Source organism: Brevundimonas sp. NPDC046655, assembly GCF_044901625.1.
Lineage (GTDB): Bacteria > Pseudomonadota > Alphaproteobacteria > Caulobacterales > Caulobacteraceae > Brevundimonas.
The window spans coordinates 1-112,252 of record NZ_JBJDPV010000007.1 but is presented as its reverse complement, the minus strand read 5'-3'; the positions used below and the strand labels follow the sequence as shown (position 1 = coordinate 112,252).

Below are 112,252 nucleotides of genomic sequence, written 5' to 3'. Positions count from 1 at the left end.
GAGGTCATGGACCTGCGCGCCAACCCGGACCGTTCGGCCGAAGGCGTGGTCATCGAGGCCAAGCTGGACAAGGGCCGCGGCCCGGTCGCCACCGTCCTGGTCAAGCGCGGCACGCTGAAGCGCGGCGACATCGTCGTGGCCGGCTCCGCCTGGGGCAAGGCGCGCGCCCTGCTGGATGAACGCAACGCCCAACTGACCGAAGCCGGTCCTTCCGTCCCGGTCGAGATCCTCGGCCTGTCGGAAGCGCCCTCGCCGGGCGACGTCTTCGCCGTGGTGGAGAGCGAGGCCCGCGCTCGTGAGCTGACGGAATACCGTGAGCGCGTGAAGCGTGAGAAGAGCCAGGTCTCGGGCGGCAGCCTGTCGCTGGCCGACATGATGGCCAAGCTCGGATCGAAGAAGATCAATGAGCTGCCGGTCGTCATCAAGTCCGACGTCCAGGGCTCGGGCGAAGCCATCTCGGCCTCGCTGGAGAAGATGGGCAACGACGAGGTGCGTGCACGCGTCGTCTATTCGGGCGCCGGCGGCATCACCGAGAGCGACGTCAACCTGGCCAAGTCGGCCGGGGCGCCGATCCTCGGCTTCAACGTCCGTGCGTCCAAGCAGGCGCGCGAACTGGCCGACCGCGAAGGCGTCGAGATCCGCTACTACTCGATCATCTACGACCTGCTGGACGACATGAAGGGCGTGCTCTCGGGCATGCTGGCGCCGCTCCAGCGCGAGACCTTCCTCGGCAACGCCAAGGTGCTGCAGGTCTTCGACATCACCAAGGTCGGCAAGATCGCCGGCTGCCGGGTGTCGGAAGGCGTGGTCCGCAAGGGCGCCCGCGTCCGCATCATCCGCGACGACGTGGTGGTGCTGGAACTGGGCGTGCTCAACACGCTCAAGCGCTTCAAGGACGAGGTCAACGAGGTGCCCTCGGGCCAGGAGTGCGGCATGCAGTTCCAGGGCTTCCAGGACATCAAGGAAGGCGACTACATCGAGTGCTTCACCGTCGAAGAGGTCAAGCGCACCCTGGACTAGGGTTCGCCGGACTGACGAAGGCCTCAGGGGCGCGGTTTCGAAAGGGACCGCGCCCCTTGTCTTTTCGGGGCGAGGGTTCACGGCGGCGGCCGATGCCGTTACGGTCCGCCGGTCGCCGGGGGGCGTGTCCATCGACGGGGTCGCCATGCGTCGCCACATCCTGATTTCGCTTCTTCTGACCGCCTCTGCGGCGGCGGGACCGGCCATGGCCGACACCCGCTTCCTGGCCTTCGACGCACGCGACCGCACGACCCAGGCCCTGACGCGCGGCGTGACCCTGGAGGTCGAGCGCGGCCTGTTCGGCGCCGTGGCGGTGCGCAACCTCTTCTCCAGCACCTCGCGCGGTTCGGCCCGTTTCACGCCTGGCGGGCCCGACGCCGTGCGCCGCGCCCTGCCGGCGGGGGCGAGCGAGAGCGGAGTCTACGCCATCGTTCAGGAGGGCGACGGGCGGGGTCTGTCGCGCGCCCTCTGCCCCGGCTCCGACGAGAGCTGGGTCGTGGTGGGCCGGGTCAGGGCGGGGCGTCCCATGACCATGCACGCCGTCGGCCGCTGGAGCGACGGCCAGTACCGCCACTGCGTTCAGCTGAACTACGACTATCGCGGCGAATGGGCGACGCAGCAGGGCGCCAGCCCGGCGCGGGACGCCCCCGTGGCCTACGGTCCGGGCTGAGGCCCGGATGGGGGCGCTCGGGCGGTTTCTGATCGCGGCCCTGATCGGCCTGCTCGCCGCCCTGTGGACCCTGACCCGATCCGGCGATCCGGCTCTTTTCCCTGCGGCGCCGGGCGAGCCGGGCGTGACCGTCTATCTGCTCGACAACGGCTTCCACACCGACCTGGCCGTGCCGCGCGCGGCCCTGCTGGAAGGGGGAGGGGCGCTGGCCGAGGCGACGGCGGGGCTGGCCCCCGGCGACTGGGTGCTGGTCGGCTGGGGCGACGCGACCTTCTATGTGGATCAGAGGCCGATCCCGGGGCGACTGGCCGACGGGGCGCGGGCCTTCTTCCGGCCCGGCAATGCCTCGGCCGTTATGCTGGAACCGGAGGCGAGCGATCCGACGCGCCGCTTCCGGCCTGAAGACCGGCAGGAGTTGCGGCTTTCCAGCGCGGGCATGGCGGCGCTGCGGGCGCGGGTCCAGGCTTCGCTGGCGACCGACGCGGCCGGGCGTCCGATCCTGGCGGCGGCGCGGCCCGGCGACGACGCCCGTTTCTTTGAAAGCCGCGAGATCTTCTGGATCGGTCACCTGTGCAATCACTGGACGGCGGAGCTGCTGTCGGCGGCGGGACTGCCGGTCCGGCCCTTCCGTGCCGTGACCTCGGGCGAGGTGATGCGGACGGCGGCCCGCGCCGAGCAGGACGCCGCCAAGCTGGACTTGGAGCCCGTCCGCGACTAGACCGCGCCCTTCGCTTTTTCAGCCGGCGTCCGATCCCCGGCGAGCGACCCAGGAGGCGCGCCATGAGCCGCAAGCAACATACCCGCAACGCCACCGGACCTCAGGGACCGTCGCAGCGCCAGCTGCGCGCCGGCGAACTGATCCGTCACGCCCTTGTCGACGTGCTGCGCGAACAGGAAATTCACGACGAGGCCCTGCTGGGCGTGTCGATCACCGTGACCGAGGTGCGGCTGTCGCCGGACCTGAAGCACGCCACCTGCTTCGTCGAGCCTCTGGGCGCGGGTGTCGAGGCGGCCGTGACCGCAGGCCACGAGAGCGAGATCATCAAGGCGCTGAACGCCCACGCCAAATTCCTGCGCGGCCAGCTGGGCCGACACATCGACATGAAGTTCACCCCGGATCTGCGCTTCCGCCACGACGAAAGCTTCGATGCGGCCAGCCACATCGACCGTCTGTTCGACGACCCGCGCGTGCGCGCCGACGTGGCGCGCGCCGAAGACCAGGACGAAGACTAACCCATGGCGCGTCGCAAGAAGGGCGAGATCGTCAACGGCTGGGTCTGCCTGGACAAGCCCTATGAGATGGGCTCGACCGAGGCGGTGACCAAGATCCGTCGCCTGTTCGACGCCCAGAAGGCGGGCCACGCCGGGACCCTGGACCCGCTGGCCTCGGGCATTCTGCCCATCGCCCTGGGTGAGGCGACCAAGACCGTGCCCTTCATGATGGACGCCGAGAAGGTCTATCGCTTCACCATCCACTGGGGCATTTCCACCGACAGCATCGACCGCGAGGGCGAGATCATCGCCCGCTCGGACGTGCGGCCCTCGGTCGAGGCGGTGAAGGCGGCCCTGCCGGCCTTCGTCGGCGAGATCGATCAGGTTCCGCCCCAGTTCTCGGCCATCCGCGTCAACGGCGAGCGCGCCTATGACCTGGCGCGCGACGGCGCCGAGTTCGAACTGGAAGCCCGCAAGGTCATGATCCATGAGGCGGCGGTGACCGACGCCCCGGACGCCGACCACGTCGAGATCACGATGCGGACGGGCAAGGGCGTCTATGTCCGCTCCCTGGCGCGCGACCTGGCGGCGATGCTGGGCGCCGAAGGGCATGTTTCGGCCCTGCGGCGCGAGCGGGTGGGGCCGTTCTCGACCGAGAACGCCGTCACTCTGGATTTTCTCGTCGATCTGGCGCATAAGGGCGCCGCCTTGGAAGGCCTGCTGCCCGTTTCGACCGCTCTGGACGACATCCCGGATCTGGCCGTCACGGAACAGGACGCCTTCTCGCTGAGGCAGGGACGGCCGATCGTTCTGCTCCCCCGTCAGGTTGAAACCTTGAAGAGCCAGCTTTCCGCCGGTTCGCGCACGGTGTCGGCCTTCGTGGGAGAGACCCTGGTCGCGCTCTGCACCCTGCGGGCCGGACGGCTAGAACCCGACCGTGTTTTCAATCTCCCCTAGCGCTCGTCTTCGGGCGGCGCGACAGGGCTCCAACATGGAGACTCTCGATGTCGATTACGGCTCAACGCAAGGGCGAAGTCATCGCTGACAACGCTCGTTCGGCTGCAGACACCGGCTCGGCCGAGGTCCAGGTCGCGATCCTCTCGGAACGCATCGCCAACCTGACCGAGCACTTCAAGACCCACAAGAAAGACAACCACTCGCGTCGCGGCCTTCTGAAGATGGTCTCGCAGCGTCGTCGTCTTCTGGACCACCTGACCAAGGTCGATCGCGAGCGTTACACCGCTCTGATCACCAAGCTGGGCCTGCGTCGCTAAGGCGGCCGACCGGCAGCGGATAGATTTCTCGAGGCGCGGGCGGACACGTCCGCGCCTCGTTCCGCACCTAAGAGCCCTTTGTCGAAGCGGACGTGGTTCGCCTCGAGAAACGCTCGACCAGTGAGCTTCCTGCGCGCCGCAGGTCTTTAACGGCGCAGACGCGAGGGCCAGGACGGTCCTTGCTCCATCCGCCCGGACGCGATGGCGCGACCGGGTTTTCGGGGACCGAGGGACTGAACAGCCCGAGGCTCCACACACCCCCGCCGGGAATACGCCCGCGGGAGACGAAAGAAGAAAAATGTTCGATATCAAACGCAAGACGATCGAGTGGGCCGGCCGCCCGCTGACGCTGGAAACCGGCCGCATCGCCCGTCAGGCTGACGGCGCCGTTCTGGCGACCTACGGCGAGACCGTGGTCCTGGCCACCGTCGTCTATGGCCGCCAGCCCAAGCCGGGCCTGGATTTCTTCCCGCTGACCGTCAACTACCAGGAAAAGACCTTCGCCGCCGGCAAGATCCCGGGCGGCTACTTCAAGCGTGAAGGCCGTCCGAGCGAGAAAGAGACCCTGGTCTCGCGCCTGATCGACCGTCCGATCCGCCCCCTGTTCGTCAAGGGCTTCAAGAACGAGACCCAGGTCGTCATCACCGTGCTGCAGCACGACATGGAGAACGACCCGGACGTCCTGGGCATGGTCGCCGCCTCGGCCGCCCTGACCATCTCGGGCGTGCCCTTCATGGGTCCGATCGGCGCCGCGCGCGTCGGCCTGATCGACGGCGAGCTGGTGCTGAACCCGGCCATCGACCAGATGGGCGAAAGCGCCCTGGACCTGGTCGTCGCCGGCACGCAAGACGCCCTGATGATGGTTGAATCCGAAGCCAAGGAGCTGTCGGAAGAGAAGATGCTCGAGGCTCTGATGTTCGCGCACGCGGGCATGCAGCCGGTCATCGACGCCATCATCGACCTGGCCGAACACGCCGCCAAGGAGCCGTTCGACTTCCAGGCCGAGGACCACTCGGACGTCGTCGCCTCGATCAAGAAGCTGGTCGGCGAAGACATCAAGGCCGCCTACGCCCACCCGGGCAAGTATGAGCGCCGTTCGGGCGTCGATGCGGCCAAGAAGACCGCCGCCGCCGCCCTGGTGAAGACCGACGAGAACCCCGAGGGCGTCGACAGCTCCAAGTTCTCGGCCGCCTTCAATGAATGCGAAGCCGACGTCCTGCGTCGCGACATCATCGAGAACGCCCACCGCGTCGACGGCCGCGCCCTGGACAAGGTCCGCGCCATCGTTTCGGAAGTCGGCGTCCTGCCGCGCACCCACGGTTCGTCGCTGTTCACGCGCGGCGAAACCCAGGCCCTGGTCGTCGCCACCCTCGGCACCGGCGAGGACGAGCAGTACATCGACAGCCTGCAGGGCACGTACAAGGAAAGCTTCCTGCTGCACTACAACTTCCCCCCCTATTCGGTGGGTGAAGCCGGCCGCATGGGTTCGCCCGGTCGTCGCGAAATCGGTCACGGCAAGCTGGCCTGGCGCGCGATCCGTCCGATGCTGCCGACCAAGGAAGACTTCCCCTACACCATCCGTCTGGTCTCGGAGATCACCGAGTCCAACGGCTCGTCCTCGATGGCCACGGTCTGCGGATCGTCCCTGGCCCTGATGGACGCCGGCGTGCCGCTGGTTCGTCCGGTCTCGGGCATCGCCATGGGTCTGATCCTGGAGCCGTCGGGCGAGTTCGCCATCCTGTCGGACATCCTGGGTGACGAAGATCACCTGGGCGACATGGACTTCAAGGTCGCGGGCACGTCGGAAGGCATCACCAGCCTTCAGATGGACATCAAGGTCGCCGGCATCACCAAGGAGATCATGGAGCAGGCCCTGACCCAGGCTTCGGCCGGTCGTCTGCACATCCTCGACGAAATGTCGAAGGCCATGGACGCTCCGCGCGCCGAACTGGGCGAGCACGCGCCGAAGATCGAAACCATCAAGATCCCGGTCGACAAGATCCGTGAAGTGATCGGTTCGGGCGGCAAGGTGATCCGCGAGATCGTCGAGAAGACGGGCGCCAAGATCGACATCGGCGATGACGGCACCATCAAGGTCGCCGCCAACGACCAGGAGAAGATCGACGCCGCCAAGAACTGGATCAACTCCATCGCCGCTGAGCCGGAAATGGGCGCGATCTACACCGGCAAGGTGGTCAAGGTCGTCGACTTCGGCGCCTTCGTGAACTTCTTCGGTGCCAAGGACGGTCTGGTCCACGTGTCCCAGATCGCTCTGGAACGCGTCGCCAACCCGGCCGACGTCCTGTCGGAAGGCCAGGAGGTCAAGGTCAAGTTCCTGGGCTTCGACGATCGCGGCAAGACCAAGCTGTCGATGAAGGTCGTCGACCAGACCACCGGCGAAGACATCACCGACAAGATCAACGCCGAGCGCGCTGAACGCGGTGAAGCCCCGCTGTCGGAAGACACCGGCGGCCGTCCCAAGGGCGACCGCAACGGCGGCGATCGCGGCCGTCGCCGTCGCGACTAGGCTTCACGATTTGAGATGAAGAGGGCCCCGCTGGAAACGGCGGGGCCTTTTTTCTTTTTGGGGCGCTATCGCCCGCGACGCGGTCGCGGGCTGTTTGAGCGCTGTTTCTCCCTCCCCATGAAGGGGAGGGAGAGGCGGCGGCGTTTGGGATCAGGCCCCGCATTCCTTCGGCTTGGTCTCATCCGGGCCGTACATGGCGCAGGACCGGTCGATCTCGCCCTGGATCATGTCGCAGGGGTTGGCGCTGTTGCAGGGCGGGCGGGTGGCGGGGCTGACGGCGATGCAGCGCTCGACCAGACGTTTGGAGCGGGCCTCGCCGATCTCGGCCAGGCAGGAGCCGGGCTCGCCGACGGGCGTGACGGCGGGCGCCTCCGGCTCGGCTTCCGGCTTGGGCTCGACCTTGGCTTCGGTCTTGGGTTTGGGCGGCGCGACTGGCGCGTCCTTGAGCGGCACGGCGTCGATCGGTTCCTGCGACAGCGGCGTGTTGACGCCCGCGGGCGGCGGAGTCTCGGCGGGTGAGGTCTGCGGCTGGCCGCATCCGGTCAGCAGGGCGGCCGTCAGGGCCAGAAGCGAGGCGGCGAGGGCGGGGCGCATGAGGCAGTCTCCGTTCGCAGAAGACCGCACCATGCCTTGATCAGCCCTCGCGGCCTAGTCCTCGATAATCAGCGGCCGAGGGCGGCCCGTTGCAGGGCGAACAGTTCGGCGCAGCCGATGCCGGCCAGTTCGAACAGGCGGTCGAACTCGGGGCGGCTGAAGCCGCGCTTCTCGCCCGTGGCCTGGATCTCGACGATGCCGCCGGCGCCGGTCAGGACGAAGTTGCTGTCGGCCTCGGCGGTGGAGTCTTCCTCATAGTCGAGGTCCAGAACCGGCAGGTCGTTGAAGATGCCGCAGGACACGGCCGCGACCTGGTCGATGATCGGGTCAGCCTTCAGCACGCCCTCGTCCTTGAGGTAGTTGAGGGCGGTGGCCATGGCCACCCAGGCGCCGGTGATCGAGGCGGTGCGGGTGCCGCCGTCGGCCTGGATGACGTCGCAGTCGATCAGGACCTGACGCTCGCCGAGGGCTTTCAGGTCGACCACGGCGCGCAGCGAGCGGCCGATCAGGCGCTGGATTTCCTGCGTGCGGCCCGACTGCTTGCCGGCGGCGGCTTCACGACGACCGCGCGTGTGGGTGGCGCGGGGCAGCATGCCGTACTCGGCCGTGACCCAGCCCTGGCCGGTGTTGCGCATCCAGCCCGGCACCTTCTCCTCGACCGAGGCTGTGCAAAGGACCTTGGTGTGGCCGAAGGTGACCAGGCACGAGCCCTCGGCGTAGCGGTTGACGCCGGTCTCCAGCGTGACGGCGCGGAGTTGTTCGGGGGTGCGTTCAGACGGGCGCATGGGATTTCCTTGGAACCTGAGTGGGGCGTGCTTATCCTGAAAGCGTGAGCCTGTATGCCCCCCATCCGTCGCCGTTCGGAAGCGCCCCCGCTGGCCTGGGGACGCTGGACGCCCGCGCGCGCGACATCTTCCGCCGCATCGTCGAGACCTATCTGGAGACGGGCGAGCCGGTCGGGTCGCGCACCATTTCGCGGGGCGGCTTGGCCCTGTCGCCGGCCTCGATCCGCAACACCATGCAGGATCTGACGCTCGCCGGACTGCTGGCCTCGCCCCACACCTCGGCGGGCCGGGTGCCGACCCATGCGGGCCTGCGCCTCTTCGTCGACGGCCTGCTGGAGGTCGGCGACATCGGCCAGGAAGAACGCCGCGAGATCGACGCGCGGCTGGCGGGGAAGGGGCGCAACTTCGAAGAGGCGCTGGACGCCGCCAGCAACCTTCTGTCCGGCCTGGCCGGCGGGGCGGGCATCGTCGCCAGCCCGGTGCGCGACGCGGGCGTCAAGCACGTCGAGTTCGTGGCCCTGGGCCATGATCAGGCCCTGGCCGTTCTGGTCGGGGACGACGGAACGGTCGAGAACCGGCTGATGCCCCTGTCGGCGGGGGTGACGCCCTCGACGCTGAGCGAGGCCTCCAACTTCCTCAACGCCCGGCTGAAGGGCCGCCCCCTGGCCGAGGCGCGCACCGAGATGAGCGCCGAACTGGACGCCGCCCGGCGCGAGCTGGACGCCGCCGCCGCCCGCCTGGTCGAGGACGGTCTGGCCGCCTGGTCCGGCGGGGGCGAACGCGACCGGGCCCTGATCGTGCGCGGCCGCGCCAACCTGCTGCAGGACGCGGAAGCCCTCGAGGATCTGGAGCGGGTGCGCGTCCTGTTCGACGATCTGGAGCAGAAGGAACAGCTGATCGGCCTGCTGGACGGGGTCGGGGCGGCCCAGGGGGTGCGCATCTTCATCGGCGCCGAAACACGCTTGTTTTCGCTTTCGGGTTCCGCCGTGATCGCGGCGCCCTATATGACGGGTCGGCAGCGGATGCTGGGCGCCATCGGCGTCATCGGCCCTGCAAGACTGAACTATGCCCGTGTCATCCCGTTGGTGGACTATACCGCCCGGGTGCTGGGCCGGATTCTGGACGGACAAGAGACGTGAACGACATCAACGACGAGACCCGGGACCAACTCGAGCAGGACATGGGAGAGGCCGCCATCGACGCCGCACAGGAAGCCGCCGAAGACGGCGACATGGCCGTGGTCGACGCCCTGATCGCCGAGCGCGACCAGTGGAAGGACCGCGCCCTGCGCGCCGTGGCCGATGCCGAAAACACCAAGCGCCGCGCCGAGAGCCAGGCCAACGACGCCCGCGCCTACGCCATCCAGCGTTTCGCCAAGGACCTGCTGAGCGTGGCCGACACCCTGGAACGCGGCCTGCTGTCGGCGCCCAAGGTGCTGGAAGGCGCCGAGACCGACAGCGCCGCCGCCGCCATGGTCACGGGCCTGGAGCTTACTCAGAAATCCCTGCTGTCGGCCTTTGAATCCAACGGTCTGACCCGCGTCGCGCCCGAGCCGGGCGAGGCCTTCGACCCCCATCTGCATCAGGCCGTGATGGAGCAGCCCTCGGACAGCGTGCCGGGCGGCACGGTGATCCAGACCCTGCAGCCCGGCTACGCCCTGTTCGGCCGCACCGTGCGCGCCGCCATGGTGGCGGTCGCCGCCAAGGGTTCGGGTTCAGCGGGCGGCGGCTATTCGGAAGCCAATACGACCGGCGGGAATTTCGACGCCAAGGCGTGAGTTTCGGCTGATTGAGAACGGGAAAGGCCCGGAGCAGACGCTCCGGGCCTTTTTCATTTGAGACCGCATTCTCTCGCCGTCACCCCGGACGGCCTGAAGGGACGATCCGGGGCCCAGGCGGCGGCTTCAATGGCATGGGCGGCGAGACGTCTGGCGCCTGGGTTCCGGGTTCGCTTCGCGCCCCGGAATGACGGAAGAAGTGCAGGGCTATTTCAAGCGGGTGCTGAAAAACGTCAGCAGCCGTCGCCACCCATCCTGCGCATCCGCCTCGCGGTAGCTGGCGCGGTAGTCGGCGTGGAAGCCGTGCGGGGCGTCGTCGTAGAGGATGATCTGGCTGTCGCTCTTGCCGGCGGCGGTCAGAGCCGCACGCATGGCCTCGACGCTGGCGACGGGGATGCCGCCGTCCTGTCCGCCGTAGAGGCCCAGCACCGGCGCCTTGAGCTCGGCGGCCAGATCGACGGGCCAGGGGCGGCCCGCCGTCTTCTGCTCTTCGGTGGCGTTGGCGGCGGGAGCGAGGCGGCCATACCAGGCGACCCCGGCGTCGAGCGCCGGGAAGCGGGCGCAGGCCTGCCACACCACCTTGCCGCCCCAGCAGTAGCCGGTGATCCCGACCTTGTCCGACTTGGCCCAGGCCTGCAGGCCGATCCATTCCAGCGCGGCGGCCACGTCGCCCATGACCTGCTCGTATCCGGCGGCCCCGACGATGGTCATGATGGCGGCCATGTCGCTGAGCGGGGCCGGGTCTTCCTTGCGCACGAAGAAGGCCGGTGCGACGGCGGCGTAACCGGCCTTGGCCAGGCGGCGGCAGATGTCGCGGATGTATTCGTGCACGCCGAAGATCTCGGACACGACGATGACCACGGGGAAGGGACCGTCGCCCTCGGGCCGCGCGACATAGGCGGGCAGTTCGAAGCCGTCGGGAGCCGGGAAGGAGACGGTGTGGGCGGTCAGGCCGGCGCTGTCGGTGGTGATCGGGCTGGCCGCCTGGCTGAGGGCGGCGGGGGCGTAGGCGGCGAAGGCCACGCCGCCGAGGGCCGCGACCCCCAGACTGCGGCGGCTGGGGGCGATCTGGTCGGTGCTCAGGCCCTCGGGCCGGGTGATCAGGGTCATCGCGGGTCTCCGGTGCTGCGTCACAAATGAGGCCGGGACTGTGGCCCGGCTTTGATGTCCCCGTCGAGTCCCGATCAGCGCGCCCGTCTCAGCGTCAGATTGATCCGCCCGCCGCCGGGGACCAGCCTGGACGAGCCCGCCAGCAACCGGTCGATCCCGTGCCGGGCCAGGCGGGCCGGGCCGGTCAGGGCGCAGACGTCGCCGGACGCCAGTTTCAGGCTGTGGGTCTTGCCGCCTTCGGCCGCGCCGATGCGGAAGACCGCCGTATCGCCCAGCGACACTGACAGGACGGGCGCCGACAGATCGGCTTCGTCGCGATCTTGATGCAGGCCCATCTTCGCCTCCCCGCGATAGAGGTTGACCAGGCAGGCGTCCGGCGGGGCGGGCCAGTCGGTCAGGGCGTCCCACAGGTCGAGCAGGGCCTGCGGCATCGGCGGCCAGGGGGCGTCGGTGATCGGGTGGGTCGGCTGATAGCGATAGCCCGCCCGGTCCGAAACCCAGGCCAGAGGCCCCATCCCCGTCATCTCGACCGAGAAGGGCCGACCGCCCGGCGTCACCGGTCGATAGAAGGGCGCGCTCTCCGCCGCCGTCAGCACCTGATCCAGCAGCGCCTTCTGCGCCGCGGCGTCCAGCGCGCCCGGCCACAGGCGAAAGCCGGGCAGGCCGGTCGGGGTTTCGCGAGGTGGAGACATATTCCCCGTTTAAGACCCATCCCTCAGTGGGAGAAGCGTCTCGTCCATCCTTGCCGTCATTCCGGGGCGCGAAGCGAACCCGGAACCCAGGCGCCCAACATTCCGCCCAGTCGTCTTCGGATCCAGCGACTGGGCCCCGGATCGTCCCTTCGGGCCGTCCGGGGTGACGGCAGGGTGCAGGCTTCGCTCTTGGGCTCGAGCCCTCAGCCGCCGGGAGCGGGTCTATTGCGGGAAACTCCACCGAATCCATCCCGAACCGCACGAAACCCTTGCAGCCCCTGCGGTCTTTCCCATATCCGGGCCAGTCTGGAAGAAACCCCGAAGTTGCTGGGGCTTTCGACCGCAACCATTCAACCTGCCCGACCGGACGACCGGAACGGCTTTCAGCCCAACTGGGGGCGGTCACGCGCGGCGCTTTTCGAAGGCCGCCGCATCGCCCGCCGCAAGGAGTGAAAAGACAAGCTCATGGCCAAGATCATCGGCATCGACCTCGGCACGACCAACTCGTGCGTCGCCGTCATGGACGGCAAGAACCCCAAGGTCATCGAGAACGCCGAAGGCAACCGCACGACCCCGTCGGTCGTGGCGATCCAGGACAGCGGCGAGGTCCTCGTCGGCCAGCCTGCGCGTCGCCAGGCGGTCACCAACCCGACCAACACCTTCTTCGCCATCAAGCGCCTGATCGGCCGCAATTTCGATGACCCGGTGGTGGCCAAGGACAAGGGCATGGTGCCCTACGAGATCGTCAAGGGCCCGAACGGCGACGCCTGGGTGCGCGCCCACGGCAAGGACTATTCGCCCCAGCAGGTCTCAGCCTTCACCCTCGGCAAGATGAAGGAGGCCGCGGAGGCCTACCTCGGCGAGACCGTGACCCAGGCCGTCATCACCGTTCCGGCCTACTTCAACGACGCCCAGCGTCAGGCGACCAAGGACGCCGGCAAGATCGCCGGCCTGGAAGTCCTGCGCATCATCAACGAGCCGACCGCGGCCGCCCTGGCCTATGGCCTGGAGAAGAACGACGGTCAGAAGATCGCCGTCTATGACCTGGGCGGCGGCACCTTCGACGTCTCGATCCTGGAGATCGGCGACGGCGTCTTCGAGGTGAAGTCGACCAACGGCGACACCTTCCTGGGCGGCGAGGACTTCGACCTGCGTCTGGTCGACTACCTGGCCGACGAGTTCAAGAAGGAGCAAGGCGTCGATCTGCGGACCGACAAGCTGGCCCTGCAGCGCCTGAAGGAAGAGGCCGAGAAGGCCAAGAAGGAGCTGTCCTCGACGTCGCAGTACGAGGTCAACCTGCCCTTCATCACCATGAACGCCTCGGGTCCGCTGCACCTGAACATCAAGCTGTCGCGCGCCAAGCTGGAAGCCCTGGTCGACGACCTGATTCAGCGTACGATCGAGCCCTGCAAGAAGGCCCTGGCCGACGCCGGTCTGAAGGCCGGCGACATCGACGAGGTCGTCCTGGTCGGCGGCATGACCCGCATGCCCAAGGTCGTGGAAGCCGTGAAGGCCTTCTTCGGCAAGGAGCCGCACAAGGGCGTGAACCCTGACGAAGTCGTGGCCCTGGGCGCCGCCGTTCAGGCCGGCGTTCTGCAAGGCGACGTTAAGGACGTGCTGCTGCTGGACGTGACCCCGCTGACCCTGGGCATCGAAACCCTGGGCGGCGTCTTCACCCCGCTGATCGAGCGCAACACCACCATCCCGACCAAGAAGAGCCAGGTCTTCTCGACCGCCGACGACAACCAGTCGGCCGTGACGATCCGGGTCTTCCAGGGCGAGCGCCCGATGGCCGCCGACAACAAGGTCCTGGGTCAGTTCGACCTGATGGGCATCCCGCCGGCGCCGCGCGGCATGCCGCAGATCGAGGTCGCCTTCGACATCGACGCCAACGGCATCGTCCACGTCACCGCCAAGGACAAGGCGACCAACAAGGAACAGTCGATCCGCATTCAGGCCAACGGCGGCCTGTCGGACGCGGACATCGACAAGATGGTCAAGGAAGCCGAGGCCAACGCCGCGGCCGACAAGGCCCGCAAGGATCTGGTCGAGGCCGCCAACGGCGCCGACAGCCTGATCCACTCGACCGAGAAGGCCCTGTCGGAACACGGCGACAAGATCGACGACGCGACCAAGGCGACCATCCAGTCGGCCCTGGACGACCTGAAGTCGGCCAAGGACGGCACGGACCCGGAAGTCATCCGTGAGAAGACCAACACCCTGGCCCAGGCTTCGATGAAGCTGGGCGAGGCCATGTACGCCGCCCAGCAGGGCGCCGGTGAAGACGGTGCCTCGGAAGCTCCGGCTGACGACGGCGTGGTCGACGCCGAGTTCGAGGAAGTCTCGGACGCCGACGACGACAAGAAGAACGCGTAACGAAACGCGGCTTATGACGACCGGCCCCGCTTGCCAGACGGCAGGCGGGGCCGTTTCATAAAACTTGCATCATTCGACCGGGCGCCCATGTCAGCAGACATGGCCGTTGGGTCATCCGCGAACGTACGATCCTCGGCTTAACGGGGACGGCGGGCGCGACGGGAAAGTAAGAGGACGAACGCCTGATGGCGCAGCGTGACTATTACGAAATTCTGGGGGTCGAGCGGACCATCGACGCCGCTGGCCTGAAGTCGGCCTATCGCAAGCTGGCCATGACCCACCACCCCGACCGCAACGGCGGCTCGGAGGAATCCCTCGCCAAGTTCAAGGAGATCTCCGAGGCCTATACGGTGCTGTCGGACGATCAGAAGCGCGCGGCCTATGACCGGTTCGGTCATGCGGGCGTGAACGGCGGCGCCGGCGGCGGCGACCCGTTCGGACGCGGTGGCGGTCAGGGCTTCCACGACATCAACGACATCTTCTCCCAGGTCTTCGGCGACGCCTTTGGCGATGCGTTCGGCGGCCGGGGCGGACGTCAGCAGCAGGGCGGTCCGCGTCGCGGCTCGGACCTGCGCTATGACCTCGAGATCACCCTGGAGCAGGCCTACAAGGGCGCCGAGGTCGAGATTTCGGTCCCCACCACCATGACCTGCGAGGTCTGCGACGGTTCGGGCGCCAAGGCCGGGACCAAGCCGACCATCTGCTCCACCTGCGGCGGCGCCGGGCGCGTGCGTCAGGCCAACGGCTTCTTCCAGGTTGAGCGCACCTGCCCCCGCTGCGGCGGTTCGGGCGAGATGATCGCCGACCCCTGCGGGACGTGCCACGGCCACGGTCAGGTCCGCAAGAACCGCCAGCTCAGCCTCAAGATCCCGGCCGGCGTCGACGACGGCTCGCGCATCCGCCTGTCGGGCGAGGGCGAGGCCGGTCAGCGCGGCGGCCCGCGCGGCGACCTCTATGTCTTCCTGTCGGTGCACGACCACGAACTGTTCGAGCGCGACAACCTGGACCTGCTGGTCACGGTGCCGGTGCCGATGACGGTGGCGGCGCTCGGCGGCGTCGTCGACGCCCCCTGTCTGGTGTCCGAGGCCTGCGACGGCAAGTGCAGGGCCACGGTCGAGGTGCCCGCCGGCGCCCAGACCGGCAAGACCGTCCGCATCAAGGGCAAGGGCATGCCACACCTGAACGGCCGCCAGCGCGGCGATCTGGTGGTCGAGCTGTTCGTCGAGACCCCGACCGATCTGACCCCGCGTCAGAAGGAGCTGCTGACCGAGCTGGCGGCGTCGCTGGGCGAGACCCAGACTCCGCGCAACACCAGCTTCGCCGGCAAGGCCAAGCGCTTCTGGGCCGACATCCTGGGCGGCGACGCCGACAATCCGAAAGAGACCGCGTGAGCGACATCTTCCACGCCGGCATCTCCGGCGCCCGGGGCCGCATGGGCCGCGCCGTTTCACAAGTCCTCGACGCCCGCGAGGACGTAGTGGTCGCGGCCCGTTTCGATCGCGGCGAGACGCCCGACCTGAACCTGTGCGACGTCATCATCGACTTCTCCACGCCCGAAGCCTCGGTCGAACTGGCCAAGGCCTGCGCCGCGCGCGGAGCTCCGGCCCTGGTCATCGGCTCCACCGGCCTGTCGGCGGAACAGGATGCAGAACTTGAGGCGGCGGCCGAGAAGATCGCCATCGTCCGCAGCGGCAACTTCTCGCTGGGTCTCAACATCCTGATCGGTCTGGTCGAACACGCGGCCCAGCGTCTGGACGGCCGCGACTGGGACATCGAGGTGCTGGAGACCCATCACCGTCGCAAGGTGGACGCCCCCTCGGGCACCGCCCTGATGCTGGGCGAGGCCGCCGCCAACGGGCGGGGCCGTGATCTGGAAGACCTGAAGACCGCCCCCTATGCCGGCATCACCGGCCCGCGCGAGCCCGGCAAGATCGGCTTCGCCTCCCTGCGGGCCGGCGGCGTCATCGGCGAGCACACGGTCCTGTTCGGCTCGGACGACGAACTGCTGACCCTGTCGCACTCGGCCATCGACCGCTCCCTGTTCGCCAAGGGGGCCGTGGCCGCCGCCGCCTGGGTGCGCAACCGCCGCCCCGGCCTCTACGACATGCAGGACGTGCTCGGCTTCCGTCAGGCCTGATCGGCGGATGAGCCGGCCGGGCGTCAGACAGGGGAGCCGCTACGGCATCATGCTGCGGGCGGCGGCCGCCCTCAGCTTCTCCCTGATGTACGCCCTGATGAAGTGGGCGGCGACGATGGAGCCCGTCTCGGCGGGCGAGATGGTCTTCTACCGTTCGATCTTCGGCCTGCCGGTGGTGCTGTTCTGGGTGCTGACCAGCGGCGGGGGACTGGCCGCGATCTCGACCCGGCGGCCTATGGTTCACGTCTGGCGCTGCGCCCTGGGGGTGACGGGCATCCTGCTGATCTTCCAGGGCTTGCGGTTGCTGCCGCTGGCCGACGCCACCACCATCGGCTTCACCGCGCCCATCTTCGCCACCCTGCTGTCCATCCTCGTTCTGAAGGAGAAGGTGGGGCGTCATCGCTGGACGGCGGTCATCCTGGGCTTCGTCGGGGTTCTGGTCCTGGTGCGCCCCGGCTCCGAGGGGGCGCCGCCGCTGGGCGGTCTGCTGTTCGCGCTGGGCGGGGCCTTCGTCGCGGCTTCGGTCACCGTCACCCTGCGCCAGCTCGGCAAGACGGAATCGGCGACCGCTATCGTCTTCTGGTTCTTCGTCGCCTGCGCCCTGGTGGGCGGAGGGCTGGCCCTGATGGACGGGCACAGCCACAGCTGGACGGTGCTGGCCGTGCTGGCGGCGGGCGGGCTGGCGGGCGGACTGGCCCAGCTGCTGATGACCACCTCGCTGCAGCACGCCCCGGTCTCGGTCCTGGCCCCGCTGGACTATCTGCAGATGGTCGGGGCCGTGGTTCTGGGCTGGCTGCTGCTGAGCGACGCGCCGACGGGGGCGACCCTGATCGGGGCCGCCCTGATCGCCGGCAGCGGTCTCTACACCGCCTGGCGCGAGCGGGTTCTGCACCGCGAGATCACGCCGCCCTCGCCCAGTTCGACGGTCTGACGTTCCGGCCTATTTCCCCGTAGAGCCGAAGCCGCCGGCGCCGCGCGCGGTCTCGTCCAGGGCCTCGACCTCGGCCATGACGGCCTGGGCGTAGGGGGCAATGACCATCTGGGCGATGCGTTCGCCGCGGTTGATCTCGAAGGCGAGCTGGCCGTGGTTGATCAGGATGACCCCGACCTCGCCGCGATAGTCGCTGTCGATGGTGCCGGGCGAGTTCAGGCAGGTGACGCCGTGCTTCAGGGCCAGGCCCGAACGGGGCCGCACCTGGGCCTCATAGCCGGGCTCCAGGGCGATCTTCAGGCCCGTCGGGATCAGTCTGCGCTCGCCGGGAGCGAGGATCACCGGCTCGAATTCCGGCAGGGCGGCGCGCAGGTCCATGCCCGCCGATCCCGTCGTCTCATAGGCGGGCAGGGCCAGGCCCTCGGCGTGGGGCAGACGTTGGACGCGGACGGTGGTCATGAAGGGATCTTTCAGGCCTTGAAGTGATCGGCGATGCGGGCGGCGAGCTTGCGCGCCACCTCGGTCTTGGACTGGCGCGGCCAGGGCTCGGCGCCGTCCCGGGTGAACAGGGTCACGGCGTTGCCGTCGGAGCCGAAGACCTCGCCCGAGACGTCGTTGCCGACGATCCAGTCGCAACCCTTTCTGGACAGCTTGGCGCGAGCATTGCCCTCCAGGTCGCTGGTCTCGGCGGCGAAGCCGACCACCAGTTTCGGGCGCTTCGGGCCGGGCGCCGAGACGCCGGCCAGGATGTCGGGGTTCTCGATCAGGGCCAGGGAGGGCGGACCGCCCGGCTTCTTCTTGATCTTGCCCGAGGCGACGCCGTCCACGCGCCAGTCGGCGACGGCGGCGCTCATCACGGCGATATCGGCGGGCAGGCGGGCCTCGACGGCGGCCTTCATCTCGGTCGCGGCCTCGACCCAGAGGCGGGTGACGCCGACGGGCGCGTCCAGGGCCACGGGGCCGGAGATCAGGGTCACCTCGGCGCCCAGTTCGGCCAGGGCGGCGGCGACGGCGTAGCCCTGCTTGCCGCTGGACCGGTTGGTCAGGCCGCGCACCGGGTCGATGGGCTCAAAGGTCGGCCCGGCGGTGACGACGGCGGTCTTGCCGGTCAGCGGGCGGCCGTCAGGGCCAGCCAGCAGGCGGGCGATCGCGTCGAGGATGACGGCGGGTTCGGCCATGCGGCCGGGGCCGAACTCGCCGCAGGCCATCTCGCCATCGTCGGGGCCGACCACGGCCGAGCCGTGGAAGCCGTCGAAGCTTTTCAGCCGCTCGACATTGGCCTGAACCGCCGGGTGCAGCCACATGCGCACGTTCATGGCCGGGGCCAGCAGAACCTTCTTGTCGGTGGCCAGAAGCGTGGTCGAGGCCAGGTCGTCGGCCATGCCGTTCGCGGCCTTGGCGATCAGCCCCGCCGTCGCCGGCGCCACCACCACCAGATCGGCCCAGCGCGACAGCTCGATATGGCCCATGGCCGTCTCGTCCTCGGGCATGAACAGGGCCTGGCGCACCGGATGGCCGGTCAGGGCCGCCAGCGACATGGGGGTGACGAACTCGGCCCCGGCGGGGGTCAGCAGGCTCATCACCTCGGCCCCGGCCTTCTTCAACAGCCGCGTCAGCTCCAGCGCCTTGTAGGCGGCGATGCCGCCGCCGACGATCAGCAGAATCTTGCGGCCGGAAAGCGAGGATGCGGTCATGAGGAATCTCTAGCGGCGCCGCATGACGCCGTCGAGACAAAGCCGCGGCTCGACGCGCGGCGACCATGGAACATTGCCAGAACAAATAACATATGCCTAACTGCGTTCGGCGGGCTTTTCAGGGAGGGACGACCCATGCGAATTCAGATGGCGACGGCGGCGCTCGCGGCGCTGGTTCTGGCGGCCTGCGACAGCGGCGGCTCGGCGGTTCAGACGCGCGAACGAGCGGCGGCCGAGCCGGTCGCCCTGATCTCGGCGGCGGCGCCCGAGAGCGAGACGGTCGCGGCCGCGCCCGAGGCCAAACCCCCGGTCACGGCCAACCGGCGCGAAACCGCCGACGCCAAGGTCCAGCGTCTGTATGAGCGTAATGGCGCGGCCTTCGGGGCCAAGTCGGCGGACGACTATCTGCAGAAGGTGCGGACCTTCATCGAGGCGACGCCGCGCGGGACCGAGACGGTCAAGCGACCGAACGGCGACACCCTCTACTACCAGGCCTCGACCAACACCTTCGCCGTGGTGGACCGCAACGGCGTGCCCCGCACCATGTTCAAGCCGGACGACGGTCCGGCCTACTGGGCGCAGCAGAAGGAGCGGGCGCCGACCTTCGGCCAGCGCCGCTCAAATCCGGCGGAGTGATCAGGCGGCGTCGAAGGTCAGGGGCGCGCCCCAGAAGCGGGCGATCAGCTCCGACTGCGGGCCCGGCGTGCCGGTGGTCAGGAAGTCGCGGCGACCGGATGAGCCCAGGTCGTATTCGGGGTGGCGCGCGAAATAGCGCTCCAGGGAGTCGGCCACGGCGCTCGGCTGGCTGATCACCTGCACGCCTGCCGGCAGGGCGTCGGCGAACAGGTCGGCGACGATCTCGTAGTGGGTGCAGCCAAGGATGGCCTTGTCGGGGTGACGGCCGATGCGGCGACGCAGGGCGTCGACGTGGTCGTTGACCACCACCCTCAGCTCCTCGGTCGGCGCGCCCAGTTCGATCAGGCCGGCCAGGCCGGGGCAGGGCTCGGTGAAGACGGCCAGGTCCTCGCGGCGCTTGTCGATCTCGATCTCATAGACGCGGCTCATGGCCGTGGCGGCCGTGCAGAAGACGCCGGTGACGTCGATCGCCTGTTTCTTCTCGCCTTCCAGTCGGCCGTTGCGCTCGGCCTCATAGGACCAGGGCAGGCCAGTCGCCGCCTCGATCGTCGGGACGATGATGCCCAGGACGTTGACCGGGCGGCCCAGCTTCTCACGCATGCCGGGAATCCAGGTCTGCTGCAGGCGGCGCAAGGCGATGGCCGAGGCCGTGTTGCAGGCCAGGATCACGACCGAGGCGCCGGCCTCGAACAGACGCTCGCACCCGGCGCGCGTCAGTTCGACGATGTCCTCGCCGCCGCGCCCGCCATAGGGGGCGTGGGCCTGGTCGCCCAGATAGATGAAGTCCCGCGTCGGAAAGCGGGTCGTGAGTTCGCGGTGGACCGTCAGGCCCCCCACGCCGGAGTCAAAAACGCCTATCGCCATGCAGCGGCCTTTAGACCCGTGGGGTTCCGTCGTCCAATGGTTAGGATTACATCGAGGCATAAGCCTGCCCGGACGAGCGCGTCGGGGCGGGTCGAAAACAGCTATGGTTGGGAGACCTGGATGCACAGACGCCATCTTCTCATCGGGGGCGCGAGCCTCTTCGCCCTTTCGGGCTGCGCCTCCGCCGGCGCTCTGGAGAACGGAATGACCGGATCGGCCGCGGCCCTTTCGACCGCTGATGAAGCCCGCATCGCTCGCGCCGTCCTGCCGACGACCGCCCCGCGCGCCGAGCTGCTGCAGCCCTGGACCGGCCCCTATGAGGGCGTGCCTCCCTGGGACAAGGTGACGGCGCCCAAGATGCGCGAAGCCATTCTGGAAGGCATCGAGCTGCAACGCGCCGACGTCGCCGCCGTCGCCAACAACCCCGACGCCCCGACCTTCGCCAACACCCTGGTGGCCATGGAGCTGGCCGGCGAGCCGCTGGACCGCGCCATGAACGTCTTCAGCGTCATGACGTCGAACATCGGCGGCGACGCCTGGGACGCGCTGGAGACCGAGCTGTCGCCGATCCTGTCGGCCGCCTCGGACGAGATCACCTTCAACGAGAAGCTGTTCCAGCGGATCAAGGCCGTGGCCGACGGCGCCGACGCCGCCGGCCTGAACGCCCAGCAGAAACGTCTGGCCGAGCGCAGCCGCGACGCCTTCGTGCGCAACGGCGCCGCCCTGGACGCCGCCGGCAAGGCCGAGCTGGGCCGTATCAACACCGCCCTGTCGAACGCCTTCACCGGCTTCGGTCAGAAGGTGGTGGCCGATGAGAACACCTGGACCGTCATCACCAGCGAGGCCGGCCTGAAGGGCCTGCCCGACTCGAACAAGGCCGCCGCCGCCGCCGCCGCCCGCGCCCGCAACGTCCAGGGCTGGGCCATCGTCAACACCCGCTCCAGCGTCGATCCCTTCCTGACCTTCGCCGACGACCGCGCCCTGCGCGAGCAGGTGTGGAAGAAGTTCGTCAAGCGTGGCGACAACGGCGACGCCAACGACACCAAGTCGACCATCGCCCAGATCGTGGCCCTGCGTCAGCAGCGCGCCAGGCTGCTCGGCTTCGGCAACCACGCCGAATGGCGCATGCAGGACACCATGGCCAAGACCCCGGCCGCGGCGATGGAGCTGATGCAGCGCGTCTGGGCCCCGGCCAAGGCCCGCGTCGCCGAGGAGGTCGCCGACATGAAGGCGATCGCCGGTTTCGACATCGAGCCCTGGGACTACCTCTACTTCGCCGAGAAGGTCCGCAAGGCCAAGTACGACCTCGATCAGAACGAGCTGAAGCCCTACTTCGAACTGCACGCGGTCCGCGCGGCCTCCTTCTACATGGCCGAGCGCCTGTACGGCTTCGTCTTCAAGCCGCTGGCCAAGGGGACTGTCTCGACCTTCGAGCCCGACGTGACCACCTATGAGGTCACCGACAAGGCCACCGGCAAGCTGATCGGCCTCTACTACGCCGACGACTTCGCCCGTCCGGGCAAGCGTTCGGGCGCCTGGATGACCACCTACCGGTCCTTCTCTCAGCTGACGGGGTCGAAGCCGATCCTGGCCTCGAACAACAACAACTTCGTCAAGGCCGAGGCCGGTCAACCCCTGCTGATCTCGCTGGACGACGCCGAGACCCTGTTCCACGAGTTCGGCCACGCCCTGCACTACTTCTCGTCGGTCGTGACCTATCCGTCGTTCGGCAACACGCCGCGTGACTTCGTGGAATATCCGTCGCAGGTGCACGAGCACTGGGTGCTGAGCCGCCCGATCCTCGACGGCTACATGAAGCACGTCGAGACCAAGCAGCCGATGCCGCAGGCGCTGGTGGACAAGATCGAGGCCTCCTCGACCTTCAACCAGGGCTACGCCACGGTCAGCTACCTGTCCTCGGCCCTGGTCGACATGGATCTGCACACGCAGGCCACGCCCCCGACCGATATCGGCGCCTTCGAGAAAGCCTCGCTGGACCGCCTGGGCATGCCCAAGGAGATCGTGATGCGGCACCGCCTGCCGCAGTTCAACCACCTCTTCACCTCGGACGCCTATTCGGCCGGCTACTATTCCTACCTGTGGTCGGAAGTGATGGACGCCGACACCTGGGCCTACTTCGAAGAGTCGGGCGACGTCTTCAATCCGGACATCGGCGGCCGCTTCAAGTCGATCATCCTAGCCCCGGGCAACACCACGGACCGCGGCGAGGCCTATCGCCAGTTCCGCGGCCGCAACCCGGACGTGGCGGCCCTGCTGAAGGTGCGCGGCTTCCCCACTTCTTAAGGGGGCCTATCGGCCTTCGGGCTACTTGAGGCCCGTTGAGCGCTAAAGTTGAAGAGGGCTCGGGGGAGTAATCCGCTGGGCCCTTTTCTTTGGCCGTCATCATTGCGCCAACCCCGCTGTCACCCCGGACGGCCCGGAGGAGCGATCCGGGGCCCAGGCGCTTGATCGGCCAGGGCGCGACAGGAGTCGGCGCCTGGGTTCCGGGTTCGCTGCGCGCCCCGGAATGACGGCGAGGAAGAGGCTTGTCGGCAGCCCATTCTGTTTCCGGCTGAGGTGGCGTAAGCCTTGGCCGTTCAATGAAGGAGCGCCCATGAGCGTCGTCGCCTCCTATATCTACAAGGACGGCAAGCGGGTTCGCGAGGCGCCGCTGACCGATGAGGGTTTGCGGCTCAAGCCGGGCGAATACCTCTGGATCGGCCTGTACGAGCCGACGAGCGAGGAGTTTGAGGCCCTGGTGCGGCGCTTTCATCTGCACCCGCTCGCGGTCGAGGACGCGCTGGCGGCGCATCAGATGCCCAAGCTCGAGGTCTATGGCGGCGAGCTGTTCATCGTCGCCCGTACCGCCCAGAAGGCCGACGACGCCATCTGGTATGGCGAGACCCACGTCTTCGTCGGGCCCCGCTATGTCATCACCATCCGCCACGGCTCGGCCCGCGCCCACACCCAGCTGCGCGCCCAGCTGGAGGCCTCGCCGCTGCAGCTGAAGCACGGCGCCGACTTCATCCTGCACGGGGTGCTGGACTTCATCGTCGACGCCTATGTCCCTATCATCGACGACATCGAGGACAGCGTGCTGGAGATGGAGCAGCGGGCGCTGGACAGCTTTCTGTCGCGCGCCGACATCAAGCGCCTGTTCCAACTGCGCCGCGAACTGTTGAAGTTCAGCCGGGTCCTCGGCCCGATGGAGGAGGTGGCCAACAAGCTGCAGTCGCTGGACCTGCCCTGCATCGACCGCGAGGTCCGCCCCTATTTCCGCGACGTGGCCGACCATGTGCGGCGCGTCTCCAGTCGGGCGGCGAGCTTGCGCGACATCCTGTCGTCGGTGTTCGAAGTGTCCAACCTGCTGGAGCAGCAGCGCCAGGGCGTCATCACCCGCAAGCTGGCCGCCTGGGCCGCCATCCTGGCCACCCCGACGGCGGTGGCCGGCATCTACGGCATGAATTTCGAACACATGCCGGAGCTGCGCTGGGTCTATGGCTACCCCGTGGTGATGGGGCTGATCGTGGCCATCTGCCTGGGCCTCTACATCACCTTCAAGCGGACCAAGTGGCTGTGATCAACCGCTGTTTCGGAGGCCTGCCGCCACGCCGTTGATGGCCAGGAGGATGCCGTTCCTGACACGCGGATCGTCGTCGCCCGCGCGACGGCGGCGGATCAGTTCGATCTGCACATGGTTCAGCGGCTCGACATAGGGCATGCGCTGACGGATCAGCCGGTCCAGTTCGGGCTGGCCGCCCAGCAGGTCGTCGTGACCGGTGATCGACAGGACGGCGGCCCGGGTAAGCTCCCATTCCTTGAGGATCTCGCCATAGATGCGCTCGGCCAGGGCGGGATCGGGGACCAGTCCGGCGTAGCGCCGGGCGATGGCCATGTCGGCCTTGGCCATGACCATCTCCATGTTCTGGACCACGGTGCGGAAGAAGGGCCAGGCGGCGGCCATGTCGCGCAGCTCGTCCGGGTCCTCGCCCTGAACCGCCGAGCCGAAGCCGAACCAACCGGGCAGCATGACCCGCGACTGTGACCAGCTGAACACCCAGGGAATGGCGCGCAGGTCCTCGATGGCGGTCGAGGTCGAACGGCTGGCCGGGCGCGAGCCGATCTTCAGGTCGGCGATCTCGGCGATGGGGGTGGCGGCGCGGAAATAGTCGACGAAGCCCGGCGTCTCATAGACCAGGGCGCGATAAGCCTTCATCGACGCCGCCGACAGGCGGGCCGCCGTGGCGCCGTGCTCGGCGCTGTAGCCGCCGTCGGTCTGCGGGCCCAGCGAGGCCAGCAGGGTGCCGCAGGTCAGGGCGTCGAGGTTGCGCTGCGCCACCTCCGGCTCGCCGTACTTGTTGGCGATGACCTCGCCCTGCTCGGTGACGCGGATGCGGCCAGCCACCGTGCCCGCCGGTTGGCCCAGCACGGCCGAGAAGCTGGAGCCGCCGCCGCGCCCGACCGCGCCGCCGCGACCGTGGAACAGCTGCAGACGGACCCCCGCCGCGCGGGTCACGTCCAGCAGGGCGCGCGAGGCCTCGTGCAGTTCCCAGCCCGAGGTCAGGTAGGAGCCGTCCTTGTTCGAATCCGAATAGCCGATCATGACCTCCTGCACCCCGCGCGCGGTCGCCACGGCGCGTGCCGACGGCTCGGCCAGAACCCGTTCCAGCGTCGGTTGCGAGGCGCGCAGGTCCTCGATGGTCTCGAACAGGGGGGCGGCCTGGATGGGGCAGGCGGCGGGATCGGCCGGATCGTAGAGGCCGACCTCCTTCAGCAGCAGATAGACCTCCAGCATGTCCGAGGCGGCGTCGGTCTTGGAGACGATATGGGTGCGGATGGCCTGGGGGCCGAAGGCGGACAGGGCCCGGGCCGCCGCCTGCAGGATGGCGCGTTCCTTCAGGGTTTCGGCCGCATAGCCGGCGTAGGGCGAAAACAGCGGGCGCGGATTGGCCAGTTCGCGCGCCAACAGGGTCAGACGGGCCTCTTCGTCCAGAGCGGCGTAGTCGGGACAGACGCCCGCGACCTTCAGCAGATCGGCGACGATCCGTTCGTGCACGTCGGAGTTCTGGCGCAGGTCGAGCGTCGCCATGTGGAAGCCGAAGACGTCGGCCGCCGTGATCAGGCGCGCGAGCCGGTCGTCGGCGAAGACGGCGCCGTGGGTGCGGATCAGGCTGTCGTGCAGCACAGCCAGATCGGTGCGGAAGGCGTCGGGCCCCTCATAGGCCGGGGCCTCGAACTGGGCGGGCAGGGGGGCGGGGCCGCCGGTCAGGGCCGCATGGGTCGCCGACAGCCGGGCGTAGATCTGGCTCAGCGCTCGACGATAGGGCTCGTCCGCCCGCTGGATGGAGGCGTCGCCGGACGTCTGGGCCAGTGTCGCCAGTTCGGGCGTCACGGCGGTCAGGTCGGCCGAGAGGCTGAGCTCCTCGCCGAGCGCATTCGTCTCCTCCAGATAGAAGCGCAGCACGGCGCGCGACTGGGTGCGGAAGGCGGCGGCCAGAACCGCGCCGTCGACATTGGGATTGCCGTCGCGGTCGCCGCCGACCCAGGTGCCGATGCGCAGGAAGGGCGGCAGGTCGGGCGCGTCCAGCAGGGTGCGCCACTCGGCCAACTGGGCCGGGGCGACGTGCAGGAAGATGCGCTGCAGCCAGTCGGTGACGGTGTTGATCTCGTCCTGCACCACCAGGCCCGAGGCGCGGGTCAGTCGCGTGGCCCAAAGGATGACGATCTGACGGCGCAAGGCCGCCTTCAGCGCCGTGGGCGAACAGGCGATCCCGTCGCGGTCGCAGCCGTCCAGCAGAGCGCCGACCGCGGCGATACGGTCGATGACGCTCTTGCGGCGCACCTCGGACGGGTGGGCGGTCAGGACGGGAGAGATCAGGGCGGTGGCCAGCAGATCACGCACCGCCGCCCGGTCCACGCCGGCCGCATCCAGTCGCTTCAGCGCGCCCTCGGGCGTATCGGCGCGTTCGCCGGCCGCAGCCTGTTCGCGGGCGCGGCGCTTGCCCGCCCGGTCCTCGGCGACATTGGCCAGCAGAGAGAAGGCGGCGAAACCGTGGGTCAGGCCGATCGCCTGATCCAGCGACAGGTCCTTCAGCAGGCCTTCCAGTTCGGCGGCGTCGTGCGAGGCCGGGTCGCGGTGATAGGCCACCGAGGCCTGACGCACCGCCTCGATCCGGTCGTAGAGTTCCTGTCCGCCCTCATCGCGGATCACCTCGCCGAGCAGGGCGCCCAGAAGGCGAACCTCGTCGCGCAGTCGGTCGTCGGCGGCCTGGATCATTATGCTGTCCTTCAGCGGGGAGGCTGGGAGCGGAACCGTATCAATGGAATCCGAGGGGGCCAGCCCTATGGTCAACGCTGAAACCCTTTGTGTGGTTGTAGGGGGCCTCAACCGGGAGTCGACATTTGCTTGTGAATGCTCCATAAGCCGCCGCTTCCGGCGCAATTGAACCTGCGCCTCCTCCGGTACGACAGCTTTCTTGGTCGTGCTACCGCGCTGAGCGCTGCTTGAGCACAGCCCAATCGGGCTCAAGTAGGCCGACCGGCCGATAGCCCCAAAAAAGAACGAGCCCGGCGAGGACCCTCTGCCGACGTGATCGTCGCCAGAGGCCGTTTCTCTATGGAGGTCAGGGTTCGCGCATGAAAGGTTTTGAATGTTCGAGGCTCTGAACGAGCGGCTGACAGGCGTCTTCGACCGGATCACCGGCCGCGGCGCCCTGTCCGAAAAGGATGTCGAGGAAGCGCTGCGCGAAGTCCGCGTCGCCCTGCTCGAGGCCGACGTCGCCCTGCCGGTGGTCAAGGACTTCATCAGCCGCGCCAAGGAACAGGCGACCGGCGAAGAGGTCATCCGTTCGGTCAAGCCGGCCGATCAGGTGGTCAAGATCGTCTATGACGGTCTGGTCGAGATGCTGGGCGGCGAAGAGCCGGTTCCGCTGAACACCAACGCCACGCCGCCCGCCGTGATCCTGATGGCCGGCCTGCAGGGCTCGGGCAAGACCACGACCTCGGCCAAGCTGGCGCTGCGCCTGACCAAGTTCGACCGCAAGAAGGTCATGATGGCCTCGCTGGACACGCGTCGTCCGGCGGCCATGGAGCAGCTGGCGACCCTGGGTCAGCAGATCGAGGTCGCGACCCTGCCTATCGTGGCGGGCCAGTCGGCGGTCGAGATCGCCAAGCGCGCCCTGCAATCCGCCAAGCTGCAGGGCTTCGACGTCCTGATCCTCGACACCGCCGGCCGCATCACGCTGGACGAGGCCCTGATGGCCGAGGTGGCCGAGGTCGCCCGCGTCGCCAATCCGGTCGAGACCCTGCTGGTCGCCGACAGCCTGACGGGTCAGGACGCGGTGCGCACGGCCGCCGCCTTCCACGAGCGTCTGCCGCTGACCGGCCTGGTGCTGACCCGCGCCGACGGCGACGGCCGCGGCGGCGCCATGCTGTCGATGCGCGCCGTCACCGGCCTGCCGATCAAGTATCTGGGCGCCGGTGAAAAGGTCGACGCCCTCGACGTCTTCGACGCTCGCCGCGTCGCCGGTCGCATCCTGGGTCAGGGCGACATCGTCGCCCTGGTCGAAAAGGCCGCGGGCGAGCTGGATCAGGCCAAGGCCGAGAAGATGGCCCGCAAGCTGGCCAAGGGCCAGTTTGATCTGGACGATCTGGCCGGCCAGCTGGGCCAGATGAAGAAGATGGGCGGGCTGCAGGGCATCATGGGCATGCTGCCCGGCGTGGCCAAGCTGAAGGCCCAGATGGCCGACAGCAACGTCAACGACAAGATGATCGACCGCCAGCTGGCCATCATTTCCTCGATGACCAAGGCCGAGCGCAAGAAGCCCGACCTGCTGAACGCCAGCCGCAAGAAGCGCGTCGCCGCCGGTTCGGGCGTCGAGGTCCAGGACATCAATCGCCTGCTGAAACAGCACCGGCAGATGGCCGACATGGTCAAGTCCCTGTCCAAGGGCGGCGGCAAGAACCTGCAGAAGATGGCCGCCATGATGGGCGGTCTCGGCGGAGGCGGCGGCATGCCCGGCCTTCCCGGAATGGGCGGTCCCGACATGGCCCGCCTCAAGGCCCTGGGCGGCGGCAAGATGGCCGAACCCAGCGCCGACGACATGAAAGCCATTCAGGACCGGCTTGCCGGACTGGGCGGCGGACAACTTCCGGGAGGCCTTCCGGGCCTGCCGGGCTTCCCGAAAAAGAACTGATTTCGATTTTCTAGAAAGAGACTGAAAATGCTGAAGATTCGTCTGGCCCGCGGCGGCGCCAAGAAGCGCCCCTACTACTACATCGTCGTGGCTGACTCGCACGCTCCGCGCGACGGCAAGTTCATCGAGCGCGTCGGCAGCTACAACCCGATGCTGCCCAAGGACAGCGCCACCCCGCGCGTCGTCCTGAAGGCCGACCGCATCTCGGAATGGCTGGCCAAGGGCGCTCAGCCGACCGACCGCGTCGCCCGCTTCATCAGCCAGTCGCAAGACGAAGCCCTGGTCGGCAAGGTCGCCTGGACCCAGTCGAACAACCCGAACAAGGGCACGCCGGGCAAGAAGGCCCAGGAACGCGCCGCCGAGCGCGCCCAGCGCGAAGCCGACCGTCTGGAAGCTGAAGCCGCCGCCAAGGTCGAGGCTGCCGAAGCCGCCGCCCGCGCCAAGGAAGAAGCCGCCGCTGCCGCCGAAGCCGCCAAGAACGCTCCGGCTGCTGAAGAAGCCGCTGCTGAAGAAGCTCCGGCCGCCGAAGCGACCGAAGAACAGGCCTAAGCCTTTCGTGCGTCATCCCGGAACCGCCGCAAGGCGGTATCCGGGACCGCCAAGGGCGCTGCAGTTCCACATTGTCTCGCCTGCCGTGGCCCCGGATATCGCTTCGCGATTCCGGGGTGACGTTTATGAGGAGCTCCCATGTCTGACCCGAAACTGATCCTCGTCGCCCAGATCGGCGGCGCCTTCGGCGTGAAGGGCGAGGTGCGCATCACCGCCTTCACCGCCGATCCCATGGCCCTGCTGACCTATCAGCCCCTGCTCAAGGCGGACGGAACGCCCGCCCTGACCCTGCTGTCGGCGCGCCCCGACAAGGCCGGCGTGGTGGCCAAGGTCAAGGAGATCGCCACCAAGGAACAGGCCGACGCCATGCGCGGCCAGAAGCTGTTCGTGCCGCGCGACCGCCTGCCCGAGCCGGAAGAAGACGAGTTCTACCTGACCGATCTGGTGGGGCTGCAGGCCCGTGATCTGGACGACGCCGTCGTCGGCACGGTCAAGTCGGTGCAGAATTTCGGTGCCTCGGACATGCTGGAGATCAGCCCGAAGGAAGGCGGTCCGACCTGGTACCTGCCCTTCACCCGCGAGGCGGCGCCGGACCTGCGCATCTCTGAGGGATGGCTGCGCATCGTGCGCCCGACTGAGGTGGACGAGCGCGACGAGGCCTGATCGACCGCCACTGATGCGGTGGCTATTGCGGCAGGCGGTCAGGCTTCCAACATGGGAGGCTCAACCTTGCTTCCGGAGCGCCTGATGGCCGACCTGTCCGCCTTTCCGATCACCCGTCAGTACCCGCCGGCTCATCCTGACCGGCTGCAGCTCTATTCCCTGCCGACGCCCAATGGCGTGAAGGTCTCCATCCTGCTCGAGGAGCTGGGTCTGGCCTACGAGCCGCATCTGGTGGACATCGGCAAGAACGAGACCTGGACGCCCGACTATCTGTCGCTGAACCCCAACGGCAAGATCCCGGCCATCATTGATCCGGACGGTCCGGGCGGCAAACCGCTGGCCCTCTTCGAGTCCGGGGCCATCCTGGTCTATCTGGCCGAAAAGACTGGGCGCTTCCTGCCCGCTGATCCGGCGGCGCGCTACGAGACCCTGCAGTGGGTCTTCTTCCAGATGGCCTCGATCGGCCCGATGTTCGGCCAGGTCGGCTTCTTCCACAAGTTCGCCGGGCGCGAGTTCGAGGACAAGCGTCCGCGCGACCGCTACGTCGCCGAGTCGCGACGTCTGCTGGGGGTGCTGGAGGGGCGGCTGGCCAATGAAGGGGGAGAACCACAGGACTGGATCATGGGCGACGACTACACCATCGCCGACATCGCCATCCTGGGCTGGGTGCGCAACCTGATCGGCTTCTATGAGGCGGGCGATCTGGTCGGTTTCGCCGACTTCCCGCGCGTCGCCGCCTGGCTGGAGCGGGGACTGGCGCGACCGGCGGTGCAGCGGGGTCTGAACATCCCGGCGCGGCCGTAGGAGAGATAGCGGGGGCGGGCGGAAGCGCCGCGCCCCCGCGAAACTCAGACTTCTTCGGTCGGGGCGTCGCCGACGTGCTTCTTGATCGACTCGATGGCGCGCTTGGCGCCCGACTTGTCCGAGTAGCCTTCGGTCGAGAAGATGATCTCGGAGTTGTACTTGAACCGGACGCGGAACTCGCCCGCCTTGTCCTGATAGACTTCGAACTTGTGCGCCATGATCGCCTCGCTCAGACGGCCGCCAGTCGGCCGGGCGTCAGGCTGTCACAGTCCCGCTGGGGACGGAAGGGCGTGAATGTAAAACCAGTTCAGGGTCGGGGGCGGATCCAGCGTCGCGCCGCCAGCGCCAGGAAGCCGACCGCCAGGCCCCAGAAGGCCGAGCCGACGCCGAACAGGGCCACGCCCGACGCCGTGGCGGCGAAGGTCAGCACCGCCGCCTCGCGGTCCTCGACGACGCTCATCATGCCGCCCAGCGACCCCGTCAGCGGCGCGATCAGGGCCAGGCCGGTGATCACCGCCAGCGCCCCGGTCGGCATGGCGATGAACAGGCCCGCCAGCGGCGCGGCGAACAGGGCGACCCCCAGATAGATCAGGCCGTAGAGGACGCCGACCGTCCAGCGTCGGTCGGCGTCGGGCTGGGCCTCGGGGCCGGTGCATATGGCGGCGGTGATCGCGGCCAGATTGACGCCGTGGGTGCCGAAGGGGGCCAGGATGGTGCTGGTCAGCCCGCCCCAGAAGATCAGCTTGCCCGCAGGCGGGGCATAACCGGCGGCCCGCAGCACCACCAGACCGGGCAGGTTCTGCGAGGCCAGCGTCACCAGATAGAGCGGCAGGGCCAGGCTGATCGCCGCCTTCCAGTCGAAGGCGGGCATGACCGGCGACAGCTGGCCGAACAGGCCGGTCCCGGCGGGCAGGCCGACCTGACCGCGCAGGGCCAGGACCGCAAAGGCCGCGACCAGAACCGCCGGCAGGGCCCAGGCGGCGGCGACGCGGCGCATGATCAGGAAGACCGCCAGCAGGCCCGCCGCCAGCCCCATGTCGCTCCGGAAGACCAGAAACAGCTTCAGGCAGAAGGGCAGCAGCACCCCGGCCAGCATCGCCGAGGCTATGGCGGCGGGAATGCGCTCGGCCAGCCGCCCCAGAGCCGGGACCAGGCCGGTCAGCACCATCAGCAGGCCGGCGATGACGAAGGCCCCGACGGCGGTCGACCACCCCAGCCCCAACGTCGAGGCCGCCAGCAGGGCTGCGCCCGGCGTCGACCAGGCCAGGACGACGGGCATCTTCAGCCGCCAGCTGAGCACCGCGCCCGGCAGGCCGATGCCGAGGCAGAGCGCGGTGACCATGGAGATGATCTGGGCGGGCGAGGCGCCCAGCGTCTGACCCGCCTGAACGATCAGGGCGACCGTGCCGCCGAAACCGATGACGGTGGCCACGGCGGCGGCGGAGAAGCTGGCGGGGGGCGGCAGGCGCGACGAACTCATGCGGCGAAGCTAGGCCGGGCGGCGGCGCCCGGGAAGCAAAAAGGGCCGCCGGTTTCCCGACGGCCCTTTCATATCCAGAACCCGGAGGGGATCAGCCCTCGACGTCGTCCGGCAGGCCGACGGCGTGGAAGCCAGCGTCGACGTGGACGACTTCGCCCGTGGTCGAGCGGCCCAGGTCCGAACACAGCCACAGGGCGGCGCCGGCGACGCCTTCCATCGAGGTCTCTTCCTTGATCAGCGAGAACTGGGCCGACTTGGAGTGCAGGCCGCGCCCGCCCGAGATGCCGGCCAGCGACAGGGTGCGCATGGCGCCCGCCGAGATGGCGTTGACGCGGATGTTCTTCGGACCCAGGTCGCGGGCGATGTAGCGGGTCGCGGCTTCCAGGGCGGCCTTGGCCACGCCCATGGTGTTGTAGTTGGGGATGACCCGTTCCGAACCGAGGTAGGTCAGGGTGATCATCGAGCCGCCGTTGGGCATCAGCTTGGCCGAACGCTTGGCCACGTCGACGAAGCTGAAGGCCGAGATGTTCATGGCCAGCAGGAAGCTGTCGCGCGTGGTGTTGTCGACGAAGGAGCCTTTCAGCTCGTCCTTGTTGGCGAAGGCCACCGAGTGGACGACGAAGTCGATCGTGCCGAATTCCTTCTCCAGCTCCTCGAAGGCCTTGTCCATCGAGGCGTCGTCGGTGACGTCGGCCTGGATCAGCAGCTTGGCGCCGACGCTTTCGGCCAGGGGGCGCACGCGGCGCTCAAGGCCTTCGCCCAGGTAGGTGAAGGCCAGCTCGGCGCCCTGGGCGGCCAGCTGAGAGGCGATGCCCCAGGCGATGGAACTGGAGTTCGCGACCCCCATGATCAGGCCCTTCTTGCCCTTCATCAGGTCGCCGGTGGGCATATCCCAGCCTTCGCTCGTCGCCATGGGTTCGTCTCCGTATCTGAACTTGATCCGCCTTTTGGACGCGTGGCGGGCGGGTGACAAGTCGCGGCGCCGCTGGCGTTCGGCGCGCAGCCCCTTAAGTTGAGAAACGATGAGCCTTGATCCGCACAGTTCAGACGCCTCTCAGCCCGGTCCGGTCTTCTTTGATCGACAGGAACTGGGACTGGTGCTGCGGGTCTATGGTCGCATGGTCGCCGCCGGGGAATGGCGCGACTACGCCATGATCGGCCATAAGGAGGTGGCCGAGTTCGCCGTCTTCCGCCGCTCGGGCGACGCGCCGCTCTACCGGATCGAGAAACGCCCGGCCCTGCGCCTGAAACAGGGCCAGTGGGCCGTGATCGGCGAGGGCGGCCATGTGCTCAAGCGCGGCCGGGACCTGGCCCAGGTGCTGCGCGTGTTCGACAGCCGCAAGTTTACGGTGGTGGAATAGCCACCCACCGCTCATCCCCGCGGAGGCGGGGACCCAGTGCTTTGGCTTCAAGACACTTCGATCAACGGATGAACGCTCCGCCCGGCGCTCTTACTGGGTCCCCGCCTCCGCGCGGATGAGCGGATAGGGTGTCGTTGTTCAAAGAAAAGGCCCCGGCGTTTCCCCCGGGGCCCTGCCAAGCTCAGTCGTTTCCGAATTCTATTCCCGGCTGCCGCCCATGAAGGCCAGCAGGAACTGGAACAGGTTGATGAAGTTGATGAACAGGCTCAGGGCGCCGAAGCCCGTGGCCACGCCCATGGCTTCCTGATTACCGCCGAGCGCATAGTAGGTCATCTTCAGGCGCTGTGTGTCATAGGCGATCAGACCCGAGAAGATCAGCACGCCGAGGCCCGAGATGATCAGGTACATCGTGCCCGACTGCATGAAGATGTTGACGATGGAGGCGATGACCAGGCCGATCACGCCCATGATCAGGAAGCTGCCCATGGCGGTCAGGTCCTTCTTGGTCGTGTAGCCGACCAGGCTGAGACCGCCGAAGGCCGCCGCCGTGACGAAGAAGGTCGAGGCCAGCGAACCGCCGGTGTAGCGCAGGAACAGAACGCCCAGACCGGCGCCGATGGTCGAAACCACGGCCCAGTAGAGCATGTTCACGCCCTTGGCCGTCGGGTTCTTCATGAAGAACATGGAGCCGAACAGCATGACCACAGGCGAGAACTGGATGACCATGCCCAGCATAGTCAGGCCGATACGGCCGTCCGCTGCCTGGGTGTAGAGCAGTTGCTGCACCGGGGGGTAGTTGCCGGTGACGAAAGCCAAGGCGCCGGCGACCACCAGACCGATGGCCAGCTTGTTGTAGACGCCGAGCATGAAGGCGCGCAGACCGGCGTCGACGGACATGTCCGCCGACTGCGGAAGCGGGCGCGCATAGCCGTTGTTGAAGTCGCTCATCGCGAAAGAAGTCTCCTGAGTGGACGGCAAATGCCGACCTTGACGGGAAATATCGGGACGGACGGCCCGCCTTGCAAGGAAAACCCGTCTTCCGAACGGTCGTTCCGCCCGCTACCAAGGGTCGCATGCTGCGTCTGTTCACCGCCATCGCCATTCCCGAAGACGTCGCCGAGACCTTGCAGCGACGACAATCCGGCCTGCCTGGGGCGCGCTGGCGACCGCTGGACGCCCTGCACGTGACCCTGGCCTTCTATGGCGACGCCTCCGAGCGCACCGCTGATGATCTGGCCTCGGAACTGAGCCGGGCCGAAGGCGGCGGGGCCTTCGAGATCACCCTGAACGGGGTCGGGGCCTTCGGCGACGCTCACCGCACCCATACCCTGTGGGCGGGGCTGGAGCGGTCGGAGCCGCTGAATGTTCTGGCCGGACGCTGTCGCTCGGCGGGCGAGCGGGCGGGCGTGCCGCCCGAGAAGCGCGAATACCGGCCGCATGTGACGCTGGCCTATCTGAAGCCGCAGACGAACCCGGACCGCATCGGAGCCTGGATCGCCGGACACAACCTGCTGCATTCGCCGCCGATCCGGGTGGACCGCTTCGGCCTCTATTCCAGCGTCCTGACCGGCGACGGCAGCGTCTATACCTTGGAACGGGAGTATCTGCTGTGATCGAGCGTCCGACTTCCCCGCTCGGCCCGACGCTGGAGACGGAACGCCTGTTCCTGCGCCCGCCGACGCTGGAGGACTTCCCGCGCTGGGCCGACTTCATGAGCGACCCGGAGACGACCCGCTTCATCGGCGGGGTGCAGTCCAAACACGAGGTCTGGCGCGGAATGGCCTCGGTCGCTGGCATGTGGGCCCTGCAGGGCGAGGGCATGTTCTCGCTGATCGAGAAAGAAACCGGGCAGTGGATGGGCCGGATCGGGCCACTGCACCCTTACGACTGGCCGGGGCGCGAGGTGGGCTGGAGCCTGCACCGCGACGCCACGGGCAAGGGCTATGCGGTCGAGGCCGCCGCCGCCGCCATGGACTACGCCTTCGACGTCCTGGACTGGCCCGATGTCATCCACTGCATCGATCCGGACAACTTGGCGTCGGAGAAGGTGGCCCTGCGTCTCGGTTCGACCAATCGCGGCCCGGGCGTCATGCCGCCGCCGTTCCAGCATCACCCCGTCAACCTGTGGGGCCAGACGCGCGACGAATGGCGGACCAACCGCGCGCGTCTGTAGCCGCCGCGTCATCCGAAGCCCGGCGTCGAGCGTAAGGACCGCGTCGGGACTTTCGGAGGACGCCGTATGAGACACCGCACCCTTGGCCGCCTCGTCCTTATGGCTGGGACGCTCAGCCTTCTGGCTGGCCCCGCCCTGGCCCTATCCCTGGCCCAGGCCGAGGCGGTGGACCTGGACCGCTTCGACGGGCGCTGGTTCGAGATCGTGCGCAATCCCAATGATGTTCAAAAGGATTGCAGCCGCGCCCAGATCGATTTCACGCCCCAGAGCCGGGCCGGGCGCTACGGCATCGTCGTGACCTGCACCCGGCGCCCGGGCGGACAGATCGAGACTTTGCACGCCAACGCCCGCGTCACCGACGCTTCCACCAGGGCCAAGTTCCGCTTCACCCTGACCGGCCTGCTCAGCTTCGGCGGTCTGGCGGGGCAGAACTATTGGGTCTGGGACCACGCGCCAGACTACAGCTGGGCGATCATGGGTTTGCCGAACAAGTCGAACTGGTGGATCTGGCACCGCAGCCAGAGCCCGTCGGAGGCGACCCGGACCCGGTTGATCGCGCGGGCGCGGGAACTGGGCTTTCGCGGGGAGCCGGTTCACACCGGCCGCTGACGGCGCCGCTTGCGGTGGGAACATAGGCGGAACATAAAGGCTGCATGGCCGCCTCCGCCCTGCATCTCGAACTGGTCTTCAGCCGTCCCGAGACCACTCTCTCGGTGACGCGGGGGGCGGCGCGGCTGATGCGCGACCTGGGCTATGCGCCCCTGCTGGAGGTCTGTCTGCCCAATGGCCGGCGCGCCGACGTCATGGCTCTGGGGCCGAAGGGCGACGTGGTCATCTGCGAGGTGAAGTCGGGGATCGACGATTATCGCGTGGACCGCAAGTGGCAGGAGTACGGTCCCTTCTGCGACGCCTTCTACTTCGCCGTGGCGCCTGAGTTTCCGCAGGGCGTTCTGCCGGACGAGCCGGGCCTGATCGTCGCCGACGGCTTCGGCGGGGCCGTGGTGCGCGAGGCGCCGGCGACGCCCCTGGCCCCGGCGCGGCGCAAGGCGCTGACCCTGGCCTTTGCGCGACTGGGGGCGTTGAGGACGATGCGGGCGTGATGCCCTTCTCCCCTTGTGGGAGAAGGTGGCCCGCCAGGGCCGGATGAGGGGTGTCGGCGCGACATTAAAACTTGAGGTGCCGACGAGGGCGCTTTCAGGCCGAGGCGCTTACACCCCTCATCCGTCAGGCTTCGCCTGCCACCTTCTCCCACAAGGGGAGAAGGGAGTTAGCGCGGCGCTCTTTTCGCCAGGATGCGCTGCAGGGTGCGGCGGTGCATGCCCAGGCGGCGGGCGGTTTCCGAGACATTGTGGTCGCACAGCTCATAGACGCGCTGGATATGCTCCCAGCGCACCCGGTCGGCGCTCATGGGGTTTTCCGGCGGCTCGGGGGCTTCGCCGACCGAGAGCAGGGCCTTGACCACGTCGTCGGCGTCGGCGGGTTTCTGCATGTAGTCGACGGCGCCGGCCTTGACCGCCGCGACCGCCGTGGCGATGGCGCCGTAACCGGTCAGCATGACGATGCGCGCGTCCTCGCGGCGTTCGCGAATGGCCTCGACCACCTTCAGGCCGTTGCCGTCCTCCAGCCGCATGTCCAGCACGGCGAAGGCGGGGACGGAGACGCGCAGGGCGTCGCCGGCCTCGGCCACGGAACCGGCCAGGGTCACGGTGAAGCCGCGCGCTTCCAGCGCCCGGCCCATGCGCGTGCGCAGGGCTGCGTCGTCGTCCAGCAGCAGCAGGGTCTTGTCGGCGAGGGTGGCGATACGCGCTTCGAGTTCGGACATTTAGTTCTCCTGACGCTCAGGTCGTGCGTCCGCGCGGCATGGTCAAGGTTTTAGCTCCCGACTGCGACATCAGGTGCCACCCGCCGCGCGTGGTTCGAGGGCGGGATCTGTGACTTCAAGCGCCTGGCGCGGCCAGCGGACGGTGACGCGCGCGCCCTTGGGTTGGCCCTTTTCGCCGCCGCCGGATCCGACTGAAACCTTGCCCCCGCTGCGCTCCAGCAGAGTGCGGGCGATGAAGAAGCCCAGCCCCATGCCGCCCTGGCTGGGCGCAATGGGGGCGGTGATGGGCGGGGGGGCTGCGGTGGGGCGGCCCGCCTTGCGCGGGCGGGCCGAGGCGGCGGCGATCTGGGCCGCGAGGGCGCGGCGCGCCTTGGCCTGGGGCCGGCTGGTGACATAGGGCTCGCCCAGTCGCGGCAGGATTTCCGAAGCGAAGCCGGGCCCGTCGTCGACGATGTCGATCTCGATCCAGCCGGCGTCGACTATGGCCGTCACGCGCACCCGACTGTGGGCGAAGTCGGCGGCGTTCTCGATCAGGGTCGACAGGCCATGAACGACCTCGGGCAGACGATGGACCCGCGGCAGGGGCTGGCCCGGCGGGGCCTTCACCGCCGTCTGGAAATCCAGATCAAAGCCGCGGTGCGGCTCGACCACCTCCTCCAGCAGGGCCTTCAGGTCGACGTCGGCATAGAGGGGGTCGCCGTCCTCGGGCTGGGCCGACAGCTGTTTCAGGATGTCGCGGCAGCGTTCGGCCTGTTGCAGCATCAGGGCGGCGTCCTCGGCGGTCGGGCTGTCGGGCGGGGAGGCGCGCAACAGCTCCTTGGCCACGACCTGGATCGTCGCCAGGGGCGTGCCCAGTTCATGGGCGGCGGCGGCGGCCAGACCGCCCAGGGCCGCCAGCCTCTGTTCGCGTTGCAGCACGTCCTGGGTGGTGGCCAGGGCCAGTTCCAGCTTCTCGGCGTCGGCGGCCACCTTCCAGGCGTAGCCCGAGGTGAACAGGACCCCGGTGGCCAGGGCCAGGCCCATGCCGAACCGATAGAGGGGCGGCAGGACCAGATGCTCGTGCAGGCGCCAGGGCAGGGGCAGGGACCAGGAGAAGAGAACGGCCAGAGCAATCAGGGCCATGACGCCCAGCACCAGGGCCTGACGCGAGGGCAAGGAAGCCGCCGCGATGGTCACCGGCGCGACCAGCAGGAGGCAGAAGGGGTTGTCCAGCCCCCCGGTCAGGGCCAGGAGCGTGGCCAGCTGCAGGATGTCGAAGCCCAGCTGCGTCGCAGTCTGAAGGCCGTTGGGCAGGCTGCCGTCGATGCGCCGCGCCCGCGCCATGGTGGCCAGGTTCATGACCACCCCCGCGCCGATGGTCGCCAGACATTCCCACAAAGGCAGGGGGAAGTGCAGGGCGAAATAGGCGGTCAGGATGGCGCAGGTCTGGCCGAAGACCGCCAGCCAGCGCAACACGATCAGGGTGCGCAGCGACAGCCCGCGCCCGCGCCGGGGCCGCTCGCGCAGGGCCTCCATCGAGCCGGACGGAACAGCGGCCACCCCCGCTCCCACGCGTTGGGCGGCCTGCGACAGGGAGGGGGCTTCTGTGCTGCTCACGCCTCTTCTATAGACCGCGACGTCGGCGGCCGCATCCGCCGCTTGAGGAGAAGTCGATGCCGCGTCGTCCCGTCATTCTGTTCGCCGCCGCTTGTGCGGTCATCGCCCTGGCTCTGGGCCTGATCACCATGGTCGTGGTCAAGGGACGCGAGCAGTCGGCTCAGGTCGCCGAGACCGGCACCGGCCAGCCGATCGTCGGCGGTCCCTTCACCCTGACCAATCAGGACGGACAGGTGGTCGATCAGTCGATCCTGAAGGACAAGTGGACCCTGGTCTTCTTCGGCTTCACCTACTGTCCCGACTACTGCCCGACGACGCTGGGCGTCCTCAACGCCGTGCAGGAGCGGATGGGCGACAAGGCCAAGGACCTGCAGATCGTCTTCGTCAGCATCGATCCCGAGCGCGACACGCCCCAGTTGCTGAAGGACTATCTGTCGTCGGATGGCTTCCCCACCGGCGTCATCGGCCTGACCGGCACGCCGGAACAGACGGCCCAGGTCGCCAAGGAGTACCGCGCCTTCTACCAGAAGGTCGGCGAGGGCGAGGGCTATACGATGAACCACAGCCTGACCGTCTATCTGATGGGACCGGACGGCCAGTTCCGCAGCGCCGTGGCGCACGACCTGGGGCCGGACAAGACCGCCAAGCTGATCGAACGGGCGATGGAGCGGGGCTGATCAGCTTTCGCTGATCACCTTTCCCTGATTGGGGGCGGCGCGGGCTTCTTTGCGTCGGGAAAGCTTCTATGCTGCACTGCCGCATCGGCGGGGGCCGCAGTCGGGGTTTCATGCTCTACGCATTTCACGAGCTTGCCTATCATTCGGCGACGCCGTTCCGGATCGGGGCCCAGATGGCCCGCTCGTTCTGGACATCGCCCTTCAATCCGGCCTCGGACACGGCCATTGGCCGCACGGCCTATGCCTCGGCCGAGGTGTTCGAGAGCCTGACGCGGCGCTACGGCAAGCCCGCCTGGGGGCTGGAGATCCTCGACATAGACGGCCACGCCGTGCGCACGACCGAGCAGGTGGTCTGGTCCTCGCCCTGGTGCAGACTGGTGCGGTTCAAGCGCGACGCGGGCGATCTGAAGAAGGCGGGCAAGCCGTCCGATGCGCCCGCCGTCCTGATCGTGGCGCCCCTGTCGGGCCACTACGCCACCCTGCTGCGCGGCACGGTCGAGGGCTTCCTTCAGGATCACGACGTCTATGTCAGCGACTGGCAGAACGCCCGACAGGTGCCGGTGCTGGAAGGCCGCTTCGATTTTTACGACTACATCGACCACGTCCGGGCCATGCTGAGCGCCATCGGCCCGCGCGCCCACGTCGTCGGCGTCTGTCAGCCGGGACCGCCGGTGTTGGCGGCCTGCGCCGTCATGGCGGCCGAGAACGACCCGAACCGGCCCGCCTCCATGACCTTCATGGGCTCGCCCATCGACGCCCGTTTGTCGCCGACGGTGACCAATCAACTGGCCGAGGAAAAGCCCTTCACCTGGTTCCGGTCGAACATGATCCACACTGTGCCCTGGCCCTATCCGGGGTTCGGGCGCCGCGTCTATCCGGGCTTCGTCCAGCTCTACAGCTTCATGTCGATGAATGAGGACAAGCACGTCGACGCCCATCATCGCTACTTCGAGAGCCTGGTCGTCGGCGACGGCGACGGGGTCGAGAAGCACGAGCAGTTCTACGACGAGTATCTGTCGGTGCTGGATCTGACCGAGGAATTCTATCTCCAGACCATCGACATCGTCTTCCAGCAGCACCTGCTGGCGCGGGGGCTTTTGGAGCATCGCGGACAGACGGTCGATCTGACGGCGATCAGCGACATCGGCCTGGCCACGGTCGAGGGCGAGAAGGATGACATCTCCGGCGTGGGTCAGACCCAGGCCGCGCATGGTCTGACGGCCAATATACCCGACGATCGCCGCCTGCTCTACGTCCAGCCAGGCGTGGGCCATTACGGCGTCTTCAACGGCCGCCGCTTCCGCGACGAGATCTATCCGCGGGTGCGCGACTTCATCGCACAGAACGAGTCCCTAAGTGCAGTATCGGAACGGTCAGCGGCTGCCGCTTGAGGGCGGGGGCGCCCTTCGCCTCTCGGTGAACCCCCGGGCGCGACGGCTGTCGATCCGCATCGACGCCCGCGCCGGCGAAGCCGTGGCCGTGGCCCCGTCCGAACGGCGACTGGGCGAGGTGGTGGCCTTTGCGCGCACCAAGTCGGACTGGATCAAGGATCGGCTGGCCGCGCGGGTCGCGGGTGCGCCGCTGGAGCCCGGCGGCGAGGTGTCCTGGCTGGGGCGGACCGTGCGGCTGGAAGCGGTTGGCGGGGCCGGGGCGGCGCGTCTGGTCGAGACGCCGGACGGGCCGGTGATCCGCTCGGGCGGCGAGGGCGAGGCCTTCTCGCGTCGGGTCGAGAACTGGTTCAAGCGGGCGGCGCGCGATTTCCTACTGGCCCGCACCGAGGTTCATCTGAGGGCTCTGGGCCAGAAGCCGGTCAAGGTGTCGATCGTCGACACCCGCTCGCGCTGGGGCTCGTGCAGCCCGCACAATCGCTCGATCCGCTATTCCTGGCGGGTGATCATGGCCCCGCCCGAGGTGGCCGATTATCTGGCCGCGCACGAGGTGGCGCATCTGGTCCATGCCGACCACAGCCCCGCCTATTGGGCGGTGGTGCATCGCCTGGTCGGCGACCATCGCCCCTATCGCCAATGGCTGCGCGACCACGGCGCAGCCCTGCACGCCGTGGGGCGGTAGAGGCCTAGACTCCCGCTCATCCCGGCGAAGGCCGGGATCCAGATCAAATGACGAGACGGCAGGTCCTGCACGCGGGATTGCACTACTTCCGTAGACGGCGCGCCTTACAATCTGGGTCCCGGCCTTCACCGGGACGAGTGAGAAAGTATGCGTTCTTCCTCCCCTAGAAGAACACCGCCTCGGGCTTCTTCTCGCTGCGCGGGGCGTCCTTGGGCGACGGCTGCGGCGAGGTGGGGCGAACGACCGGCTGGTTGTTGGGCAGGGGCGTGGGGGCCGGGACGGGCTGGCCGTCGACGATGGCCGGGCCGGGTTCGCCCTCGACCGGCTGGGCGTAGGGATCCTCGACCTGGCCCATCATGTCGCCGACCGGATCGGGCGCGACCCAGCCTTCGGGCAGGGGTGGGCCGTTGGGGATGGGCTGGACCGCCAGCTTGGGCAGGGCGGCCTCCATGAAGCCGCGCCAGATGGCGGCGGGCGAGGAGCCGCCGGTCACGCCGCGCATGGCCTTGTTGTCGTCCTTGCCGACCCAGACGGCGGCGACGAAGCCGCCGGTGTAGCCGACGAACCAGGCGTCCTTGTAATCCGAGGTGGTGCCGGTCTTGCCCGCGATGTCACGCCCGCCGATGGCCGCCGAACGGCCGCTGCCCGAGGTGATCACGCCGCGCAGCATCTGGTTCATGTAGTAGAGCGGCGGGTTGTTGATGGTTTGACCGTTTTCGCCCGTGCCATGGCTGTAGATGACGCGGCCCGAAGGGGTGCGGATGCGGCTGATGCCATAGGCCTCGACCCGCTTGCCGCCGTTGGCGAAGGCGTCATAGGCCTGAGCCATCTCCAGCGGGCTGACCTCGACGGCGCCGAGCGCCATGGACGGCTGCAGGCCGATCTCGCTGGTGATGCCGAGGCGGCGCGCGGCGCGGGCCACGGCGTCGCGTCCGACCTGATCAGCGACATAGGCGGCGACCGTATTGGTCGACTGGGCCACGGCCTGGGCCAGGGTCATCTGGCCCGAGAAATTGCCCGAGTAGTTCTTGGGCGACCAGCCGCCGATGGTGACGGGCTGATCCACGACCGGCGTCGAGGGCGTGTAGCCGGCCTCGGTCGCCGCCAGATAGACGAAGGGCTTCCACGCCGAGCCGGCCTGGCGGCGGGCGTCGGTCGCGCGGTTGAACTGGCTGTCGGCGTAGGAGCCGCCGCCGATCATGGCGCGGACCCGGCCTTCGCCGTCCAGGGCGACCAGGGCCGCCTGTTCGACGCCCCGGCCCTTGTCGCGGTCGAGGATGCGGCGCACGGCGCGCTCGGCGTCGGTCTGCAGGGTCAGGTCGAGGGTGGTCTCGACCACCATGTCCTCGGTGGGTTCGCCGACCAGGCCGCGGATCTGCTTGTCCAGCCAGTCGATGAAATACTGGGCGTGCTGGCTGGCCAGGGTGCGCGAGACGCGGACCGGCTCGGCCACGGCGGCTTCGCGCTGGGCCGGGGTGATGGCGCCGACATCGACCATTTCGTTCAGCACGACGTTGGCGCGGGTGGCGGCGCGCTCGCTTTCGGAGACGGGCGAGTAGCGCGACGGGGCCTTCAGCAGGCCGGCCAGCAGGGCGGATTCGCCGACCGTCAGCTTGTCCGCGCTCTTGTCGAAATAGCGCTGCGAGGCCGCCTCGATGCCATAGGCGCCGGCGCCGAAATAGACGCGGTTCAGATAGAGGGCGAGGATCTCTTTCTTGGTGAACTTCATCTCCAGCCAGACGGCCAGCATCAGCTCCTGGACCTTGCGCTTCATGTTCTGATCGGGCGTCAGGAACAGATTCTTGGCCAGCTGCTGGGTGATGGTCGAGCCACCCTGGACCACGCGTCCGGCCTTGAGATTCAGCGCCATGGCGCGGCTCATGCCGATGGGGTCGAAGCCGGGGTGGTGGTAGAACCGGCGGTCCTCGATGGCCACGAAGGCGGCGGGGACATAGTCGGGCAGGGCGTCGAGATCGACCGGCGGGGCCATCTGGGTGCCGCGCACCGCGATCAGGGCGCCGGAGCGGTCCAGATAGGTGATCGAGGGCTGGCGCTCGACGTCATAAAGCGTCGAGGTGTCGGGCAGGTCGCGCGCGAAGACGGCGAAGAAGACGACCGCGAAGATCAGGCCCCAGACGGCCAGAACCGCGCCCCAGTAGAAGAGGTTGCCGAGGAAGGACCGACGCGGCTTCTTGCCGCCAGCCTGCTCGTTGCGGTCCGGTCCGCCGTCTTTACGCGCCATGAAAGTCCCTCTTGCAGCGACGCGACCCTAGCGGGTCACGCCGTCACAGAAAACGCCGTCTTTTCTAATCACAGGAGCGTGAGGACCTATTTCGCCGAAAGAATGGCGCGTCGGGCCATCCAGACGCCCTGATCGCCGCCCTCTACGACCGTCAGCCCGGCCGCTGTGAGCAGGGCGCGATAGGCTTCGGGGCTCAGGCTGCCGTGATAGAGGGGCTCGCCGCGCCATTCGCCGATCGCCTCGCCGTGGGCCGGACCGGCGGTGAACATCAGCCGGCCGCCTTCGGCCACGCGGGCGGCCAGGACGGGGAGGACGTGCGTCTGCGCCTCCGGCGTCAGGTGGAACAGGCTGTGCCAGGCCAGAACGCCGCGGAAGGCGCCGGTCGGCAGGTCCTGGCGCATGTCGCCGAGGCGCCAATCGCCGTCAGGCAGGGTTTCGCGGGCGTGGGCGATCAGGCCGGGCGAGGCGTCCAGACCGACGACCTTGAACCCGCGCGCCAGCAGGGCGGCGCCCAGGGGCCAGCCCGAGCCGCAGCCGACGTCCAACACCGGGGCGCCGGGCGGCCAGTCCTCGCAGAAGCGGTCTAGCCAGTAGACCTCGTCCCAGTCGCCCTCGTGCTGGCGCAGGGCGGCGCCCCGGTCGCGAATCCAGTCTGCGGCCCTGTCCTGATAGAGGCCGACGATCCGATCCGCGGCCGGGTGGCTCATCGCGCCAGGAAGGCGTCGAGGTCGCCGTAGAAGGCCGCCGGCTGGTCCAGCATGATGAAGTGGGCGCTGTCGTCGATGCGCTTCAGCTTGGCGCCCGGCAGGTTGGCGAACGACATCTGATAGATGGCGTCGGTGATGGCGTCGGTCATGCGCGGGTCGTTGAACTTCACGTAGAGGACTTCGGTCGGGGCGGTGATCTTGCCCAGTTCGGGGCGCAGGTCGGTGACGATCAGTTCACGGAAGGCGGCGGCCGAGACCTGCTGGTCGCTGTTTTCGGTGTCCTGCAGCGGGCCGGAACGGGCGGCCTCGGTCTTGATCATGGCGGTGACGGCGGCCTTGGCCTGGGTCAGGTACTGGTCGCGGGGCGCGGTCGACTGGGCGGTGAAGACCTGATCGGCGACGGGGACGACGCTCTCGGCCGTGGTCCCGGGCGGGCCGAACATGGCGCCCATGAAGGGGATCATGTCGACGACCATCAGCTTGCCGACCAGATCAGGATGCCGCGCCGCCAGCATCATGCCCATGGTCCCGCCCATGGAGTGGCCGACGACGGCGGGCTTTTGCAGACCCTGTTCGCGGATGTAGCGGGCGATCTCCTCGGCCACGGGGGCGGCGACAGGCCCGGTCGCATTGCCCTTGGCGGGGGCGCCGGCGAAGCCCTGAACATGGATGCGGTGGACGCGGTAGCGGTCCCCCAGATGATCGACCACGCCCTGCCAGATCTCGGGCGAGGACGACAGGCCGGGGATGAGGATCAGGTCAGGGGCGCCTTCGGGGCCGTCGACGCGGACGTGCAGGCGGTCCGAGGCGAAGGCGGCGTGGGCGTGGCCGTGAGCGGCGTGGCCCTCGGCATGGTTTGTGTGGCCGTCCTGGGCCAGGGCGGGCTGGGCGGCGACCAGCAGCAGGGCGGCGGCTCCGGAAGCAAGAATGGAGGCGGTGCGGATCATGGCGTCTTCTCCCCGAAGATTTTGACCCAGATTAATTCATCGGTTGGAGAAGGGAATGGGCTTTGGACGGGTGGCGGTCCCTGCTGCTAGAAAGCGGCCATGACCGCTGACGCTGCTTCTTCTCCCGCGACCGCTCCCGAGGCCAAGGCTCCGCCGACCGCCTTCGGCAAGGGCTTCGTGCGCGACGCCTGGTATTTCGTGGCCCTGGCGCGCGACGTGCCGGTCGCCAGTCTGAAGCGCTATGAGGTGATGGACGAGCCGGTGCTGATCGGGCGGACCCGCGCGGGCGCGGTCTATGCCATGCGCGACATCTGCCCCCATCGCGCTGCGCCCCTGTCGGCCGGACGCCTGGTCGACAAGCCGGGCGAGGGCGAGACGATCGAGTGCCCCTATCACGGTTGGCGCTTCCGTCCGGACGGCGTCTGCGCCGCCATTCCCTCCCTGGTCGAGGATCAGGCCTTCGAGGCTGAGCGCATCCGGGTGCGGTCCTATCCGGTGCGCGAGAGCCAGGGTCTGGTCTTCGTCTGGATGGCTTCGGACGCGCGCAACCCGTCCGAGCCGGACCACGAGCCGCCGCTCTTCCCCGGCGCCGAGGGCGAGGCCAAGCTGGTCGAGGCCATGGACTTCGACAGCCATATCGACCACGCGGTCATCGGCCTGATGGACCCCGCGCACGGTCCGTTCGTGCATCAGCAGTGGTGGTGGCGCTCCGAACACTCGATGCACGAGAAGGCCAAGACCTTTGCGCCGCGCGACTATGGCTGGGCCATGGTGCGTCACGCCCCGTCTTCGAACAGCCGCCTTTACAAGATTCTGGGCGGGGCGCCGGCGACCGAGATCACCTTCCGCCTGCCGGGCTATCGCTGGGAGCATATCCAGGTGGGCGCCAAACAGGTGCTGGCCCTGACCTGCCTGACGCCGGTGACCGAGACCAAGACGCGGATCACCCAGATCTTCTGGTCCGACCACTGGGTGTTCAATGTCGCCAAGCCCTTCCTGCGGATGGGCGTGGTCGCCTTCCTGAAGCAGGACGGCGGCATGGTGAACCTGCAGAACGAGGGGCTGAAATACGACCCCGCCCTGATCTGGATCGACGACGCCGACAAGCAGGCCAAGTGGTACCAGCAGCTGAAGCGTGAGTGGATCAAGAGCCGCGCCGAGGGCCGCAGTTTCATCAACCCCATCAAGGAAGTGGTGCTGAGGTGGAAGAGCTGAGCGCAGGGCGGGCCACACCCCGATCGCTCCAAGCTTGAAGACAAGAAAAAGGCCTCTCCCCGCGCCGGGGAGAGGCCTTTTTGTTTCGCAGTCAGGGGCGCGTCAGCCCCTGCGCATTACTGCCGCGCCAGCTGGCTGGACAGGATCAGGTCCAGTTGCTTGCGGATCTGCGGCGTCAGTTCCTCGATGCCCCAGTTGTCGTAGGCGGCGTAGCGGAAGTTGGCGATGAAGACGTCCCAGATCATGCGGCCCATGACCATTTGGTCCAGGTCCTGACGCAGTTCGCCTTCGCGGATGCCGCCTTGCAGCACGGCGATGACGGCCTCGACGATGGGCTTGACGAAGGTGCGCGAACGGGCGTCGGCGGCCTCGGGTTGGAACCACGAGCGGGCGATCATGGCCTGCATCAGCGGCAGGTGCTCCAGCGAGCGATGGTAACCGGCGGTTAGGCCTTCGGCCAGACGCTCCGCGACGCGGCCTTCATGGCCGGCGGCGGTCTGGATGTCCTGCAGCAGGCCGGCCATTTCCTCGGCGAAGACGCACTCGAACAGTTCCGCCTTGTCCTGGAAGTTGGCGAAGACGGCGCCGGTCGACATTCCGGCGCCCTTGGCGATGTCGCGAATGGTGGCGGCGTCGTAGCCGCGCTCGGCGAAGAGGGCGCGCGCGGCGTCCAGCACCTTCTGACGGGTGCGGATCTTGGCGGCCTGGCGGCGGTTCATCCGGACCGGGGCTTCGGTTTCGGCAGCCTCGGGGGCGGACAGGGTGGTCTCACGCATCAGTAAAATACTCTGGCTCGGGAGGGGCTTAGAGCCCGCCGGTCGTGAAGGACGTTAGCAGCATCGAACCAGATCCGACGCCGCCTCGGCGTGGACCACGGCAAGACGACGACAGGCGTCCCGTGGGGGGAGGCGAACTTTCATCACCGAACATTGACCAAAATGGGTCACGAACCGCGCTCAAATCTTGCTGAAGCTTGGCCTTAAGGTCAATCTGCATAAGGGTTTTCACGTAGTCACGTATTCCCGGTCGGTGGCGAGAGCGCGGATCGCACGCTTCTGAAAGCCCGGGCGGGGCGGGCGCCGCGATCATCGGGCGCGGCCGCCTGGAAGGCTCTGCGGAAGCCGTCGCGGCGTTCATGAATCGACGCCAGCACAAGCCCCATGGGCACGCCGAGGTCGACCAGGGTGTTTTCGGCCAGTTGCAGGCTGGCCTCGGTGGTTTCCGGCACGGCGTCGGTGACGCCCAGGGCGTAAAGACGGGCGGCGTGTCGGTCGTCGCGCGCGCGGGCGATCAGGATCAGGTCGGGGCGCAGGGCGCGGGCGGCCTTGACCACCTCATCGACCTTGGTCGGGCTATCCATGGTGACGATCAGGGCGCGGGCGGATTCCAGGCCGCAGGCGTTGAGCATCTCGGGCCGGGCGGCGTCGCCGAAATAGACTTCGAAGCCCTCGGCGCGGCCGGAGCGAACCGAGGCGGGGTCGGCGTCGAGGGCGATGAACCTCTGGTCGTGTTCCGCCAGAAGTTCGCCCACCAGTCGGCCCACTCGACCGAAGCCGACCACCAGGACGGCGCCGTCGGGCGCCAGGACGGCACCGTCCGGCGACAGGCCCTCAGCGTCGGTCTCAAGCGGAAGGGCGGCGCCTTGGGTCAACACCCGCGCCAGGACGGCCAGGGGCGGGACGGCGAACATGCTGAGGGTGGCCGCCAGCATGGCCTTGCGGGTCAGGTCGGGGTCCGCCAGGCCCTCGACCAGGCCGGTCGACAGGACGACGAAGGCGAACTCGCCCGCCGGGCCGAGAACCAGGGCGGTCTCGATAGCTGAACGCGCCGCCAGGCCCCAGGCCCGCGCCAGAATGAAGATGATCAAGGCCTTCAACAGGATCAGGCCGCCGGCCAGACCCAGCACCGTCCAGGGATCGGCGGCCACGGCGTCCAGATCCAGGCCGATGCCGACGCCGATGAAGAAGACGCCGAGCAGCAAGCCCTTGAACGGATCTATGGCCACCTCGACCTCGCGGCGGAACTCGGTCTCGGCCAGGAGCACCCCGGCCACGAGGGCCCCCAGGCTCATCGACAGGCCGACCGCCTGGGCCCCCAACCCGGCGACGACAACGACCAGAAGGCAGGCGGCGACGAACAGTTCACGGCCCTCGCCGCGATGCTGGGCCCGGGCCACCGAGCGGAACATGGGGCGCAGCACCAGCCGGCCCAGCAAGACCATCAGGAACAGGCCGCCGGCGGCCGGCAGCAGGGTGAAGAGGGCGCGTCCCAGGGCGGCGGGCTCTACGGCGCCTCCGGCTGCGGCGCTTTGGGCCAAGGTGGCCAGAACGGTGACGGTGATCAGGATGGGCGCCACCGCCACGTCCTGGGCCAGAAGCACGGCAAAGGAAGCGCGGCCGGTCTCGCTGTTGATGCGGCCCTGCGCCGCCAGAACCGGCATGACCACGGCGGTCGAGGAAAGGGCCAGTCCCATGCCCAGAACGGCTGCCCCCGCCAAGGGCTGGCCCAGGACCATGAAGACGACGGCGATGGCGACGGCGCAGACGGCGATCTGCAGCATGCCGAGCCCGAAAACCAGGCGACGCATGGCCTTGAGCCGTTCCCACGACAGCTCCAGTCCGATCATGAACAGGAGGAAGGCGACGCCCAGCTCCGACAGCTGGCGGATCTGGGCCTGATCGCCGATGGTCAGCCAGCCGAGCCAGCCGTGCGTCTGGGCGAACCGGCCCAGGCCGTCGGGGCCCAGCAGGACGCCCGCGGCCAGAAAGCCCAGAACCGGACTGATCTTGAGGCGGTTGAACAGGGGCACGACCACGCCCGCGGCCGCCAGAAAGACCACAAGGTCCCGATACTCGCCGCCGTGCGCCTGGCCCATGGATCCTCCGTAAGGTCGCACTGTGATGCAGGCGATCACGTTCTGGCGATACCGCTCGCGTCTTTCATGAACTTTTTTTAAGACGCCGGGGCGCTCAAGGCGGGATTAGGGTCCGCGCCGAACCTGAGCATGGGTTAGTCGAGGGATTTGCTTATGAAGAAACTGCTGATCGGGGCCGCTGTCGGCGCCCTGTTGCTGCCCGCCGGCATGGCGGCGGCGCAAGACGGCCACGACCACGCCTGCGTGGACGAGAGCTGCACGGTCGTGGAACTGTTCCACGGCGCCTCGGCGCCCGAGGGCGGCGCTGCGCCGGCCGGCTGGGTCGGCACGGACGCCCCCAAGTACGGAACCTGGGGCTTTGACCTGTCGGGCCGCGACACCTCGGTCTCGCCGGGCGACAGCTTCTTCCGCTACGCCAACGGCACGGCCTTCGACAAGCTGCAGATCCCGTCCGATCGCACCTCCTACGGCTCCTTCCCCCTGCTGCGGGAACTGTCGGACAACCGCATGAAGGCCCTGATCCAGGGTCTGGTCGCGCGCACCGACCTGACGCCGGGCTCGGACGAGGCCAAGATCGCCGACGCCTATCGCAGCTACATCGACGAGGCGCGCATCGAGCAACTCGACGCCCAGCCGCTGCAACCCTATCTGGCCGCCATCCGCGCCGCCGACACCCACGAGAAGATCGCCGCCTACATGGGTCAGACCCAGGGCCGCGTCGGCTCGTCCTTCTTCGGCACCGGCATCACCATCGACCAGAAGAACCCCACCCGCTACGCCGTGACGACGGGCCAGTCAGGCATCGGTCTGCCGAACCGCGACTATTATCTGGACGCCCGCTTCGCGGACAAGAAAGAGAAGTACCAGGCCTATATCGCTCGGATGCTGACCAATGTCGGCTGGGCCGATCCGGCCGGTCACGCCGCCGCTATCGTGGCGCTGGAGACCAAGATCGCCGAGGCCCACTGGACCCCGATCGAGAACCGCAACCGCGACAAGACCTATAACGAGTACACCATCCAGACCCTGGCCGCCGAGGCGCCCGGCTTTGACTGGACCGGCTATTTCAACGCCGCCGGCCTGGGCTCGGTCAATCGTCTGATCGTGCGCCAGAACACGGCCATGCCCAAGATCGCCGCCATCTTCGCCGCGACGCCGATCGACACCCTGCAGGCCTGGCAGGCCTTCCACACCACGGACGACGCCGCCGGCAGCCTGTCCAAGCGCTTCTCGGACGCCCAGTGGGAGTTCCGTTCGCGCGACCTGTCGGGCCAGCCCGAGCAGCGTTCGCGTGAAAAGCGCGCCATCAGCTTCGCGGAAGGTTCGCTGGGCGAGGCGGCGGGTCGCTTGTATGTCGCCGAATACTTCCCGGCTGAATCCAAGGCCAAGATGGAAGAGCTGGTCGCCAACCTGCGCACCGCCCTGTCGCACCGCATCGACAACCTGACCTGGATGGGGACGGAGACCAAGGCGGCGGCCCAGGAGAAGCTGCGCAAGTTCACCGTCAAGATCGGTTATCCGGACAAGTGGCGCGACTATTCGGCCCTGGAAGTCCGCGCTGACGACCTGTTCGGCAACACCCAGCGTCTGGGCCAGTTCCAGTGGAACTATCAGCTGAACCGTCTGAATCAGCCGGTCGACAAGGCCGAGTGGGGCATGACGCCCCAGACGGTCAACGCCTACTACAACTCGGCCAATAACGAGATCGTCTTCCCGGCCGCCATCCTGCAGCCGCCCTTCTTCGATCCGAGCGCTGACCCGGCTGTCAACTACGGCGGCATCGGCGGCGTCATCGGCCACGAGATCGGCCATGGCTTCGACGATCAGGGCTCCAAGTCCGACGGCGACGGCGTGCTGCGCAACTGGTGGACCGATGAGGACAAGGCCAACTTCCAGGCCCTGACTACCCGTCTGGGCGCCCAGTACGACCAGTTCGAGCCCCTGCCGGGCTTCCACGTCCAGGGCGGTCTGACCATGGGCGAGAACATCGGCGACGCCGCCGGCACGGCCGTGGGTCTGGAGGCCTATCATCTGTCGCTGAACGGCAAGCCCGCGCCGGTGATCGACGGCGTGACGGGCGACCAGCGCTTCTTCTACGGCTGGGCCCAGGTCTGGCAGTCCAAGTACCGCGAGGACGCGCTGAAGAACCAGATCGCCACCGATCCGCACAGCCCGGCCGAGTTCCGCGTGATCGGCCCGGTGCGCAACGTGGACGCCTGGTACGAAGCCTTTGGCGTCAAGCCGGGCGACAAGTACTACCTCGCGCCGGAAGACCGCGTCCGCATCTGGTAAGCGTGACGTCTGACGAATGAAGAGGGCCGGAGCGTCGCCGCTCCGGCCCTTTTTCATGGCTAACCGCTGTCTATCGAAGCTTGTTCGACAATCGGCTGTCGCATCGTCGTCCGAGGGCGGAGCTGCTGGATGTCAGGCATGAAAAAGCCCGCTGCGGGGGATACATCGCAGCGGGCTTTCACGCTCTCTAAGGAGCGGACGTTTCCTCCCCGAAACGCCTCCAAGATGTCGCTGCGTTTGATCGCTGCGCCTCCTGAGTGAGATCAAATGACGCGAAGGCCGGGGGCAAGTCAATCATGTCCATGCCAAAAGGCAGGTCTTTCGTGACTGAACGTCGATAATACACGCTCAGCGCCAAAAGTTAATCGAAGACTATTCGATAATGGCCCGGATCGTGGCGACGAGGTCGCCGCGCGCCACCTTCTGCTGACCGGGACGCTCGGCCTTCCAGGCTTCGTTATCGGCGATGGCGCCGGCGCGGGCGCGCCCGGCGTCAAGGTCCTTGATGGTGACTTCGCCGGCGGCCAGCTCGTCGCCGCCGAGGATGACCACGGCCGGCGCGCCGCGACGGTCGGCGTACTTCATCTGCGCCTTCATGCCGGCGCGGCCCAGATAGAGCTCGGCGGCGATGCCGGCGGCGCGCAGCTCGGACACGGCGTTGAGATAGTGCTGCATGTCGTCTTCTGCGAAGACGATGACCACGACGGGGCCGCGCGTCGCATCCTCGGCGCCGCGACCGGCGGCGCGCAGGGCCGAGGCCAGGCGCGAAACGCCGAAGGAGAAGCCGGTGGCCGGGGTCGACTGCCCGGTGAAGCGGGCCACGAGGTCGTCATAGCGGCCCCCGCCGCCGATGGAGCCGAAGCGCACGGTGCGGCCCTTGTCGTCCTTGGTGTCGAGCAGAAGCTCGGCCTCGAACACAGCGCCGGTGTAGTATTCCAGACCGCGCACGATGGTCGGGTCGAACTTCACCTCAGCCTCGCCTACGCGCATGGCGGTCAGGGCGCGGTCGATGGCCGACAGCTCGGCCAGGGCCGCTTCGCCCGCGGCGCCCAGGCCGGCGCCGGCGTTGGCCACGGCGTCCAGCACGCCCGCGCGGCTGAGGCCGGGGGTCTCAGCGGAAACGAGGAAGGCCTCGACCGCGCTGATGACGGTTGAGGGCAGGCGGGCGCCCTTGGTGTAGTCGCCGGATTCATCCAGACGGCCCTCGCCCAGCAGGGCGCGCACGCCCTCCAGACCCAGGCGGTCGTACTTGTCGACGGCGCGCAGGGCGGTCAGGCGCTGGACCGCGTCAGTCACGCCGCCGGCGTCGAACAGGCCGTCGAACAGCTTGCGGTTGGAGACGCGGATCACCGACTGGCCGTCGCCCAGGCCGGCAGCGCGCAGGCCCTCGCAGCCCATGGCGATGATCTCGGCATCGGCCTCGGGGCGGTCCGAGCCCACGGTGTCGGCGTCGCACTGCCAGAACTCGCGGAAGCGGCCGGGACCGGGCTTCTCGTTGCGCCAGACCGGGCCGTAGGCGTAGCGGCGGAAGGGCTTGGGCAGGGTCTCCCAGTTCTGGGCGGCGAAGCGGGCCAGGGGCGCGGTGTGGTCATAGCGCAGGGCCATCCACTCGCCCGGCTCGTCCGATCCGGCGTCGTCCTGCAGGGCGAAGACGCCTTCGTTGGGGCGGTCGGCGTCGGGCAGGAACTTGCCCAGGGCGTCGGCGTACTCGAACGCCGGGGTCTCCAGCGCCTCGAAGCCCCAGCGCTCATAGACCTCGGACACGCGCGCCACGATGCGGCGTTCGGCGGTCAGGTCGCGGCCGCGACGGTCAGCGAACCCGCGCGGCGAGCGGGCTTCGGGGCGGATGGGGGCTTCGTCGGTCATGCCGCGCGATTAAGCCATCGGCGGACCGGCTGCAACTTGCTGTCCGGCGTCTTGGTCAGACGGCGCGGCGTAGAGGCAGATCGTGGCCATAGCTGAGGCGGCGCCACAGCCACTCCAGCGGCCCCATGCGGAAGCGGCTCAGCCACAGCGGAGACCAGATCAACTGCAGGGCCCAGACGGCGACGACGACGGCCCACTGGGCCGGATAGTCGACCTGACCCATCAGGCGCGGCCCCCACGGCATGTAGAAAAGGGTGCTCATAATTAGCGTCTGGCTTAGATAGTTGGTGAAGGCCATCTGGCCGACCGGAGCGAAGATCCGGCGCACCCACATGACGCCGCGCGAGGTCAGCAGGATCAGGCCGCTGGCGTAGGCCAGGGTGATGAAGATCGGATAGGAGGCGACGACCTCGGCCCAGCCGTGGGTGGCTTCAACGCCCGGGCCGGCCGTGATTTCACGCCATTCCAAGACGCCGAGCAGGGCCAGGACGGCGGCGCCGACCGCGAGCAGGGCCAGATAGACGCGGGTCTGCAAGCGGCCATGGAAGAAGCCGGCCTTGAACAGGCCCAGGCCCAGCATCATCAGCGGCACGGTGGCGAAGACATAGCCGAACAGGCTGGCGCTCTGCAGGATGCCCCAGGCTTTCAGGTTCTCGATCAGGCCGGCGGGCCAGCCGCTGCGATAGGCGGCGATGCTGGCGGAGACAGCGCCTTCGGCCAGGTTCATGCTGTCGTCGCTCATGGCCTCGACCAGGGCGGCGGGGCCGTTGACCGTCAGCCACATGGTGGCGGCCTGCATGGTGGCCAGGGCCAGTGTGGCCGCCGCTCCGAACAGGATGAGCGAACGCGCCGACATCGAGCGCATCAGCATCACGAACAGGCCCGACCAGGCGTAGAGCAGCAGGATGTCGCCGTACCAGAAGGCGGCGCCGTGGATGACGCCGAACAGGGCCAGCCACATCAGGCGGCGGCGCAGCACGCGGCCGCGCGCTTCGTCCCGGCGTTGACCGCCGACCAGAAAGATCGAGACGCCGAACAGCATGGAAAACAGGGTGACGAACTTCTGGTGGAAGAAGACCTCGACCGTCCACTGCGCCGCAGCAGCGGCGCCGACCAGGGGGAAGGGCGACTGCTCCGGCGACATCGCCGCCGACATGGGCAGGGCGAAGGCGGCGGCGTTGACCGCCAGGATGCCCAGCACCGCCACGCCGCGAAGCACGTCCAGGGTCTGGATGCGCGCGCCGGCGGCCACGGGCTGCGGGCTGTCCGCGAGAAGGATCTGATCAGTCATGGGTCGGCTCTCCCCCGTCGAGGAGACCGGTCATGCGGGCTGCGGGCGGCGCCGACACCTTAAAACGCGGTAATGTTCAGGGCTGACCGTTCGGCATCAGGCCCATGCGGCCCTTGACCACGGGGGCGGGCGCGAAGGCGATGAAGGCCACGCACAGACCGGCCCACAGGGCGTAGCTGACGCCTACCAGCACAGCCAGCGGCAGACCGGCGACGCCGAAGATCAGCAGGGTGGTCTCCAGCGCGCCGAGCCCTTGCACCAGGCTCTGCGAGGCGATCACCGACAGCAGGGACATGACCAGGGCGATCAGGGTCTGTACGGCAGCGGCCAGCAGCCCGCCGAAGACCATGAAGCGGCAGACCACGCCCAGACGCGTCGAGGGGCGGCCGACCCGCTCATGGGTCTGTCGCAGCAGCCACAGGCCCACGGGTGCGGCGATCAGGCCCAGCACCAGCAACACCAGCCGCCAGTCGGTGTCGACGCCCGAGGCCCAGTTTTCCGGCGGCCAGACGACCAGGGTCAGGATCAGCGGCGGCCAGGCGGCGGCGGCCAGGGCGGCCAGCACGAACCTCTGGGTCGAACGGCGCGGCGCGACGCGCTTGAGGCCCGGGAGGTCCTCGATCCGGTCGAGGCGCAGCATCAGCGGGTCGGGACCGGCGTCGCGCCGGAATAGTCGTAGAAGCCGCGGCCGCTCTTCTTGCCCAGCCAGCCGGCCTCGACGTACTTCACCAGCAGGGGGCAGGGGCGGTACTTGCTGTCGGCCAGACCGTCGTACAGCACGTTCATGATGGCCAGGACCACGTCCAGACCCATGAAGTCGGCCAGCTCCAACGGCCCCATCGGATGGTTGGCGCCCAGCTTCAGCGCCTTGTCGATCGAGGCGACGTTGCCGACGCCTTCGTAGAGGACATAGATGGCCTCGTTCATCATCGGCACCAGGATGCGGTTGACGATGAAGGCGGGGAAGTCCTCGGATTCGGTGGTGATCTTGCCCAGGCTCTCGGCGAAGGCGACGGCGGCCTCATAGGTGGCGGCCGAGGTGGCGATGCCGCGCACGATCTCGACCAGCTTCATCGTCGGCGCCGGCTTCATGAAGTGCAGGCCGATGAAGCGGTCGGGCCGGTCGCTGACCGAGGCCAGGCGCGTGATCGAAATGGACGAGGTGTTGGACGCCAGCAGGGTGTCGGGACGTAGGTGAGGCAGCAGGTCGACGAAGACCGACTTCTTCACCGCCTCGTCCTCGGACGCGGCCTCGATGATCAGATCGGCCTGGGCCGCCTCGGCCAGCGAGGCGACGGGCTGAATCCGCGTCAGGGCCGCGTCGGCGTCGGCCTGGGTCATCAGCCCGCGCGCGGCGCGCCGCGCCAGGCTGGCCGCGATCTCGCCCTGGGCCAGGGGCATGCGCTCGGCCGACAGGTCGTAGAGCCGCACCTCATAGCCGCCGGCGGCCACCGTCTGAGCGATGCCCGAACCCATTTGCCCGGCGCCGATAACGGCGACTGTCCTGATCGTGGTCATAAATACGCGCAATCTGCGGTCCCGCAGGGACCCGTCGCGCGCACCTTAGGAGCCCGCCCGCCGGGCGCAAGGGGCGGAATGGGGCGGGATTAAGATTCCTGACCGCCCGTGTCCGAGTCTCAACGACCTAGTAGCCGCCCGCCAGACCCAGCGCCGCCTGATACAGCGGCGGCAGCAGATAGCCTTGCACGCCCTGGATGATCAGCAGGGCCACGATCGGGGTCAGGTCGATGCCGCCCAGGGGCGGGATGATCCGGCGCAGCGGGGCCAGGATGGGGCTGGTGAACCGATCCAGGAACTCGGCCACCTGGGCCACGAAGCGGTTGCGATAGTTGATCACGTCAAAGGCGAACAGCCAGCTGAGGATCGCATTGGCGATGATGGCGAACAGCAGAAGCTGCAGCAGCGCGCCCAGCACGAAGAAGATGAAGCCGATGACGCCGGCGCCGATGCCCATGAACCAATTCCCTTGAAAGCAGACCTGTTTCTAGCGGGGCCTTGCGGGAACGCCAAGGATTCCTCCGCGACCCGTTGACACCCCCCCGCGCCGCCCTCTATCTCCGGCATCTGCCTGTCGGTCGGGGCCGTAGCTCAGTTGGTAGAGCGCGTCGTTCGCAATGACGAGGTCAGGGGTTCGACTCCCCTCGGCTCCACCAATCCCTGTTATATCAAGGGGTTGGCCGGAAACAGGCGATAATTCTGACACCACGCTGTGTCACACGGTATCTCAACGACCGTCGAAAAAGCGTGCGGCAACAGTCAGTTCATCGTCGAGCGGGTGTAGCACCACCTCGTCGCACACACCGTCTGAATGGCCTCTTCGACCCTCTCCACGGTCCCCTCATGGGCGGCGGCAATCGTCAGGTTTGATCGTTCGGGGATCGACCTACTACCTTCGTCTTCGTGTCCCTCGACCGTTGGCCGGGATCATCGGCAAGACGCACGTCATGAAGTCTCTGGGCACTGGCTATCGGGCTGATGCTGTCCGCAAAGCTCGGATCGTTGCGGCGGCGTTCGAGCAGGAGTGGCGGGACATCGAGGTTCACGGGGTTCGCCCAGTTATTGCCGCGCCGTCCAAGCGACCGAAGCCCGCGCCGCCGCCTCCGGCGTCGCCAGCGGACAAGACGCTTCGCCAAGCATTCGAACTGTTTCGAACGGACCCCGCGAAGCACCGCTCTCGAAAGACTGACCTCCACTATCTCAACCTCATCGAACTGACGGCTGGGCTTTGGGGCGAAAGCCGCACGATCCGCTCCATCGACCGCGAAGCGTCACGCGAGCTTCTCGATGTGCTCCTGTGGTTGCCCACCTCGGATACGATCCGATAGAGCGAGCCATCAGGAACGCCTGACGTCTCTCATAAGCCCACGCCCTCGTGAGACGCTGGGATAGCTCTCCAGACTGTCTCACACGCATTATAATCGCCTTTTGAGACGCCCTGTGTCACAATGCCTAAAGGTCATGTGAGGAGGATGAATGACGGGCGCCTTGGTTGGATATGCGAGGACTTCGACGGTCGAGCAGGAGGCTGGGCTGCATGCTCAAGTCACCGAACTCCAAGCCGCCGGCGCCACCAAGGTCTTTCAGGAGCATGTGAGCAGCGTTGACGCCCAGCGTCCACAACTTCGCGCCGCCCTCGATTGGTGCCGCGATGGCGACACCTTCATCGTGACGAAGCCCGACCGCTTGGCCAGGAGCGTCACCGACCTTCTGCGGATCGTCGAAGACCTGAAGGCTCGCAACGTGACCCTTCGGATCATGAGCATGGGCGTCGATACCTCGACCGCGACCGGCGTGCTCATCCTCCAAGTGCTAGGCGCCGTGAGTCAGTGGGAACGCAGCGTCATGCTGGAAAGGCAGAAAATCGGAGTGGCCAAGGCCAAGGCCGAGGGGAGGTATCGCGGACGCGCACCGACTGCCCGCGCCAAGGCTCCCGAGGTGCTTCAGATGAAAGCGTCAGGCCGCTCGATCAACGAGATCATGGAGAGCCTCCAGATCAGTCGTGCGAGCGTCTACAGAGCCTTCGCAGAGGCCAAGGAAGCCGATGGTGCATAGATGCCCTGGAGAACGTCAGAGACGGTCACAGAGGCCGTGCAGGGGCGTTGACGAGGCATTGGCCAGGCTTGAGCCTGATGACTCCCTAGAGGCGCGCTGGCGTCCCGCGCCGGCGAGCTTGAACCATGCCCTTGAGGATGGTTCTCTTCCAACATGGGACGGCTGCTCGACAAGCTACTGGAGTCATCTCCTGCCTATGACATTCGGCAGGACAAGGACGGCTTCGTTCTGATCGGCAAACCAGGGCACATCGAAGAGTTCAGCGAATTGGTGCGTGAGGCCGCAGAACACGCCGGCGAGGAGTTCGTCGTCTTCACCACCAGCGATGGCCATCAAGGCTACAGCCAGATGTTCGTAATGCCGCTGAACGAGATGCCACCACCTTAACAACCGGTGTAGCCAATCGACCACGGCTTGCTGATGTTGTGGCCGCCCGCGCCCGACGTCAACGACGGTCATGCGGCACCGTTCGGGACGTTGACCGTCACCAAACATCGGACTCTGCTGCCGCCTCGAAACTACGAGTCGCAGAGTATCCTCATGACCGACGAACCCGACCCCAATGCGATCCCCTCGGCTCCACCAAGGCTTTCCAGACAATCGAATTCTGAGGCAAGCGCGCGTCCGCGCGCTTCAGTTCTCGTGATAGAAGTTGCAGTACCAGTCGACGAAATGGCCGACGCCGTCCTCGACCGGGGTCGAGGGGGCGTAGTCGAGGGCTTTCAGGGTGTCGGCGACATCCGCCTCGGTATTGGCCACGTCGCCGTCCTGCATGGGCATGAGGTTCAGCTTCGCCTTGCGACCCAGCTTCTCTTCCAGAACCTCGATGTAGCGCATCAGGGCGACCGGGCGGCCGGCGCCCAGGTTGAGGATGCGCCAGGGGGCGACGCCGCTGGTGGCCGGGTTGGGGGCGGTGGCGTCCCAGGTCGGGTCAATGGCGGCGGGGCGGTCCAGGGCCGCGATCACGCCGGTGACGATGTCGTCGACATAGGTGAAGTCGCGCGACATCTTCCCTTCGCCGTAGACGTCGATGGGCTCGTCCTTGAGGATGGCGCGGGTGAATTTAAACAGGGCCATGTCCGGGCGGCCCCACGGCCCATAGACGGTGAAGAAGCGCAGGCCCGTGGCCGGGAAGCCGAACAGGTGGGCGTAGGAATGGGCCATGGCCTCATTGGCCAGCTTGGTCGCCGCATAGACGGTCAGCGGGTGGTCGGCCGGGTCACGCACCGAGAACGGCAGGGCGGCGTTGGCCCCGAACACCGAACTGGTCGAGGCGAAGACCAGGTTGGTCGCCTCAACGGCGCGGCAACCCTCGAGGATGCTGAGGAAGCCGACGACGTTGGAATCGACATAGGTCTCGGGCGCTTCGAGGCTGTAGCGGACCCCGGCCTGGGCGGCGAGGTGGACGACGCGGCGCGGCTGGTGCTCGGCGAACAGGGCGGCGACGCCGTCGCGGTCGGCCAGATCGAGGGTGTGGTGGCGATAGGCGGGGTAGGTCTGAAGCTGGGCCAGACGGGCGTGTTTCAGCGCCGGGTCGTAGTAGGCGTTGAGGTTGTCCAGACCGATGACCGTCTCGCCGCGCTCCAGCAGCCGCCGGGCGGTGTGAAAGCCGATGAAGCCGGCGGAACCGGTGACGAGAACGGGATCGGTGGACATCAGGCTGCGATAGACGGTTGGACGCGGTTTCGCCAGCGGGCGGTCAGGACTGGGTCTCCGTCGCCGCGGGCGCAGGCTCGGCGAAACGGGCGGCGAGGCTGAGACCGCAGGCCAGGATCAGACAGGCGGCCGCGCCGATCAGCACCGGGCGGACCCCGCTGACCGGCGGGCTGAGGGGGCGCAGGAAGAGCAGGGCCAGCAGGCCGATCAGGGCCAGGGCGCCGGGCAGGTCCATGCCGACGCCGAGGAAGACGAAATGGCCCAGTCCCATGAGCCAGGCGCCGCCGAGCACGCCCGCGACGGCGGCGGGGATCAAGCCAACGGGCCGCGTCAGGCCGGGGCTGATCAGGGCGGCGAGCGCTGCGACGACGGCGGCCAGCAGGGCGGGCCAGACGAACAGCAGGGCGGCCTCGGGCGCTGCGCCCTGAACCACGCAACCGAGCAGGAAGACGAGGGCGATCAGGCCCAGCCAGGCGCCCCAGGTCGTGGTGGTGGCCTTGACCGGCCACAGCGACAGGGCGGCGGCGATGACGCCCGCGCCGAGCATGACCGGGCTGAAGCCGCCGATCAGCAGGGTCAGAAGCGTCAGGACGGCGACGGTCCCGGCGATCACGCGCGGACGCGACCGGCGCGCCCCGGTCAGGAACAGCAGGGCCAGGGCGAGGATGGTCAGGACGGCGCCCGCCTCCATCCAGGGCAGGCGATGCAGAAGGACATAGTAGGTTTCGGACGAGGCGGCGCGGCTCGACATCGGCCCGGCCAGCAGGCGCACGGCCTGGGCCAGGACCAGTCCGGCGGACAGGAACCACAGCCCGTCCAGCAGGCCGCGTCCGACCTGTGCGGCGGTCAGGCCGGTGGCGCGTCGGGCGCGCCAGGCGGCGAAGCCGCCGAGCAGGGCGGCCAGGCCCAGGAGGCCCCAGCCCATGGCGGCCGAATGGCTGAGCATCAGGCGGCCGAAGACGTCGGCATAGACGGTGTTCGGTCCCTTGGCGGGCAGGGCGGGGGCGCGCAGCAGGGCGTCGGCGGCCTCCAATGCCTGAGAGCCGAGATGCTGCAGGGCGCCCTGATCGAGATTTTCGGGGGTGGAGTCGGCCGCATGATACTGGGCCGGGCGGCCGATGAAGGCGAGGTTCAGCCCGCCGACGCCGCGATCCTTGGGCACGGTGAAGTCGGTGCCGTTGGGCATCTGTTCATACATGAAGACAGCAAGGGAGGTGGCGGTGGTCCCGCCGTCGGCGCGCATGGCGGCGCGGCGGAACAGGTCGACGGTGGGGCCGGCCTCGCGTCCGGTTTCGAACATGGCGGCGCGACCGCCGCCGCCGCGCGCCTCGAGGTTGACCACGGACCCGATGCGGTCGCGTAGCGGGTGCCCGCCGAAGAAGATGCGGGCGCCGTCCAGACCCAGTTCCTCGGCGTCGGTCAGCAGGACGACCAGGTCGCGTTCGATGGGGCCGCGCGCCTTGATGGCGCGGACGGCCTCCAGCACGGCGCCGACGCCGGTGGAATCGTCAGCCGCGCCGGGCGAGCCGACCACGGTGTCATAGTGGGCCATCAGCATGACGGCGGGCTGGCTGCGGTCCTTTCCGGGCAGGACGCCGATCAGATTGATGGCCTGATTGTTCGCGGCCTGCGGATCGCCGCCTTCCTTCTTCAGCCGCCGGATCGAACCGGGCGACAGCGGCCCGCTTTGCTCCTCCGGCGACAGGCCCAGCTGGGTCATGCGGTCGCTCAGATAGGCGCGGACGCGGGCGTGCTCGGCCGAGCCGACCGGGTGCGGGGCGCGGGCGATCTGCACGATGTCGGTCATGGCCCGCGCGGCCGAGAAGGCGGCGACGGGCGCAACCAGGGGACGGGGGCGCGGAACCTGAGTGGTCCAGACCGCCAGCAAGAAGGCGAGCGTCAACGATCCCAACAGCAAGGCCAGCCGCATTGTAGAAGATACTCCCCCCGATCCCGGAGACAGTAAGGCCAAGCTGGCGTCGGATGGCAAGAGGGCGGCGGCAGGTCGCCCCGCCGCCGCCCTCCGATGCGATCTGCCGTGAAGGCCTAGAAGCGCTTCGACAGCTCCACGCCGTACATGCGCGGCTCGTTGACGAAGGCCGTCAGGTTGTTGAAGTCGATCGCGCCGATGACGTTGGCCTCGTCCGTGAGGTTGCGGACGTAGGCTGCCGCCTCCAGGCCGCGGCTCAGGTCGCGCCAACCTGCGCGCAGGCCGCCTTCGAAGTTGGTGTCCTGACGGAACTCGACCGCCTCATAGAGGAAGAGGTTGAAGTCCTTCTGCATCACCCAGTCGGTCGAGGCGAACAGCTCCTGGGCGTCGCCGATGGGGCGAACGTAGGACAGGGTCAGGTTGGCCGAATACTCCGGCGCCTGGGGGAAGGGGTTGCCGTCGATGGCGGCGCGGTCGCTGGCGCCCACCTTTACGATCGGATCAGTGATGGTGCACAGGTGGTTGCCGCAGATGGCGACCAGAAGGTCCTTGTCCTTGATCTCGGTGTGGTTCCAGGCCACGCCGCCCGCCAGGGTGAAGCCGGCGCCCAGATAGACGTCGCCGTCGATCTCCAGGCCGTAGCCCTGACCCTTGTCGGCGTTGATCAGGCGGTTGGAGTTGTCGATGCCGCCGATGGCGGTGAACTGCATGTCCTTGACGTCATACAGATAGGCCGTGGCGTTCAGACGCGCGCGGCCGTTCCACAGGCGGGACTTGAGGCCGGCCTCGTAGGACATGACGGTCTCGGACTCGGCCGTGGTCAGGACCGGAAGGTTGCGGCCCTGGATCGACGGACCGCGATAGCCGCTGGCCACGCGGGCGAACAGGTTCAGGCTGTCGTTGACTTCATAGAGGGCGCTGACGTCCCAGCTGACCTGCTCGTCGCCGACCGAGACCCGGCCCTCGGCGTTGGCCGTCGTGCCGATCACGATCTTGCCGTGGTAGTCGCGGCTGTCGTCGGTGTAGCGCACGCCGCCGGTGATCTTGAAGGCGTCGGTGACCTGATAGTTGGCCTGACCGAAGATCGACCAGGAGTCCGACTTCTGCACGATGTCGGTGGCCTTGGTCGGGATCAGACCGCCCGTGCCGTTGAAGGTGCCGGACACCAGGTTGATGCGCTCGTCCCAGTAGAAGGCGCCGACCTGCCAGCCCAGACGGCCGTCGCCGTTCGAGGCCAGGCGCAGTTCATAGGTGTTCTGCAGCAGGTCGCTGGAGAGGGTGCCGGACTCGACGTTGAACGGGGTCTTGTAGCCGGAGCCTGCGGGGGCCGAGGCCACACCGCCGTCGATGTCGCCGTCGCCCTGGCTGGAGCCCTGATAGGAGCCGACCACGCCGGTCAGGGTGGCGGGACCGAAATCATAGGCGACCTGCAGCGACTGCGAGGTGGTCTGCTGCTTCTGGAAGTTGTTGCGGCCGCCGTCGTACCAGACCGTCTCGCGGTCGAAGTTGTCGTTCAGCTTGTTGGAGCCCTTGGTCAGGGCGTTGGCGCGGTTCATCGTGCCTGTGCCCTCGTAGTCGCGGGCCTGCAGGGTCAGTAGGGTCGACAGGCGGTCGGTCGGGGTCCAGGCGACGTGAACGCGGCCGGCGATGTCGTCAAAATTGCCGAGATCCTTGCCGTCCTTCTTGGCGAAGGGGGCGTCATAGGCGTTGTTGATGTAGTCGTCGCGGTGGTTCCACAGGGCGGCGACGCGGACCGACAGGGTGTCCGAGGCGGGCAGGGTGACGGCGGCTTCAGCGCGGGTCGAACCGTAGTTGCCGTAGGTCAGCGAGCCGTAGCCGGTGAAGTCGTCGCCCGGCTTGGTGGTGTCGATCTTGATCACGCCCGCCGGGGTGTTGCGGCCGAACAGGGTGCCTTGCGGACCGCGCAACACTTCCAGCTGCTTCACGTCGAAGAGGGGGAAGCCCTTCAGGTAGACGCTCTCCAGCACGATGTCGTCCATGACCATGGAGACGGGCTGAGAGGCGGTGAAGTCGAAGTCCACATTGCCGAGGCCGCGGATGTAGAAGCGCGGGGCGTAGCGGCCGTTCGAGCTCTCGACCTGCAGGCTGGGCACGCGGCCCGACAGGCTGAGGATGTCGGCGCCGCCGGCCGAGATGGCGGTCAGGGTCTCGGTGTTCATCGCCGTGACGGCGAAGGGCACGTCGCGGATGTTCTCGCTGCGGCGCTGGGCGGTGACGACGATCTCGTCGACGGCGACGGCCTGCTCGGCGGCGGCGTCAGCGGTCTGGGCCATGGCCGGGGCGGCGAGGAGCAGGGCGAGGCCGCTGGCGGAAGCGGCGAGAGCGGAGAGGCGAGGGGACATGGGGGGAGGGTCCTCGTTGAAACTGGCGAGGGGCCTAGGTCTGCGGCGACGCTTTTGCCAGCTTCGATAGCGCTGGCTCGATGAAGCTTTCGCGACACGGACACGCTGCCGGAAAACCTGACGCATCAGGCGATGACGGGGGCGTCCCGGCATTGTGCGGCGCAATGTCCCATGCGAAACGGCAGGGCTGCGCCGCCTCTGGCGAGGAAACTCTCGACGCGCCGGGCGCGGCCTGACAGGGACCTGCGCATGCCGACTTCCAGCCTTCACCGCCGTCGCCTGTTTCAGCTGATGGCCGTCGCCGTCGTAGCGCCGGGCCTGGGGGCGTCGGCCCCGTCGGCGGGCGCGCAGGCGATCGGTCGGGTTCTGGCCATGTCCGACCTGCACTCGGCCTATGAGCGGACGGGACAGCTGCTGGCGGCGCTGGAGGCCGAAATCGCAGGATCGGACGTTCCGCACCTGATCGCCATCGACGGCGACATCTTCGAGCACGGCAACGTCGTCTCGGTGCGCTCAGGCGGAGCCATCGACTGGGCCTTCCTGGGCGAACTGCCGAAGCTGGCGCCCACGGTGGTGAACCTGGGCAACCACGACAACGACCTGACGCCGGACCTGCATGAGGTGGTGGCGCGGATGCGGTCGCTGGGCGTTCTGGTGGTCAGCAACATCCTCGATGCACGCACCGGCCAGCCCTATGCCGAGGCCGCCGTGACCGTGCCGTTGGGCCAGCGCTCGCTGCGCATCGTCGGGGCGGGGACGGATTCGCTGAACACCTATCCCAAGGCCAGCCGCGACTGGCTGTCGATCCCGGAACCGGGCGACTGGGCGCAGGCGAACCTGGCCCGGCTGCTGGACGGGGCCGACCTGATGCTGGTGATGAGCCATGCCGGGGTGGCGGGGGATCGCGACATCCTGCCCCTTCTGCCCGAAGGGGCGCTGATGATCGGCGGACACAACCATCTGCTATTCCAGCATGAACAGGGCCGCAGCGCCTATGCCCACACCGGGTCGTGGAGCAACGCCTACTCCACGGCGACCCTGTTCGACGACGGGCGGATCACGGTCGGCTCCACGGCGGTGGATCGCGAAGCCGCGCCATCGGCGCGCGTCGCCGATCTGATCGCGACGACCCTGGCGACGCATCTGACCGACGAGGAAAGGGCGGTGCTGGGCGTCAGTCCGCGCGCGATGAGTCTGGGTGAAACCGGCCGGGCCGCCGCCGCCGCGCTGGCGAGAGCGGTGGACGCCGAGGCGGGCTTCATCGGCCACACCACCCTGGGGACCGGCCTGCCGGCGGGGCCGGTGACGCGTTATGAGTTCGACGCCGTTGTGCGCTTCGACGGCAAGCTGATGGTCGCCGAGGTCCCGGTTGAACGCCTGGCGGGCTTCATGGCGCGAGCCAACCAGGATCGACCCATGCCCCTGGCCGAGCGCAACGGCGACTTCGTCTATGGCGCGGTGAGCGATGTCGCGGGCAGGGCAACCATCCGTCTGGTCACTACCGACTGGTGCGCCCTGAATCAGGCCGAGTATTTCGGCGTCAGCGATCTGGTTTTCAGCGAGGTTCCGCAGGTGCGGGTCAAGGCGGCAGCGGCCGAAGGCCTGCTGACGGCCTAGGCGGCGCGGCGCACCGCCGATGGGGCCTTCACATACAGGCCCTTGCGGCCGGCGACCGGACGGAAGGCGACGCTGTCGCCCTCAGGCCGCTCGTCGACCCCGAGGAAGAGACAGCCGTCGTCCACCAGCTGGCGCTCCAGGCGGTCCAGCACCTGAGCGCGGCGTTCGGGCTCCAGATCGCAGAGCACATGGCGGCAGAAGATGACGTCGAACTGGCGCTCGTCGGCTGGTTCGTCGAGCAGGTTGGCGCGTTCGAATTTCACCGCGCTGCGCAGCTCGGGACGGGCGCGCCATTGTTCATCGGCTTGTTCGAACCAGCGCAGCATGGTGCGGGCCGACAGCCCACGCTGGATTTCGAACGAGGTGTAGAGGCCCGAATGCGCCTTTTCGATCGACAGGCGCGACAGGTCTGTGGCGAGGATTTCCACGTCGGCCCTGTTCTCCAGGGCGGCGATGGCCAGGGAATAGGCCTCCTGACCAGTCGAGGCGCCGGCGGACCACAGCCGCACCTTGCCGCCGGGCCGGGCGGCGGTCAGGGCCGGCATCAGTTCACGCGCAAAGACGTCGAAAACGGCGCGGTCGCGGCGGAACCAGGTTTCGCCGTTCAGCAGGGCTTCGATCACCGCCCAGCCAAGCGAGGCGACCGGCTTGTTCCACAGCGTCGCCAGCATGGCCTCGACATTGTGGTAGCCCTCGCGGCGCGCCACGGGGCCCAGCCGATGCTCGGCCAGATGCATCCGGTCGCGCGACAGCCGAAAGCCGGCGCGGGACGCCAGCAAGGTCTGAAGGCGATCGAAATCCTCCGGCGTCATGACGGCGACTGAACAGCTCCCACTTCGGCGAGTTTGGAATGAAGGATCTCGCCGTCGAAGGGTTTCATAACATAATCGTCGGCCCCTGCGGACAGGGCTTCTGCAATCCGGTCGGCGCGGGTCTCGATCGTGCAGAACAACACCTTGGGTACGCGGCCGCCAGGCAGGTCGCGCAGGCGACGCAAGAAGCTGAGACCGTCCATGACCGGCATCTGCCAGTCCAGGAGGACCACCTGGGGCATCAGGCCCATGCAGTAGGTCAGGGCCTCGGCGCCGTCGGCGGCTTCATCGACCTCGAAGCCAAGGTCCTCGATGATGCGGCGCGCGACCTTGCGGATGATCCGGCTGTCATCGACGATCAAACAGGTCTTGAGGTCCAAGGGCTCTATCCCGCTGCGCGCACAATCAAAGCGCGGCTCGCGCCATGATCGTTCCTGGGGGTTAACGGACGATTGGAACGGGCCGCGATCAAGCCGGAATGCGGGCGATCAGACCGACGCGGCCCTCGTCGCTGGCGACATCGAGGCGTCCTCCCGCCTCGTTGACGGCCAGCCACAGCCAGTAGGGCTGGATCCACTGACCGGCCAGACCCTCGGTCAGGCGCTGCCCGCCGAGCCCGGTCAGGGCCTCGGGCTTGAGCCGCGCGCGGTTCCCCTCGGCCGATCCGATCAGCAGAAGACGGTCGCTTTCACGGCGAGCGGTGATGGTCGCCACGCCGCCGGTCGGCAGGGCGCCAAGGGCCATCCAGGCCAGATTGACCAGGATGCGGGCCTCGGGCTTGGTGAGCGTCTGGCCGTCGTCGATGCGCCAGTCCAGCGTGGCGCGTCCGCCTTCGGACAGGTTGGCGACCAGGCCGCGCAGCTCGGCCGAGACAAAGTGTTCGCTGGTGGTGGCGGCGCCGAAGGCGACGCGGGCGAAATGGACGTGGGCCACCATCTTCTTCGCGCTCTGGCGGATCAGGCTCATGGCGTCGTCGCGCATATCCTGGGCGGTGGGGTCCTCCAGCAGGTCCAGCCCCGACATGATGGCGCCGGCCGGGCTGATGAAGTCGTGGCACAGCTTTCCAGCGATGAAGGCCGCCAGTTCGGCGCCGCCCACGGGCAGGTCGGCGGCGGCGAGGTCGGCCGAGGGAATAGCTAGGTCAGGGAGGGTCATCGTTCGGGCGGTCTTCTGGATGGAATGGTTAAGGCTGACCTGATTTGCCGGTTCTTGAAACCGGTCGCATGGGCTATCGAGGCGAAGACATGACGCACGCTCTTGAGACCGACCTCGCTTCCGGCGCCCTCGCCGAGACCATCGCCGACATCGCCGAGGAGGCTGCGCGTCTGATCCTGCCGTACTGGCGGGCCGACACGGCGGTCGAGACCAAGTCCGACGCCAGCCCGGTGACCGAGGCCGACCGTGCCGCCGAGGCCCTGATCCTGAAGCGGCTGGCCGAGCGCTGGCCTGAGGTTCAGGCGGTGGCTGAGGAGGCCGTGGCCGCCGACGGCGCGCCGGCTTCGGTGGGAGAGTGGTTCTGGCTCATCGACCCGCTGGACGGCACCAAGGGCTTTGTCCAGGGCCGCGAGAGCTTCACCGTCAACATCGCCCTGATGCGCGGCGACGCCCCTGTCGCGGGCGTGGTGACGGCCCCAGCCACGGGGGTGACCTGGGCCTCGACCACACCGGGCAAGGGGGCCGTGCGCCGCGCCTTCGGCGAGGCCTGGCGGCCGATCAAGGTGCGCGACCGTCCGGCCGAAGGCGTCGCCTTGCTGAGCCACAGCATGACCGACGAGGAGGCGGCGCGGCTGGCCGCGCGTCACGGCTGCAGCCGGTGGCAGGGCACGGACTCGTCGTTGAAGTTCTGCCTCATCGCCGAGGGCCGTTTCGACGCCTATCCGCGCACCGGGCCGACATCCGAATGGGATACGGCCGCCGGGCAGGCGGTGCTGGAAGCGGCCGGGGGCCGCGTCCTGGGGGCGGACGGGGCGCGGTTGGCCTATCGCAAGCCGGGCTTCCTCAACGGGCCGTTCGTCGCTGTGGGCGGTTAAGCCGCCGCCGAGCCCACGCGCGCCATCTCGATCTGGGCTGACAGGCCGGGCGGCAGATCGCGCTCAGGTACGGCCGCCAGAGCCTCCATCCGCTCTGGATTGACGGCGTCCACCATGACGCTGGCGATGGCCGGGTCGGTCAAGGTGAAGGCCAGGCAGATTTCCTCGGCCTTCCAGTTCGGCGTCTGGTGCAGGAAGGCGAAGGAGCCGGCGTTGGCCAGGCCCGGATCGACGGGCTTGGCGCCGAAACCGAACAGGCCCTTCTTCTTGGGCGCTGCGCCCGCGCCCGCCGCCTTGCGTTCGGTCGACAGGCTTTCAGGGAAGTAGTCGTAGGTGAAGACCGCCATGTCGCGTTCGCGCGCGGCTCGCATTCGCGAGCGGATGCGCCATTCCACATTGGCGTGGAAGGGGGTGTAGAGAACGTCAAAGGCCCCGGTCGAGACATAGACGTCCATCACGGGCGCGTCGCCCGACACGCCGAGCAGCTTGACGTGACCGGCCTTGCGCTGGGCCTTCAGCACGATCAGCGAAGCCTGGGGCAGTTCATCGTCGGCGGGTTCGTCCAGCACGGCGACGTCGAACCAGCCCAGACCCGAGGCGTGCAGGGCGCGGTCGATCGATCCGCTCAGGCCCTCGGCCGAGAAGTCACGAAAGCCCTTTTTACGCCCGTCGCCGACGCCCAGGGTGAGGCCGACGCAGACCAGGCGACGCTCGACATGGCCGAGGGCCTCGCCGACGATCTCGGCCAGGACCGGGTCGGCGTTCTCGAGGTGATAGCTGTTCACCCCTGCTTCGAGCGCGGTGAAGATCAACTCGCTGAGGGCCGCGCGTCCCCGCCCCAAGGCCTCATGCCCGAGGCTGAGGGTCAGGTTCGAGACCGCCGCGCCGGTGCCGCCGAACGGACGATAGCGCATGGGTCAGCCCGCCTCGGCAGGGGCGGAGGTCTCCAGCGCGAGGGCGTGCAACTCGCCGCCCATCTGACCCTTCAACGCGCCGTAGACCAACTGGTGCTGACGCACACGCGGCAGGCCCTTGAAAGCCGCAGAGACAATCCGGGCGCGATAGTGGTCGCCGTCGCCGGCCAGGTCCTCGATGGCGATGTCCGCATCGGGGAAGGCCTCGACCAGATGGGCGCGAAGGACGTCGACGGACATGGGCATGAAGCTACTCTCGAAACCGGAAGATCGGATCTGAACTGTAAAACCTAGAGAGGTCTGCGCCGTCTGTCAGCCCGCAACCGCGCGGGGTCGTTCAAACAGGGTGACGCGCGAGTCCTTGTAGTCGGCTTCGGCATAGGGCCGGTAGCCGGCGCGCTCCGCCAGCTTCACCGAGGGGGCGTTGTCGGGCGAGATCATGCAGACGGTGCGCGGCTCCAGCCGATAGGCGTCGGTCCAGGCCAGGGCGGCCTGCAGGGCTTCAAGCGCCAGGCCTTGACCCTGAAAGGCGGGGGCCACGCCCCAGCCCAGTTCCGGCGCGTCGAACGGCGGCGTCATGTCGCGGCGATAGTCCAGCACCCCGACGCTGCCGACATAGGCGCCCGTATCCGTCTCGCGGATCGACCAGTTGCCGTACCCCTTGGCCTGCCAGTGGCCGATATCGCGCAACAGCCGGAACCAGACCTCTTCCTCAGACAGGCCGCGCCCCATGATGTGGCGGGTGAAGTCGGCGTCGGCCCACAGGCCGATCAGGTCGTCCATGTCGCCGACGGCGACCGGCGTCAGGGTCAGGCGGTCGGTGGTCAGGATGGTCACATCAAACCCAGTTGCTTGAAGCTGGCCACGCCTTCGCGGCCGACGATGAGGTGGTCGTGGACCTGGAGGCTGAGCGAGCGGGCGGCCTCGATCACCTGCTTGGTCATGTCGATGTCGGCGCGGCTGGGGGTCGGGTCGCCCGAGGGGTGGTTGTGGACGATGATCATGGCGCTGGCCGACAGCTCCAGCGCTCGGCGCACCACCTCGCGCGGATAGACGGGGGCGTGATCCACCGTGCCCCGGTTCTGGATCTCGTCGAGGATCAGCTGGTTCTTCTTGTCGAGGTAGAGGACGCGGAACTGTTCGCGCGGCTCGTGCTGCAGCGACAGGCGGACATAGGCCAGCAGGGCCGTCCAGGACGAGATGACGGTGCGTTTGTTGGCCTCCTCCTTGGCCACACGGCGCGAGACCTCGTGCAGGGCGGCCAGGTCCAGGGCGGTCTCGGCGCCGACACCCTTGGAGCGGCCGCGCGAGTCCTCGGCGCGCACGGTCATCAAGTCCTCGACCGAGGCGGCCAGGACGGCGGCCAGCGAGCCGAAGCGAGTCAGCAGGGCCTTGGCGATGGGCTTGACGTCGCCCTGCGGCTGACTGCGGAACAGAAACAGCTCCAGCAGCTCATAATCGGGCAGGTGGTGGATGCCGGCGCCGCGCGCGCGTTCGCGCAGCCGTTCGCGATGACCGGCGTGGTGCGGCTTGGCCTGCGGCTTTTCCGGCGGTTGATCGAGCATCAGCCTCCCCCGAAGGGGAGACTAGCTCAGAATTTCGGGCGGAACAGGCCCTTCGGCGAGGCCGAGAAGATTTCCAGGCCGTCCTCGGTCACGCCAATGGTGTGCTCGCACTGGGCCGACAGGGACTTGTCGCGGGTCACGGCGGTCCAGCCGTCGGACAGCACCTTCACCGCCGGCTTGCCCAGGTTCACCATCGGCTCGACGGTGAAGAACATGCCGGGCTTCAGCACGGCGCCCTCGCCGCGGCGGCCGTAGTGCAGGACGTTGGGGCTGTCGTGGAAGACGCGGCCGATGCCGTGACCGCAGAAGTCGCGCACCACGCTCATGCGCTGGGCCTCGACGAATTTCTGGATGGCGTAGCCGATGTCGCCGAAGGTGGCGCCGGGCTTGACCTGGGCCAGACCCAGCTCCAGCGCCTCATAGGTGACGTCGATCAGCTTCTTGGACCGGGCGTTGATCTCGCCGACCGGATACATGCGGCTCGAGTCGCCATGCCAGCCGTCGACGATGACGGTGTGGTCGATGTTGACGATGTCGCCTTCCTTCAGAACCTTGTCGCCCGGAATGCCGTGGCAGACGACGTGGTTGATCGAGGTGCAGATCGTCCGGGTGTAGCCCTTGTAGCCGAGGCAGGCGGGGACGCCGCCGCGCGCCAGGGTGAACTCGCGCACCAGATCGTCCAGTTCGCCGGTGGTGACGCCGGGCTTCACATGCTCGCCGATCATGTCCAGAGCCTCGGCCACCAGACGTCCGGCCTTGCGCATGCCCTCGAAGGCCTCCGCGTCATGGATGCGGATTTCATGGCTGCGGACGAAGGCGTCGGTATCCAGGTCGGGGGTCTCGTACATGATCTGCTTTCGGGCGCCGCGACGAAAGGGAGGGCGGCTGTTTCTTAGACGTCAGATGGCGAGACTAGCACAAAAGCTCAACCCCGTCAGGCGGAGACGATGACGCGGCGGAAGGCGGCGCCTATCTGCAGATCATGACCGATCAAGCCGCCCCCACCGCCGCCGTTCTGATTATCGGGGATGAAATCCTGTCCGGTCGGACGCGGGACACCAACCTGAACACCATTGCCCGATTTCTGGCGGCCTTGGGGATCGACCTGATGGAGGCGCGCACGGTCGGCGACCGGCAATCGCAGATCGTGGAGGCGCTGAACGCCCTGCGCGCGACCTATGACTACGTGTTCACGACGGGCGGCATTGGTCCGACCCATGACGACATTACCGCCGACGCCGTCGGGGCCGCCTTCGGCGTACCGGTGAACGAGCACCCTGACGCCGTGGCCGTTCTGGAGCGACGCTACGGACCTAGCGAGTTCAACGCCGCGCGCCGGCGCATGGCGCGCATTCCTGACGGCGGGACCCTGATCGCCAATCCGGTGACGGATGCGCCGGGGTTCCAGATCGGCAATGTCTTCGTCATGGCCGGCGTGCCGAAGATCATGGAGGCCATGCTGCAGGACGTGGTCCCGCGTCTGCGCACGGGGGCCGTGGTCCATGCCAGGACGATCCGGGTCGAAGGCGTCGGCGAGGGGGTCGTCGCCGAGGTTCTGAGGGCCGCCGCAGAGGCTCGTCCGGACCTGTCGTTCGGCAGCTATCCCTTCGGCTTGGGCGGCGACGGACCGGTCGGAACCCAGCTGGTGATCCGTGGTCGTGATGAAGCGAAAGTTGACCTTGCGGAACACGATCTTTCTCGCGAACTGTGTTATTTGGGAATTAATCTTGCCGTAACGTCATCGTCTCAGGTGTAGAATTGTGCGACAAAGTCGCCACGGTTTCGACGATTTGCGGTCCGAGAGGAGTCTCAGGCGCAACGCTTTCATGACACGAGCGCTGTGGCTGATAGCGTGGCGCCTCTCCCCGAAAAACGACCCGTTCACCAGTAAGAACGGGCGGACTTACATAGGTGAAACAGTATGATCCCCAGGAACACGGCTCGCATCGGCGGCCTTGCAGTCCTCATGGCCTCCGTGGCGGCCCCGGCCTTCGCCGGCTCCTTCTATCTTCAGGAGCAGTCGGTGCGCGGCGCCGGTCGCGCCTTCTCGGGCGAAGCCGCCGATCGCGGCACCGGCTCGATGTGGTGGAACCCCGCCGCCATCGCCCGCAGCGGGCGCGAGCTGTCGTTCGGCATGCACGCCATCCGCATCGACTCCGAAGTGAAGAACGCCGGCTCCTACGTCACCTATCCGGGCGGCGTGAACGTGCCGGTGCGCGACCCGCGCAACACCGAGGTGGATCCGATCGAAAGCGGCCTGGTGCCCAACTTCGCCTTCGCCACCCCGATCGGCGACCGCTTCGCCGTCGGCGTCTCGGTGGCCGCGCCCTACAACTTCACCACCAAATACGAGCCGGGTTCGTTCGCCCGCTATGACGCCCTGACCTCGGAACTGCGCTCGGGCGACGCCAGCCTGACCGTGGCCTATCAGGTCAACGACTGGCTGGACCTCGGCGCCGGCCTGAACGCCCAGTACGTCAAGGCCAAGCTGACCTCGGCCATGCCGTCGGTCTCGCCCCTGCTGCCGGACGGCTCGTCCTCGCTGGAAGGCGACGGATGGGATTTCGGATGGAACGTCGGCGCCCAGGTGCACAAGGGCGCGTGGGACTTTGGCCTGTCCTATCGCTCGGCCATCGAGCATGAACTGGACGGCGACGTGAACATCGTCCTGACCGGCCCCCTGGCGCCCAACAGCGTCTCGACCGGCGGCATGGCCAGCTTCAACACGCCGTGGTTCGCCTCGGCTTCGGTGCGCTACGCCGTCAACGACAAGCTGACCCTGAACGCCCAGGTCAACCGCATCGGCTGGTCCGAGTTCGACGCCATCAACGTCGAATATCCGAACGGCGGCGACTCCATCCATCAGAACTACAAGGACGTGACCACCGGCGCCATCGGCCTGGATTACGCCTACAGCGACAAGACCACCCTGCGCGCCGGCATCGGCTATGATCCGACCCCGACCCGCGACAGCCTGCGCACGGCCCGCATCCCCGACGCCGACCGTCTGCTGGTCTCGGTCGGCGCCTCGACCGAGGTGAACAAGGGCGTGACCTTCGACGCGGGTCTGACCTACATCGCCTTCAGCGACTCAGACATCTATGACGACCGCACCTTCTACGCCGGCACTCCGGCGGCGACGACGTCGCACCTGCGCGGCACGGCTGAGGGTTCGGCCCTGGTCGCCTCCCTGGGCGCGCGCTGGGCCTTCTGATCCCGGCCCCAGGCTGACATGGAAAGGGCGGCTCCCTTACGGGAGCCGCCCTTTTTCTTTGGCTTCGGACCAGACGATCCTAGGCGCTGTAGCCCTTGCCGCCGTTCGACGGGCGACGACGGGGGCGGCGCTTCATCTCGCCGACCGGCTTGGGCTCGGCCGAGGGGTTGGCGCGCGGCGACGACTTGGGACGTTCGCCCGCCATCGGATCATAGACGGCGGCCGGACGTTCGGCGTGGTGGGTGCGGTCGCGGCCGCCCTTGCGCTGGCGGTGCGGCTGACCGCCGCCCTCCGGCTTGACGCCGTCGCGACGCGGGTTGCGAGGACGATTGCGGCCTTCGCCGCCGCCGCGGCCTTCACGACCTTCGCGCTCGGGCAGGGTCGCCTTCTTGGCCACGCCCGCCGCCATGATCGAGGCGTCCAGCTGGGCCAGGGCCTTGTCGTTGCGGCGATCCACGGCCGGGATCTTCTGGCGCGTGACCTTCTCAATGTCCTTCAGCAGCTTCATCTCGTCGCCGGCGACGAAGCTGATGGCGGTGCCGTCCTTGCCCGCGCGGGCCGTACGGCCGATGCGGTGGACATAGGCTTCCGGCACATAGGGCAGTTCGAAGTTCACCACGTGGGTGACCTTGTCGACATCGATGCCGCGCGCGGCGATGTCGGTGGCGACCAGAACGCGCAGCTTGCCGTTCTTGAAGGCCTCAAGCGCGCGCTCGCGTTGGGGCTGGCTCTTGTTGCCGTGGATAGCGCCAGCCTCGACGCCGCCGGCTTCCAGATAGGCCGCGACCTTGTCGGCGCCGTGCTTGGTCTTGGTGAAGACCAAGCAGCGCGTATAGGCGGGATCGCTGAACAGTTCGGTCAGCAGGGCGCGCTTGCGGCCCTGTTCGATATGGATGACCGACTGCTTGATGCGCTCGACCGTGGTCGACTGCGGCGTGACCTGGACCTTGACCGGGTCCTTCAGCAGCTCGCCGGCCAGCTTGCCGATCTCCGACGGCATGGTGGCCGAGAAGAAGAGGTTCTGACGCTTGGCCGGGATGCGGCTGACGATCTGACGGATGGGCTTGATGAAGCCCAGGTCCAGCATCTGGTCGGCTTCGTCCAGGACGAAAATCTCGCAGGTCGACAGGTCCAGGGTCTTTTGCTGGATGTGGTCCAGCAGGCGGCCGGGGGCGGCCACCAGAACGTCCAGGCCCTGCTGCAGGGCACGTTCCTGGCCGCCGTACTTCACGCCGCCGAAGATGACGGCGACGCGGAAGCCCAGATGGGCGCCGTACTGCTTGAAGCTCTCGCCGATCTGGGTGGCCAGTTCGCGCGTCGGGCTCAGGATCAGCGCGCGCGTGGTGCGCGGGCGCGGCGGGATGCGGTTCTCGGCCAGGCGATGCAGGATCGGCAGGGCGAAGGCGGCCGTCTTGCCGGTGCCGGTCTGGGCGATGCCCAGCAGGTCCTTGCCGGCCATGACGTCGGGGATGGCCTTGGCCTGGATCGGCGTCGGCTTTTCATAGCCGGTCGAGGCCAGGGCCTGAAGGATGGCCTTGTTCAGGCCCATGGATTCAAAGGTGGTGTTGCTCACGGAGCGTCTTTCGCTTGCGGAGGCGCGGCATCCTTGATGCGTGCGGTCAGAAGGCTCCGCCTTCTCGACCCGACGCACGCTAGGAGAGACGCACCGCCAGTCCCGATAGAGCTTCGGAATGAAGCCGTCGGGGTGGATCGGGCGCCGCCCCGCGTGTCCGGACGACGTAATGACTCTGAGGTCTGGCCGGCTGCGTCTGCAATCAGGTCTTCGGGGAGGAAGGCCCACACGCGTTGCAGGAAACCGGATACCGCGATTGTGCGGTGCAGCGCAGATGGGCCTCAATAGCGGCCAAGTCAAGGCGGCGCGGGCGCGGCCTTGACTTTTTCAGGCTCAGGTATGGCCGTTCAGAGCTGCGTAGATCTGTTCGTAGCGCCCGTCGATCTCGGCGCGGCGCAAGGGTTTGACCCGCTCAACCAGGATCTCGCCGCGCGGGGTTTCGCCGCGTTCAATCAGGTCGATCACCTCGGCCGTATAGTCGGCCAAGGGCATGGAGGCGGGGTTTTCGGCGTGGCCGGGCATGAGGTCTGTGGCGACCGCCGGCGGCGCCAGTTCCAGCACCTCGACCGAGGCGCCAGCCAGTTGGGTGCGCAGCGACTGGGTCCAGGAATGGATGGCGGCCTTGGTGGCGTTGTAGGTCGGAGTGGCGGCCAAGGGGATGAAGGCGAGGCCGGAGGTGACGGTGATCACGGTCGAGGCCGGGCGGCGGCGCAGATGCGGCAGCAGGGCCATGGTCAGCCGGATCGGGCCCAGCAGGTTGGTGGCGATGGTGGTCTCGGCGGTCTCCAGCGAGAAGGGCTCGGCGGTCAGGTCCTCGGACTGCATGATCCCGGCGTTGTTGACGACGACGTTCAGGTCGGGGTGGTCCTGTACGATCTGGGCGGCGAAAGCGCGGATGGCGGCGGCGTCTTCCATGTCCAGCGTCGCCCAGGTCATGCCGGGGTTGGCGGCGGCGACGGCCTTCAGCGGCGCCTCACGGCGGCCGGTGATGATGATGTGGTTTCCGCGCGCGTGCAGGCTTTCGGCAAGGGCGCGGCCGATGCCGCTGCCGCCGCCGGTGATCAGGATGGTGTTGCCGGTGATCTTCATTTCAGGCTCCTTCGGCGTGCGTATTCACGCCGGGGCTCAACTATGGTCTATGCTCTCTTCTAGAAAGTAGGCACCAAAAACCGCCATACTTACCGGATGGGAAGATTTGGATATGACACACTACCCGCCCGCGAGAATTTCGTCGCCTCACAGCGATGAGCCGGTCGATCCGCGCGTTGAGGCTCTGGTCAGCGAGGTCATTGGGCGGGTGGCGGACAAGTGGACCATGCTGATCCTGGAGGTGCTGGAGCAGCACGGGGAGCAGCGCTTCACCCGCCTGGGCGAACGGGTCGGCGGCATCAGTCAGAAGATGTTGACCCAGACCCTGCGCCAGATGGAGCGCGACGGCCTGGTGGTGCGGACCGTGCATCCGGTCATCCCGCCGCGCGTCGAATACCGGCTGACCGATCTTGGCGTGACCCTGGCCGAAGCCTTCTGCGGGGTCTGGACCTGGGCGGAGAAGAACCTGGATCGTATCGAGGCGGCGAGGCTGGCCTTTGATGAGCGCAAGGCGGCGGGCTAGCCCAACAGGCCCACCGCCATATTGACCGCCAGGGCCAGGATCACCGTGTTGAACAGGAAGGTGACCAGGCTGTGCAGGGTGGCGATGCGGCGCAGCTTCTGGCTGCTGATCTGGATGTCGGCGGTCTGGTTGGCGACGCCGATGATCAGGGCGAAGTGCAGAAAATCCCAATAGTCGGCGTTATCCCCGCCGGGAAAGATCAGGCCCTTGCGGTCGCCCTTGCCGCTTTCCGCAGGAGCGTAGAACTCGTGGGCGTAGTGCAGGGCGAAGATGACATGGACGAACAGCCAGGACAGGGCGATGACCACGATCGAGAAAAGGGCTGACCCTGCCGACGGCTTGCCGCCGTCGGCCGCTTCCATGACGATGATGAAGACGCTGGCGGCCGCCGCCAGCAGGCTTAGGGGCAGGACCGCGCCGCCGGCCTGATCCAGTTCGGCGGCGCGCTTGCGAATGGCCTCGACCGAGCGGGCGCGCATCAGTCGCGCGAAGGTCAGGGCCAGAAAGGCGGCGGCGCCCGCGCCCCATCCCGCCGCGATCCGCGTCGGCCAGTCCCGGACGCCGGGCGTCAGGGCGATGACCGCGCCCAGCACCCCCAGCCCCAGCCACAGGGCGGCGTGCAGACGGAACAGGCGGACGACCCAGGTCATGGACGGATGATTGCGCGGTTCTTCGGCCGGGGCCAGAGGCCTGAACGAATCCGCGCCGCACCCGTTGAAGCCGGCTGGAGGACCGGATCATGGCCGCGCGACCGACCTGGCAGGGGCATTTGAAGCTGTCGCTGGTGACCTGTCCCGTCGCCCTCTACACGGCGACCAGCAGCGCCGCCGACGTGCGCTTTCACCTGATCAACCCGGCGACCAACAACCGCATCCGCATGGTGACGACCGATCCCGACACCGGACCGGTCGAGCGATCCGATCTGGTCAAGGGCTACGAGGTGTCGAAGGACGAGTACGTCCTGTTCGACGACACCGACTTCGACAAGGTGAGGCTGGAAAGCACCAAGACCATTTCCATCGACCAGTTCGTCGACGAGAGCGACATCGACCGTCTCTATTGGGACGACCCCTTCTATGTGGTGCCGGAAAAGGGCGTGGGGGTTGAAGCCTTCGCCGTGATCCGCGAGGCGATGAAGACTGCGGGCAAGATCGCTCTGGGCCAGCTGGTGCTGCGCGGCAAGGAGCGGCAACTGGCGCTGGAGGTCCACGGCAAGGGGCTGGTCGCCTACACCTTGCGCGCCCACGACGAGGTGAAAAACGCCGACGACTTCTTCGACGACATCCCGGAGGCGAAGGCCGACCCCGACATGGTGGAGATCGCCGCCCGGATCATCGGCCAGAAGGAGGCGGCGTTTGATCCGACCCGCTTCCATGATCGCTACGACGAAGCCCTGCGCGAGATGATCGCGGCCAAGCAGAAGGGTGGAAAGGGCGTGGTCTCGGCCCCCGAGCCGGACGACACCAATGTCATCGACCTGATGGCGGCGCTAAAAGCGAGTTTGAAGGGGGTGGCCTCCAAGGCGGCTCCGGCCAAGCCTGCCGCCAGGAAGGCCGCGCCGAAAAAGAAGACCGGCTGACTAGCGTTTCTTGCCCAGTTCGGCGGCGATGTCCTTGGTCATGCGGCCGACTTTGCGGTGGGCGGTGACGATCTGGTCGCGGGTCACGCCCCAGCGCTTCATCCAGTATTCGACGGCCTGACGTTCGGACAGGTCCAGCCGGTCCTTGTCGATGAAGCCGCGCTTGTCCTTGAGGCCCGCCATGAGGGTGTTCCTTGATCGCAAAGATCAAGCCTAGCACCAAAGCGGCGAAGCGGCCCCTCCTTCGGATGAAGAAGAGGCCGGTCTCTTGAACTAGCAGCGGGCGGGAGCCGCCGTCGCCTCGCGGGCCTCGCGCCGGACCAGCAGCAGGACCAGGACCAGGCCCGAGGCCGCCATCGCCGCCCCGGCCAGGGCCACGGCCGGATAGCCGAGGTTGAGGCCGATGACCGCTCCGCCCAGGGCCGCGCCGATAGCGTTGCCCAGGTTGAAGGCGCCGATGTTCATGGCCGAGGCCAGGTTGGGCGCGTCGGCGGCGGCCGTCATGACCCGCATCTGCAGCGGCGGCACCAGGGCGAAGCTGGCCACGCCCCACAGGAAGATGACCACGGCGGCGGGCGCTTGCCAGGGCATGACGACGGCGAACAGGACCAGCAGGGCGGCGAGGGCGCCCAGGGTGACGATCAGGGTGCGATCCACCGAGCGGTCGGCGAAGCGGCCGCCCAGCCAGTTCCCTACCGTCAGGCCGACGCCATAGACGACCAGCATGGCGGTGACGAAGGCGCTGGAGGCCAGGGTCTGCTCCTTCAGAATCGGCGCGATATAGGTGAAGACGGTGAACATGGCGCTGGAGCCGATCACGGTCAGGGCCAGGGCGGCCAGTACGGGGCCGCGTTTCAGCACCGCCAGTTCGGCCTTCATGGCGCCGCCGTCGGCCGAGGCCTCGACCCGGCCATGCGGCAGGGTCAGACGCAGGGCGATCATGGCCAGGGCGCCGAGACCGGCGATGCCCCAGAAGGAGGCGCGCCAGCCCAGGGTCTCGCCGGCCCAGGCGGCCAGGGGCACGCCGGTGATGTTGGCTATGGTCAGACCCATGAACATGGCCGCCACCGCGGCCGCCCGCCGGTTCGGCGCCACCACGCTGGCCGCGACGATGGAGCCGACGCCGAAGAAGGCGCCGTGGTTGAACGAGGTCACGACCCGCGCCGCCATCAGGCTCCAGTATTCGGGGGCCATGGCCGACAGCAGGTTGCCCAGGGTGAAGATTCCCATCAGGCCGATCAGCAGGGTTCGGCGCGGCACGCGGCCGGTGGTCAGGGTCATCAGCGGCGCGCCGATCAGGACCCCGAAGGCATAGGCGCTGACCAGCAGGCCCGCCGCCGGAATGGAGACGCCCAGGTCGCCGGCGATGACGGGCAGCATTCCCATGGGGGCGAACTCGGTCACGCCGATGCCGAAGGCGCCGACCGCCAGCGCGAGAAGGGGAGGATTGAGTTTCATAAGAGGGGAGGCCTGTCCTGTTTCGAGCGGACAGGTGGCGCGAGCGAGGTGCAGGGAGTAGGGCTGGGTGAGGTCAAACATCTTTGCTCTGGAGGCACGAATGGCCGACATCGAGGTCAATCGCGCAGGCGAGCTGGCGGTATTCGAGGCGGCGGCGCGAGCGGGTAGCTTCTCCGGCGCGGCGCGCGCGTTGAAGCTGACGCCCTCGGCGGTCAGTCGCACGGTGGCGCGGACCGAGGCCCGGTTGGGCGTGCGGCTGGTGATCCGCACCACGCGCAGCCTGACCCTGACGGCGGAGGGCGAGGCCTATCTGCAGGCGGCGCGACGCATCCTGACCGATCTGGACGATGCCGAGCAGGCCATCGCCGACCAGGGCGCGCCGCGCGGGCGGTTGCGGGTCAGCGTGTCCCAGTCGCACGGGCGACTGCACGTCGTGCCTCTGCTGGGCGACTTCACCGCGCGCTATCCGCACATCCTAGTCGACATCAACCTGACCGATGCGGTGGTCGACATCGCCGCCGGGCAGGCGGACGTCGGCGTCCGTTCGGGCCCCTTGGAAGACAGCGGCCTGACGGCGAAGAAGATCAGCCAGACACGGCGGGTCATCGTGGCCTCGCCCACCTATCTGGCCCGTCGGGGAACGCCGGTCGTCCCCGAGGACCTGCACGCCCACAACTGCCTGAATTTCAACTTTCGCCGCGCCGAGCCGATCTGGCCGTTCGTGCGCGACGGGCATGAATTCCGCCTGACGGTGCGGGGAAGCTTAGAGGCCAACAATGGTGAAACCCTGGGCCAGCTTGCGGCTGACGGGGTGGGGATCACCCGGGTCGGCGCCTTCAGCGTGGCGGATGACATCGCCGCCGGTCGGCTGATCCCCCTGCTGGAGGACTTCAATCCCGGCGATGTGGAGAACACCCACGCCGTCTTCATCGGCGGGCCCAACACCCCGGCGCGGGTGCGGGTCTTCGTCGACTTCCTGGCCGAGCGTCTGCAGGCCTAGCCGAGCCTCCGCAGTGCGGGTTTCAGCGACGCCGCCGAGGCGCGGAACTCCGCCCACGGATCGGGCGCTTGCAACAAATCGACGGCCGACGACAGGTTGAAGGCCTTCGGGTCGAGCCCCGGCTTCACCTGATTCCAGGACAGGGGGCAGGCGATCCCGCCCCCGGGCCGGGCGCGGGGCGACCAGGGGGCGACGGCGGTGGCGGTGCGGCCGTTGCGCAGATAGTCGAGGAATATCTTCCCGCCCCGCGCCTTCTTGGCCAGGGTGGTGGTGAACCGGTCGGGATGGTCGGCCTTCATCGCCTCGGACAGGGTCTTGGCGAAGGCCTTGGCGGCGTCCCAGTCGATGCGGCTGCGAGCGTCGGCCCTGATCGGGACCACGACGTGCAGGCCCTTGCCGCCGGTGGTCTTGACGAAGGGCGTCAGGCCCAGGGCCTCGAGGCGGGGTTTCAGCAGGTTGGCGGCGACGACGACGGCGTCGAAGTCGAGGCCCTCGTCGGGATCGAGATCGAAGCTGATCTGATCCGGCGTTTCGGGATCGCCGGGCTTGCAGCCCCAGGGATGCAGTTCCAGTCCGCCCGACTGACCCACGGCGATCAGGCCGCTTAGGTCGGTGACGGCGAGGTAGGGTTTGCCTTCGCCGACGTCGATCGCCGTCAGGCCCGGATGTCGGCCCGCCAGGGCGTGGCGCTGGAAGAAGCGTTCGCCTTCGATGCCGTCTGGGGCGCGGATGATGGAGACTGGCCGGTCAAGCACATGGGGCAGAAGGCGCTCGGCCACGGCCTCGTAATAGGCGATCAGATCGGCCTTGCTGACGGCGGCGTGGTCGCTGGTCGCGGGCCACAGAATCTTGTCGGGGTGGGAGATGCTCACGCCTGCGACGGTCAGCTTGCCGGCTTTGGCGGCGGGCGGTTGGGGCGGGGTGGTCACATCGGCGGGGGCCTTGTCTTCGCGCAGGCCCTTGAAGGCGGCCTGGCGCAGGAGGCCATCCTTGGAATAGCCGGCGTGTTCGATCTCGGCGACGAGGACGGGGGCGACCCAGTGCAACTGATCCTCCGCCTCGGGTGGGACGACGAAGGGCGAGCGCTCGGCGGCGGCGGCTTTCAGCGCGGGCAGAAGGGTCTTGGTCAAGGCGGCGGAATAGCCCGTGCCGACGCGGCCCAGGTAGCGCAGGCCGCCCTTCGCCTTCACCCCGACCAGCAGGGATCGAAAGCGGCTTCCGTTCTCGGAGGACCAGCCGCCGATCACCACCTCGTCGCGCCCCCGGCATTTGGATTTGACCCAGGTCGCCGAGCGGCCGGCGCGATAGGGGGCGTCCAGCTTCTTGGAGATGACGCCCTCCAGCCCCATGCGGCAGGCGCTTTCCAGAACGGCCTGGCCTTTGGCGACGAAATGGTCGGCGTAGCGCAGACGCGCTCCATGAGATTTCGTCACGCGGTCGCACCAGGCCTGCAGCCGCGCCTTGCGGTGCGACAGCGGCAGTCGGCGCAGGTCTTCGGCCCCGTCGAACAGCAGGTCGAAGGCGAAGTAGACCAGACGGCCCGTGTCGCCCTCGGCGATGGCGGTTTGCAGCGCCGAGAAGTCCGGCATGGCGTCCTCATCCAGGGCGCACAGTTCGCCATCGACCACGGCGTCGGGCCAATGGGCGGCGTCGTCGGCCAGTTCGGGAAATCGGTCGGTCCAGTCCAGGCCCTTGCGAGTGCGCAGGGACGCTTGCCCGCCGCCGGTCGCGACCTGAATCCGATAGCCGTCGAACTTGATTTCATGCACCCAGCCGGGCGTCGAAAGCGGACGTTCGGCGACCTGACACAACTGGATCGGCACGAAGGCGCGGGGCTTGGCGAGCGGTTTGGGAGCGACGGCGGGCTTGGGCGGCGTCTTGCGGGCGGCGGGTTTGGACGATGTCCATTCGGTATGACCTTCGGCGATCTCGGCCAGGCTGCGCCCGCTGACCACCGAGGCGTCGATCTCGGCCAGGGCGTTGCCTTCGCCCTCGACGGCGTAGGCGTCCTTCTCCTTGAGCAACAGCCAGTTCGGGCGCTTGGAGGGTTTGCCGCGATCCGACTTCAGCCGGATCAGGGCCCAGCCGCCCTTCAGCCGCTCGCCGTCGAGGGTCAGCTTGATCACGCCCTTGGCGAAGGCCGCGTCCAGGTCGGGGTCCTGGGGCGTCCATTCGCCGACGTCCCAAAGTTGCACCGTGCCCGCGCCGTAGTTCCCGGCCGGGATAGTCCCCTCGAAGCCGCCGTAGTCGAGCGGATGGTCCTCGACCTCGACCGCCAGCCGCTTGATGGCGGGGTCGCGCGACGGGGCCTTGGTCACGGCCCAGGACTTGAGCACCCCGTCGTGCTCGATGCGGAAGTCGTAGTGCAGGTGCGAGGCGGCGTGGCGCTGGATCAGATAGCGCAGGCCGGTCTGGCGGGCTTTCGCCTTGCGGCCCTTCGGCTCCGGCGTGACGCCGAAGTTCCGCTTGGCCTGATAGGTGTCGAGCTCGCCGCGCGCGGTCATCCGGTGGGAACGCAGAGGGGCGGCGAAGGCTTCATCGACCCACGCCGCCCGCTCGTCAGTGCATGGCCTCGCCGTGCTGGCTGTAGTCGAGGCCCTCGATCTCGGCCTCCTTCTCGACGCGCAGGCCGACGGTGTATTTGCAGATCATCAGGACGACGAAGGTGCCGACGGCGCTCCAGACCATGGCGCCGCCCAGGCCGATGGCCTGTTTCCAGACCGTGGCGCCTTCGGCGAGAGGGTTGATGGCGGCGTTGGCGAAGACCCCGGTCAACAGTGCGCCCGCGATCCCCGCGACGCCGTGCACGCCGAAGGCGTCGAGGCTGTCGTCGTACTTGAGCTTATGTTTCAGCCAGACCGCGCCGACATAGGCGACCGGACCCGAGATAAGACCGATCAGGAAGGCGCCTTTCGGGTCCACGAAACCGGCGGCCGGGGTGATGGCGACCAGGCCGGCGACCACGCCGGTCAGGAGGCCCAGAAGGGTCGGCTTCTTCTTCAGCGTCCACTCGACCGCGATCCAGCCGACGGCGCCGGCGGCGGGGGCCAGCAGGGTATTGAAGACGGCGACGGCGGCGATCTCATTGGCCCCCGCGGCCGACCCGCCGTTGAAGCCCATCCAGCCGACGAAGAGCAGGCCGGTGCCGATGGCGGTGAAGGCCAGGTTGTGCGGGGCCATGTTGTCGCGACCCCAGCCGTGGCGCGGGCCGAGCACGATGGCGCAGACCAGACCGGCCACGCCCGCATTGACGTGGACCACGGCGCCCCCGGCGAAGTCGAGCACGCCCAGCTCGCCCATCCAGCCGCCGCCCCAGACCTGATGGCAGATCGGCGCATAGACGATCAGGTGCCACAGGGTGAAGAAGAGCACGCTGGCCGAGAACTTGATCCGCTCGGCGAAGGCGCCCGCGATCAGGGCCGGGGTGATGATGGCGAAGGTCAGCTGGTAGCTGATCCACAGGAACTCGGGCAGGCCGGGGGTCAGGGCGTGGGCGGTCTTCACCCCCACGCCGTTGAGGAAGAGGGCCTGAAGACTGCCGATGAAGCCGTTGGCGGGGCCGTCGACGGTGCCGAAGGACAGGGTGTAGCCGGCGACGAACCACAGGACGGTGACGATGGCCATGGCGGCCGTCGAATGGGCGATGGTGGCGATCAGGTTCTTCTTGCGCACCATGCCGCCGTAGAAGAGGGCCAGACCCGGCAGGGTCATCATCAGCACCAGGGCCGTCGAGGTCAGGATCCAGGCCGTGCCGGGACCGTCCAGCGCCAGCGGGACCTGATGCGCCAGCAGATCGGGCGGCGCGGCGGCGAAGGCGGGCGCTGAAAGCGCAACGGCGAAAAGGCCGCAACAGAATGCTGCGGCCCTGGAAATCGTCGGTGATGTCATGAAGGTCTCGGGGAGAAGACGCAGGTGAAAAGGGAAGGCGACGTCAGGCCGGTTGGGCCAGCCTGACGTCGGTCTCGGCGGCCTCGGCGGCGAGGACGGTTTTGGGGACGATGCGGACGAAGCGCGGCGCGAAGCTCGACCAGTCGGCCAGGATGCGTCGGGCCAGGGGCGAGGCGGTGGCGCTGGCATGGGCTTCGATCAGGGCCTTCAACCGAGCCTCGGCGTCGGCGTCGATGCGGCCGATGCCGGCCAGATCGCCGTTCAGAGCCTGGGCCGCGCGGCCGTCGACGTCGAGCACGAACAGCTCGCCGCCGCTCATGCCTGCCGCCAGGTTCCAGCCGACGGCGCCGAGGACGACGACGCGGCCGCCGGTCATGTACTCGCAGCCGTGCGCCCCCAGACCCTCGACCACGGCCTCGGCGCCGGAGTTGCGGACGGCGAAGCGTTCGCCCGCCGCCCCCGCCACGAACAGACGGCCCGAGGTGGCCCCATAGAGGGTGGTGTTGCCGCAGATCTGCTGCTCGGCCCGCCACTCATGGGGACGGACGTGGATGTCGGCGCCCGACAGACCCTTGCCGACGTAGTCGTTGACCTCGCCGGTGACGTCGAGGATCAGGCCGCGCGCGCCAAAGGCGCCGAAGCTCTGACCGGCGATGCCTTCCAGCTTCAGCTTCAGGCGACCTTGCGGCCCCTCAGGCCCGAATTTGCGGACGATGGCCGAAGAGACCCCGGCGCCGGCGGTGCGCTGGGTGTTGTTCAGCGGATAGGACAGCTCCAGCGTCTGGCCGCGCTCGAGGAAGGGAGCGGCGTCCTTCAGCACCTGGGCGTCCAGGCTCTCGGGGACGGGCTTGCGCACCTTGTCGGCCCAGCGGCCGGGCCGGTCGACGTCGACCTTCATCAGCAGGGGGTTGAGGTCCAGGTCGTCCAGATGCGACCCGCCCCGCCGGGTCTGACGCAGCAGGTCGGTGCGGCCGACAATTTCATCAATGGTGCGGGCGCCGATGGAGGCCAGAATCTCGCGAACCTCCTCGGCGATGAAGGTGAAGAGGTTGACCACCTTCTCCGGCGTGCCGGTGAACTTGGCGCGCAGGCGCTCGTCCTGCGAACAGACGCCGACCGGGCAGGTGTTTGAGTGGCACTGACGCACCATCAGACAGCCCATGGCGATCAGGCCCGAGGTGCCGATGCCGTATTCCTCGGCTCCCAGCAGGGCGGCCAGAACCACGTCGCGGCCGGTGCGGATGCCGCCGTCGGCGCGCAGACTGACGGACGAGCGCAGGTGGTTCAGGCTGAGAACCTGATGCGCCTCGGCCAGACCGATCTCCCACGGCATCCCCGCGTGCTTGACCGAGGTCTGGGGCGAAGCGCCCGTGCCGCCGTTGTGGCCGGCGATCAGGATGGCGTCGGCCTTGGCCTTGGCCACGCCCGAGGCAATGGCGCCGATACCGGTGGCCGAGACCAGTTTGACCGTGACCTTGGCGTCGGGATTGATCGCCTTCAGGTCGTAGATCAGCTGGGCCAGATCCTCGATCGAATAGATGTCGTGGTGCGGCGGCGGGCTGATCAGGGTCGTGCCGGGAACGGCGTGGCGCATCCGGCCAATGAACTCGGTGACCTTGAAGCCGGGCAGCTGGCCGCCCTCGCCGGGCTTGGCGCCTTGGGCCACCTTGATCTCGATCTCGCGGCACTGGTTCAGGTATTCGGCGGTGACGCCGAAGCGGCCCGAGGCCACCTGCTTGACCGCCGAGTTGGCGTTGTCGCCGTTCGGACGCGGCACATAGCGGGCCGGGTCCTCGCCGCCCTCGCCGGACACGGCGCGCGCGCCCATCCGGTTCATGGCGATGTTCAGGGTTTCGTGCGCTTCAGGGCTGAGGGCGCCCAGCGACATGGCCTGGGACAGGAAGCGGCGGCGAATGTCCGAGACGCTTTCGACCTCGTGCAGCTGGACCGGGGTCAGGCCATCCTTGAAGTCGAGCAGGTCGCGCAGGGCCAGGTCCGGCTGCTCGCGGACGGCGGCTGAGTATTGCTTGAAGCGCTTGTAGTCGCCGCGGTTCACCGCGTCCTGCAGCAGGTGGATCGTCTTCGCGTCATGGGCGTGGGCCTCGCCGCCCGCACGGATGCGGAAGAAGCCGCCCATGGACGGCGACGGGACCGCCGCGCCGAAGGCTGCAGCGTGACGCTTGAGCGCCGCCTGCTCCAGACCGGCCAGACCGATGCCCGAGATGCGCGACGGGGCGCCGGGGAAGAACTCGGCAGCCAGAGCCCGCGACAGGCCCAGAACCTCGAATTCGCAGCCACCGCGATAGGCGGAGATGATGCTGATGCCCTTGCGCGCCAGCACCTTGAGCAGGCCGGCCTCTATGCCGTGCTTGTAGTTGAGGCAGGCGTCGTGGAGCGTCAGGCCCGGATAGGCGCCGCGGTCCAGGCGCTCCTGGAACAGCTCCTGCGCCAGCCACGGATTGACGGCCGTGGCGCCGACCCCGACCAGAACGGCGAAGGCGTGGGGGTCCAGGGTCTCGGCCGAACGCACCACCAGCGAGCAATAGGTGCGCAGGCCCGCGGCGATCAGGCGGCCGTGGGTGCCGGCGGTGGCCAGGATCATCGGCGCGGCCAGACGCTCGGCTGAGGCGTGCTCGTCGGTCAGGACGATCAGGGTGGCGCCGTCGCGGGCGGCGGCCTCGGCCTCGTCGCGGATGCGGTCCAGGGCCTGACGCAGGCCCGCGCCAGGGCGGTCATCTTCGGCGGGCAGCGGATAGGTGCAGTCGATCACCGTGGTCGAGCCGTCTGCGACGACGCCCAGCAGGCGCTGATACATGCCGGTGGTCAGGACCGGGCTGTCCAGCACGAAGACCTCGGTCTGGGCCTCGTCCTGGGCCAGGATGTTGCCCAGGTTCTTGAAGCGGGTCTTCAGGCTCATGGCCCCGGCTTCGCGCAGGGGGTCGATGGGCGGGTTGGTGACTTGCGAGAAGTTCTGGCGGAAGTAGTGGGCCAGCGGGCGCGGCAGGCTGGACAGGACGGCGGGCGGGGCGTCGTCGCCCATCGATCCCACCGCCTCCTTACCGTCGCGGACCAGAGCGTCCAGCAGCAGGTCCAGATCTTCGCGGCTGAAACCGGCGGCGATCTGGCGACGGATCAGGGCCTCGCCGACGGCGGCGCGCGGTTCGGGTCCGGGGCCGATGATGGGCTCCAGATCGACCATGTTGTCCAGCCAGTCCGAATAGGGCTGGGCGGCGGCCAGGGCGTCGACGGCCTCGTGTTCATCGTAGAGGCGGCCGTGCTTCAGGTCGACGGCGATCAGCTTGCCGGGGCCGATGTGCAGGCGGCGCTTGATGCGGCCCTCGGGCAGGGGGACCAGGCCGGCCTCCGACCCGGCCAGCAGCAGGCCGTCCACGGTTTCCACGGCCCGCAGGGGACGCAGGCCGTTGCGGTCCTTGCCGGCCACGACCCAGCGGCCGTCGACGGCGCAGAGGGCGGCGGGGCCGTCCCACGGCTCCATGACCGCGTTGCAGTAGGCGTAGAGGGCGCGGTGCTCGGGCTTCATCACCACGTCGTCCGAGGACCAGGCCTCGGGCACCAGCAGGGCCTTGGCCAGGGGGGCGGGACGCCCGGCGCGGACCAGAACCTCGAAGACATTGTCCAGGGCCGCCGAGTCCGAGCCGCCCGGCTGGACCACCGGCTTGACCTCATGGTCGCGGTCGCCGAAGGCCGAGGCCGCCATGCGGATCTCGTGGGCGCGCATCCAGTTCAGGTTGCCCTGAAGCGTATTGATCTCGCCGTTGTGGGCCAGCATGCGGAAGGGCTGGGCCAGCTTCCATTCGGGGAAGGTGTTGGTCGAATAGCGCTGGTGGAAGACGGCGTAGCCGGCCTCGACCGTGGGGTCGTTCAGGTCGTGATACAGCTGCCCCAGCAGCTCGGCGCGGACCATGCCCTTGTAGACGATCGAGCGGGCCGACAGGGAGCACAGGTAGAAGCCGTTCAGGCCCGAGGCCTGCACCGCCTTTTCGATGCGGCGGCGACAGAGGAAGAGCTCGCGCTCCAGTTCCTCGATCTCCATGCCTTCCGGGGCGGCGAGCATGATCTGTTCGATCTCGGGCCGGGTGGCGTCGGCGCGCACGCCGACGACCGACAGGTCCAGCGGGGTCTGGCGCCAGCCGTAGATGTAGAAACCCGATCGGATGGCCTCGGCCTCGACGATGGCGCGGGCGTGGTCCTGGGCGCCCAGGTCGGTGCGCGGCAGGAAGACCTGGCCCACGGCGATGGGGCCGGGACGCAGGGTCTGGCCGACGGCGCGCACCTGGGCCGCGAAGAAGGCCTGGGGCAGTTCGATCATGACGCCGGCGCCGTCGCCCGACAGGCCGTCGGCGTCGACCGCGCCGCGGTGGGCCACGGCCTTCAGCGACTTGATGGCCATCTCGACGATTTCGCGGCGCGGCTTGCCGTCGATGGCGCAGACCAGACCCACGCCGCAGGCGTCGCGTTCCGATGCCGGGTCATAGGCGCCGCCCTCGATCAGGCGGGCGCGGTTCTCTTCGTACTGGGCCAGCCAGTTCTGTTGCGATGCGTCGGTCATGCCGCAGCTTCCTCGGTACGCGCGCGCAGGTAGCGGTCGATTTCGGCCGCGGCGTCCTGGCCGTCGCGCACGGCCCAGACGACGAGGGAGGCGCCGCGCACGGCGTCCCCGGCGGCGAACACGCCGGGCAGGGTGGTGGCGAACCCGCCGCGCGCCACCTGCAGGGTGTTCCATTTGGTCAGGCCGAGGTTGGCGTCCAGCTGTTCCGCGAAGGCCTCGGGCTCGAAGCCCAAAGCCTCGATCACCAGGTCGGCGGGCAGGTCGAAGTCCGAGCCGGCCACCGGGGCGATGTCGCGACGCTGGCCGGGAGCGGCTTCCGTCAGGGCCATGCGCTGGGCGCGGACGGCGGTGACGGCCTCGCCTTTCGACATCAGGGCCTTGGGCGCGCCCAGCCATTCGAAACGGACGCCTTCCTCCTCGGCGTTCTGCACCTCGCGGGCCGAGCCGGGCATGTTCTCGCGGTCGCGGCGATAGAGGCATACGACGCTGTTCGCGCCCTGACGGACGGCGGTGCGGACGCAGTCCATGGCCGTGTCGCCGCCGCCGACGACGACCACGTCGCGACCCGCCGCGTGGGGTGCTGAGGCGTCGGCGGCGTCGCCGCAATCGACGCGGTTCTGGGCGATCAGGAAGTCGAGGGCGGCGACGGTGTCATTCGGACCGCGACCGGGCACGGCCAGGGTGCGGGCCTGATAGACGCCCATGGCCAGCAGGACGGCGTCATGGCGCGACCGCAACTCGTCCATCGAAATGTCGGTTCCGACCGAGGTGTTGAGCACGAACTCGACCCCGCCCTCGACCAGGCGGTCGATGCGGCGCTGGACGATGCGCTTCTCCAGCTTGAAGCCGGGGATGCCGTAGGTCAGCAGGCCGCCGGCGCGGTCGTGGCGGTCATAGACGACGACAGCGTAGCCTTCGCTGCGCAGGCGGTCGGCGGCGGCCAGACCGGCGGGGCCGGAGCCGACGATGGCGACGCTCTGGCCGCGCTCGACCAGGGGGCGGATGGGCTCGACCCAGCCGTTGTCGAAGGCGGCGTCGGCGATCCAGGCCTCGACCGAGCCGATGGTCACGCCGTCCCAGCCGGATTGCTGCAGGGTGCAGGCGCCCTCGCACAGGCGGTCCTGCGGACAGATGCGGCCGCAGATTTCCGGCATGGTCGAGGTGGCCGAGGCGATGCGCCAGGCCTCGCGCAGGTCGCCGTCGGCGGACAGGGCCAGCCAGTCGGGGATGTTGTTCTGCAGCGGGCAGGCGTTCTGGCAGAAGGGCACGCCGCAGTCGGTGCAGCGCGACGCCTGGGCCGCGCCGCCGTCGGCGGTCGGTTTGAGCGTGATCTCCGTGAAGGCGCGTACGCGCAGATCAGCGGGCTGTTTTTCCAGCCGACGCTGCTCGATCAGAAAACCACCAGGGTTGGAACGGCCACCTTTTTGCATCTGCTCATTAAGCGAATCCTGCGGCTGATGCGCAAATATTTTCCGAAGTGAAGCTGAAATTTTATATGAATAGGCATTAACGTGCTTTCGAATCTAAATTCGAGGAATTTATCACCGGGCTGCGGTGTGCGACGCAGCACGTTTTCGCGGGTGCGGACGCGATGGGCGCGGCCCCTGCGGGCATCGCCCTGGGAAAATGCTGGTTTCAGGCGGCCTTGCGTCATCCCAGGGAGGGCTGTGGCGCTCTCCAGGGGGCGAAGGCTCAGGGTCGGGTCTGACCCTGACCGCGCACGACGTACTTGTAGGTGGTCAGCTGTTCAGCGCCGACGGGGCCGCGCGCGTGCAGCTTGGAGGTCGAGATGCCGATTTCGCCGCCGAAGCCGAACTCGCCGCCGTCGGCGAACTGGGTCGAGGCGTTGATCAGGACGATGGCGCTGTCGACCCCGTTGGCGAAGCGTTCGGCGGCCTCGGGGTTGGTGGTGATGATGGCCTCGGTGTGGCCCGAGCCGTAGCGGCGGATGTGATCCACGGCGCCCATCACTCCGTCCACGACCCGCACCGACAGGACGGGGGCCAGGTATTCGGTGGTCCAGTCGGCCTCGACCGCCTCGGTCGCTGCGGGGACCAGGGCGCGGGTCTCGGCGTCGCCGCGCAGTTCGCAACCGGCAGCCATCAGGTCAGCGGCGACGGCGGGCAAAAGGCGTTCGGCGGCGGCGCGATCGATCAGCAGGGTCTCGGTGGCGCCGCAGACCGAGACGCGGCGCATCTTGGCGTTGACGGCGACGCGGCGGGCGACCTCAAGGTCGGCGGCGGCGTCCAGATAGGTGTGGCAGAGGCCTTCCAGGTGGCCCAGCACAGGCGCTTTCGCCTCGGCCTGAACGCGGGCGACCAGGCTCTTGCCGCCGCGCGGGATGATCAGGTCGATGGCGCCGTCGAGGCCCGACAGGATGGCGCCCACGGCTTCGCGGTCAGGGACGGGAACCAGCTGGATGGTGTCGGCGGGCAGGCCGGCCTCGGTCACGGCGCGGGCCACCACGGCGGCGATGGCGCGCGAGGATTCCAGGCAGTCCGAACCGCAGCGCAGGATGGCGGCGTTGCCCGAGCGGATGCAGAGGGCGGCGGCGTCGGCGGTGACGTTGGGCCGGCTCTCGTAGATGACGCCCAGCACGCCGAGCGGGGTGCGGACGCGGGCGATGTCCAGGCCGTTGGCGGGGGTCCAGCGGGCCATCTCGGCGCCGACGGGGTCGGGCTGGGCGGCGATGGTCTCGACGGCGACGGCCATGCCCTCGACGCGGGCGGGGGTCAGGGCCAGGCGGTCGATCAGGGCTTCGGATAGGCCGGAGGCGCGGGCGTTGTCGATGTCGCGGGCGTTGGCGGCCAGAATCTCGGCCTCGGCGGCGCGCAGACCCTTGGCGAGGCGGGTCAGGGCGTCGGTGCGGGCCTCTGGCGTGGTGGCGCGAAGGGAGTCAGCGGCGACGCGGGCGCGGCGGCCCATGTCCAACATGAGGGCGCTTACGTCGGTCATAGGGTCTCCAGCACCAAGTCGTCGCGGTGGATCACGACCGAGGGGCCGCGGTAGCCGATCAGGGTCTCGATCTCATCCGAATGGCGGCCCCGGATCAGGGCGATTTCATCGGCGGGATAGGCGGCCAGGCCGACGCCGACGACGGCGCCGGACGGATCGAGCAGGCGCAGACTGTCGCCCTTTTCGAACTCGCCGCTGACGGTGACGATGCCCGAGGGCAGCAGGCTCTTGCCGGATTTCAGGGCGCACACGGCGCCCTCGTCCAGGGTCAACGAACCGCCGGGGGCCATGCTGCCGGCGATCCACTGCTTCCACGCGGCCAGGGGCGTGGCCGGGGCGGTGATCAGGGTGGCGCGGGCGCCTTCGGCCACGGCCTTCAGCGGATGCAGGGTCAGACCCGAGGCGATGACGGTGGCGCAGCCGGCGGAGCGGGCGATCTGGGCGGCCGCCAGCTTGGTGGCCATGCCGCCGGTGCCGACCCCGGCCTCGGCGTTGGCGCCGCTCGCCATGCCGAGAATGTCGGGGCCGAGGCTCTCTACCAGGGCCAGATGGCGGGCGTCGGGATCGCGGCGCGGGTCGGCGGTGTAGAGGCCGTCTACGTCGGACAGCAGGATCAGCAGGTCGCCGCGCGCCAGTTGTGCGGCGCGCGCAGCCAGCCGGTCGTTGTCGCCGTAGCGGATTTCCTCGGTGGCGACGGTGTCGTTCTCGTTGACCACAGGGACGACGCCGTGGGCCAGCAGGGCCTCGACCGTGGCGCGGGCGTTGAGCCAGCGACGGCGGCGCTCGGTGTCGTCGCGGGTCAGGAGGACCTGGGCGGTGATCAGGCCATGGGGGGCCAGGGCCTCTTCCCAGGCGTGCATCAGCAGGGTCTGGCCGACGGCGGCGGCGGCCTGCTTGTCCTGCAGCCGGCCGGGCGAGGTCTTCAGCCGTCCGCGCCCCAGGGCCACGGCGCCGGAGGAGACGACGATGACCTCGCGACCCTGCTGGCGCAGGTCGGCGATGTCCTGGGCCAGGGAGGCCAGCCAGTCGCGGGTCACCGCGCGGGTGGCGGCGTCAACCAGAAGGGAGGAGCCGATCTTGACCACCACGCGGCGGGCATGGGCCAGCGCCGCCGCAGGCGAGGCTGCGGCGGCAGTCTCGGCGGCGGGGGAGGGCGCGGCGGGAACAGACACGCATCCTTCCTAGAGCATCAATCGGGCCATGGTCACGCCTTGGAGCGTGGAAATCGTGCGCGAGGGGCCAAAAGAAAACGCCCGGCGGGGTCGAACCTGCCGGGCGTTTGCATTTTCAGCGATGATCCGAGGATCAGGCTTCGGGGCTAGGCTTCAGGATCTGGCGCCTGATCCCAGCCGCCCGCCAGGGCCTTGAACAGGGCGATCTGGTAGGTGGTGACCTGGGCTTCCGAAGCGGCGAGGGCGGCGTCGGCGCCGGCCAGGGTCCGTTCCGAATCCAGCACCGTCAGGAAGCTGTCGGCGCCGGCGTCGAAACGCAGACGCGACAGGCGCGCCGCCGTCGCCGCCTGATCCCGCGCGGTGCGCAGGGCCGTGCGGCGGTCCAGTTCGTTGGCGTAGGCGCTGAGCGCCGTCTCGGTTTCCTGCAAGGCCGTCAGCACGGTCTGGTCGAAGGTCGCCAGGGCCGCGTCGGTCTGGGCGCCGGCCTGCTTGATGCGGGCGCGGGCCACGGCGATATTGGGGAAGTTCCAGCTGATCAGCGGGCCGACGCTGAAGCGGAAGTTGGCGTCCTCCCCCAGACCCGAAGAGTCCAGCGAGGTCGAGCCCAGCGAGCCCCCCAGGCTGATCGACGGATAGAGGCTGGCGGTGGCCACGTTCACGCGGGCGGCGGCGGCGGACAGACGGGCCTCGGCCTGACGCACGTCGGGACGACGCGCCAGAAGCGCCGCGCCGTCGCCGATCGGGATCGGCTGCGACAGTTGCGGCGGCGACTGGCAACCGCGCGCCGCCTCGCTGGCCTCGGCCGGGGTGCGCCCGGTCAGGGTGGCGAGGCGATAGAGGGCGCCGTCGCGCGAGGCCCGCAGAGGCGGCAGGCTGGCGCGGGTCTGCTCCAGGGCCGCGCGGGCGCGGGCCACGTCCAGCCCATTGCCCGATCCGCCGTCGAGCAGACGCTGGGTCAGGTCGACGGTCTTGCCCTGCAGGTCGATGGTGCGTTCGGCGACCGCGATCTGGGCGTTGGCCGAGCAGGTGTCGGCGTAAGCCCGGGCCGTTTCAGCGGCGACCGAGATGCGAACGATCTCCAGCGCCTCGGCGGCGGCGGCGGCGTCATTACGGGCGGCGCGGATGGAGGACTCCACCCGACCGAACAGGTCGACCTCGTAGGAGACGTCCAGGCCGACGCTGTAGGTGTCGACGTCGTCCAGCTTGGCGCCGTTGGCGGCGGGGTTGGTGATGGTCGAGGCCTGGCTGCGGTTGAAGGCGGCGTTGGCGTTGGTCGTGGGCAGGCGGCCGGCGCGGGCTTCGGACAGCGAGGCCCGGACGGCGCGCAGATTGGCCGCGGCCGCCTCCAGCTCGTTGTTCTCGGTCAGCGCCTGCTGGATCAGGCTGTCCAGCGTGGCGTCGTTATAGAGCCGCCACCAGTCGGCGCGGGCCGCCTCGGTCGAAACCGAGGCGGATTGCGAGCCGATGAAGGCGCCCTGGCCCTGCGCCGGGATCGTAGCGTCCGGCGCCTTGGGCCCGACCGCGCAGGCGGCGAGCAAAAGCGCGGCGCCGGAAGCGGTCAGGAGCGAGAAGGCTTTACGGTTCATCAGGCGTCTCCCAGGCGCGGGCTGGCCGTGGGGGCCGTCGGCGCGGGGTCGTTGGGGTCGTACGGATCATGCGGAGGCGCGCCGTAGGTCGTCGGCAGCTCGCGCGGCTTCTCCGGCGTCTTGGGCAGCTTGGCCGAAAGCCAACGCATCATCACGTAGAAGACCGGGGTGAAGATCAGGCCGAAGAAGGTCACGCCCAGCATGCCGGAGAAGACCGACGTGCCCAGCGACTGGCGCATTTCGGCGCCGGGGCCGGTCGCCAGCATCAGCGGCACGACGCCGAAGATGAAGGCGAAGGAGGTCATCAGGATCGGACGCAGACGCACCTTGGCGGCGTAAACAGCCGCTTCGAAGCGATCCATGCCCTCTTCTTCTTCCGCCTGCTTGGCGAACTCGACGATCAGGATGGCGTTCTTGGCCGCCAGGGCGATCAGGACGACCAGGCCGATCTGGACCAGGATGTTGTTGTCCAGACCGCGGATGTTCACCCCGATCATGGCCGCCAGCAGACACATGGGGACGATCAGCACCACCGCGAGCGGCAGGGTGAAGGCCTCATATTGCGCCGCCAGCACCAGGAAGACGAAGACCACGGCCATGATAAAGATCATCGAGGCCCCGCCCGAGGCCTGCTTCTCCTGCAGGGCCAGTTCGGTCCACTCGTAGCTGAAGCCTTGCGGCAGGGCTTGAGAGGCCAGTTGCTCCATCGCCGCGATGCCCTGGCCGGACGAGATGCCCGGTGCAGCCTGGCCCTGCAGCTCGGAAGCCGGGAACAGGTTGTAGCGGACGACGCGGGCCGGACCGGAATCCTCGCGCAGGTTGGCGACGGCGCCGATCGGCACCATGGCGCCGGAGGCGGAGCGGGTCTTCAGGTTGGCGATGTCGGCGATGTCGTCGCGGGCCGAGGGTTCAGCCTGGGCGGTGACGCGGAAGGTGCGACCCAGCAGGTTGAAGTCGTTGATGTAGGAGGAGCCCAGGTAGACGCCGAGGGTGTCGAACACCGCCGACGGCTGGACGCCCATCATCAGGGCCTTGTTGCGATCGACGTCGGCGGCGATGCGGGGCGAGCCGGTGTTGTAGGTCGAGAAGACCTGCTGCACCTGTTCAGGCATCTGGGCCGCGCCGCCCATCATGGCGAAGGTGGCGCCTTCCAGCGCGCGATAGCCCGCGCCGGAACGGTCCTGGATCATCATCTTGAAGCCGTTGCCGTTGCCCAGGCCCTGAACGGCCGGGGGGGCGATGACGAAAATGTTGGCTTCCTCGATGCCGCCGGTGGCGCCGGTGATGGCGCCGGCCAGGGCGGTGGCGGCCTGTTCCTTGGTGCGGTTCTCGAAGGCGTCGAGGCGCACGAAGATGGTCGCGGCGTTGGAGCCGAACGAGAAGCTGGAGCCGTCGAGACCGGCGAAGGCCACAGTGCCGTCGACACCCTCGGTCTTCTGGATGATCTCGTTGGCGCGCTTCATCACGGCCTCGGTGCGGTCAAGCGAAGCGCCGGCGGGAAGCTGGATGACGCCGATCAGGAAGCCCTGGTCCTGCTCCGGAATGAAGCCCGAGGGCGTGTCCATCAGGCGCCAGCCGGTGAGGGCCAACAGGCCCGCATAGATGATCATGACGACCATCAGCGAGCGGACCAGACGGGCGGTCAGACGACCATACTTGTCCGACAGCCAGTCGAAGCCCTGGTTGAACTTGTCGCCGGCCCAACGGACGTAATAGACGACCGCGCCCCAGAGGCCCGGCTTGCGCACGTTGTCGTGCTCTGTGTGCGGCTTGAGCAGCAGGGCGGCCATGGCCGGGGACAGCGTCAGGGACACCAGCAGCGAGATCAGAGCCGCCGAGGCGATGGTGACGGCGAACTGACGGTAGAAAATGCCGGGGATGCCGGGGACGAAGGCGGTCGGAACGAACACCGCCGTCAGCACCAGGCCGATGGCGATCAGGGCGCCGGAGACCTCCTGCATGGAACGATAGGCGGCCTCCTTGGGCGTCAGGCCTTGTCTCAGGTAGCGCTCGACGTTCTCGACCACGACGATGGCGTCGTCGACGACGATGCCGACGGCGAGGACCAGAGCGAACAGCGACAGGGAGTTGATGGAATAGCCGAGCGCCAGTTGCACCGCGAAGGTGCCGACCAGGGCGACGGGGATGGCGACGATGGGAATGATGGCCGCGCGCCAGGTCTGCAGGAAGACCATGACAACGATGACGACGAGGACGACGGCTTCCAGCAGGGTGTGCTGCACCGCTTCGACCGAGGCGGCGACGAATTCCGTCGGGTTGTAGGGGATGGAGACGGCCATGCCGGCCGGCAGTTCGGTCTTGATGGCCTCGACCTCGGCCAGGACGCGGTTGGCAGTGCCCAGGGCGTTGGCGCCCGGCTGCTGGACGACCGCGACGCCGACGCCGCGCTCTCCGTCGAAGAAGCCGCGGATGCCGTAATCCTGGGCGCCGAGTTCAACGCGGGCGACGTCACGGACGCGGGTCACGCGCCCTTGAGCATCGGTTTTGATGACGACGTCGGCGAACTGGTCAGGGTCGGACAGACGGCCCTGGACCTGAACCGGCAGCTGGAAGGCGGCGGCGTTGGTGGCGAAGGGCGGCTGACCGATGGCGCCGGCGGCGGCCTGGACGTTCTGGGCGCGCAGGGCGGCGACGATGTCAGGACCCGTCAGACCGCGCTCGGCCGCCTTGGCCGGGTCGATCCAGATCCGCATCGAATAGTTGCCGCCGCCGAACACCTGGACCTGACCGACACCGTCGATCCGCAGCAGGCGGTCGCGCAGCGTCGAGTTGGCGAAGTTGCCGACATAGTCGTTGTCCAGGCTGCCGTCGGGCGAGGTCAGGCCGACGATCATCAGGAAGCCGCTTTCGGCCTTGTTGACCGTCACGCCGATCTGGCGGACCTGTTCAGGCAGCTTGGGCTCGGCCAGGGCGACGCGGTTCTGCACCAGCACCTGGGCGGAATCGAGATCCGTGCCTGGCTGGAAGGTCACCGTGATCGCCACGGCCCCGTCGGAGGTGGACGAGGAGGTCAGGTACAGCATCTTCTCGACGCCGTTGACCTCTTGCTCGATGGGGGCGGCGACCGTCTCGGCCAGGGTCTCGGCCGAGGCGCCCGGATAGGCCGCGTTGATGGTGATGGTGGGCGGCGCGATCTCCGGATACTGCGACAGGGGCAGCATCGGATAGGCGAACAGGCCGATCAGGGTGATGAACACCGAGATCACGCCTGCAAAGATCGGCCGATCGATGAAGAAGCGTGAGAAATTCATGAGCTATCAGCCGGCGTTGGCGAAGGAGGCGCTGGAAGCCGGCGCCGCCTGGGTGACCGGGGCGCCGCCAGCCTGCGGCGCGACCGGAGCGATGGTGCCGTTCTTGGGTGCGACCTTCATGCCCGGCATCTGGATGCGCTGACCGCCGGCGATGATGACGCGATCGGTCGGTTTCAGGCCGGAACGGATGACACGCAGGCCGTCGACCAGAGGTCCGGTCTGGACCGCCCGCGGCTCGGTCGTGCCATCAGGCTTGACCACGATGACCACGCGGCGCGCTGCGTCGGTGGCGATGGCGGCGTCGGGCACCAGCAGGGCCTGATAGGCGCCGGCACCGGCCAGTTGGGCCTGACCGAACATGCCGGGCTTCAGGAAGCCGTCGGCGTTCGGCACCACGGCGCGCAGGCGGATAGTGCCCGAGGCCGGGTCAATGGCGTTGTCGGTGAAGTCCAGCGTGCCGACGCGGTCATAGCTGGTCTCGTCTTGCAGGCGGATGCGGATCGGGGCCGCGCCGCCGGAGCGGGCGTCGCGCTGATACTTGAGCGCCAGGGCTTCGGAACCGTCGAAGACGAAGTAGATCGGCGAGGCTGAAACCACGGTCGTCAGCACGTCGCCGGCGGAGGAGCCGCCGCCGACCAGGTTGCCGGGATCGACGCGGCGGTCGGACACACGGCCGGAAATCGGGGCCGTGACGCGGGTGAACTCGACGTCCAGCTGACGCGCGCGGATGGCGGCGTTGGCGGCCGAGACGGCGGCCTGGGCCTGGGCCACGGCGCCGCGCTTGGAATCGACCTCGGCCTGGGATACGGCCTGCGAGGCCAGCAGGCCTTCGGCGCGTGCGAACTCGGTGCGGGCCAGGGTCAGCTGGGCCTGGGCCTGCGACAGCTGGGCCTGGGCCGAGGCCAGGGCGGCCTGGGCCGGGCGCGGGTCAAGCGTGAACAGCAGCTGGCCCTGACGCACGAAGTCGCCGTCCTTGAAATGGACCGACTGGATGTAGCCGCCGACGCGCGCGCGCACATCGACCGTGCGGGGGGCTTCAAAGCGACCCGTGACTTCGTCCCAGTCCACCACCTGGCGGGCCAGGGGCAGGGCCACCGTCACCGGCGGGGCTTGGGGGGCGGGGGCTTCGCCGCCCTTGGAACAGCCGTAGAGGGCGGTCGCCATCAGTACGGACGCGGCCGCGATCTTCACCGTGCGCATCGGCGCATTCTCCTTGGGAGGGAATTGAATCTGGAAGACCGTCGCTCTTTGGGGAGGGAGCGTCCAGTCAACGCTGGGTGACTTATAGAACGGCGGCAGCGCTTGTCAACGTCTGATGACAAAGCCATATAGGGTTTAAGGTTTATTGGAGTAGGTTCCGTTGGTCCTTTGCGACGCCCCTCGACCGCGTAACGCCAACGCGACGCGCCAGGCGATTCTGGAAGCGGCGCGGGAGCGTTTTTGTTCCGACAGCTACGATGACGTCGGCATGCGAGACGTCGCGCGCGACGTCGGCGTGGATGCCGCTCTGATCAGCCGCTACTTCGGGTCCAAGGAAGACCTGTTCGTCGCCGTGCTGGACAGCTGCAAGAACGGTCGCGACCTGATGGACGGCCCGCGCGAGGACTTCGGCGAGCGGCTGGCGCGCGAGATCGTCTACGGGGAGGTCATGCCCTGTCAGGATGACGGCGCGGGCGCCAAGATGCGAGGTCTGTTGATCCTGCTGCGATCAGTCGGTTCGGCCAAAGCGATGGACGTCATGCAGCGCACGTCCAACAACCGCTTCTTCGACCCTTTGGCCGCCTGGATCGGCGGTCCCGAGGCCCCGGTGCGTGCGCGTCTGGCGGCGGGCCTGATCATGGGCATGGCGATCGGGCGCGAACTGTCGGACGGATATTCTTCGCTGGATGAGACGCAGAAGGCGGAGTTGGCGCGGCGCATGGCCGTGGCCTTGCAGGGCCTGATCGACAACTGAAACGCCAAAAGGGCGGACCGCGAGGCCCGCCCTTTCTTTGTGCGCCGACGTCGGGGCTCAGGCCCAGTGCATCGGCACGTGGCGGGCGGCGGCCCAGTGGATGGCGCGGATGGCGTCGACGATGGCGCGGGTGGCCTCGACCGTGCCCAGGGCGCCGCCCAGATCGGCGGTGACCGCGCCCGAGGCCAGAACCGCCGCAACGGCGGCTTCGATCGAGTCCGCTTCGTCCTCCAGATCGAAGCTGTGGCGCAGCATCATGGCCGCTGACAGCACCATGCCGACCGGGTTGGCCAGATCCTGACCGGCGATGTCCGGGGCCGAGCCATGGATCGGCTCGAACAGGCCGGGGCCGTCCGCGCCCAGCGAGGCCGAGGGCAGCAGGCCGATGGAGCCGCCCAGCACCGAGATCTCGTCCGACAGGATGTCGCCGAACATGTTCTCGGTCTGGATGACGTCATACTCGCGCGGCTTCCTGATCAGGTGCATGGCCATGGAGTCGACCAGGGCGTGTTCCAAGGTGATCTGCGGATATTCCTCGGCGTGGATGCGGGTCACCACTTCACGCCACAGGCGGCTGGTCTCCATGACATTGGCCTTGTCGACCGAGGTCACCTTGCCGCGGCGTTGGCCGGCGGCCTGGAAGGCGGCGCGGGCGACGCGTTCGATCTCCTCGACCGTATAGACGCACAGGTCCGAGGCGCTGGTCGCGGTGCGGGTCTTCTCGCCGAAATAGACGCCGCTGGTCAGTTCGCGGAAGACGATCAGATCGACGCCCTCGACGATCTCCTTCTTCAGCGGCGAGCGGTGGGCCAGGACCGGCGAGACCTGCAGCGGGCGCAGATTGGCGTACAGGCCCATGGCCTTGCGGATGGCCAGCAGACCCTGTTCGGGGCGGACCGGGGCGCCGTCCCACTTGGGACCACCGACCGCCCCCAGCAGGACGGCGTCGGAGGCCAGGCAGGCGGCCTTGGTGTCCTCGGGCAGGGCCTCCCCGGTCGCGTCGATGGCGGCGCCGCCGATCAGGTGCTCGGTGAAGTCGAAGCGGTGGCCGTAGATATCGCCGATGCAGGTCAGGACGCGCTCTGCGGCCAGGGCAACCTCAGGCCCGACGCCGTCGCCGGGCAGGACCACGATGTTGAAGGTACGGGGAGCGGGGTGGGCTTCATGGTGGGGCATCAGGCGGTCTCCGGCTGATAGGAATCTTGGCGCAGGCGTTCAAAGGTTTCGACGTAGGGCAGCTTCGCTTGCAGCCAGCCGAGGGTGTCGACCCCGTCGAGCAGGCACTGGCGGGCGAAGGCTTCGACCTTGAAGGAGACGGGGGCGACGTTGCCGCGACGGATCTCGCCGGCTTCCAGATCGATGGTGACAGCCTGTTCCGGGTGGGCGGCCAGGTCGTCCCAGGTCGCCTGATCGACGACGATCGGCAGGAGGCCGTTCTTCAGGGCGTTGGAGGTGAAGATGTCGGCGATCTCGGTCGAGATCACCGCCCGGAAGCCGTAGTCCAGCAAGGCCCACGGCGCGTGTTCGCGCGACGAGCCGCAGGCGAAGTTCGGCCCCGCCAGCAGGATGCGCTGTTCGGTCGGGTCGATGCGGTTCAACACGGCCTCGGGCTTGGGCGAGCCGTCGGCCTCATAGCGCCAGTCGTGGAAGGCGTGGGCGCCCAGACCCTCGCGCGTCGTGGTGGTCAGGAAGCGCGCCGGGATGATCTGATCGGTGTCGATATTGGCCTGGCTCAGCGTCAGGGTCTTCGACGTCAGCGTTTTAAAGGGCTCAGACATGAGCGGCCTCCAGATAGGCGCGCGGGTCGGTCAGGACGCCGGCGACGGCGCTGGCCGCGGCGGTGGCGGGGCTGGCCAGGATGGTGCGGGCGCCCTTGCCCTGACGGCCTTCGAAATTGCGGTTGGAGGTGGAGACCGCCAGCTGGCCGGGGGCGACGAAATCGCCGTTCATGGCGATGCACATGGAGCAGCCGGGGATGCGCCATTCGGCGCCGGCGGCGATGAAGACCTTGTCCAACCCTTCGGCCTCGGCGTCGCGACGCACGGCCTCGGAGCCGGGGACGACCAGCATGCGAACGCCCGGCTGGACCTTGCGGCCGCGCAGGACGTCGGCGGCGGCGCGCAGGTCGGGCAGGCGGCCATTGGTGCAACTGCCGATGAAGACGACGTCGACCTTGTGGCCGGTCGTGGCCTCGCCGGCGGTGAAGCCCATGTAGGCGATGGCCTTGCGGTCCGAGTCCGAGCGCGGCTGCGGCACGGGAGCGCCGACGGGAGCGCCGGCGTCGGGGGTGGTGCCCCAGGTGGCCATGGGACGGATGGCGGCGCCGTCCAGCGTCACCTCCTTGTCGAAGGCCGCATCGGGATCGGAAGCCAGGCTCAGCCAGTCGGCGGCGGCGGCCTCGTAGTCGGCGGGGACGTGACGACGGCCGCGCAGCCAGTCGATGGTGACGCGGTCGGGGGCGATCATGCCCGCCCGCGCGCCTGCCTCGATGGACATGTTGCACAGGGTCATGCGCCCTTCCATGTCCAGCGAACGCACGGCCTCGCCCGCATATTCGATGACGTAGCCCGTGCCGCCGCCGAAGCCGATGGCGGCGATGACGGCCAGGGCGACATCCTTGCCCGAGACGCCGGGACGCAGACGGCCATCGACGGTCACGCGCATGGATTTGGCGCGGCGCTGCAACAGGCACTGGGTCGCCAGAACATGGCCGACCTCGGAGGTGCCGATGCCGAAGGCCAGGGCGCCGAAGGCCCCGTGGGTGGCGGTGTGGCTGTCGCCGCAGACCACGGTCATGCCCGGCTGGGTCAGGCCCAGTTCAGGCCCCATGACGTGGACGACGCCGCGCTGGTCGGAATCCCAGCCGGCCAGCTCAACGCCGTGGCGGGCGCAGTTGGTCTCCAGGGTCTCGACCTGGGCCTTGGCGGCCTGGGTGAAATAGGGCCGCTGGCCGTCCGGCCCGGCGGGCAGGGTCGGGGTGGAGTGGTCCAGGGTGGCGAAGGTGCGGTCGGGGCGGCGGACCTTCAGTCCGCGCGCCTCGATTTCGGAAAAGGCCTGGGGCGAGGTGACCTCGTGAACCAGATGCAGGTCCACATACATGACGCCCGGCGTTTCGGCCGTTTCCGGCACGACGACGTGCCGGTCCCAGACCTTTTCGTACAGGGTTTTCGGGCCGGTCTTAGGCGGGCTCATGCACGCGTTCTTTCGTGGCGACGATGGCGGTGTCGTGGATGGGCTCCAGCCAGCCGAAGCGGTCGGGCGTCGTGCCGTCGAACAGGCCGCGGAAGGCCTTGTTGACCGCCTTCGTGATCGGGCCGGGGCCGGCGGCGCGGGTCGTGATGCCGTCGATGGAGCGCACCGGAGTGATCTCGGCGGCGGTGCCGGTCATGAAGACTTCGTCGGCGACGTAGAGAGCTTCGCGCGGGAGGATCTGCTCGCGGGCTTCGTAGCCCAGACCGCGCGCCAGCTTCATCACGCTGTCGCGCGTGATGCCCTGCAGGATGGAGGCGGCGGCGGGGGGCGTCATCAGCACCCCGTCCTTGACCACGAACAGGTTCTCGCCGGCGCCTTCCGACAGGCGGCCGTCGACGCCCAGGGCGATGCCTTCGCCGAAGCCGCCGACGCGGGCTTCACGGCCGATCAGGTAGCCGGACAGGTAGTTGCCGCCGGCCTTGGCGCCCGCCGGGATGGTGTTCGGAGCGACGCGGTTCCAGCTGGAGACGCAGGCGTCGACGCCCTTCTCCAAGGCTTCCTCGCCCAGATAGGCGCCCCAGGGGAAGGCCGAGATCATGACGTCGGTGCGGATGTTTTCCGGCGACGGGGTCACGCCCATGCCGCACTCGCCCAGGAAGGCCAGGGGCCGCAGGTAGGCCGAATGCAGGCCCTCGGAACGGACCACGTCCTTGCAGGCCTGGACCAGCTCGTCCTCGGTGAAGGGCAGGGGGAAGTGATAGATGCGCGCGCTGTCGAACAGGCGGCGGATGTGGTCGGTCAGTCGAAAGCCGCACGGGCCGTTGGGGGTGTCATAGACACGGATGCCCTCGAACACCGAGGTGCCGTAGTGCAGGGCGTGGCTCATGACGTGAATCTTCGCGTCGGCCCAAGGCGTCAGGTCGCCGTTGATCCAGATATTCTTAGCCAGCGGCTGCATAGGTCTTGTCCATTTGTGCGGAGGCGCCAGCGGCTGTCACCGCCGTGATGATGGCGGTCAGTTCCGCGTCATTGATTTCGCCGATCTGGTCGGCGCGTTGTTTGAAGCCAGCGAAGACGTCGGCCAGGCGCTGGCCTTCCAGCACATGGCCCAGGGCCTCGGCCCGCTTGCCGACCGCGTGGCGGCCGGAATGCTTGCCCAGCACGAAGTAGCTGCCCTCGAAACCGACGTCCTCGGGACGCATGATCTCGTAGGTGCGGGCGTCGGCCATCATGCCGTGCTGGTGGATCCCGGCCTCGTGGGCGAAGGCGTTCAGGCCGACGATGGCCTTGTTGCGGGCGATGACCGTCTCGGTCACTTCGCGCAGGGTCTGCGAGGCGCGCACCAGGTGGCGGCTCTCGGCGGATACGGTGACGCCATAGCGGTCCGCGCGGGTGCGCAGGGCCATGATGATCTCCTCGATGGAGGCGTTGCCGGCCCGTTCGCCGATGCCGTTGATCGCGCCCTCGATCTGACGCGCGCCGCCCTCGACGGCGGCCAGGGAGTTGGCCACGGCCAGGCCCAAGTCGTTGTGCGCGTGCGACGAGAAGATGATGTCGGCGTGTCGCGGACGGATGATCCCGTCCAGATAGGCGAAGCGCTGGCGCGCTTCTTCCGGCGTGGCGTAGCCGACGGTGTCGGGCACGTTCAGCGTCTGGGCGCCCGCATCGGCGGCGGCCATCAGGGCCTCGGCCAGGAACTCGGGCTCGGTGCGGAAGGCGTCCTCGGCCGAGAACTCGACGTCGTCGAACATCGAGGCGGCGTATTCCACCGTGCGCGAGATGGTGGCCAGCACCTCGTTGGTGCTCATCCGCAGCTTGGCCGAGCGGTGGATCGGGCTGGTGGCCAGGAAGACGTGGCAGCGGCGATGCGATTTGGGCGCCGGCGCCAGAGCCCGGAACGAGGCGTCGATGTCCTTCTCGTTGGCGCGGTTCAGCGAGGCGAAGATCGGTCCCTCGATCTCGCCGCAGACGCGTCGGATGCATTCCTCGTCGCCCGGCGAGGCGGCGGCGAAGCCGGCCTCGATCACGTCCACGCCCAGGTCGCGCAGGACGTGGGCCATCTTCAGCTTGGCCTCGGCCGACATGGAGAAGCCGGGGGCCTGTTCGCCGTCGCGCAGGGTGGTGTCGAAGATGATGACGCGGTTGGGATCCGACGCCGTAATCTCGGCGGTTCTGGATACTCGTTCTACTCGGGACATTAGGCGGCCTCGGACTGATAGGCAGGGGTGCTGATGCGAGCGACGCCGAACAGGCGGTCGATCTGGCAACCCAGATTGTCGATGGAGCGCGCGGCGTCGCGCCCGCGCACGGTCAGGGCGATGCGGCGCGAGGGGCCTTCGTCAGCCATGCTCATGCCGTCGATGTGGAAGCCGCGGCGTTCCACCAGGCCGATGAGACGCTGAAGCGAGCCGTCGGCCCGGTCGATCTGGATGTGAATGGTGTCGCTCATGCTCATGCGCCTTCCATCATTTCAGCGTTGCTCTTGCCCGGCGGAACCAGAGGCCAGACGTTCTCTTTGGGGTTGATGATGACGTGGGCCAGGCAGGGGCCGTCGGCCGCCAGCAGGCGGGCGATGCCGTCCTCGACCTGATCGCGTTGGTCGATGCGGAAGGCCTCGACGCCGAAGGCTTCGGCCACCTTCACGAAGTCCGGGTTGTCGGACAGATCGACCTCGGAATAGTTCTCCTCGAAGAACAGCTCCTGCCACTGGCGCACCAGGCCCAGCGAGGAGTTGTCGAGCAGGACGATCTTCAGGGCGACGCCGTAGCGTTTCAGGGTCGCCAGCTCCTGGATGTTCATCATGAAGCCGCCGTCGCCGGCGATGGTGACGACCGTGGCCGAGGGATCGGCCAGCTTGGCGCCCAGACCGGCGGGCAGGCCGAAGCCCATGGCGCCCAGACCGCCCGAGGTGATGTGGGCTTCCGGCTTGGAGAAGCGGCAGTGTTGGGCCGCCCACATCTGATGCTGGCCGACGTCGCAGGCGGCGACGAAGCGGTCGCCGGCGGCCTCGGACAGCTGCTTCAGCAGAGCGGGGGCATAGACGCCTTCGCCCGGGGCGTCATAGCGGGCCGCATGGTTCACGGCGGCCGTGGCGCAGCGGATGACCCAGGGGTCGATGGCCAGAGGAGCGGCGGCCAGACGGGCGGTCAGGGCCTCGACGCCGGGCTTCAGTTCGCCGGCGACCGGGACGTGGGTTTCGCGCAGCTTGCCGATCTCGGAGGCGTCGACGTCGAAATGGACGACCCGGGCGTGGGGCGCGAACTCGGCCAGCTTGCCGGTGGCGCGGTCGTCGAAGCGGGCGCCCAGAACGATCAGCAGGTCGGACGACTGGACCGCTTCGTTGGCGGCGCGCGTGCCGTGCATGCCCAGCATGCCCAGATAGCCGGGGGCGTCGGTGGCGACCGTGCCCAGGGCGTTCAGGGTTGAGACGGCCGGGATGCCGGTGGCCTCGGCGAAGGCGCGGACGGCCTCGGTCGCGCGGCCGATCTTCACGCCGCCGCCGATGTAGATCAGCGGGCGCTCGGCGGTGCGGATGAAGCGCTCGGCCTCAACTATGGCGTCGTGGTCGACGTCGGCGGTCTCATTGGGGATGTTGAAACCGAAGGGGGCGGTCGCCGTGGCGAACTGGACGTCTTTGGGCAGGTCGACCAGGACCGGGCCGGGGCGGCCCGAGGCGGCGATGTGGAAGGCCTGTTCGACGGCGGCCGGAATCTCGGCGGCGTCGCGCACCAATATAGAGTGCTTCACGATCGGCAGGGTGACGCCCAGGATGTCGATCTCCTGGAAGGCGTCAGTGCCCATGACGCCCTGGGGGACGTTGCCGGTGATGCAGACCATCGGCACCGAATCCATCATGGCGTTGGCGATGCCGGTGATCAGATTGGTGGCGCCGGGACCGGAGGTGGCCATGCAGACGCCGACCTTGCCCGAGGCGCGGGCATAGGCGTCGGCGGCGAAGGCCGCGCCCTGTTCGTGACGGACCAGGATATGCTTCAGGCCCGTGCCGGTCAGGGCGTCGTAGATGGGCATGATGGCGCCGCCGGGGTAGCCGAAGACCACCTCCACGCCCATCCGCTCCAGGCTGGAGACGAGCAGGCGCGCGCCGGTGGCCGTGTCGTTCACGGACGCCGGGGCGGAGGCGGGTTTCGGGGCGGGCGCGACGGCGCTCATCTGGTCAGTCTCTCTTTATATATGCGCGATATATGCGCGGGTCAGGCGGCTTCAGACTTGGGGGTCTGCAGCCAGGCCATCCGCTCGCGCAGGCGGGCGCCGGTCTGTTCGATGTGGGATTGGCGATCCGCGTCCAGCCAGGCCTGATACTGCGGCTTGCCGGTCTCGTTCTCGGCGATCCAGTTGCGGGCGAAGGTGCCGTCCTGGATCTCGGTCAGGACCTCCTTCATGCGGGCGCGGGTCTCGTCGGTGATGACGCGCGGGCCCGAGGCGACGGCGCCCCACTTGGCCGTTTCCGAGATGAAGTGGTGCATCTTGGAGATGCCGCCCTCGTAGAAGAGGTCCACGATCAGCTTCAGCTCATGCAGGCATTCGAAGTAGGCGATCTCGGGCTGGTAGCCGGCTTCGACCAGGGTGTTGAAGCCCGAGATGACCAGCTCCTTGGCACCGCCGCACAGCACAGCCTGTTCGCCGAACAGGTCGGTTTCGGTCTCTTCGCGGAAGCTGGTCTCCAGCAGGCCGCCGGTCGCGCCGCCGATGCCCTTGGCGTAGCCCATGGCGCGGTCGCGCGCCTTGCCGGTCGCGTCCTTCTCGATGGCGAACAGCGAGGGGACGCCGCGGCCGCGTGCGAACTCGCGACGGACCAGATCGCCCGGACCCTTGGGGGCGACCAGGATGACGTCCATGTCGTCGCGCGGGGTGATGCGGTCGTAGATGATCGAGAAGCCGTGGGCGAACAGCAGGGCGGCGCCCGGCTTGGCGTTCGGCTCGATGATGTCGCGATAGACCTCGTTCTGGATCATGTCCGGGGTCAGGATGGCGATGATGTCGGCGCCGCGAACGGCCTCGGCCGGCTCGGCGGTGGGGACGCCGTCGGCGGTGGCGTGTTTCCAGCCCGTGCCGCCCTGGCGAACGCCGACGATCACGTCATGGCCCGAGTCCTTCAGGTTCTGGGCGTGGGCGCGACCCTGCGAGCCATAGCCGATGACGGCGATCCGCTGGCCGGCGATGGCGCCCGGCTTGATGTCGTCGTTGGTGTAGATGGTGATGGCCATGGGTCAGGCGTCCTCAGAGATGGCGGCGTTGGAATAGGTTTCGGCCGTTTGAGCCGGCGGCGGATTGGGGATGGTCACGGCCCCTTGCGAGGCGGAGGCGACGGCGGCGCGGTATTTCGCGAAAACGCCTTGCGCCGGGCGGACACGGTTGGGGGCGAAGTCCGCCCGGCGCGCCTCCAGATCGACGAGCACGTCGATCCTTCGGTTGGTGACGTCGATGACGATCGGATCGCCATCGCGAATAAGAGCAATCGGGCCGCCGACCGCCGCTTCGGGCGAGACATGGCCGGCGACGAAGCCGTAGGAGGCGCCCGAGAAGCGGCCGTCGGTCAGCAGGGCGACGTTCTCGATCTTGCGGCCCTTCAGGGCGGCGGTGACCTGCAGCATCTCGCGCATGCCAGGACCGCCCTTGGGCCCTTCGTAGCGGATGATGATGACGTCGCCCTCGCCGACCGATCCGTCCTGAACCGCGTGGAAGGCGTCCTCCTCGCAGTCGAAGACGGCGGCGGGGCCTTCAAAGCGGTCGACCTTGTGGCCGGTCAGCTTGATGACCGCGCCTTCGGGGGCCACGTCGCCATAGATGACGGCGTAGGAGCCGCGCGCCATGACCGGGGCGTCCATGCTGGTGACGACCTGCTGGCCGGGCGTCTCCTCGGCCTCGGCGGCTTCGGCGAACAGGCTGCGGCCGCTGACGGTCGGCGTGTTGACGATCTTGCCCGCCTCGGCCAGCCGCTGGGCGACCAGACGCGTGCCGCCCGCCGCGAACAGGTGCGAGGCCAGGAAGCGGCCGCCGGGCTTCAGGTCGCAGATAACCGGAGCCTCGACGCAGGCCTGATGGCAGTCCTCGATGCCGAAGTCGACGCCGGCCTCGGCGGCGATGGCGGTCAGGTGCATGACGGCGTTGGTCGATCCGCCCGAGGCCGAGACGGCGATGGCGGCGTTCTTCAGGCTGGCGCGAGTGATGAACTTGCGCGCCGTATCGCCGGCGAAGACCCGCTCGACGATCAGACGGCCGCAACGCTCGCCTTCCGCGCTCTTGCCGGGATCGACGGCGGGGACGTCATTGGCGCCCATGGGGCTGATGCCCATGATCGACAGGGCCATGGCCATGGTGTTGGCCGTGAACTGACCGCCGCAGGCGCCGGCGCCGGGGCAGACCGCGCTCTCGACCGCCTTCAGGCCTTCGTCGGACAGGGCGCCGGCGCCGTGGGCCCCGATGGCCTCGAACACCTCCTGGACCGAGACCTCCTTCTCGCCGATCCGGCCGGGCAGGATGGTGCCGCCGTAATAGACCAGGCCCGGGATATCCATCCGCGCCAGGGCCATAGCCGCCGCCGGGATGGTCTTGTCGCAGCCGACGATGCAGATGACGCCGTCCAGCTGATGGCCTTCGACCGCCAGTTCAATGGAGTCGGCGACGACCTCACGGCTGATCAGCGAGGCCTTCATCCCTTGGGTGCCCATGGAGATGCCGTCGGTGACGACGATGGTGTTGAAATCGACCGGATAGCCGCCCGCCGCGATGATCCCGGCGCGGACGTCCTTGGCCAGGCGATCCAGGTGCATGTTGCAGGGGGTAACCGTCGACCAGGTGTTGACGATGGCGATCATCGGCTTGTCGAAGTCGGCGTCCTGCATGCCCGCCGCCCGCAGATAGGAGCGCGCGGCGGCGCGGTTCGGGCCCTGGGTGACGGCCGAACTGCGCGCATTGGGTCGATTATTGCTGTCTGGCGTCTTGGTCATCGGGCTATTGGAAGTTTCTGTCTGTCGGGTCTGGGCTGAGCACATGAAAAAACCCCGCTGCCGGGAGGGAGCGGGGTGAAGCGGGCGATTTTGACGGGGTCAGGTCAGGTCGCAGGCATCCACACCGCTCGGCTAAGCGGAATAAGAATTACCGAAAGAAGGAGTACGCCCAGCGACAGCACGCGCAGATCAGCCGCCGCTTTCGCGGGGCTCAGGATCGCAGCAGTGGCGGCGCGGTGGGACACAGGAGAACCTTTCAACTGGCCGCTCTTATGCAGCCGTCGATGCTGCGTTGCAACCCGCAGCGGCCCGAATGTGGAATAAAAGTGCGCCATGCCGTCTTTCGGTCCTTCCAGCGCGCGTCTGTGCTCTGAAGCGGTGTCCTCGGCGCAACATTTTACCGCGTCGTGGCGGCGGGCCTATTATGTGTGGGTCTGGCGGGCTCGGATCCACCGGGGTGGGCGGCCTCAGCGCGGGGGTGGCGAGGGCTGTTGTGCGCCGAGTGGGGAGGCCTAGAGGCGGGGCTGCAGTCTCCCTGTATGTGCAGGGGCGTGGCGGTCAGCGGCCGCATCCTTTCCGGGACTCTCGTTCGTTGAGATAGTTCGTGAAACTGTCATTCAGGGCTTGTGGACTCGGGGTGGTGTCCGTATATCCGCCGCTCGCTCGGAGACGGGC

100 protein-coding genes and 1 tRNA gene (1 of these 101 cut by a window edge) are annotated in these 112,252 nt (G+C 68.3%); 42 read left to right on the top strand and 59 right to left on the bottom strand.

Annotated elements, in window-relative coordinates; genetic code table 11:
• The 7 genes from infB to pnp all read left to right on the top strand — a co-directional run.
• Nucleotides 1-1,020 carry the 3' end of a translation initiation factor IF-2 gene (infB, locus tag ACI2KI_RS16290; protein ID WP_404621744.1) on the top strand. The gene continues 1,998 nt to the left of window position 1, outside the view, so 1,020 of the gene's 3,018 nt are visible here — the last part of the coding sequence; its start codon lies off the left edge, out of view; the stop codon is at nt 1,018-1,020.
• Between the two features lie 145 nt (nt 1,021-1,165).
• Entirely contained in the window at nt 1,166-1,690 is a 525-nt protein-coding gene (locus tag ACI2KI_RS16285) for a hypothetical protein (protein ID WP_404621742.1), read from the top strand.
• Nucleotides 1,691-1,697: 7 nt separating this feature from the next.
• Nucleotides 1,698-2,408: a DUF2459 domain-containing protein gene (locus ACI2KI_RS16280; RefSeq protein WP_404621740.1), complete on the top strand. Its 711-nt coding sequence runs from the start codon at nt 1,698-1,700 to the stop codon at nt 2,406-2,408.
• Between the two features lie 62 nt (nt 2,409-2,470).
• On the top strand, nt 2,471-2,923 hold the full coding sequence (gene rbfA, locus ACI2KI_RS16275) for a 30S ribosome-binding factor RbfA (protein ID WP_292084618.1): 453 nt from the start codon (nt 2,471-2,473) through the stop codon (nt 2,921-2,923).
• A gap of 3 nt (nt 2,924-2,926) precedes the next feature.
• Complete coding sequence (truB, locus tag ACI2KI_RS16270) at nt 2,927-3,859, top strand: tRNA pseudouridine(55) synthase TruB (RefSeq protein WP_404621738.1); 933 nt, start codon at nt 2,927-2,929, stop codon at nt 3,857-3,859.
• A gap of 47 nt (nt 3,860-3,906) precedes the next feature.
• Nucleotides 3,907-4,176: a 30S ribosomal protein S15 gene (gene rpsO / locus ACI2KI_RS16265; protein ID WP_296177957.1), complete on the top strand. Its 270-nt coding sequence runs from the start codon at nt 3,907-3,909 to the stop codon at nt 4,174-4,176.
• A gap of 298 nt (nt 4,177-4,474) precedes the next feature.
• The gene (pnp, locus tag ACI2KI_RS16260; RefSeq protein ID WP_404621736.1) at nt 4,475-6,703 is read left to right on the top strand and encodes a polyribonucleotide nucleotidyltransferase; all 2,229 of its coding nucleotides are present in this window, start codon (nt 4,475-4,477) and stop codon (nt 6,701-6,703) included.
• A 150-nt stretch (nt 6,704-6,853) separates the two neighbouring features.
• Here pnp and ACI2KI_RS16255 read toward each other — a convergent pair whose 3' ends face one another.
• On the bottom strand, nt 6,854-7,297 hold the full coding sequence (locus ACI2KI_RS16255) for a hypothetical protein (protein ID WP_404621734.1): 444 nt from the start codon (nt 7,295-7,297) through the stop codon (nt 6,854-6,856).
• A gap of 68 nt (nt 7,298-7,365) precedes the next feature.
• Nucleotides 7,366-8,082, bottom strand: coding sequence for a ribonuclease PH (gene rph / locus ACI2KI_RS16250; protein WP_404621732.1), 717 nt, complete (start codon nt 8,080-8,082; stop codon nt 7,366-7,368).
• 50 nt (nt 8,083-8,132) lie between these two features.
• On the opposite strand from rph, the gene hrcA reads away from it, so the two are divergent.
• Complete coding sequence (gene hrcA / locus ACI2KI_RS16245; RefSeq protein WP_404621758.1) at nt 8,133-9,221, top strand: heat-inducible transcriptional repressor HrcA; 1,089 nt, start codon at nt 8,133-8,135, stop codon at nt 9,219-9,221.
• Between the two features lie 41 nt (nt 9,222-9,262).
• Nucleotides 9,263-9,859, top strand: coding sequence for a nucleotide exchange factor GrpE (grpE, locus tag ACI2KI_RS16240; RefSeq protein WP_404621756.1), 597 nt, complete (start codon nt 9,263-9,265; stop codon nt 9,857-9,859).
• Nucleotides 9,860-10,066: 207 nt separating this feature from the next.
• Here grpE and ACI2KI_RS16235 read toward each other — a convergent pair whose 3' ends face one another.
• Together ACI2KI_RS16235 and ACI2KI_RS16230 are read right to left on the bottom strand one after the other, a co-directional pair.
• Nucleotides 10,067-10,969: a dienelactone hydrolase family protein gene (locus ACI2KI_RS16235; protein ID WP_404621730.1), complete on the bottom strand. Its 903-nt coding sequence runs from the start codon at nt 10,967-10,969 to the stop codon at nt 10,067-10,069.
• Between the two features lie 74 nt (nt 10,970-11,043).
• Complete coding sequence (locus tag ACI2KI_RS16230) at nt 11,044-11,661, bottom strand: alpha-ketoglutarate-dependent dioxygenase AlkB family protein (RefSeq protein WP_404621728.1); 618 nt, start codon at nt 11,659-11,661, stop codon at nt 11,044-11,046.
• 465 nt (nt 11,662-12,126) lie between these two features.
• Here ACI2KI_RS16230 and dnaK point away from each other — a divergent pair, with 465 nt between their 5' ends.
• From dnaK to ACI2KI_RS16210, 4 genes are all read left to right on the top strand, one after another.
• On the top strand, nt 12,127-14,037 hold the full coding sequence (gene dnaK / locus ACI2KI_RS16225; protein WP_404621726.1) for a molecular chaperone DnaK: 1,911 nt from the start codon (nt 12,127-12,129) through the stop codon (nt 14,035-14,037).
• A 185-nt stretch (nt 14,038-14,222) separates the two neighbouring features.
• Entirely contained in the window at nt 14,223-15,428 is a 1,206-nt protein-coding gene (dnaJ, locus tag ACI2KI_RS16220; RefSeq protein ID WP_404621724.1) for a molecular chaperone DnaJ, read from the top strand.
• Nucleotides 15,425-16,174, top strand: coding sequence for a 4-hydroxy-tetrahydrodipicolinate reductase (gene dapB / locus ACI2KI_RS16215; protein WP_404621722.1), 750 nt, complete (start codon nt 15,425-15,427; stop codon nt 16,172-16,174). Before dnaJ ends, dapB begins: the two co-directional genes overlap by 4 nt.
• Nucleotides 16,175-16,181: 7 nt before the next feature.
• Nucleotides 16,182-17,105 carry a DMT family transporter gene (locus ACI2KI_RS16210; RefSeq protein WP_404621720.1) on the top strand — a complete coding sequence of 308 codons (924 nt, stop codon included), beginning with the start codon at nt 16,182-16,184 and terminating at the stop codon, nt 17,103-17,105.
• Between the two features lie 9 nt (nt 17,106-17,114).
• Here ACI2KI_RS16210 and dut read toward each other — a convergent pair whose 3' ends face one another.
• Together dut and coaBC are read right to left on the bottom strand one after the other, a co-directional pair.
• A complete protein-coding gene (gene dut, locus ACI2KI_RS16205) occupies nt 17,115-17,564 on the bottom strand; it encodes a dUTP diphosphatase (RefSeq protein WP_404621718.1) in 450 nt (149 codons plus the stop codon).
• Between the two features lie 11 nt (nt 17,565-17,575).
• Entirely contained in the window at nt 17,576-18,799 is a 1,224-nt protein-coding gene (gene coaBC / locus ACI2KI_RS16200) for a bifunctional phosphopantothenoylcysteine decarboxylase/phosphopantothenate--cysteine ligase CoaBC (protein WP_404621716.1), read from the bottom strand.
• A 135-nt stretch (nt 18,800-18,934) separates the two neighbouring features.
• On the opposite strand from coaBC, the gene ACI2KI_RS16195 reads away from it, so the two are divergent.
• Complete coding sequence (locus tag ACI2KI_RS16195; protein ID WP_404621714.1) at nt 18,935-19,435, top strand: S-type pyocin family protein; 501 nt, start codon at nt 18,935-18,937, stop codon at nt 19,433-19,435.
• Here the strand turns inward: ACI2KI_RS16195 and ACI2KI_RS16190 are convergent, their stop codons facing one another.
• Complete coding sequence (locus ACI2KI_RS16190) at nt 19,436-20,299, bottom strand: glutamate racemase (protein ID WP_404621712.1); 864 nt, start codon at nt 20,297-20,299, stop codon at nt 19,436-19,438. It abuts the gene before it with no gap.
• A 204-nt stretch (nt 20,300-20,503) separates the two neighbouring features.
• Here ACI2KI_RS16190 and ACI2KI_RS16185 point away from each other — a divergent pair, with 204 nt between their 5' ends.
• Together ACI2KI_RS16185 and corA are read left to right on the top strand one after the other, a co-directional pair.
• Nucleotides 20,504-22,603, top strand: a complete 2,100-nt coding sequence (locus ACI2KI_RS16185; protein ID WP_312064757.1) for a M3 family metallopeptidase — start codon at nt 20,504-20,506, stop codon at nt 22,601-22,603.
• Between the two features lie 310 nt (nt 22,604-22,913).
• Nucleotides 22,914-23,879, top strand: a complete 966-nt coding sequence (gene corA, locus ACI2KI_RS16180) for a magnesium/cobalt transporter CorA (RefSeq protein ID WP_404621710.1) — start codon at nt 22,914-22,916, stop codon at nt 23,877-23,879.
• Here corA and ppc read toward each other — a convergent pair whose 3' ends face one another.
• Nucleotides 23,880-26,576 carry a phosphoenolpyruvate carboxylase gene (gene ppc, locus ACI2KI_RS16175; protein ID WP_404621708.1) on the bottom strand — a complete coding sequence of 899 codons (2,697 nt, stop codon included), beginning with the start codon at nt 26,574-26,576 and terminating at the stop codon, nt 23,880-23,882.
• 373 nt (nt 26,577-26,949) lie between these two features.
• On the opposite strand from ppc, the gene ffh reads away from it, so the two are divergent.
• From ffh to ACI2KI_RS16155, 4 genes are all read left to right on the top strand, one after another.
• A complete protein-coding gene (gene ffh, locus ACI2KI_RS16170; RefSeq protein WP_404621706.1) occupies nt 26,950-28,494 on the top strand; it encodes a signal recognition particle protein in 1,545 nt (514 codons plus the stop codon).
• 27 nt (nt 28,495-28,521) lie between these two features.
• Nucleotides 28,522-29,043, top strand: coding sequence for a 30S ribosomal protein S16 (rpsP, locus tag ACI2KI_RS16165; RefSeq protein ID WP_404621704.1), 522 nt, complete (start codon nt 28,522-28,524; stop codon nt 29,041-29,043).
• A gap of 138 nt (nt 29,044-29,181) precedes the next feature.
• On the top strand, nt 29,182-29,706 hold the full coding sequence (gene rimM, locus ACI2KI_RS16160) for a ribosome maturation factor RimM (RefSeq protein WP_404621702.1): 525 nt from the start codon (nt 29,182-29,184) through the stop codon (nt 29,704-29,706).
• Nucleotides 29,707-29,790: 84 nt separating this feature from the next.
• Complete coding sequence (locus ACI2KI_RS16155; RefSeq protein WP_404621700.1) at nt 29,791-30,510, top strand: glutathione S-transferase N-terminal domain-containing protein; 720 nt, start codon at nt 29,791-29,793, stop codon at nt 30,508-30,510.
• A gap of 44 nt (nt 30,511-30,554) precedes the next feature.
• Here ACI2KI_RS16155 and ACI2KI_RS16150 read toward each other — a convergent pair whose 3' ends face one another.
• The 3 genes from ACI2KI_RS16150 to ACI2KI_RS16140 all read right to left on the bottom strand — a co-directional run bounded on the left by ACI2KI_RS16150 (nt 30,555) and on the right by ACI2KI_RS16140 (nt 32,879).
• Nucleotides 30,555-30,728 (bottom strand): DUF1508 domain-containing protein, encoded by a 174-nt coding sequence (locus tag ACI2KI_RS16150; RefSeq protein ID WP_114817138.1) that lies wholly within the window; start codon nt 30,726-30,728, stop codon nt 30,555-30,557.
• An 89-nt stretch (nt 30,729-30,817) separates the two neighbouring features.
• Complete coding sequence (locus ACI2KI_RS16145; RefSeq protein ID WP_404621698.1) at nt 30,818-31,990, bottom strand: benzoate/H(+) symporter BenE family transporter; 1,173 nt, start codon at nt 31,988-31,990, stop codon at nt 30,818-30,820.
• A gap of 91 nt (nt 31,991-32,081) precedes the next feature.
• Complete coding sequence (locus ACI2KI_RS16140) at nt 32,082-32,879, bottom strand: enoyl-ACP reductase (protein WP_404621754.1); 798 nt, start codon at nt 32,877-32,879, stop codon at nt 32,082-32,084.
• 133 nt (nt 32,880-33,012) lie between these two features.
• On the opposite strand from ACI2KI_RS16140, the gene ACI2KI_RS16135 reads away from it, so the two are divergent.
• A complete protein-coding gene (locus tag ACI2KI_RS16135; protein WP_313102981.1) occupies nt 33,013-33,351 on the top strand; it encodes a DUF2794 domain-containing protein in 339 nt (112 codons plus the stop codon).
• Between the two features lie 198 nt (nt 33,352-33,549).
• Here ACI2KI_RS16135 and ACI2KI_RS16130 read toward each other — a convergent pair whose 3' ends face one another.
• A complete protein-coding gene (locus ACI2KI_RS16130; protein ID WP_404621696.1) occupies nt 33,550-34,299 on the bottom strand; it encodes a Bax inhibitor-1/YccA family protein in 750 nt (249 codons plus the stop codon).
• Nucleotides 34,300-34,424: 125 nt separating this feature from the next.
• Here ACI2KI_RS16130 and thpR point away from each other — a divergent pair, with 125 nt between their 5' ends.
• From thpR to mmcB, 4 genes are all read left to right on the top strand, one after another.
• Nucleotides 34,425-34,964, top strand: coding sequence for an RNA 2',3'-cyclic phosphodiesterase (gene thpR / locus ACI2KI_RS16125; RefSeq protein WP_404621694.1), 540 nt, complete (start codon nt 34,425-34,427; stop codon nt 34,962-34,964).
• Nucleotides 34,961-35,524, top strand: coding sequence for a GNAT family N-acetyltransferase (locus ACI2KI_RS16120; protein ID WP_404621692.1), 564 nt, complete (start codon nt 34,961-34,963; stop codon nt 35,522-35,524). Before thpR ends, ACI2KI_RS16120 begins: the two co-directional genes overlap by 4 nt.
• Before the next feature lie 66 nt (nt 35,525-35,590).
• On the top strand, nt 35,591-36,133 hold the full coding sequence (locus tag ACI2KI_RS16115) for a lipocalin family protein (RefSeq protein WP_404621690.1): 543 nt from the start codon (nt 35,591-35,593) through the stop codon (nt 36,131-36,133).
• A gap of 44 nt (nt 36,134-36,177) precedes the next feature.
• On the top strand, nt 36,178-36,624 hold the full coding sequence (mmcB, locus tag ACI2KI_RS16110; RefSeq protein ID WP_404621688.1) for a DNA repair putative endonuclease MmcB: 447 nt from the start codon (nt 36,178-36,180) through the stop codon (nt 36,622-36,624).
• A 167-nt stretch (nt 36,625-36,791) separates the two neighbouring features.
• On the opposite strand, the gene ACI2KI_RS16105 is transcribed toward mmcB, so the two are convergent.
• The gene (locus ACI2KI_RS16105) at nt 36,792-37,346 is read right to left on the bottom strand and encodes an ActR/PrrA/RegA family redox response regulator transcription factor (RefSeq protein ID WP_292084660.1); all 555 of its coding nucleotides are present in this window, start codon (nt 37,344-37,346) and stop codon (nt 36,792-36,794) included.
• 69 nt (nt 37,347-37,415) lie between these two features.
• Nucleotides 37,416-38,942, bottom strand: coding sequence for an ActS/PrrB/RegB family redox-sensitive histidine kinase (locus ACI2KI_RS16100; protein WP_404621685.1), 1,527 nt, complete (start codon nt 38,940-38,942; stop codon nt 37,416-37,418).
• Nucleotides 38,943-38,998: 56 nt separating this feature from the next.
• Here ACI2KI_RS16100 and ACI2KI_RS16095 point away from each other — a divergent pair, with 56 nt between their 5' ends.
• From ACI2KI_RS16095 to ACI2KI_RS16085, 3 genes are all read left to right on the top strand, one after another.
• Nucleotides 38,999-39,619, top strand: coding sequence for an SCO family protein (locus ACI2KI_RS16095; protein ID WP_404621683.1), 621 nt, complete (start codon nt 38,999-39,001; stop codon nt 39,617-39,619).
• A gap of 110 nt (nt 39,620-39,729) precedes the next feature.
• The gene (locus tag ACI2KI_RS16090; protein ID WP_404621681.1) at nt 39,730-41,010 is read left to right on the top strand and encodes a polyhydroxyalkanoate depolymerase; all 1,281 of its coding nucleotides are present in this window, start codon (nt 39,730-39,732) and stop codon (nt 41,008-41,010) included.
• Nucleotides 40,976-41,689 (top strand): M48 family metallopeptidase, encoded by a 714-nt coding sequence (locus ACI2KI_RS16085; RefSeq protein ID WP_404621679.1) that lies wholly within the window; start codon nt 40,976-40,978, stop codon nt 41,687-41,689. The genes ACI2KI_RS16090 and ACI2KI_RS16085 overlap by 35 nt, the downstream gene beginning before the upstream one ends.
• Before the next feature lie 163 nt (nt 41,690-41,852).
• On the opposite strand, the gene ACI2KI_RS16080 is transcribed toward ACI2KI_RS16085, so the two are convergent.
• The 3 genes from ACI2KI_RS16080 to ACI2KI_RS16070 form a co-directional block, all read right to left on the bottom strand.
• Nucleotides 41,853-43,931, bottom strand: coding sequence for a PBP1A family penicillin-binding protein (locus ACI2KI_RS16080; RefSeq protein ID WP_404621677.1), 2,079 nt, complete (start codon nt 43,929-43,931; stop codon nt 41,853-41,855).
• A gap of 86 nt (nt 43,932-44,017) precedes the next feature.
• Complete coding sequence (locus tag ACI2KI_RS16075) at nt 44,018-44,638, bottom strand: methyltransferase domain-containing protein (RefSeq protein ID WP_404621675.1); 621 nt, start codon at nt 44,636-44,638, stop codon at nt 44,018-44,020.
• A complete protein-coding gene (locus tag ACI2KI_RS16070; RefSeq protein WP_404621673.1) occupies nt 44,635-45,585 on the bottom strand; it encodes an alpha/beta fold hydrolase in 951 nt (316 codons plus the stop codon). The genes ACI2KI_RS16075 and ACI2KI_RS16070 overlap by 4 nt, the downstream gene beginning before the upstream one ends.
• 99 nt (nt 45,586-45,684) lie before the next feature.
• Here ACI2KI_RS16070 and ACI2KI_RS16065 point away from each other — a divergent pair, with 99 nt between their 5' ends.
• Complete coding sequence (locus tag ACI2KI_RS16065; RefSeq protein ID WP_404621671.1) at nt 45,685-46,800, top strand: Rieske 2Fe-2S domain-containing protein; 1,116 nt, start codon at nt 45,685-45,687, stop codon at nt 46,798-46,800.
• Between the two features lie 116 nt (nt 46,801-46,916).
• Here ACI2KI_RS16065 and ACI2KI_RS16060 read toward each other — a convergent pair whose 3' ends face one another.
• Nucleotides 46,917-47,576 (bottom strand): TetR/AcrR family transcriptional regulator, encoded by a 660-nt coding sequence (locus ACI2KI_RS16060; protein ID WP_404621669.1) that lies wholly within the window; start codon nt 47,574-47,576, stop codon nt 46,917-46,919.
• A gap of 236 nt (nt 47,577-47,812) precedes the next feature.
• On the bottom strand, nt 47,813-49,675 hold the full coding sequence (locus ACI2KI_RS16055) for a cation:proton antiporter (protein WP_404621667.1): 1,863 nt from the start codon (nt 49,673-49,675) through the stop codon (nt 47,813-47,815).
• Between the two features lie 153 nt (nt 49,676-49,828).
• Between ACI2KI_RS16055 and ACI2KI_RS16050 the strand changes: the two genes are divergently transcribed.
• A complete protein-coding gene (locus ACI2KI_RS16050; RefSeq protein WP_404621665.1) occupies nt 49,829-51,967 on the top strand; it encodes a M13 family metallopeptidase in 2,139 nt (712 codons plus the stop codon).
• Nucleotides 51,968-52,339: 372 nt separating this feature from the next.
• On the opposite strand, the gene hisS is transcribed toward ACI2KI_RS16050, so the two are convergent.
• The 5 genes from hisS to ACI2KI_RS16025 form a co-directional block, all read right to left on the bottom strand.
• Complete coding sequence (gene hisS, locus ACI2KI_RS16045; RefSeq protein WP_404621663.1) at nt 52,340-53,833, bottom strand: histidine--tRNA ligase; 1,494 nt, start codon at nt 53,831-53,833, stop codon at nt 52,340-52,342.
• A 55-nt stretch (nt 53,834-53,888) separates the two neighbouring features.
• Nucleotides 53,889-55,124 carry a DUF418 domain-containing protein gene (locus ACI2KI_RS16040; RefSeq protein WP_404621661.1) on the bottom strand — a complete coding sequence of 412 codons (1,236 nt, stop codon included), beginning with the start codon at nt 55,122-55,124 and terminating at the stop codon, nt 53,889-53,891.
• A gap of 76 nt (nt 55,125-55,200) precedes the next feature.
• Nucleotides 55,201-55,764: a hypothetical protein gene (locus ACI2KI_RS16035; RefSeq protein ID WP_312064076.1), complete on the bottom strand. Its 564-nt coding sequence runs from the start codon at nt 55,762-55,764 to the stop codon at nt 55,201-55,203.
• A complete protein-coding gene (locus ACI2KI_RS16030; protein WP_404621659.1) occupies nt 55,764-56,642 on the bottom strand; it encodes a 3-hydroxybutyryl-CoA dehydrogenase in 879 nt (292 codons plus the stop codon). Before ACI2KI_RS16030 ends, ACI2KI_RS16035 begins: the two co-directional genes overlap by 1 nt.
• Before the next feature lie 127 nt (nt 56,643-56,769).
• Complete coding sequence (locus ACI2KI_RS16025; RefSeq protein WP_292084678.1) at nt 56,770-57,099, bottom strand: YggT family protein; 330 nt, start codon at nt 57,097-57,099, stop codon at nt 56,770-56,772.
• Nucleotides 57,100-57,222: 123 nt separating this feature from the next.
• Between ACI2KI_RS16025 and ACI2KI_RS16020 the strand changes: the two genes are divergently transcribed.
• From ACI2KI_RS16020 to ACI2KI_RS16005, 4 genes are all read left to right on the top strand, one after another.
• Nucleotides 57,223-57,298 (top strand) — tRNA-Ala (locus tag ACI2KI_RS16020).
• Nucleotides 57,260-57,970 (top strand): DUF6538 domain-containing protein, encoded by a 711-nt coding sequence (locus tag ACI2KI_RS16015; RefSeq protein ID WP_404621752.1) that lies wholly within the window; start codon nt 57,260-57,262, stop codon nt 57,968-57,970. Before ACI2KI_RS16020 ends, ACI2KI_RS16015 begins: the two co-directional genes overlap by 39 nt.
• Nucleotides 57,971-58,118: 148 nt before the next feature.
• A complete protein-coding gene (locus tag ACI2KI_RS16010) occupies nt 58,119-58,697 on the top strand; it encodes a recombinase family protein (RefSeq protein WP_404621657.1) in 579 nt (192 codons plus the stop codon).
• Nucleotides 58,698-58,850: 153 nt separating this feature from the next.
• Complete coding sequence (locus tag ACI2KI_RS16005) at nt 58,851-59,084, top strand: hypothetical protein (RefSeq protein WP_404621655.1); 234 nt, start codon at nt 58,851-58,853, stop codon at nt 59,082-59,084.
• 246 nt (nt 59,085-59,330) lie between these two features.
• On the opposite strand, the gene ACI2KI_RS16000 is transcribed toward ACI2KI_RS16005, so the two are convergent.
• The 3 genes from ACI2KI_RS16000 to ACI2KI_RS15990 all read right to left on the bottom strand — a co-directional run bounded on the left by ACI2KI_RS16000 (nt 59,331) and on the right by ACI2KI_RS15990 (nt 64,646).
• The gene (locus ACI2KI_RS16000; protein WP_404621653.1) at nt 59,331-60,353 is read right to left on the bottom strand and encodes an NAD-dependent epimerase; all 1,023 of its coding nucleotides are present in this window, start codon (nt 60,351-60,353) and stop codon (nt 59,331-59,333) included.
• 43 nt (nt 60,354-60,396) lie between these two features.
• Nucleotides 60,397-62,283, bottom strand: a complete 1,887-nt coding sequence (locus ACI2KI_RS15995; RefSeq protein WP_404621651.1) for a M28 family peptidase — start codon at nt 62,281-62,283, stop codon at nt 60,397-60,399.
• Nucleotides 62,284-62,399: 116 nt separating this feature from the next.
• Entirely contained in the window at nt 62,400-64,646 is a 2,247-nt protein-coding gene (locus tag ACI2KI_RS15990) for a TonB-dependent receptor (RefSeq protein ID WP_404621649.1), read from the bottom strand.
• Between the two features lie 249 nt (nt 64,647-64,895).
• Between ACI2KI_RS15990 and ACI2KI_RS15985 the strand changes: the two genes are divergently transcribed.
• On the top strand, nt 64,896-66,263 hold the full coding sequence (locus ACI2KI_RS15985) for a metallophosphoesterase (protein ID WP_404621648.1): 1,368 nt from the start codon (nt 64,896-64,898) through the stop codon (nt 66,261-66,263).
• Here the strand turns inward: ACI2KI_RS15985 and ACI2KI_RS15980 are convergent.
• From ACI2KI_RS15980 to chpT, 3 genes are all read right to left on the bottom strand, one after another.
• Nucleotides 66,260-67,075, bottom strand: coding sequence for a protein-glutamate O-methyltransferase CheR (locus ACI2KI_RS15980; RefSeq protein WP_292084685.1), 816 nt, complete (start codon nt 67,073-67,075; stop codon nt 66,260-66,262). The genes ACI2KI_RS15985 and ACI2KI_RS15980 overlap by 4 nt on opposite strands.
• Complete coding sequence (locus tag ACI2KI_RS15975; protein WP_292084686.1) at nt 67,072-67,455, bottom strand: response regulator; 384 nt, start codon at nt 67,453-67,455, stop codon at nt 67,072-67,074. The genes ACI2KI_RS15980 and ACI2KI_RS15975 overlap by 4 nt, the downstream gene beginning before the upstream one ends.
• 88 nt (nt 67,456-67,543) lie before the next feature.
• A complete protein-coding gene (chpT, locus tag ACI2KI_RS15970; RefSeq protein ID WP_404621647.1) occupies nt 67,544-68,230 on the bottom strand; it encodes a histidine phosphotransferase ChpT in 687 nt (228 codons plus the stop codon).
• 89 nt (nt 68,231-68,319) lie between these two features.
• Here chpT and cysQ point away from each other — a divergent pair, with 89 nt between their 5' ends.
• Nucleotides 68,320-69,105: a 3'(2'),5'-bisphosphate nucleotidase CysQ gene (cysQ, locus tag ACI2KI_RS15965; protein WP_404621645.1), complete on the top strand. Its 786-nt coding sequence runs from the start codon at nt 68,320-68,322 to the stop codon at nt 69,103-69,105.
• On the opposite strand, the gene ACI2KI_RS15960 is transcribed toward cysQ, so the two are convergent.
• From ACI2KI_RS15960 to map, 5 genes are all read right to left on the bottom strand, one after another.
• Nucleotides 69,102-70,019, bottom strand: coding sequence for an oxidoreductase (locus ACI2KI_RS15960; RefSeq protein WP_313102165.1), 918 nt, complete (start codon nt 70,017-70,019; stop codon nt 69,102-69,104). The genes cysQ and ACI2KI_RS15960 overlap by 4 nt on opposite strands.
• A gap of 3 nt (nt 70,020-70,022) precedes the next feature.
• Nucleotides 70,023-70,265: a BolA family transcriptional regulator gene (locus ACI2KI_RS15955; RefSeq protein WP_292084691.1), complete on the bottom strand. Its 243-nt coding sequence runs from the start codon at nt 70,263-70,265 to the stop codon at nt 70,023-70,025.
• A 66-nt stretch (nt 70,266-70,331) separates the two neighbouring features.
• On the bottom strand, nt 70,332-70,856 hold the full coding sequence (locus tag ACI2KI_RS15950) for a GNAT family N-acetyltransferase (RefSeq protein ID WP_404621642.1): 525 nt from the start codon (nt 70,854-70,856) through the stop codon (nt 70,332-70,334).
• A complete protein-coding gene (gene radC / locus ACI2KI_RS15945) occupies nt 70,853-71,584 on the bottom strand; it encodes a DNA repair protein RadC (RefSeq protein ID WP_404621640.1) in 732 nt (243 codons plus the stop codon). Before radC ends, ACI2KI_RS15950 begins: the two co-directional genes overlap by 4 nt.
• A 26-nt stretch (nt 71,585-71,610) precedes the next feature.
• Nucleotides 71,611-72,432, bottom strand: a complete 822-nt coding sequence (map, locus tag ACI2KI_RS15940) for a type I methionyl aminopeptidase (RefSeq protein WP_312064054.1) — start codon at nt 72,430-72,432, stop codon at nt 71,611-71,613.
• Nucleotides 72,433-72,566: 134 nt separating this feature from the next.
• Here map and ACI2KI_RS15935 point away from each other — a divergent pair, with 134 nt between their 5' ends.
• Both ACI2KI_RS15935 and ACI2KI_RS15930 read left to right on the top strand, forming a co-directional pair.
• Nucleotides 72,567-73,340 carry a competence/damage-inducible protein A gene (locus ACI2KI_RS15935; protein WP_404621638.1) on the top strand — a complete coding sequence of 258 codons (774 nt, stop codon included), beginning with the start codon at nt 72,567-72,569 and terminating at the stop codon, nt 73,338-73,340.
• 165 nt (nt 73,341-73,505) lie between these two features.
• Nucleotides 73,506-74,798, top strand: coding sequence for an OmpP1/FadL family transporter (locus tag ACI2KI_RS15930; RefSeq protein ID WP_404621636.1), 1,293 nt, complete (start codon nt 73,506-73,508; stop codon nt 74,796-74,798).
• A gap of 79 nt (nt 74,799-74,877) precedes the next feature.
• Here the strand turns inward: ACI2KI_RS15930 and ACI2KI_RS15925 are convergent, their stop codons facing one another.
• Both ACI2KI_RS15925 and ACI2KI_RS15920 read right to left on the bottom strand, forming a co-directional pair.
• Nucleotides 74,878-76,347, bottom strand: coding sequence for a DEAD/DEAH box helicase (locus ACI2KI_RS15925; RefSeq protein WP_404621750.1), 1,470 nt, complete (start codon nt 76,345-76,347; stop codon nt 74,878-74,880).
• 357 nt (nt 76,348-76,704) lie between these two features.
• Nucleotides 76,705-77,460, bottom strand: coding sequence for an SDR family oxidoreductase (locus tag ACI2KI_RS15920; protein WP_404621634.1), 756 nt, complete (start codon nt 77,458-77,460; stop codon nt 76,705-76,707).
• 112 nt (nt 77,461-77,572) lie between these two features.
• Here ACI2KI_RS15920 and ACI2KI_RS15915 point away from each other — a divergent pair, with 112 nt between their 5' ends.
• Nucleotides 77,573-77,983: a winged helix-turn-helix transcriptional regulator gene (locus tag ACI2KI_RS15915; protein WP_404621632.1), complete on the top strand. Its 411-nt coding sequence runs from the start codon at nt 77,573-77,575 to the stop codon at nt 77,981-77,983.
• Here ACI2KI_RS15915 and ACI2KI_RS15910 read toward each other — a convergent pair.
• Nucleotides 77,980-78,633 carry a DUF1345 domain-containing protein gene (locus ACI2KI_RS15910; protein WP_404621630.1) on the bottom strand — a complete coding sequence of 218 codons (654 nt, stop codon included), beginning with the start codon at nt 78,631-78,633 and terminating at the stop codon, nt 77,980-77,982. The two genes, ACI2KI_RS15915 and ACI2KI_RS15910, sit on opposite strands and share 4 nt — an antisense overlap.
• An 89-nt stretch (nt 78,634-78,722) precedes the next feature.
• Between ACI2KI_RS15910 and ACI2KI_RS15905 the strand changes: the two genes are divergently transcribed.
• Nucleotides 78,723-79,562 (top strand): Ku protein, encoded by an 840-nt coding sequence (locus ACI2KI_RS15905; RefSeq protein ID WP_404621628.1) that lies wholly within the window; start codon nt 78,723-78,725, stop codon nt 79,560-79,562.
• Here ACI2KI_RS15905 and ACI2KI_RS15900 read toward each other — a convergent pair whose 3' ends face one another.
• Complete coding sequence (locus tag ACI2KI_RS15900) at nt 79,563-79,745, bottom strand: DUF3606 domain-containing protein (protein WP_292084701.1); 183 nt, start codon at nt 79,743-79,745, stop codon at nt 79,563-79,565. It lies immediately after the preceding gene.
• A 90-nt stretch (nt 79,746-79,835) separates the two neighbouring features.
• Nucleotides 79,836-81,020, bottom strand: a complete 1,185-nt coding sequence (locus tag ACI2KI_RS15895) for an MFS transporter (RefSeq protein ID WP_404621626.1) — start codon at nt 81,018-81,020, stop codon at nt 79,836-79,838.
• Nucleotides 81,021-81,120: 100 nt separating this feature from the next.
• On the opposite strand from ACI2KI_RS15895, the gene ACI2KI_RS15890 reads away from it, so the two are divergent.
• Entirely contained in the window at nt 81,121-82,020 is a 900-nt protein-coding gene (locus tag ACI2KI_RS15890) for a LysR substrate-binding domain-containing protein (RefSeq protein ID WP_404621624.1), read from the top strand.
• Here the strand turns inward: ACI2KI_RS15890 and ligD are convergent.
• The 9 genes from ligD to ACI2KI_RS15845 form a co-directional block, all read right to left on the bottom strand.
• The gene (gene ligD, locus ACI2KI_RS15885; RefSeq protein WP_404621622.1) at nt 82,017-84,524 is read right to left on the bottom strand and encodes a DNA ligase D; all 2,508 of its coding nucleotides are present in this window, start codon (nt 84,522-84,524) and stop codon (nt 82,017-82,019) included. The genes ACI2KI_RS15890 and ligD overlap by 4 nt on opposite strands.
• Nucleotides 84,525-84,579: 55 nt before the next feature.
• Nucleotides 84,580-85,908: an ammonium transporter gene (locus tag ACI2KI_RS15880; protein ID WP_404621620.1), complete on the bottom strand. Its 1,329-nt coding sequence runs from the start codon at nt 85,906-85,908 to the stop codon at nt 84,580-84,582.
• Between the two features lie 43 nt (nt 85,909-85,951).
• Nucleotides 85,952-90,478 (bottom strand): glutamate synthase large subunit, encoded by a 4,527-nt coding sequence (gene gltB / locus ACI2KI_RS15875; RefSeq protein WP_404621618.1) that lies wholly within the window; start codon nt 90,476-90,478, stop codon nt 85,952-85,954.
• Nucleotides 90,475-91,908 (bottom strand): NAD(P)-dependent oxidoreductase, encoded by a 1,434-nt coding sequence (locus ACI2KI_RS15870; RefSeq protein WP_404621616.1) that lies wholly within the window; start codon nt 91,906-91,908, stop codon nt 90,475-90,477. The genes gltB and ACI2KI_RS15870 overlap by 4 nt, the downstream gene beginning before the upstream one ends.
• A gap of 262 nt (nt 91,909-92,170) precedes the next feature.
• Nucleotides 92,171-93,433, bottom strand: a complete 1,263-nt coding sequence (locus ACI2KI_RS15865) for a glutamate-5-semialdehyde dehydrogenase (RefSeq protein ID WP_404621614.1) — start codon at nt 93,431-93,433, stop codon at nt 92,171-92,173.
• Entirely contained in the window at nt 93,430-94,539 is a 1,110-nt protein-coding gene (proB, locus tag ACI2KI_RS15860) for a glutamate 5-kinase (RefSeq protein ID WP_404621748.1), read from the bottom strand. Before proB ends, ACI2KI_RS15865 begins: the two co-directional genes overlap by 4 nt.
• A 212-nt stretch (nt 94,540-94,751) precedes the next feature.
• Nucleotides 94,752-96,191: an efflux transporter outer membrane subunit gene (locus ACI2KI_RS15855; protein WP_404621612.1), complete on the bottom strand. Its 1,440-nt coding sequence runs from the start codon at nt 96,189-96,191 to the stop codon at nt 94,752-94,754.
• A complete protein-coding gene (locus tag ACI2KI_RS15850) occupies nt 96,191-99,463 on the bottom strand; it encodes an efflux RND transporter permease subunit (protein ID WP_404621610.1) in 3,273 nt (1,090 codons plus the stop codon). The genes ACI2KI_RS15855 and ACI2KI_RS15850 overlap by 1 nt, the downstream gene beginning before the upstream one ends.
• A 6-nt stretch (nt 99,464-99,469) precedes the next feature.
• A complete protein-coding gene (locus ACI2KI_RS15845) occupies nt 99,470-100,663 on the bottom strand; it encodes an efflux RND transporter periplasmic adaptor subunit (protein WP_404621608.1) in 1,194 nt (397 codons plus the stop codon).
• A 160-nt stretch (nt 100,664-100,823) separates the two neighbouring features.
• Here ACI2KI_RS15845 and ACI2KI_RS15840 point away from each other — a divergent pair, with 160 nt between their 5' ends.
• Entirely contained in the window at nt 100,824-101,417 is a 594-nt protein-coding gene (locus ACI2KI_RS15840) for a TetR/AcrR family transcriptional regulator (protein ID WP_292084718.1), read from the top strand.
• A gap of 57 nt (nt 101,418-101,474) precedes the next feature.
• Here the strand turns inward: ACI2KI_RS15840 and leuB are convergent, their stop codons facing one another.
• The 10 genes from leuB to ACI2KI_RS15790 all read right to left on the bottom strand — a co-directional run bounded on the left by leuB (nt 101,475) and on the right by ACI2KI_RS15790 (nt 111,912).
• Nucleotides 101,475-102,593 (bottom strand): 3-isopropylmalate dehydrogenase, encoded by a 1,119-nt coding sequence (gene leuB, locus ACI2KI_RS15835; protein WP_404621606.1) that lies wholly within the window; start codon nt 102,591-102,593, stop codon nt 101,475-101,477.
• Nucleotides 102,593-103,195 (bottom strand): 3-isopropylmalate dehydratase small subunit, encoded by a 603-nt coding sequence (leuD, locus tag ACI2KI_RS15830; protein ID WP_404621604.1) that lies wholly within the window; start codon nt 103,193-103,195, stop codon nt 102,593-102,595. The genes leuB and leuD overlap by 1 nt, the downstream gene beginning before the upstream one ends.
• A complete protein-coding gene (gene leuC, locus ACI2KI_RS15825) occupies nt 103,188-104,609 on the bottom strand; it encodes a 3-isopropylmalate dehydratase large subunit (protein WP_404621602.1) in 1,422 nt (473 codons plus the stop codon). Before leuC ends, leuD begins: the two co-directional genes overlap by 8 nt.
• The gene (locus ACI2KI_RS15820) at nt 104,596-105,567 is read right to left on the bottom strand and encodes a branched-chain amino acid transaminase (protein WP_404621600.1); all 972 of its coding nucleotides are present in this window, start codon (nt 105,565-105,567) and stop codon (nt 104,596-104,598) included. The genes leuC and ACI2KI_RS15820 overlap by 14 nt, the downstream gene beginning before the upstream one ends.
• Nucleotides 105,551-106,807 (bottom strand): 2-isopropylmalate synthase, encoded by a 1,257-nt coding sequence (locus ACI2KI_RS15815; protein ID WP_404621598.1) that lies wholly within the window; start codon nt 106,805-106,807, stop codon nt 105,551-105,553. Before ACI2KI_RS15815 ends, ACI2KI_RS15820 begins: the two co-directional genes overlap by 17 nt.
• Complete coding sequence (locus ACI2KI_RS15810; RefSeq protein WP_312065312.1) at nt 106,807-107,058, bottom strand: ACT domain-containing protein; 252 nt, start codon at nt 107,056-107,058, stop codon at nt 106,807-106,809. Before ACI2KI_RS15810 ends, ACI2KI_RS15815 begins: the two co-directional genes overlap by 1 nt.
• A gap of 2 nt (nt 107,059-107,060) precedes the next feature.
• The gene (ilvG, locus tag ACI2KI_RS15805; RefSeq protein WP_404621596.1) at nt 107,061-108,779 is read right to left on the bottom strand and encodes an acetolactate synthase 2 catalytic subunit; all 1,719 of its coding nucleotides are present in this window, start codon (nt 108,777-108,779) and stop codon (nt 107,061-107,063) included.
• A gap of 41 nt (nt 108,780-108,820) precedes the next feature.
• Nucleotides 108,821-109,834: a ketol-acid reductoisomerase gene (ilvC, locus tag ACI2KI_RS15800; RefSeq protein ID WP_292084728.1), complete on the bottom strand. Its 1,014-nt coding sequence runs from the start codon at nt 109,832-109,834 to the stop codon at nt 108,821-108,823.
• Between the two features lie 3 nt (nt 109,835-109,837).
• Entirely contained in the window at nt 109,838-111,577 is a 1,740-nt protein-coding gene (locus ACI2KI_RS15795; RefSeq protein WP_404621594.1) for a dihydroxy-acid dehydratase, read from the bottom strand.
• 104 nt (nt 111,578-111,681) lie between these two features.
• Entirely contained in the window at nt 111,682-111,912 is a 231-nt protein-coding gene (locus ACI2KI_RS15790) for a hypothetical protein (RefSeq protein WP_404621592.1), read from the bottom strand.
• Between the last annotated feature and the right edge of the window lie 340 nt (nt 111,913-112,252).

What these genes read in the sequence shown, in the direction of transcription:
- chpT (WP_404621647.1), bottom strand. Translation starts at nt 68,230, where the DNA reads ATGACCCTCCCTGACCTAGCTATTCCCTCGGCCGACCTCGCCGCCGCC.
- ACI2KI_RS16075 (WP_404621675.1), bottom strand. Translation starts at nt 44,638, where the DNA reads ATGAGCCACCCGGCCGCGGATCGGATCGTCGGCCTCTATCAGGACAGG.
- ACI2KI_RS15855 (WP_404621612.1), bottom strand. Translation starts at nt 96,191, where the DNA reads ATGAACCGTAAAGCCTTCTCGCTCCTGACCGCTTCCGGCGCCGCGCTT.
- ACI2KI_RS16055 (WP_404621667.1), bottom strand. Translation starts at nt 49,675, where the DNA reads ATGGGCCAGGCGCACGGCGGCGAGTATCGGGACCTTGTGGTCTTTCTG.
- rph (WP_404621732.1), bottom strand. Translation starts at nt 8,082, where the DNA reads ATGCGCCCGTCTGAACGCACCCCCGAACAACTCCGCGCCGTCACGCTG.
- map (WP_312064054.1), bottom strand. Translation starts at nt 72,432, where the DNA reads ATGTACGAGACCCCCGACCTGGATACCGACGCCTTCGTCCGCAGCCAT.
- ACI2KI_RS15845 (WP_404621608.1), bottom strand. Translation starts at nt 100,663, where the DNA reads ATGCGCACGGTGAAGATCGCGGCCGCGTCCGTACTGATGGCGACCGCC.
- ACI2KI_RS16065 (WP_404621671.1), top strand. Translation starts at nt 45,685, where the DNA reads ATGACCGCTGACGCTGCTTCTTCTCCCGCGACCGCTCCCGAGGCCAAG.
- cysQ (WP_404621645.1), top strand. Translation starts at nt 68,320, where the DNA reads ATGACGCACGCTCTTGAGACCGACCTCGCTTCCGGCGCCCTCGCCGAG.
- ilvC (WP_292084728.1), bottom strand. Translation starts at nt 109,834, where the DNA reads ATGGCCATCACCATCTACACCAACGACGACATCAAGCCGGGCGCCATC.
- ACI2KI_RS16140 (WP_404621754.1), bottom strand. Translation starts at nt 32,879, where the DNA reads ATGCCCACCGGCGACCTGATGAAGGGCAAGAAGGGCCTGATCATGGGG.
- ACI2KI_RS16155 (WP_404621700.1), top strand. Translation starts at nt 29,791, where the DNA reads ATGGCCGACCTGTCCGCCTTTCCGATCACCCGTCAGTACCCGCCGGCT.
- ACI2KI_RS15920 (WP_404621634.1), bottom strand. Translation starts at nt 77,460, where the DNA reads ATGAAGATCACCGGCAACACCATCCTGATCACCGGCGGCGGCAGCGGC.
- ACI2KI_RS15890 (WP_404621624.1), top strand. Translation starts at nt 81,121, where the DNA reads ATGGCCGACATCGAGGTCAATCGCGCAGGCGAGCTGGCGGTATTCGAG.
- ACI2KI_RS16145 (WP_404621698.1), bottom strand. Translation starts at nt 31,990, where the DNA reads ATGAGTTCGTCGCGCCTGCCGCCCCCCGCCAGCTTCTCCGCCGCCGCC.
- ACI2KI_RS15915 (WP_404621632.1), top strand. Translation starts at nt 77,573, where the DNA reads ATGACACACTACCCGCCCGCGAGAATTTCGTCGCCTCACAGCGATGAG.
- leuD (WP_404621604.1), bottom strand. Translation starts at nt 103,195, where the DNA reads ATGTCTGAGCCCTTTAAAACGCTGACGTCGAAGACCCTGACGCTGAGC.
- ACI2KI_RS15925 (WP_404621750.1), bottom strand. Translation starts at nt 76,347, where the DNA reads ATGGGCCTGAACAAGGCCATCCTTCAGGCCCTGGCCTCGACCGGCTAT.
- truB (WP_404621738.1), top strand. Translation starts at nt 2,927, where the DNA reads ATGGCGCGTCGCAAGAAGGGCGAGATCGTCAACGGCTGGGTCTGCCTG.
- ACI2KI_RS15795 (WP_404621594.1), bottom strand. Translation starts at nt 111,577, where the DNA reads ATGACCAAGACGCCAGACAGCAATAATCGACCCAATGCGCGCAGTTCG.
- ACI2KI_RS16190 (WP_404621712.1), bottom strand. Translation starts at nt 20,299, where the DNA reads ATGGCGATAGGCGTTTTTGACTCCGGCGTGGGGGGCCTGACGGTCCAC.
- ACI2KI_RS15865 (WP_404621614.1), bottom strand. Translation starts at nt 93,433, where the DNA reads ATGACCGACGTAAGCGCCCTCATGTTGGACATGGGCCGCCGCGCCCGC.
- rpsO (WP_296177957.1), top strand. Translation starts at nt 3,907, where the DNA reads ATGTCGATTACGGCTCAACGCAAGGGCGAAGTCATCGCTGACAACGCT.
- ACI2KI_RS15810 (WP_312065312.1), bottom strand. Translation starts at nt 107,058, where the DNA reads ATGAGCGACACCATTCACATCCAGATCGACCGGGCCGACGGCTCGCTT.
- radC (WP_404621640.1), bottom strand. Translation starts at nt 71,584, where the DNA reads ATGCTCGATCAACCGCCGGAAAAGCCGCAGGCCAAGCCGCACCACGCC.
- ACI2KI_RS16095 (WP_404621683.1), top strand. Translation starts at nt 38,999, where the DNA reads ATGCCGCGTCGTCCCGTCATTCTGTTCGCCGCCGCTTGTGCGGTCATC.
- ACI2KI_RS15820 (WP_404621600.1), bottom strand. Translation starts at nt 105,567, where the DNA reads ATGCAGCCGCTGGCTAAGAATATCTGGATCAACGGCGACCTGACGCCT.
- ACI2KI_RS16210 (WP_404621720.1), top strand. Translation starts at nt 16,182, where the DNA reads ATGAGCCGGCCGGGCGTCAGACAGGGGAGCCGCTACGGCATCATGCTG.
- leuC (WP_404621602.1), bottom strand. Translation starts at nt 104,609, where the DNA reads ATGAGCCCGCCTAAGACCGGCCCGAAAACCCTGTACGAAAAGGTCTGG.
- ACI2KI_RS16235 (WP_404621730.1), bottom strand. Translation starts at nt 10,969, where the DNA reads ATGACCCTGATCACCCGGCCCGAGGGCCTGAGCACCGACCAGATCGCC.
- ACI2KI_RS15990 (WP_404621649.1), bottom strand. Translation starts at nt 64,646, where the DNA reads ATGTCCCCTCGCCTCTCCGCTCTCGCCGCTTCCGCCAGCGGCCTCGCC.
- ACI2KI_RS16050 (WP_404621665.1), top strand. Translation starts at nt 49,829, where the DNA reads ATGAAGAAACTGCTGATCGGGGCCGCTGTCGGCGCCCTGTTGCTGCCC.
- ACI2KI_RS16115 (WP_404621690.1), top strand. Translation starts at nt 35,591, where the DNA reads ATGAGACACCGCACCCTTGGCCGCCTCGTCCTTATGGCTGGGACGCTC.
- ACI2KI_RS16030 (WP_404621659.1), bottom strand. Translation starts at nt 56,642, where the DNA reads ATGACCACGATCAGGACAGTCGCCGTTATCGGCGCCGGGCAAATGGGT.
- ACI2KI_RS16060 (WP_404621669.1), bottom strand. Translation starts at nt 47,576, where the DNA reads ATGCGTGAGACCACCCTGTCCGCCCCCGAGGCTGCCGAAACCGAAGCC.
- dnaJ (WP_404621724.1), top strand. Translation starts at nt 14,223, where the DNA reads ATGGCGCAGCGTGACTATTACGAAATTCTGGGGGTCGAGCGGACCATC.
- rbfA (WP_292084618.1), top strand. Translation starts at nt 2,471, where the DNA reads ATGAGCCGCAAGCAACATACCCGCAACGCCACCGGACCTCAGGGACCG.
- ACI2KI_RS16280 (WP_404621740.1), top strand. Translation starts at nt 1,698, where the DNA reads ATGGGGGCGCTCGGGCGGTTTCTGATCGCGGCCCTGATCGGCCTGCTC.
- ACI2KI_RS15985 (WP_404621648.1), top strand. Translation starts at nt 64,896, where the DNA reads ATGCCGACTTCCAGCCTTCACCGCCGTCGCCTGTTTCAGCTGATGGCC.
- ACI2KI_RS15905 (WP_404621628.1), top strand. Translation starts at nt 78,723, where the DNA reads ATGGCCGCGCGACCGACCTGGCAGGGGCATTTGAAGCTGTCGCTGGTG.
- ACI2KI_RS15900 (WP_292084701.1), bottom strand. Translation starts at nt 79,745, where the DNA reads ATGGCGGGCCTCAAGGACAAGCGCGGCTTCATCGACAAGGACCGGCTG.
- corA (WP_404621710.1), top strand. Translation starts at nt 22,914, where the DNA reads ATGAGCGTCGTCGCCTCCTATATCTACAAGGACGGCAAGCGGGTTCGC.
- ACI2KI_RS16010 (WP_404621657.1), top strand. Translation starts at nt 58,119, where the DNA reads ATGACGGGCGCCTTGGTTGGATATGCGAGGACTTCGACGGTCGAGCAG.
- ACI2KI_RS16285 (WP_404621742.1), top strand. Translation starts at nt 1,166, where the DNA reads ATGCGTCGCCACATCCTGATTTCGCTTCTTCTGACCGCCTCTGCGGCG.
- leuB (WP_404621606.1), bottom strand. Translation starts at nt 102,593, where the DNA reads ATGCCCCACCATGAAGCCCACCCCGCTCCCCGTACCTTCAACATCGTG.
- ACI2KI_RS15870 (WP_404621616.1), bottom strand. Translation starts at nt 91,908, where the DNA reads ATGCAAAAAGGTGGCCGTTCCAACCCTGGTGGTTTTCTGATCGAGCAG.
- ACI2KI_RS15815 (WP_404621598.1), bottom strand. Translation starts at nt 106,807, where the DNA reads ATGTCCCGAGTAGAACGAGTATCCAGAACCGCCGAGATTACGGCGTCG.
- ACI2KI_RS16025 (WP_292084678.1), bottom strand. Translation starts at nt 57,099, where the DNA reads ATGGGCATCGGCGCCGGCGTCATCGGCTTCATCTTCTTCGTGCTGGGC.
- ligD (WP_404621622.1), bottom strand. Translation starts at nt 84,524, where the DNA reads ATGACCGCGCGCGGCGAGCTCGACACCTATCAGGCCAAGCGGAACTTC.
- ACI2KI_RS15995 (WP_404621651.1), bottom strand. Translation starts at nt 62,283, where the DNA reads ATGCGGCTGGCCTTGCTGTTGGGATCGTTGACGCTCGCCTTCTTGCTG.
- ACI2KI_RS16135 (WP_313102981.1), top strand. Translation starts at nt 33,013, where the DNA reads ATGAGCCTTGATCCGCACAGTTCAGACGCCTCTCAGCCCGGTCCGGTC.
- ACI2KI_RS16070 (WP_404621673.1), bottom strand. Translation starts at nt 45,585, where the DNA reads ATGATCCGCACCGCCTCCATTCTTGCTTCCGGAGCCGCCGCCCTGCTG.
- rpsP (WP_404621704.1), top strand. Translation starts at nt 28,522, where the DNA reads ATGCTGAAGATTCGTCTGGCCCGCGGCGGCGCCAAGAAGCGCCCCTAC.
- ACI2KI_RS16130 (WP_404621696.1), bottom strand. Translation starts at nt 34,299, where the DNA reads ATGAGCGACTTCAACAACGGCTATGCGCGCCCGCTTCCGCAGTCGGCG.
- ACI2KI_RS15790 (WP_404621592.1), bottom strand. Translation starts at nt 111,912, where the DNA reads ATGGCGCACTTTTATTCCACATTCGGGCCGCTGCGGGTTGCAACGCAG.
- ACI2KI_RS15980 (WP_292084685.1), bottom strand. Translation starts at nt 67,075, where the DNA reads ATGACGCCGGAGGATTTCGATCGCCTTCAGACCTTGCTGGCGTCCCGC.
- grpE (WP_404621756.1), top strand. Translation starts at nt 9,263, where the DNA reads ATGGGAGAGGCCGCCATCGACGCCGCACAGGAAGCCGCCGAAGACGGC.
- ACI2KI_RS16005 (WP_404621655.1), top strand. Translation starts at nt 58,851, where the DNA reads ATGGGACGGCTGCTCGACAAGCTACTGGAGTCATCTCCTGCCTATGAC.
- coaBC (WP_404621716.1), bottom strand. Translation starts at nt 18,799, where the DNA reads ATGACCGCATCCTCGCTTTCCGGCCGCAAGATTCTGCTGATCGTCGGC.
- ACI2KI_RS16015 (WP_404621752.1), top strand. Translation starts at nt 57,260, where the DNA reads ATGACGAGGTCAGGGGTTCGACTCCCCTCGGCTCCACCAATCCCTGTT.
- ACI2KI_RS15935 (WP_404621638.1), top strand. Translation starts at nt 72,567, where the DNA reads ATGACCGATCAAGCCGCCCCCACCGCCGCCGTTCTGATTATCGGGGAT.
- ACI2KI_RS16255 (WP_404621734.1), bottom strand. Translation starts at nt 7,297, where the DNA reads ATGCGCCCCGCCCTCGCCGCCTCGCTTCTGGCCCTGACGGCCGCCCTG.
- ACI2KI_RS16080 (WP_404621677.1), bottom strand. Translation starts at nt 43,931, where the DNA reads ATGGCGCGTAAAGACGGCGGACCGGACCGCAACGAGCAGGCTGGCGGC.
- ACI2KI_RS15955 (WP_292084691.1), bottom strand. Translation starts at nt 70,265, where the DNA reads ATGCCCATGTCCGTCGACGTCCTTCGCGCCCATCTGGTCGAGGCCTTC.
- thpR (WP_404621694.1), top strand. Translation starts at nt 34,425, where the DNA reads ATGCTGCGTCTGTTCACCGCCATCGCCATTCCCGAAGACGTCGCCGAG.
- dnaK (WP_404621726.1), top strand. Translation starts at nt 12,127, where the DNA reads ATGGCCAAGATCATCGGCATCGACCTCGGCACGACCAACTCGTGCGTC.
- ACI2KI_RS16105 (WP_292084660.1), bottom strand. Translation starts at nt 37,346, where the DNA reads ATGTCCGAACTCGAAGCGCGTATCGCCACCCTCGCCGACAAGACCCTG.
- dut (WP_404621718.1), bottom strand. Translation starts at nt 17,564, where the DNA reads ATGACCACCGTCCGCGTCCAACGTCTGCCCCACGCCGAGGGCCTGGCC.
- ACI2KI_RS16090 (WP_404621681.1), top strand. Translation starts at nt 39,730, where the DNA reads ATGCTCTACGCATTTCACGAGCTTGCCTATCATTCGGCGACGCCGTTC.
- rimM (WP_404621702.1), top strand. Translation starts at nt 29,182, where the DNA reads ATGTCTGACCCGAAACTGATCCTCGTCGCCCAGATCGGCGGCGCCTTC.
- ACI2KI_RS15895 (WP_404621626.1), bottom strand. Translation starts at nt 81,020, where the DNA reads ATGAAACTCAATCCTCCCCTTCTCGCGCTGGCGGTCGGCGCCTTCGGC.
- ACI2KI_RS16035 (WP_312064076.1), bottom strand. Translation starts at nt 55,764, where the DNA reads ATGCTGCGCCTCGACCGGATCGAGGACCTCCCGGGCCTCAAGCGCGTC.
- ACI2KI_RS15930 (WP_404621636.1), top strand. Translation starts at nt 73,506, where the DNA reads ATGATCCCCAGGAACACGGCTCGCATCGGCGGCCTTGCAGTCCTCATG.
- pnp (WP_404621736.1), top strand. Translation starts at nt 4,475, where the DNA reads ATGTTCGATATCAAACGCAAGACGATCGAGTGGGCCGGCCGCCCGCTG.
- mmcB (WP_404621688.1), top strand. Translation starts at nt 36,178, where the DNA reads ATGGCCGCCTCCGCCCTGCATCTCGAACTGGTCTTCAGCCGTCCCGAG.
- ffh (WP_404621706.1), top strand. Translation starts at nt 26,950, where the DNA reads ATGTTCGAGGCTCTGAACGAGCGGCTGACAGGCGTCTTCGACCGGATC.
- gltB (WP_404621618.1), bottom strand. Translation starts at nt 90,478, where the DNA reads ATGACCGACGCATCGCAACAGAACTGGCTGGCCCAGTACGAAGAGAAC.
- ACI2KI_RS16195 (WP_404621714.1), top strand. Translation starts at nt 18,935, where the DNA reads ATGCGAATTCAGATGGCGACGGCGGCGCTCGCGGCGCTGGTTCTGGCG.
- ACI2KI_RS15910 (WP_404621630.1), bottom strand. Translation starts at nt 78,633, where the DNA reads ATGACCTGGGTCGTCCGCCTGTTCCGTCTGCACGCCGCCCTGTGGCTG.
- ACI2KI_RS16185 (WP_312064757.1), top strand. Translation starts at nt 20,504, where the DNA reads ATGACCGGATCGGCCGCGGCCCTTTCGACCGCTGATGAAGCCCGCATC.
- ACI2KI_RS16040 (WP_404621661.1), bottom strand. Translation starts at nt 55,124, where the DNA reads ATGACTGATCAGATCCTTCTCGCGGACAGCCCGCAGCCCGTGGCCGCC.
- ACI2KI_RS16150 (WP_114817138.1), bottom strand. Translation starts at nt 30,728, where the DNA reads ATGGCGCACAAGTTCGAAGTCTATCAGGACAAGGCGGGCGAGTTCCGC.
- ACI2KI_RS15850 (WP_404621610.1), bottom strand. Translation starts at nt 99,463, where the DNA reads ATGAATTTCTCACGCTTCTTCATCGATCGGCCGATCTTTGCAGGCGTG.
- hisS (WP_404621663.1), bottom strand. Translation starts at nt 53,833, where the DNA reads ATGACCGACGAAGCCCCCATCCGCCCCGAAGCCCGCTCGCCGCGCGGG.
- ilvG (WP_404621596.1), bottom strand. Translation starts at nt 108,779, where the DNA reads ATGAGCGCCGTCGCGCCCGCCCCGAAACCCGCCTCCGCCCCGGCGTCC.
- ACI2KI_RS15880 (WP_404621620.1), bottom strand. Translation starts at nt 85,908, where the DNA reads ATGACATCACCGACGATTTCCAGGGCCGCAGCATTCTGTTGCGGCCTT.
- ppc (WP_404621708.1), bottom strand. Translation starts at nt 26,576, where the DNA reads ATGATCCAGGCCGCCGACGACCGACTGCGCGACGAGGTTCGCCTTCTG.
- ACI2KI_RS16000 (WP_404621653.1), bottom strand. Translation starts at nt 60,353, where the DNA reads ATGTCCACCGATCCCGTTCTCGTCACCGGTTCCGCCGGCTTCATCGGC.
- ACI2KI_RS16230 (WP_404621728.1), bottom strand. Translation starts at nt 11,661, where the DNA reads ATGTCTCCACCTCGCGAAACCCCGACCGGCCTGCCCGGCTTTCGCCTG.
- ACI2KI_RS15960 (WP_313102165.1), bottom strand. Translation starts at nt 70,019, where the DNA reads ATGCGCTATCGTCCGTTCGGCGGCACCGGCGCGGCGGTCTCGAACCTG.